Origin of the sequence: Streptomyces sp. PT12 (assembly GCF_003311645.1) — a bacterium.
Lineage (GTDB): Bacteria > Actinomycetota > Actinomycetes > Streptomycetales > Streptomycetaceae > Streptomyces.
The window spans coordinates 55,291-145,312 of record NZ_QEST01000048.1; the positions used below are offsets into that span (position 1 = coordinate 55,291).

At 73.3% G+C, this 90,022-nt stretch carries 81 protein-coding genes, 2 pseudogenes and 1 riboswitch (1 of these 84 cut by a window edge); of the genes and pseudogenes, 41 read left to right on the forward strand and 42 right to left on the reverse strand.

Annotated features, from left to right (window positions below; genetic code table 11):
- The 3 genes from DEH69_RS04685 to DEH69_RS04695 all read left to right on the forward strand — a co-directional run.
- On the forward strand, nt 1–314 hold the end of the coding sequence (locus DEH69_RS04685; protein WP_113685598.1) for an ABC transporter permease. Its footprint begins 424 nt before the window's first position; only the last 314 of its 738 coding nucleotides appear in the window; its start codon lies beyond the left edge, outside the window; it ends in the stop codon at nt 312–314.
- A 33-nt stretch (nt 315–347) separates the two neighbouring features.
- Nucleotides 348–1,331 (forward strand): ABC transporter substrate-binding protein, encoded by a 984-nt coding sequence (locus DEH69_RS04690; protein ID WP_113685599.1) that lies wholly within the window; start codon nt 348–350, stop codon nt 1,329–1,331.
- Nucleotides 1,332–1,445: 114 nt separating this feature from the next.
- Entirely contained in the window at nt 1,446–2,291 is an 846-nt protein-coding gene (locus DEH69_RS04695; RefSeq protein ID WP_147255420.1) for a hypothetical protein, read from the forward strand.
- On the opposite strand, the gene folE is transcribed toward DEH69_RS04695, so the two are convergent.
- The 6 genes from folE to dacB all read right to left on the reverse strand — a co-directional run bounded on the left by folE (nt 2,275) and on the right by dacB (nt 9,748).
- Nucleotides 2,275–2,892 (reverse strand): GTP cyclohydrolase I FolE, encoded by a 618-nt coding sequence (gene folE / locus DEH69_RS04700; RefSeq protein WP_113685601.1) that lies wholly within the window; start codon nt 2,890–2,892, stop codon nt 2,275–2,277. The genes DEH69_RS04695 and folE overlap by 17 nt on opposite strands.
- Nucleotides 2,893–3,017: 125 nt before the next feature.
- Nucleotides 3,018–5,021, reverse strand: coding sequence for an ATP-dependent zinc metalloprotease FtsH (gene ftsH / locus DEH69_RS04705; RefSeq protein WP_113685670.1), 2,004 nt, complete (start codon nt 5,019–5,021; stop codon nt 3,018–3,020).
- 214 nt (nt 5,022–5,235) lie between these two features.
- Entirely contained in the window at nt 5,236–5,790 is a 555-nt protein-coding gene (gene hpt, locus DEH69_RS04710; RefSeq protein WP_181727254.1) for a hypoxanthine phosphoribosyltransferase, read from the reverse strand.
- A gap of 34 nt (nt 5,791–5,824) precedes the next feature.
- A complete protein-coding gene (gene tilS / locus DEH69_RS04715; RefSeq protein WP_113685602.1) occupies nt 5,825–6,874 on the reverse strand; it encodes a tRNA lysidine(34) synthetase TilS in 1,050 nt (349 codons plus the stop codon).
- 187 nt (nt 6,875–7,061) lie between these two features.
- Nucleotides 7,062–8,270, reverse strand: coding sequence for a zinc-dependent metalloprotease (locus DEH69_RS04720; protein ID WP_113685603.1), 1,209 nt, complete (start codon nt 8,268–8,270; stop codon nt 7,062–7,064).
- A 68-nt stretch (nt 8,271–8,338) separates the two neighbouring features.
- Complete coding sequence (dacB, locus tag DEH69_RS04725; RefSeq protein ID WP_113685604.1) at nt 8,339–9,748, reverse strand: D-alanyl-D-alanine carboxypeptidase/D-alanyl-D-alanine-endopeptidase; 1,410 nt, start codon at nt 9,746–9,748, stop codon at nt 8,339–8,341.
- A gap of 108 nt (nt 9,749–9,856) precedes the next feature.
- On the opposite strand from dacB, the gene DEH69_RS04730 reads away from it, so the two are divergent.
- Both DEH69_RS04730 and DEH69_RS04735 read left to right on the forward strand, forming a co-directional pair.
- On the forward strand, nt 9,857–10,351 hold the full coding sequence (locus DEH69_RS04730) for an inorganic diphosphatase (RefSeq protein WP_113685605.1): 495 nt from the start codon (nt 9,857–9,859) through the stop codon (nt 10,349–10,351).
- 24 nt (nt 10,352–10,375) lie between these two features.
- A riboswitch (guanidine-III (ykkC-III) riboswitch) is annotated at nt 10,376–10,437 on the forward strand.
- A gap of 11 nt (nt 10,438–10,448) precedes the next feature.
- Nucleotides 10,449–10,763: a multidrug efflux SMR transporter gene (locus tag DEH69_RS04735; RefSeq protein ID WP_113685606.1), complete on the forward strand. Its 315-nt coding sequence runs from the start codon at nt 10,449–10,451 to the stop codon at nt 10,761–10,763.
- 91 nt (nt 10,764–10,854) lie between these two features.
- Here DEH69_RS04735 and DEH69_RS04740 read toward each other — a convergent pair whose 3' ends face one another.
- The 3 genes from DEH69_RS04740 to DEH69_RS04750 form a co-directional block, all read right to left on the reverse strand.
- Nucleotides 10,855–12,465, reverse strand: coding sequence for a threonine/serine exporter ThrE family protein (locus DEH69_RS04740; protein WP_113685607.1), 1,611 nt, complete (start codon nt 12,463–12,465; stop codon nt 10,855–10,857).
- Between the two features lie 269 nt (nt 12,466–12,734).
- On the reverse strand, nt 12,735–13,436 hold the full coding sequence (locus DEH69_RS04745) for an ABC transporter (RefSeq protein WP_258534436.1): 702 nt from the start codon (nt 13,434–13,436) through the stop codon (nt 12,735–12,737).
- A 38-nt stretch (nt 13,437–13,474) separates the two neighbouring features.
- A complete protein-coding gene (locus DEH69_RS04750) occupies nt 13,475–14,386 on the reverse strand; it encodes an ABC transporter ATP-binding protein (protein WP_113685672.1) in 912 nt (303 codons plus the stop codon).
- A gap of 109 nt (nt 14,387–14,495) precedes the next feature.
- Between DEH69_RS04750 and DEH69_RS04755 the strand changes: the two genes are divergently transcribed.
- Nucleotides 14,496–15,971: a sensor histidine kinase gene (locus DEH69_RS04755; RefSeq protein ID WP_113685609.1), complete on the forward strand. Its 1,476-nt coding sequence runs from the start codon at nt 14,496–14,498 to the stop codon at nt 15,969–15,971.
- A gap of 29 nt (nt 15,972–16,000) precedes the next feature.
- Nucleotides 16,001–16,675, forward strand: a complete 675-nt coding sequence (locus DEH69_RS04760) for a response regulator transcription factor (protein WP_113685610.1) — start codon at nt 16,001–16,003, stop codon at nt 16,673–16,675.
- A gap of 5 nt (nt 16,676–16,680) precedes the next feature.
- On the opposite strand, the gene DEH69_RS04765 is transcribed toward DEH69_RS04760, so the two are convergent.
- Nucleotides 16,681–17,493 (reverse strand): ABC transporter permease, encoded by an 813-nt coding sequence (locus tag DEH69_RS04765; RefSeq protein WP_113685611.1) that lies wholly within the window; start codon nt 17,491–17,493, stop codon nt 16,681–16,683.
- Nucleotides 17,490–18,479, reverse strand: coding sequence for an ATP-binding cassette domain-containing protein (locus DEH69_RS04770; RefSeq protein WP_113685612.1), 990 nt, complete (start codon nt 18,477–18,479; stop codon nt 17,490–17,492). Before DEH69_RS04770 ends, DEH69_RS04765 begins: the two co-directional genes overlap by 4 nt.
- A gap of 123 nt (nt 18,480–18,602) precedes the next feature.
- Between DEH69_RS04770 and DEH69_RS04775 the strand changes: the two genes are divergently transcribed.
- A complete protein-coding gene (locus DEH69_RS04775; RefSeq protein ID WP_113685613.1) occupies nt 18,603–19,223 on the forward strand; it encodes a PadR family transcriptional regulator in 621 nt (206 codons plus the stop codon).
- 93 nt (nt 19,224–19,316) lie between these two features.
- On the opposite strand, the gene DEH69_RS04780 is transcribed toward DEH69_RS04775, so the two are convergent.
- Complete coding sequence (locus DEH69_RS04780; protein WP_113685673.1) at nt 19,317–20,156, reverse strand: helix-turn-helix transcriptional regulator; 840 nt, start codon at nt 20,154–20,156, stop codon at nt 19,317–19,319.
- Nucleotides 20,157–20,501: 345 nt separating this feature from the next.
- Here DEH69_RS04780 and DEH69_RS04785 point away from each other — a divergent pair, with 345 nt between their 5' ends.
- A complete protein-coding gene (locus DEH69_RS04785; protein ID WP_113685614.1) occupies nt 20,502–21,017 on the forward strand; it encodes an ATP-binding protein in 516 nt (171 codons plus the stop codon).
- Between the two features lie 55 nt (nt 21,018–21,072).
- On the opposite strand, the gene DEH69_RS04790 is transcribed toward DEH69_RS04785, so the two are convergent.
- The 4 genes from DEH69_RS04790 to DEH69_RS04805 form a co-directional block, all read right to left on the reverse strand.
- Nucleotides 21,073–21,309 carry a DUF397 domain-containing protein gene (locus tag DEH69_RS04790; protein WP_113685674.1) on the reverse strand — a complete coding sequence of 79 codons (237 nt, stop codon included), beginning with the start codon at nt 21,307–21,309 and terminating at the stop codon, nt 21,073–21,075.
- A gap of 391 nt (nt 21,310–21,700) precedes the next feature.
- Entirely contained in the window at nt 21,701–22,894 is a 1,194-nt protein-coding gene (locus tag DEH69_RS04795; RefSeq protein WP_113685615.1) for a GTP-binding protein, read from the reverse strand.
- The gene (locus DEH69_RS04800) at nt 22,894–23,148 is read right to left on the reverse strand and encodes a type B 50S ribosomal protein L31 (protein ID WP_113685616.1); all 255 of its coding nucleotides are present in this window, start codon (nt 23,146–23,148) and stop codon (nt 22,894–22,896) included. Before DEH69_RS04800 ends, DEH69_RS04795 begins: the two co-directional genes overlap by 1 nt.
- Nucleotides 23,149–23,306: 158 nt before the next feature.
- The gene (locus DEH69_RS04805; protein ID WP_113685617.1) at nt 23,307–23,768 is read right to left on the reverse strand and encodes a MarR family winged helix-turn-helix transcriptional regulator; all 462 of its coding nucleotides are present in this window, start codon (nt 23,766–23,768) and stop codon (nt 23,307–23,309) included.
- 243 nt (nt 23,769–24,011) lie between these two features.
- Between DEH69_RS04805 and DEH69_RS04810 the strand changes: the two genes are divergently transcribed.
- From DEH69_RS04810 to DEH69_RS04840, 7 genes and pseudogenes are all read left to right on the forward strand, one after another.
- The gene (locus DEH69_RS04810) at nt 24,012–24,569 is read left to right on the forward strand and encodes a hypothetical protein (protein WP_113685618.1); all 558 of its coding nucleotides are present in this window, start codon (nt 24,012–24,014) and stop codon (nt 24,567–24,569) included.
- Nucleotides 24,563–25,441 carry a hypothetical protein gene (locus tag DEH69_RS04815; RefSeq protein WP_147255422.1) on the forward strand — a complete coding sequence of 293 codons (879 nt, stop codon included), beginning with the start codon at nt 24,563–24,565 and terminating at the stop codon, nt 25,439–25,441. The genes DEH69_RS04810 and DEH69_RS04815 overlap by 7 nt, the downstream gene beginning before the upstream one ends.
- Before the next feature lie 32 nt (nt 25,442–25,473).
- A complete protein-coding gene (locus DEH69_RS04820; protein WP_113685675.1) occupies nt 25,474–26,388 on the forward strand; it encodes a DUF3048 domain-containing protein in 915 nt (304 codons plus the stop codon).
- A 188-nt stretch (nt 26,389–26,576) separates the two neighbouring features.
- Entirely contained in the window at nt 26,577–28,562 is a 1,986-nt protein-coding gene (locus tag DEH69_RS04825) for an ABC transporter ATP-binding protein (RefSeq protein ID WP_113685620.1), read from the forward strand.
- Nucleotides 28,563–28,628: 66 nt separating this feature from the next.
- Nucleotides 28,629–29,612 (forward strand): annotated as a pseudogene (locus DEH69_RS04830) (rod shape-determining protein); the annotation flags it as partial.
- 351 nt (nt 29,613–29,963) lie between these two features.
- Complete coding sequence (locus DEH69_RS04835; protein WP_181727255.1) at nt 29,964–30,410, forward strand: CrcB family protein; 447 nt, start codon at nt 29,964–29,966, stop codon at nt 30,408–30,410.
- Complete coding sequence (locus DEH69_RS04840; RefSeq protein WP_113685621.1) at nt 30,407–30,766, forward strand: CrcB family protein; 360 nt, start codon at nt 30,407–30,409, stop codon at nt 30,764–30,766. The genes DEH69_RS04835 and DEH69_RS04840 overlap by 4 nt, the downstream gene beginning before the upstream one ends.
- Before the next feature lie 28 nt (nt 30,767–30,794).
- On the opposite strand, the gene DEH69_RS04845 is transcribed toward DEH69_RS04840, so the two are convergent.
- The gene (locus DEH69_RS04845; protein ID WP_113685622.1) at nt 30,795–33,260 is read right to left on the reverse strand and encodes an ATP-binding protein; all 2,466 of its coding nucleotides are present in this window, start codon (nt 33,258–33,260) and stop codon (nt 30,795–30,797) included.
- Between the two features lie 220 nt (nt 33,261–33,480).
- Between DEH69_RS04845 and lpdA the strand changes: the two genes are divergently transcribed.
- From lpdA to DEH69_RS04895, 9 genes are all read left to right on the forward strand, one after another.
- Complete coding sequence (gene lpdA / locus DEH69_RS04850; RefSeq protein ID WP_113685623.1) at nt 33,481–34,890, forward strand: dihydrolipoyl dehydrogenase; 1,410 nt, start codon at nt 33,481–33,483, stop codon at nt 34,888–34,890.
- 79 nt (nt 34,891–34,969) lie between these two features.
- The gene (locus DEH69_RS04855; RefSeq protein WP_113685624.1) at nt 34,970–35,212 is read left to right on the forward strand and encodes a type II toxin-antitoxin system Phd/YefM family antitoxin; all 243 of its coding nucleotides are present in this window, start codon (nt 34,970–34,972) and stop codon (nt 35,210–35,212) included.
- The gene (locus DEH69_RS04860; protein WP_113685625.1) at nt 35,209–35,655 is read left to right on the forward strand and encodes a PIN domain-containing protein; all 447 of its coding nucleotides are present in this window, start codon (nt 35,209–35,211) and stop codon (nt 35,653–35,655) included. The genes DEH69_RS04855 and DEH69_RS04860 overlap by 4 nt, the downstream gene beginning before the upstream one ends.
- A gap of 513 nt (nt 35,656–36,168) precedes the next feature.
- On the forward strand, nt 36,169–36,402 hold the full coding sequence (locus DEH69_RS04870; RefSeq protein ID WP_113685626.1) for a hypothetical protein: 234 nt from the start codon (nt 36,169–36,171) through the stop codon (nt 36,400–36,402).
- Nucleotides 36,402–36,794, forward strand: a complete 393-nt coding sequence (locus DEH69_RS04875) for a type II toxin-antitoxin system VapC family toxin (RefSeq protein ID WP_113685627.1) — start codon at nt 36,402–36,404, stop codon at nt 36,792–36,794. The genes DEH69_RS04870 and DEH69_RS04875 overlap by 1 nt, the downstream gene beginning before the upstream one ends.
- 298 nt (nt 36,795–37,092) lie before the next feature.
- Nucleotides 37,093–38,292: a sensor histidine kinase gene (locus DEH69_RS04880; RefSeq protein ID WP_113685628.1), complete on the forward strand. Its 1,200-nt coding sequence runs from the start codon at nt 37,093–37,095 to the stop codon at nt 38,290–38,292.
- Entirely contained in the window at nt 38,289–38,978 is a 690-nt protein-coding gene (locus DEH69_RS04885) for a response regulator transcription factor (RefSeq protein ID WP_113685629.1), read from the forward strand. The genes DEH69_RS04880 and DEH69_RS04885 overlap by 4 nt, the downstream gene beginning before the upstream one ends.
- Before the next feature lie 115 nt (nt 38,979–39,093).
- Nucleotides 39,094–40,026, forward strand: coding sequence for an ATP-binding cassette domain-containing protein (locus DEH69_RS04890; protein ID WP_113685630.1), 933 nt, complete (start codon nt 39,094–39,096; stop codon nt 40,024–40,026).
- The gene (locus DEH69_RS04895) at nt 40,023–40,766 is read left to right on the forward strand and encodes an ABC transporter permease (protein ID WP_113685631.1); all 744 of its coding nucleotides are present in this window, start codon (nt 40,023–40,025) and stop codon (nt 40,764–40,766) included. Before DEH69_RS04890 ends, DEH69_RS04895 begins: the two co-directional genes overlap by 4 nt.
- Before the next feature lie 915 nt (nt 40,767–41,681).
- On the opposite strand, the gene DEH69_RS04905 is transcribed toward DEH69_RS04895, so the two are convergent.
- Nucleotides 41,682–41,951: a hypothetical protein gene (locus DEH69_RS04905; protein WP_147255424.1), complete on the reverse strand. Its 270-nt coding sequence runs from the start codon at nt 41,949–41,951 to the stop codon at nt 41,682–41,684.
- A gap of 229 nt (nt 41,952–42,180) precedes the next feature.
- Between DEH69_RS04905 and DEH69_RS04910 the strand changes: the two genes are divergently transcribed.
- Nucleotides 42,181–42,600 (forward strand): DoxX family protein, encoded by a 420-nt coding sequence (locus DEH69_RS04910; protein WP_113685633.1) that lies wholly within the window; start codon nt 42,181–42,183, stop codon nt 42,598–42,600.
- A 108-nt stretch (nt 42,601–42,708) separates the two neighbouring features.
- Complete coding sequence (locus DEH69_RS04915) at nt 42,709–43,854, forward strand: MarP family serine protease (RefSeq protein ID WP_113685634.1); 1,146 nt, start codon at nt 42,709–42,711, stop codon at nt 43,852–43,854.
- A gap of 67 nt (nt 43,855–43,921) precedes the next feature.
- Here the strand turns inward: DEH69_RS04915 and DEH69_RS04920 are convergent, their stop codons facing one another.
- Nucleotides 43,922–44,503: a histone deacetylase gene (locus DEH69_RS04920; RefSeq protein ID WP_113685635.1), complete on the reverse strand. Its 582-nt coding sequence runs from the start codon at nt 44,501–44,503 to the stop codon at nt 43,922–43,924.
- Between the two features lie 155 nt (nt 44,504–44,658).
- Between DEH69_RS04920 and DEH69_RS04925 the strand changes: the two genes are divergently transcribed.
- Entirely contained in the window at nt 44,659–45,528 is an 870-nt protein-coding gene (locus DEH69_RS04925) for a phosphatidylinositol-specific phospholipase C/glycerophosphodiester phosphodiesterase family protein (protein ID WP_113685636.1), read from the forward strand.
- On the opposite strand, the gene DEH69_RS04930 is transcribed toward DEH69_RS04925, so the two are convergent.
- Nucleotides 45,525–45,728 (reverse strand): hypothetical protein, encoded by a 204-nt coding sequence (locus DEH69_RS04930; protein ID WP_113685637.1) that lies wholly within the window; start codon nt 45,726–45,728, stop codon nt 45,525–45,527. The two genes, DEH69_RS04925 and DEH69_RS04930, sit on opposite strands and share 4 nt — an antisense overlap.
- A gap of 76 nt (nt 45,729–45,804) precedes the next feature.
- Entirely contained in the window at nt 45,805–46,659 is an 855-nt protein-coding gene (locus DEH69_RS04935; RefSeq protein ID WP_113685638.1) for a fumarylacetoacetate hydrolase family protein, read from the reverse strand.
- 345 nt (nt 46,660–47,004) lie between these two features.
- Between DEH69_RS04935 and DEH69_RS04940 the strand changes: the two are divergent.
- Nucleotides 47,005–47,265, forward strand: a pseudogene (locus DEH69_RS04940) (antibiotic acetyltransferase); the annotation flags it as partial.
- A 348-nt stretch (nt 47,266–47,613) separates the two neighbouring features.
- Here DEH69_RS04940 and DEH69_RS04945 read toward each other — a convergent pair.
- Together DEH69_RS04945 and DEH69_RS04950 are read right to left on the reverse strand one after the other, a co-directional pair.
- Nucleotides 47,614–48,408, reverse strand: coding sequence for a VOC family protein (locus DEH69_RS04945; protein WP_113685639.1), 795 nt, complete (start codon nt 48,406–48,408; stop codon nt 47,614–47,616).
- Nucleotides 48,409–48,569: 161 nt separating this feature from the next.
- Nucleotides 48,570–49,640, reverse strand: coding sequence for a LacI family DNA-binding transcriptional regulator (locus DEH69_RS04950; protein ID WP_220131186.1), 1,071 nt, complete (start codon nt 49,638–49,640; stop codon nt 48,570–48,572).
- Between the two features lie 239 nt (nt 49,641–49,879).
- Here DEH69_RS04950 and fdh point away from each other — a divergent pair, with 239 nt between their 5' ends.
- Genes fdh through nrfD form a run of 3 tightly spaced genes read left to right on the forward strand, consistent with a single transcriptional unit; the run spans nt 49,880 to nt 55,134 of the window.
- Nucleotides 49,880–53,137, forward strand: coding sequence for a formate dehydrogenase (gene fdh / locus DEH69_RS04955; protein ID WP_113685641.1), 3,258 nt, complete (start codon nt 49,880–49,882; stop codon nt 53,135–53,137).
- A gap of 3 nt (nt 53,138–53,140) precedes the next feature.
- Nucleotides 53,141–54,103 carry a 4Fe-4S dicluster domain-containing protein gene (locus DEH69_RS04960; protein WP_113685642.1) on the forward strand — a complete coding sequence of 321 codons (963 nt, stop codon included), beginning with the start codon at nt 53,141–53,143 and terminating at the stop codon, nt 54,101–54,103.
- Nucleotides 54,100–55,134 (forward strand): NrfD/PsrC family molybdoenzyme membrane anchor subunit, encoded by a 1,035-nt coding sequence (gene nrfD / locus DEH69_RS04965; protein WP_113685643.1) that lies wholly within the window; start codon nt 54,100–54,102, stop codon nt 55,132–55,134. Before DEH69_RS04960 ends, nrfD begins: the two co-directional genes overlap by 4 nt.
- 6 nt (nt 55,135–55,140) lie before the next feature.
- Here the strand turns inward: nrfD and DEH69_RS04970 are convergent, their stop codons facing one another.
- The 5 genes from DEH69_RS04970 to DEH69_RS04990 form a co-directional block, all read right to left on the reverse strand.
- Nucleotides 55,141–55,950 carry a zinc finger protein gene (locus tag DEH69_RS04970; protein ID WP_113685644.1) on the reverse strand — a complete coding sequence of 270 codons (810 nt, stop codon included), beginning with the start codon at nt 55,948–55,950 and terminating at the stop codon, nt 55,141–55,143.
- A 7-nt stretch (nt 55,951–55,957) separates the two neighbouring features.
- On the reverse strand, nt 55,958–56,359 hold the full coding sequence (locus tag DEH69_RS04975) for a hypothetical protein (RefSeq protein ID WP_113685645.1): 402 nt from the start codon (nt 56,357–56,359) through the stop codon (nt 55,958–55,960).
- A complete protein-coding gene (locus tag DEH69_RS04980; protein ID WP_113685646.1) occupies nt 56,359–57,069 on the reverse strand; it encodes a vWA domain-containing protein in 711 nt (236 codons plus the stop codon). Before DEH69_RS04980 ends, DEH69_RS04975 begins: the two co-directional genes overlap by 1 nt.
- A 67-nt stretch (nt 57,070–57,136) precedes the next feature.
- Nucleotides 57,137–58,210: a protein kinase gene (locus tag DEH69_RS04985; RefSeq protein ID WP_113685647.1), complete on the reverse strand. Its 1,074-nt coding sequence runs from the start codon at nt 58,208–58,210 to the stop codon at nt 57,137–57,139.
- On the reverse strand, nt 58,207–59,250 hold the full coding sequence (locus DEH69_RS04990) for a protein phosphatase 2C domain-containing protein (RefSeq protein WP_258534437.1): 1,044 nt from the start codon (nt 59,248–59,250) through the stop codon (nt 58,207–58,209). Before DEH69_RS04990 ends, DEH69_RS04985 begins: the two co-directional genes overlap by 4 nt.
- A 263-nt stretch (nt 59,251–59,513) precedes the next feature.
- Between DEH69_RS04990 and DEH69_RS04995 the strand changes: the two genes are divergently transcribed.
- The 6 genes from DEH69_RS04995 (at nt 59,514) to DEH69_RS05020 (ending at nt 66,495) form a co-directional block, all read left to right on the forward strand.
- On the forward strand, nt 59,514–61,142 hold the full coding sequence (locus DEH69_RS04995) for an exo-alpha-sialidase (RefSeq protein WP_113685648.1): 1,629 nt from the start codon (nt 59,514–59,516) through the stop codon (nt 61,140–61,142).
- Between the two features lie 26 nt (nt 61,143–61,168).
- Nucleotides 61,169–61,792, forward strand: coding sequence for a TVP38/TMEM64 family protein (locus DEH69_RS05000; protein ID WP_258534438.1), 624 nt, complete (start codon nt 61,169–61,171; stop codon nt 61,790–61,792).
- Nucleotides 61,793–62,023: 231 nt separating this feature from the next.
- Nucleotides 62,024–62,683, forward strand: a complete 660-nt coding sequence (locus tag DEH69_RS05005; protein WP_258534439.1) for a Crp/Fnr family transcriptional regulator — start codon at nt 62,024–62,026, stop codon at nt 62,681–62,683.
- A 178-nt stretch (nt 62,684–62,861) separates the two neighbouring features.
- Nucleotides 62,862–63,689, forward strand: a complete 828-nt coding sequence (locus tag DEH69_RS05010) for a hypothetical protein (RefSeq protein WP_113685651.1) — start codon at nt 62,862–62,864, stop codon at nt 63,687–63,689.
- Nucleotides 63,686–65,656: a hypothetical protein gene (locus DEH69_RS05015; protein ID WP_113685652.1), complete on the forward strand. Its 1,971-nt coding sequence runs from the start codon at nt 63,686–63,688 to the stop codon at nt 65,654–65,656. Before DEH69_RS05010 ends, DEH69_RS05015 begins: the two co-directional genes overlap by 4 nt.
- Nucleotides 65,653–66,495 (forward strand): hypothetical protein, encoded by an 843-nt coding sequence (locus tag DEH69_RS05020; protein WP_147255426.1) that lies wholly within the window; start codon nt 65,653–65,655, stop codon nt 66,493–66,495. Before DEH69_RS05015 ends, DEH69_RS05020 begins: the two co-directional genes overlap by 4 nt.
- A gap of 126 nt (nt 66,496–66,621) precedes the next feature.
- Here the strand turns inward: DEH69_RS05020 and DEH69_RS05025 are convergent, their stop codons facing one another.
- A complete protein-coding gene (locus tag DEH69_RS05025) occupies nt 66,622–67,443 on the reverse strand; it encodes a DDE-type integrase/transposase/recombinase (RefSeq protein WP_181727256.1) in 822 nt (273 codons plus the stop codon).
- Between the two features lie 202 nt (nt 67,444–67,645).
- Entirely contained in the window at nt 67,646–67,810 is a 165-nt protein-coding gene (locus DEH69_RS31270) for a hypothetical protein (protein ID WP_181727257.1), read from the reverse strand.
- A gap of 342 nt (nt 67,811–68,152) precedes the next feature.
- On the opposite strand from DEH69_RS31270, the gene DEH69_RS05030 reads away from it, so the two are divergent.
- Entirely contained in the window at nt 68,153–70,186 is a 2,034-nt protein-coding gene (locus DEH69_RS05030) for a TerD family protein (protein ID WP_113685655.1), read from the forward strand.
- 14 nt (nt 70,187–70,200) lie between these two features.
- On the opposite strand, the gene DEH69_RS05035 is transcribed toward DEH69_RS05030, so the two are convergent.
- Nucleotides 70,201–70,551 carry a hypothetical protein gene (locus tag DEH69_RS05035; protein ID WP_113685656.1) on the reverse strand — a complete coding sequence of 117 codons (351 nt, stop codon included), beginning with the start codon at nt 70,549–70,551 and terminating at the stop codon, nt 70,201–70,203.
- Between the two features lie 136 nt (nt 70,552–70,687).
- On the opposite strand from DEH69_RS05035, the gene DEH69_RS05040 reads away from it, so the two are divergent.
- A complete protein-coding gene (locus DEH69_RS05040) occupies nt 70,688–73,063 on the forward strand; it encodes a helicase-associated domain-containing protein (RefSeq protein ID WP_258534440.1) in 2,376 nt (791 codons plus the stop codon).
- Between the two features lie 28 nt (nt 73,064–73,091).
- Here DEH69_RS05040 and DEH69_RS05045 read toward each other — a convergent pair whose 3' ends face one another.
- The 10 genes from DEH69_RS05045 to DEH69_RS05090 all read right to left on the reverse strand — a co-directional run bounded on the left by DEH69_RS05045 (nt 73,092) and on the right by DEH69_RS05090 (nt 89,027).
- Nucleotides 73,092–76,259, reverse strand: a complete 3,168-nt coding sequence (locus tag DEH69_RS05045; protein WP_258534441.1) for an amidohydrolase family protein — start codon at nt 76,257–76,259, stop codon at nt 73,092–73,094.
- Between the two features lie 285 nt (nt 76,260–76,544).
- A complete protein-coding gene (locus DEH69_RS05050; RefSeq protein ID WP_258534442.1) occupies nt 76,545–77,516 on the reverse strand; it encodes an AraC family transcriptional regulator in 972 nt (323 codons plus the stop codon).
- Nucleotides 77,517–77,883: 367 nt separating this feature from the next.
- On the reverse strand, nt 77,884–78,711 hold the full coding sequence (locus DEH69_RS05055) for an endonuclease I family protein (protein ID WP_113685659.1): 828 nt from the start codon (nt 78,709–78,711) through the stop codon (nt 77,884–77,886).
- 114 nt (nt 78,712–78,825) lie between these two features.
- Nucleotides 78,826–80,469: an alkaline phosphatase gene (locus DEH69_RS05060; RefSeq protein ID WP_113685660.1), complete on the reverse strand. Its 1,644-nt coding sequence runs from the start codon at nt 80,467–80,469 to the stop codon at nt 78,826–78,828.
- Nucleotides 80,470–80,702: 233 nt separating this feature from the next.
- Nucleotides 80,703–81,533 carry a class I SAM-dependent methyltransferase gene (locus tag DEH69_RS05065; RefSeq protein ID WP_113685679.1) on the reverse strand — a complete coding sequence of 277 codons (831 nt, stop codon included), beginning with the start codon at nt 81,531–81,533 and terminating at the stop codon, nt 80,703–80,705.
- 8 nt (nt 81,534–81,541) lie between these two features.
- Complete coding sequence (locus DEH69_RS05070) at nt 81,542–82,288, reverse strand: cysteine hydrolase family protein (RefSeq protein WP_113685661.1); 747 nt, start codon at nt 82,286–82,288, stop codon at nt 81,542–81,544.
- Nucleotides 82,285–83,376, reverse strand: coding sequence for an isocitrate/isopropylmalate family dehydrogenase (locus DEH69_RS05075; RefSeq protein WP_113685662.1), 1,092 nt, complete (start codon nt 83,374–83,376; stop codon nt 82,285–82,287). Before DEH69_RS05075 ends, DEH69_RS05070 begins: the two co-directional genes overlap by 4 nt.
- Nucleotides 83,377–83,581: 205 nt before the next feature.
- The gene (locus DEH69_RS05080; protein ID WP_113685663.1) at nt 83,582–87,991 is read right to left on the reverse strand and encodes a WD40 repeat domain-containing protein; all 4,410 of its coding nucleotides are present in this window, start codon (nt 87,989–87,991) and stop codon (nt 83,582–83,584) included.
- Nucleotides 87,981–88,370 (reverse strand): hypothetical protein, encoded by a 390-nt coding sequence (locus DEH69_RS05085; RefSeq protein WP_113685664.1) that lies wholly within the window; start codon nt 88,368–88,370, stop codon nt 87,981–87,983. Before DEH69_RS05085 ends, DEH69_RS05080 begins: the two co-directional genes overlap by 11 nt.
- A 123-nt stretch (nt 88,371–88,493) precedes the next feature.
- On the reverse strand, nt 88,494–89,027 hold the full coding sequence (locus DEH69_RS05090) for an EF-hand domain-containing protein (protein ID WP_113685665.1): 534 nt from the start codon (nt 89,025–89,027) through the stop codon (nt 88,494–88,496).
- Between the two features lie 313 nt (nt 89,028–89,340).
- On the opposite strand from DEH69_RS05090, the gene DEH69_RS31950 reads away from it, so the two are divergent.
- Nucleotides 89,341–89,466 (forward strand): DUF6408 family protein, encoded by a 126-nt coding sequence (locus DEH69_RS31950; RefSeq protein ID WP_220131187.1) that lies wholly within the window; start codon nt 89,341–89,343, stop codon nt 89,464–89,466.
- 47 nt (nt 89,467–89,513) lie between these two features.
- On the opposite strand, the gene DEH69_RS05095 is transcribed toward DEH69_RS31950, so the two are convergent.
- On the reverse strand, nt 89,514–90,022 hold a 509-nt coding region (locus tag DEH69_RS05095; protein ID WP_113685680.1), incomplete at its 5' end, for a DNA/RNA helicase domain-containing protein.

A 90,022-nucleotide genomic window follows, 5' to 3' on the forward strand; every position in this document is an offset into this window, starting at 1 on the left:
TCGAGGTGCCGCTGGCGTTCCCGCTGATCATGACGGGCGTCCGCACCGCGGCCGTCCAGGTCGTCGCCACGGCCACGCTCGCCGCGCTGGCCGCCGGTGGCGGCCTCGGCCGCATCATCACCGCGGGGTTCGCCACGTACGACACCGCGCAGGTGGTCGCGGGGGCCGTGGTCGTGGCCGCGCTCGCGCTGCTCGTCGAGGGCGTTCTCGCGCTGGCCCAGCGGCTGTTCGACCCGGGCCACCGCCGGCGCCCGGCCCCCGCGGCCGCGCCCGCCACCGCCGTTCCGGCCCCGACGGCCCCGACGGCCCCCTGAACGCAGTCCATCCCCTCATCAACGGAGACTCCCGTGACCGCGAGAACCCCCCGCAGCAGGACCGCGCTGCTCGCCATCGGCGCCGCCACCGCCCTGGCGCTCTCCCTGACCGCCTGCGGCGGCGACACCCTCGAGGAGGAGGGCAACGGCGGCGGCAGCGGCGAAGGCGAGGAGCGGGGCGGCGGCTCGCTCACCATCGGTGGCGCCAACTTCACCGAGGCCACGATCATGACCGAGCTCTACGCGCAGATCCTCGCCGACGCCGGGTACGACACCACCATCACCAGCACCGACGGGCGCGAGCTGTACGCGCCCGAGCTGGAGAGCGGCGCGATCGACGTCGTCCCCGAGTACGCCGCCACCCTGACCGAGTATCTGAACGCCCAGGTCAACGGCCCCGAGGCCGAGCCCGTCGCCACCTCGGACATCGACGAGACCCTCGCCGCGCTGCGCGAGCTGGCCGAGCCAAGGGGCCTGACCGTCCTTGACGCGGGCGAGGCCGTCGACCAGAACGCCTTCGCCGTCCGCGCCGACTTCGCCGCCGAGCACGGCCTGGAAACGCTGTCCGACCTCGGCGAGAGCGGGCTGCCCGTCCGCCTGGCCGCGGGCGAGGACTGCCCCGAACGGCCGTTCTGCCAGCCGGGCCTCGAAGAGACCTATGGCATCGACATCGAGGCCCTCGACCCGCTGGGCGTCGGCACCGTCCAGTCCAAGCAGGCCGTCGCCGACGGCGACGACGACCTGGCCCTGGTCACCACGACGGACGCCACCCTCGAGGACTTCGGCCTGGTGCTCCTCGAAGACGACCAACGGCTCCAGCTCGCCGACAACCTCCTGCCCGTCCTCAACACCGAGTCGGCGGGCGACCCCGAGATCGCCGAGACGCTCGGCCGCCTGACCGAGACCCTCACCACCGAGGACCTCACCGAGCTGAACAGGCAGGTCGACTCCGAACGCCGCAAGGCCGACGAGGTCGCGCGTGACTACCTCGTGGAGCAGGGGCTCATCGACGGCTGAGCCCTACATAACTCCCAGGGAACAACCCTCAGGGCACCCTCCCACCCGCACACGGCGTCACGGTAAGTTTCGCCCATGGCACGTGGACGTCACCGATCCTCAGCACTGCATCGGGTGCTGATTCCGGGTGTGCTGGGCGGGTTGGCGCTGGGCTGCGCCGTCGGCTCCTGGCTGCTGGGCGACGGGGACGAAGCCATAGCGCTGCGCTTCCTCGTCGCCGCGGCGGCCGGGTGCGCGGTCGCGCTCGCGCTGCTGCTGCGCCGCTGGGACCTGGAGGCCGGGCGGCAGGTCGCCCGCGAACGGGCCGCCAAGGCCGGGATGAGCTGGCAGATCGAGGAGCGGCAGGCCGAGCTCGAAGAGGCGCAGGAGCTGGTCGCGTCCCTGGAGGACAAGATCCGCGACAAGCGCGTCGACCTCGGTCGGCTCCGCTCCGAGCACGCCGACCTCCTGCGGCGTTACGCCACCGCGGAGAGCGAGCGCGCCAAGGCCCTCGAGGGCAGCCGCCGCCTCGCGCTCGAGGCGGGCAAGGCCGCCAAGGCGCTGCCCGCCCAGGCCACCGACCACCGCACGGCGGGGGGCGCGCCCACCCCGCTGACCTACCGGCAGGCGCACGAGGCGTTCACCCGGCTCGCGCGCAGCGCCGCGCGCCAGCGCGAGGCCCGGGAGCCGGAGCCCCACGAGGCGGCCGGGGCGAAGGAAGCACCCGAGGCGCGGGGCGGCGCGCCGGGGCGGGCCAAGGAGCCCACACCGCCCGCGCCCGGCAAGCCGCCGCTCGACAGGCCGTCGAGGGAGAGCTCCCCGAGGCAGCGGCCACCGCTCACGCCACCGCCCCAACGCCCCGGAGGATTCGACTTCTTCGGCACGGGCACGGGCACGGGCACGGGCGCGGGCACCGGCGCGGGCACCGGCGCGCGCCCGCCCACGTCCCGGGAGACGCGGGAGGCTAGCGGGCGAGGATGAGGCTCATCGCCTCGGCGCGCGTGGCGGCGTCCCTCAGCTGCCCGCGCACCGCCGAGGTGGTGGTCTTGGCGCCCGGCTTCCGCACACCGCGCATGGTCATGCACATGTGCTCGCACTCCACGACGACGATCACGCCGCGCGGCTCCAGGATCCGCATCATCGAGTCGGCGATCTGCGTCGTCAGCCGCTCCTGCACCTGAGGCCGCCGCGCGAAGACGTCCACGAGGCGCGCCAGCTTGGACAGCCCCGTGATCTTCCCGCTGCTCGACGGGATGTAGCCGATGTGCGCGTGCCCCACGAACGGCACGAGGTGGTGCTCGCACGTCGACAGCACCTCGATGTCCTTGACCAGCACCATCTCGTCGTGGCCCAGGTCGAACGTCGTGGTCAGCACGTCCTCGGGGCGCTGCCACAGCCCGGCGAAGATCTCGCGGTAGGCGCGGGCGACCCGCGCGGGGGTGTCCCGCAGGCCCTCGCGGTCCGGATCCTCGCCGACCGCGATGAGCAGCTCCCGTATGGCGTCCTCGGCGCGCTTCTCGTCGAACGCGCCGATCGGCCCCTGCCGGGACTGCTCACCCCTCGGCGTCACCGCGTCGGTCATGTGCTTCCTCGTTCCTCGTGGCGGCGTCCGCCCCGCTCCGGCCGCCCGTCTCGGTACGCACGGCAGCGCCCCTCACGATAGAACGCGAGGGGCGCGGGGGGCATTCCGGTCAGCCGTGGCCGGGATCAGCTCTCGGAGGGGCGGTCCTCCGCCGACTCCAGCGGGGGCGTGCCCTTCTCCAGGGAGCCGTTCGCCAGGTTGATCTCCTTGGTGGGGAAGGTGACCGGCGGCCGGGTCGAGGGCGTGCGCCGGGCGGAGCCGGTCCACGCGGGCCGCGGGGGGCGCTTGATGACCGGGGTGAACACCTCGGCCAGCTCCTCCTTGTTGAGCGTCTCCTTCTCCAGCAGCGCGAGCACGAGGTTGTCGAGCACGTCGCGGTTCTCGACGAGGATCTCCCACGCCTCGTTGTGCGCCGTCTCGATCAGCTTCTTGACCTCCTCGTCCACCAGCCCCGCGACCTCCTCGGAGTAGTCGCGCTGGTGGCCCATCTCCTTGCCGAGGAAGGGCTCGGAGCTGTCCTGGCCGAACTTGATGGCACCGAGCCGCTCGGTCATGCCGTACTGCGTGACCATGGCCCGCGCGGTGGTCGTCGCCTTCTCGATGTCGTCGCCCGCGCCGGTCGTCGGGTCGTGGAAGACCAGCTCCTCCGCCGCGCGGCCGCCCATCATGTAGGCGAGCCGGTCGAGCATCTCGTTCCGCGTCGTGGAGTACTTGTCCTCCTCCGGCAGCACCATCGTGTAGCCGAGCGCCCGGCCGCGGGAGAGGATCGTCACCTTGTGCACGGGGTCGCTGTTGGGCGAAGCCGCCGCGACGAGGGCGTGCCCGCCCTCGTGGTACGCGGTGATCATCTTCTCCTTCTGGCTCATGATCCGCGTGCGCTTCTGCGGACCGGCCACCACGCGGTCGATCGCCTCGTCGAGGAACTTGTTGTCGATGAGCTTGGCGTTCCCGCGCGCGGCGAGGAGGGCGGCCTCGTTCAGCACGTTGTTCAGGTCGGCGCCGGTGAAGCCCGGAGTGCGGCGGGCGACCGCGGACAGGTCCACATCGGGCGCGACGGGCTTGCCCCGCTGGTGCACCTTGAGGATCTCCAGACGCCCCTGCATGTCGGGCCGGTCCACGGCGATCTGCCGGTCGAAGCGGCCAGGGCGCAGCAGCGCCGGGTCGAGGATGTCGGGGCGGTTCGTCGCGGCGATCAGGATCACGCCGCCCTTGACGTCGAAGCCGTCCATCTCGACCAGCAGTTGGTTCAGCGTCTGCTCGCGCTCGTCGTGCCCGCCGCCCATGCCGGCGCCGCGGTGGCGGCCGACCGCGTCGATCTCGTCCACGAAGACGATCGCGGGCGCGTTCGCCTTCGCCTGCTCGAACAGGTCACGGACCCGGGAGGCGCCCACACCCACGAACATCTCGACGAAGTCGGAGCCCGAGATCGAGTAGAACGGGACGCCCGCCTCGCCAGCGACCGCGCGGGCCAGCAGCGTCTTGCCGGTACCGGGCGGGCCGTAGAGCAGCACGCCCTTGGGGATCTTGGCGCCTACGGCCTGGAACTTCGCGGGCTCCTGAAGGAACTCCTTGATCTCCTGAAGCTCCTCGACGGCCTCATCGGACCCGGCCACGTCGGCGAACGTGGTCTTGGGGGTGTCCTTGCTGATGAGCTTCGCCTTGGACTTCCCGAAGTTCATCACGCGGGAGCCGCCGCCCTGCATCTGGTTCATCAGGAAGAGGAACACGATGATGATCAGCAGGAACGGCAGGATGGACAGCAGCATCCCGACAAACGGGTTCTGCGACTTGGGCGAGACGGTGTACCCGTCGGGGATCTGGCCGTCCTGGAACTTCGACTGGAGGTCACGGGCCAGCAGCTCGCCCTGGCCGTCGATGTAGTTGGCCTGGACCTTGTCGCTGCCCTCGATCTCCTGACCGTTCTTGAGCTCGATCCTGACCGTCTGCTCGTCGCCGGTGGTGAGCTCGGCCGACCTGACATGGTTCTGGCTGATCGCCTGGACGACCTTGCCGGTGTCCACATTCTTGAAGCCCTCGGACGAGCTGAACACCTGCATCAGCAGAATCACGGCGAGGACGACCAGCACGATCCACATCACTGGCCCACGGAAATAACGCTTCACGTCTATCCATACGGGGCGGCGCGGCCCCGTCCCTCCTGCCACATAGAGGCACAGCCCCCGGATGGGATCCGCTGTGCGCGCGGTGTCGGCCGAAGTGCGCCCGGCCTGTCTCAGCTGACCTACCGCGACGGTACCCCAGCACTGCCACCCAGCGCCGCTGGGCATGGGGAGCCTTCGCGTCTCCCCGACTCAACGGTAGGGCATCGCCCGGGGTTCCCGGCTATCCGCTGTATACGTGGGGGGCGAGCGTGCCGACGAACGGCAGATTGCGGTATTTCTCCGCGTAGTCGAGCCCGTAACCCACCACGAACTCGTTGGGGATGTCGAAACCGACCCATTCCACGTCGATGTCGACCTTGGCCGCGTCCGGTTTGCGCAGCAACGTGCAGATCTTCAGCGAGGCGGGCTCCCGCGAGCCGAGGTTGGACAGCAGCCACGAGAGGGTGAGCCCCGAGTCGATGATGTCCTCGACGATCAGCACATGGCGGCCCTGGATGTCGGTGTCCAGGTCCTTGAGGATGCGGACCACGCCCGACGACTGGGTGCCCGCCCCGTAGGAGGACACCGCCATCCAGTCCATCGTGACCGGGGACGACAGGGTGCGGGCGAGATCGGCCATCACCATCACCGCCCCCTTGAGGACCCCCACCAGCAGGAGGTCCTTCCCGGCGTACTCCGCGTCGATCTTCGCGGCCAGCTCCCGGAGCTTGGCGTCGATCTCTTCCTTGGTGATGAGCACCGACTCCAGGTCGGCCCCCAGGTCCGTCTCTCGCACCCGTGCCACTGCTTCCTACTGGCCTATGCGCGGCCTACTGATTGGCCTGCTGGAGCACAAGTCTGCCACCCTGCCTCCTCGCCTCGACCCGGCCCGGCAGATTGAGCGGGCGCTGGCCGCGCCAGGCGGTGATCAGGCGGTCGGTCTCCTCGATGTGACGGGCGAAGAGGGAGCCGGCGGGGGAGCCAGCGGCGATCGCGGCCCGGCGCAGCACGCGCCGCCTGACGGCGGGGGGCAGGGTGCACAGGGCGGCGATCTCCAGCGTGCCGTCGGGGCGGGTGGCGGCGCGCTGCGCCTCGAGGGCCCAGGCGTCGAGGGCGTCCGCGTCGTCCCTGGAGAGCTGCGCGGTGCGGGCCAGCGCCTCCACCACGCCGCGGCCCAGCGCCTTCTCGAGAACGGGAAGCGCCTCGTGCCGCACGCGGGACCGGGTGAAGGAGGGATCGGCGTTGTGCGGGTCGTCCCACACGGGCAGGGACTGGGCCAGGCACGCCTTGCGGGTGGTCTGGCGGTCGATGGCGAGGAACGGGCGGCGGTAGTGGTGCGCGGGATCGCCGGAGCCGTTCGCCCCCGGCCCCCTGGCGTCCGAGGGGCCGAGGGAGACGGCGGCCATCCCGGCGAGGGAGCGGGTGCCCGAGCCGCGTGCGAGGCCGAGCAGCACCGTCTCGGCCTGGTCGTCGCGGGTGTGGCCGAGGAGGACCGCGGTGGCTCGATACCGCTCGGCGACGGCGTCGAGCGCGGCATACCGCGCGGTGCGGGCCGCGGCCTCGGGGCCACCGCCCCTGCCGACATCGACCGCCACGGTGTCCACGGGGTCGAGGCCGAGCGAGGCCAGCCGCTCGGCGACCTCGAGCGCCCTGGCCCCCGAGCCCGACTGGAGGCCGTGGTCGACGGTGACGGCACCGGCCCTGACGCCCACGCGCGGGGCCTCGAAGGCGAGGGCGGAGGCGAGCGCCATGGAGTCGGCGCCGCCCGAGCAGGCAGCGATGACCAGGGGGGCCACCTCGGGGCGTGCGTCGAGGAGGACTTCGTGCAGAACGCGGCGGACCGCCAGGCGTATCGCAGCGACCGCGGGGTGGGGACCCATGTCCGAATCACTTCTTTCTGGGGAGCTCAGGCTCGGAAGCGCTGTCACGCTGGGTGCGTAAATGGTGACAGAGGAGGTCTGTTACCCGAGCATCGCACGCCAGGCATGCCGCCACGGTCCCTCGTACGAGTGATTCCGGGGCAATTTCGCAACCGCCGCCGCCCGCGGGGTGGGCCGGGCCGGGCGGCTAGGCGGCGCCGGGCCGCATACGGGCCACCCACTGCTCCGGGTGGGCGATCTCCTCCTTGGTCGGCAGGGTGTTGGGCGAGGTCCACACGCGATTGAAGCCGCTCATGCCCACGCTCTCCACGGCCGTGCGCACGAACCGCTCGCCGTCCCGGTACTGGCGGAGCTTGGCGTCCATCCCGAGCAGGCGGCGCAGCGCCCGGTCGAGCCGCCCGGCCCCCGTCTGCCTCCTGCGGGTGAACTTCTCGCGGATCTCCGCGACCGTCGGCACCACCGCGGGTCCCACCCCGTCCATCACATAGTCCGCGTGGCCCTCGAGCAGGGACATCACGGCGGTGAGCCGGTCGAGGATCTCGCGCTGGCGCGGCGTCTGCACGAGGTCGACGATGCCGGGCCCGCCGCCCCCGCCCGGCTCCCTGGCGCTCTCCTTCGCCGCCTCGGCCTCCCCCTCGTCCCCGGCGGCCTCCTTGGTGGCCTCCTTGGCGGCCTTCTCTCCCTCGTCCCCGCCCCGCTGCCCCGTGACCGACTGGAACGCCTGCCGAACGCGTTCGACCAAAGTCGCCGGGTCCACGTCGGCCTCGCCGAGGAACGCCTGGATCTCGCTCTCCAGGTGATCCCGCAGCCAGGGCACGGCCGTGAACTGCGTGCGGTGCGTCTCCTCGTGGAGGCAGACCCAGAGGCGGAAGTCGTGCGGGTGGACGTCGAGCTCGCGCTCGACATGCACGATGTTCGGGGCGACGAGCAGCAGGCGGCCCGCGCCCGGGCCCTCGCCACCTGGCAGCTGGGGCGTCGGGGGCGCGAACGTCTCGTACTGGCCGAGCACCCGCGACGACAGGAACGACAGCAGCATCCCCACCTCGACGCCGGTGACCTTGCTGCCCACCATCGTGAGCGCCGAGCCGCCCGGCATGGCCGAGCGGCGCTCGCGCATGCGGGCCATCAGCGGCTGGAGCACCTCGCGGAACCCCGCGACATTCGCCCGCACCCAGCCGGGCCGGTCCACCACGAGCACGGGGGTGTCCACGTCGCCCGCGTCGAGCCCGGTGTAGCCGCGGACGTGCTCCTCCGCGGCGGCGGCGTGCCGGCGCAGCTCGGCGACGATCGCGCGCGCCTCGTCCCGGCTCACCTCGGGCCCGGGGCGCGTGATCCGGGTCGCGGTGGCGACCGCGAGATTCCAGTCGACCAGGTCCGTACCGCCGAAGCTCGTCATGTTGTCAACGGTACGTGTCCCGCGAGGAAAGCGGATAGGGCACAGGACGGGGCCCGCGCCACGCCGTGTCAGTGGCAGCCGCAGGTGGCGAGCGCGGAGGCCGCCGCGTCGAGGGCGGCCTCGGCCTCCTCGCCGTTGTCCGTGCCGGAGGCGAGGAACGCGAACGCCAGCACCCGCCCGTCGCCGGTGACCGCGGTCCCCGCGAGGGTGTTGACCCCGGTGAGGGTGCCGGTCTTGGCGCGGACGAGACCCGCGCCGTCGCCCACGCCGCCGCCCGAGGCGTCGTAGCGCGCCTGGAGCGTTCCCGTGAAGCCCGCGACCGGCAGGCCCGTCAGGGCGGCGCGCAGCTCGGGGCGTTCGGGGTCGGCGGCCACGGCGAGGGCCTGGGTGAGGACGGCGGCGGTGACGCGGTCGTCCCGGTCGAGGCCGCTGGCGTCCGCGATGCGGACGTTGTGCAGCGGCAGGTCCAGCTTCTCCAGCTCGCCGGTGAGGGCGCGGTCGACGCCGCGGAAGTCGGCCGGGTGGCCCGTGGCGACGGCGGTGGCGCGGGCGAGTGCCTCGGCCAGGTCGTTGTCGCTGTGGGTCAGCATCCGTTCGACCAGGCTGGAGAGCGGCGCGGAGCGGTGGACGGCCAGCTCGCCGGCGCCCTCGGGGGCGGCGCGGTCGGTGTCGGTCGCACCGGTGACCTCGACGCCCGCGGCGCGCAGATGCCCGGCGAAGGCGCGGGCCGCGTCGGCGGCGGGCTCGTCGGAGCGGGGGGCGGGGCCCGACGAGCTGTCGTCCAGGCGGCCCGCGTTGAGCTGGAGGGGGGTGATGGTCGCGATGTTGGTGTTGCCTGACCCGATCGGGTGATGCTGTTCGCGGGGGTAGAGGGAGACGTCGTACGCGATGCGGACCCGATCGACGTCGTGTTCGGCCAGGGCCTCGGCGGTGCGGCGGGCCAGCCGCGCGAGGTCGTCGTCGGTGAGGGTGGTGTCGCCGCCGCCGACGAGGTGGACGCGCCGCTCCTCGGGGTCCCACACCACGCGGGTGGCCAACCGGTGGTCCGCGCCAAGGGCGTTGAGCGCGGCGACGGAGGTGAGCACCTTGACCGTGGAGGCGGGGGTGCGGGGGGAGCGCGCGTTCTCGCGGTACAGGGTGTCGCCGGTGGAGATGTCGACCACCGCGCCGGCGGCGCCGTCGCCGAGGGCGGCGCTGTCCAGGAGGCGGCCGATCGCGCGTTCGACGGCGGCGGGGGTGGCCTCGGGGGCCCTGCCGTCCAGTGGTGCGAGGACGGGTGCGGCTGCCGCTACAGTGCTGGCGACGCGTTCGGTGTCGGACTCGTCGCGGAGGGCGTCGGTGGCCGCGTGGTCCCGTTCCGCCGTGCGCTGCCCGGCGTCCCACGGGCCCGCGAGGGCCACGGCGCCCGCCGCGACAACCAGTCCGACGGCGGCCGAGCCCACGGCCAGCCGCCAGGTGGCCCGGTGCCGTCGAAGCATCTCCGCTGCCCTGCGCACTGCCGGACCAGCCCCTTTCGCATGAGGACACCTGCGTGAGGGACACTTAACCACCTGTCGCGTGCACAGAACGGCTAAGGAGTGTCCCCCGTGGAGTTCGACGTCACCATCGAGATCCCGAAGGGTTCGCGGAACAAGTACGAGGTGGATCACAAGACGGGGCGGATCCGGCTGGACCGCCACCTCTTCACCTCGACTGTGTACCCCGCGGACTACGGGTTCGTGGACGGCACGCTGGGCGAGGACGGAGATCCGCTGGACGCGCTGGTGCTTCTGGACGAGCCGACGTTCCCCGGATGCCTCATCCAGTGCCGGGCGATCGGCATGTTCCGGATGCGCGACGAGGCGGGCGGCGACGACAAGCTGCTGTGCGTCCCGGCGTCGGACCCGCGGATGGAGCACCTGCGGGACATCCACCATGTGAGCGAGTTCGACCGGCTGGAGATCCAGCACTTCTTCGAGGTCTACAAGGACCTGGAGCCGGGGAAGTCGGTCGAGGGCGCCAACTGGGTGGGGCGTGCCGAGGCGGAGTTGGAGATCGAGGCGTCGTTCAAGCGGGCGGCGGACGCGGGCGAGCACCACTGATTCCCCCGCTGTGACAGGCTGAGGGGAGAGCTCGACAGGCTCCTGGACGAGGTGCGCCGTACCCAGTCATGACAAGACGGCGCAGGGGAGCTGTGTGATGGCCTGGCTCGTTCTCGTGATCTCCGGCGTGCTGGAGGCGGTGTGGGCGACGGCGCTCGGGAAGTCCGACGGGCTGAGCCGACCGGCGCCGACCGCCGTCTTCGTCGTCGGCCTCGTGCTGAGCATGTCGGGGCTCGGGTATGCGTTGCGCACCCTGCCCGTGGGCACCGGCTATGCCATCTGGGTCGGCATCGGCGCGGTGCTCACGGCGGCGTACGGCATGGCGTTCGGCGATGATCCGGTCACGCCGCTGAAGGTGCTGCTGCTCGCGGGCATCGTGGGGTGCGTGGTCGGGCTGAAGCTCGCCCACTGAGCGGACGGCCGCCGGCGGCCGTCGGCGGCGAACGGCTGTCGGCGGCTGCGGCGCCGGGCGCACCCTTCTTCCTGGCTCGCTTCTTGGCCCGTCAGAAGCCTCGGGTGCGCTTGGCGCCGCGGCGACCTATCGGGGTGGTGAGCCCCGGGGTCTTGATGAACAGCCGCGCGGTCTCGCTGCCGAGATTGACCCCTACGGCGATGGCCAGGGCGAGGGTGATGGCGCTCAGGAGGTTCTCGAGGCCGGTGTTGACATCGCCCTGGGCGAAGCCGAGCAGGCCGAGGTAGACCGCGCTGCCGGGGAGCAATGGGCCGATGGCGGCGGTGACATACGGCAGCGACGACGTGAACCGATAACGCGACTGGAGCTGCCCGAACAACCCCACCATCCCCGCGCCCACCGCCGTCGCCGCGAACGGCGACAACCCCGCCGTGTCGTGCATCGCCCCGTAGATGAGCCAGGCGATCCCGCCGTTGATCGTGGCGGGGAGGACGGTGTTCCTCGCCTGCTGGAGCAGGACGCAGAACGTCAGGGAGAGCAGCAGGGCCGCGGCCAGCTGGATCCCCGGGCGGACGGCGCGGTCGACCACGTCGGGGTCGAGCCGCACGCCGGAGGTCTCGCCGACATAGAGGACGCCGAGAACCCCGCAGACGATGCCGACGCTGAGGTAGACCACCTCGAGGAGGCGGGCCGAGGCGGTCAGGTAGTAGCCGGTGAGGCCGTCCTGCACCCCGGCGACCAGGGCCCGCCCCGGGATCAGCGAAAACAGCCCACCGGTGATCATCGCGGCGGCCTGCACCTCCTCCCCACCGGAGGAGTGGAGCGCGACCCAGGCCACCCCGACCGCGGCCGGGGGCATCGCCGCGACCACGAACTGGTAGAACTCCGGCAGCGCCCTGCTCGCCGCCAGCCAGGCCAGGCGGTCACCGGCCATGGCGCCGAGGGCGGCGAGCAGGAACACCTGCCAGCCGCCGCCGACCAGCGTGCTGGCCGCACCGGCGAGCAGCCCGGCGGCGACGGTCAGCTGCCACTTGGTGAACGGGTGCCGGTTCCGCCTGATGGTCGCCAGCCGCCCGTACGCCTCCTCCAGCGTGACCTCGCCGGAGGAGATGTCGTCCACCAGCTGGAACACCGAGGCGAGCCGCGTGTAGTCGGTGCCGCGGCGGCGGACCGTGCGGCTGAGGGAGACCGGCGGATCCACCAGCGACGGCTGGTGGGTGATCGAGATCAGCGTGAAGGTGACCGTCGCCTCGCACCGGTCCAGGCCGTAGGCGTGGGTGACGCCGAACATGGCGGCCTCCACATCCTCGGCCCCCTCGCCCCCGGCGAGCAGCAGCTCGCCGATGCGGAGCGTGAGGTCGAGCACCCTGGGCACGGCGGGGGCGTTCTCGTCGTCCCCGCCGCGCGCGACCCGCTCGGGCGCGGGCCGCTCGGCCAGCGGCAGCCGGACCATGCTGCGCATGCGGTCCTGCCAGGGGGCCGTCTTTGCCCAGGTGACCGCCGGGATGCCCTGCGCCGGGGTGAACTCGTTGTGCGGCCCGGTGCGGGGGGCAACGGTCAGGCCCTCGGGTATCGCGAACTCGGAGGTCGGGTGGTCGGGGTCGGACGAGGGAAGCTCCAGCCCTCGGGGAACGGCGAACCCCGAGGTGGTCTCCTGATCCGTCGGCTCCTGACCGCCCGACCGTGTGATCTCGCCGGCCACGTGTGATGCGCTCCTCGCTCAGGACGTCCAGGGCCATCAGCCCTATGGCCCCTTTGCGAGGATAGGATGATCCCCCTTATCTCCCCCAAAACGTGGATGTCCCCGGGGCCGTGAGACTGGTCACCGCCCGGTCTGCCGCGCGGCATTGGCCAGGATGGCCTCGCGGAGATGGGCGGCCAGCCCCGGCCGCTCCCCTTCGACGCCCGCCCGATAGCGCTCGTCGGAGACGAACGGCTCGGCGATGCCGACACGTCAGGGAGCCGGATGGATCAGGCGTCGCGGCTCCTCAGCGCCACATATCCAGCGACGAGGGCCGTCAGGGACCAGACCAGCAGGATGGCCGAGGCCGCCTGAAGCCCATAGGGGTCCGCGTCGTTGGTCATCAGCACCGAGCCCGCCACCGACGGCAGCAGATCCGCGGCTCGGTCCAGCCACTCCATGTCGCTGAGCTTCATCAACTGCGGCATCGGGATGAGCAGGAGCACCAGGGAGGTGATGGTCCCCGCCGCTCCGCGCAGCACGGTGCCCAGGCCCAGGGCGATCATGGCCAGGGCCGTCACATACCCCGCGGTGCCCAGGGCCGCGGCCACGGCCTCGCCCGCGGTGAAGGCGCCGAGCTCCCCCATCAACGGCGCGGCGGTGGCTGTGCCGACCGCGCTCAGGAGCAGCCCGGCGCCGCCTATGACGGCACCCACCACCAGCGCCTTGCCCGCCAGCATCCTCCCGCGGATGGGCACGCTGTGCAGCGTGGAGGTGATGGATCCGCTGGAGTATTCGCCGGTGATGGCGAGGGCGGCGAGAGCCACCAGGGTGAGCTGGGCCAGCAGAATGGCCTCCGCGACGACGTCGGGGGCGGCGTCGAAGGTGGATATGCCGTTCTCCGCGCTTGCCGTGGCGGATCCCCCGACGACGGCCGAGCCCAGCACGGTCAATGCCATGGTGGCCACCAGGCTCCAGGGTGTGGTCCGCACGCTCCACAACTTGGTCCACTCGAATGCGAGTACGCCTTTCATGTACCCTCCCTTTCGCCATATTCGACGCTGGCCGCGGTCAACTCCATGTACGCCTGCTCGAGGGTGGCCCTCCTGGCGCTCAGCTCATGCAGGGGGACGCCATGGCGAAATGCCAACTCACCTATGTCGTCGAGCGATCCACCCATCACCAGGAGGTGTCCCTCCTCCGGGGATTCCGCGGCCATTCCCGCGTGGATCAATCGCTCCCTCAGCTCACTCGCCTTGGGGGAGCGGACCAGAACGGCATTGCGTGAACTGCCGCCCAGGACCTCGCCGATGGGCGCGTCGGCTATCAGTCGGCCACGGCCGATGACCACCAGGTGATCGGCGGTGTCCTGCATCTCGCTCATCAGATGGCTGGAGAGCAGGATCGTGCGGCCTTCGGCGGCCAACGAGCGGATCAGCTCCCGGATCCAGCGGACGCCGTCGGGGTCGAGCCCGTTCACCGGCTCGTCGAGGAGCAGCACGCCCGGGTCCCCGAGCAGGGCGGCGGCGATGCCGAGCCGCTGATGCATGCCGAGCGAGAAGCAGCCGACGCGCCCGCGCGCCACCGATGTCAGGCCCACCAGCTCCAGCACCGCGTCGACCCGGTGGGCGGGGATGCCGTCGCTGCGCGCGATGCCGAGCAGGTGGCTCCTTGCCGTCCGGCCCGTGTGGGCGGAGCGGGCCTCGAGCAGCGCGCCCACCTCCCTGAGGGGGTGGCGCAGCGCGGCATAGGGGCGCCCGCCGATCAGCGCGCTGCCCGACGTGGGAGCGTCGAGGCCGGTGATCAGGCGCATCGTCGTGGATTTCCCGGCGCCATTGGGCCCGAGGAATCCCGTCACCCTGCCCGGCTCGATTTCCAGGGTGAGATCGGCCACCGCCGCTTTCTCGCCATACCTCTTGGTGAGGCCATCCAGAACAATCACGGGTCCCACGCTAGGGATCGCGCGGCCCGTCCACATCTGGTCGATCGGCAGGGAAAGACCTTACTTTCGTCAGTTCCGGGGGCGTTGGCGCGTTGCTAGCGTTGCGGGAATGAAACGCTGGATGTCCCGGCCCCCTTTTCGGGCCTTCTTCGCCCCGAGTGGCAGCAGCCTGTTGACGGTCGCCGCCGCGATGAGCCTGCTGCGGCAGGTGGAGGGCCCCGACTACCAGGCGCTGGCCCTCACGACGGTCGTGATCAGCGTGCTGGCCGGGCGCCGCACGAGCGAGTTGCGGCACGCCCAGTACATCTTCGTGGCCCTGGTGGCCGCGGGGGTGCTGGTGTCCCTCTTCTCCGGGGGCCTCACCAGCTGGGTCAACGTACTGATCATCCAGTTCGGGACGGTGCTCGGGCCCTGGTGGGTGGGGAGTTGGTGGCGCCAGCGGGCGGAGCTGGTGCAGGCGGGCTGGGAGCGCGCGGCCCGGCTCCAGCGCGAGAAGGACATGGCGGCCGAGCAGGCGCGCCTGAGGGAGCGGGCCCGCATCGCCCAGGACATGCACGACTCGCTGGGGCATGAGCTGAGCCTGATGGCCCTGGTGGCCGGAGGTCTTGAGCTGTCACCCGATCTGGGTGAGTCGCATCGGGCCACCGCGGCGCGGCTGCGGGCCGGGGCCGTGGCGGCCACCGAGCGGCTGCACGAGATCATCGGCCTGCTCGGGGAACGGCCCGAGGAGTCCTCTGCCGGGACGGCGGACGACGACATCGCGGGCCTGGTCGAGCGGGCGCGGAAGTCGGGCGTGCGGGTGGAGTTGGAGCGGCGCGGTGCGCTGGAGGACGCGGGCGCGGGCGCCACATGGTCGGCGACGACCCGGCACGCAGCCCGGCGAGTGGTGCAGGAGTCCCTGACGAACGCCGTCAAGCACGCGCCGGGCGGGGACATAGCGGTCCTGGTGGAGCGCACCGCGGACGAGGCGGTGATCACGGTGACCAATGGGCCACCGCGGCCGCCCGAGGAGGGCGCGGCACCGGTCGCTCCGGTCAGCGGGAGCGGGACGGGGCTGATCAGCCTGGACGAGCGGATACGCCTGGCGGGCGGCAGCCTGCGCGCGGGCCCGCGCGAGGAGGGCTTCGAGGTGGTCGCCCGGCTGCCTCGGGTGCCGCCTCCGGCGCGGCCGGAGCGGGAGAGGGCGCCGTCCGCCGAGCCGGGGCCACCGGAGGAGTTGCGCTCGGCCAGGAAGCGGGCACGCCGTCATCTGCTGCGGGCCTCGACGCTGCCGGTGGGGATGATCGTGGCCCTGGTGGGGGTCCTGCTCGTCCTCTATGTGCTGACGGTGGAGGCCACATCACTGGAGCCCGCCGACTACGAGCGGATGCGACTGGGGCAGCCAAGGGGCGAGTTGGCCGCGATGCTCACCGACGGGGTGGACCGGCCGTCACCGCTGCTGCTGGAGCCACCGATCCCGGAGGGCGCCGACTGCGAGTACTACCGCGCCAATGACAACATCTTCGATCTGTCGGACACGATGTACCGGCTCTGCTTCGACGAGAGGGGGCAGTTGGCCTCCAAGGACACGCTCCACCGGAAGTAGGGCGAGGGATCCACGGGAGGAGGTTCTCGATGGCGGAGCGGCTGCGGGTGCTGATCGCGGATGACGAGCCCATGATCGTCGTCGGGGTGCGAGGCATCCTGGCGTCGGACGACGGAATCGAGGTCGTGGCCGAGGCGGCAGACGGCCGGGAGGCCGTCGAGCTGGCCAGGGCCCACCGGCCGGATGTGGCGCTGCTCGACATCCGGATGCCCGGTGCGGACGGGTTAACGGCGCTGGACGAGATGCGGGCGGTGATCCCGGACACGGCGGTGATCATGCTCACCACATTTGGGCAGGACGAGTACATCGCCCGGGCCCTGGACGGGGGCGCGGCCGGGTTCCTGCTGAAGGCGTCGGATCCACGGGAGTTGCTCGCGGGGGTCCATGCCGTGGCGGGCGGGGCGGCCTGTCTCTCGCCACGCGTGGCGCGCCGGGTCATCAGCGAGCTGCGGGCGGGCGCGGGGGTGCGAGGGCGGCGCGCCACGGAGCTGACGGCGACGCTCAGCGATCGGGAGCGCGCGGTGCTGGCCATGATGGGCGAGGGGCTGTCCAACGCGGAGATCGCTCGCCGCCTGTACCTGGTGGAGGGCACGGTGAAGAGCTATGTGAGCACGGTCCTGAGCAGGCTTCACGTACGGAACCGAGTACAGGCGGCGATCATCGCCTACGAGGCGGGACTGGTCGGCGGCGGAGAGAGGAGGTAAGCGGGTCAGGCGCCCAGCCGCGCATAGCGGTGGAGGGCCAGCGGGACGAAGATCGCCAGCAGCAGGGGGGAGGCCGCCGCCAGGGCGATCGCATGGTCGGCCGCCCATGTCCCGCTCTCCCAGCTGGGGTTACCGAAGAGCTCGCGGACCGCTCCCGCGGTGGCGGACATGGGGTTCCAGTCGGCTATCGCCCCCATCCAGTCCGGCATGGTGTCCGGGGAGGTGAAGGCGTTGGACATGAAGGCGACCGGCCAGACCAGGATCTGAACGGCCTGGATGATCTCCGGCTTGCGGGCGACCAGTCCGAGGTAGATGCCGACCCACAGCATGGCGAAGCGCAGCAGGAGCAGGAGCCCGAGGGCGGCCAGGGCCTCGGCCGCGGTGCCGTTCCACCGCCAGCCGATGGCCCAGCCCGCGCCCAGCATGACCAGCAGGCCGACCGTGGAGTTGATCATGTCGAGCAGGCTGCGGCCGACCAGCACCGAGGAGGGGGCGATGGGCATGGAGCGGAAGCGGTCGAGGACGCCGCGCTCGATGTCCTGGGCGATCGCGACCATGGTCGCCTCCAGGCCGAAGGCCATGGTCAGGGCCGGCATGCCGGGGACGAGGAAGTCGGTGTAGTAGTCGCCGCCGCCCTCGACGGCCATGCCGCCGCCGATGAAGTAGGCGAACATGACCAGCATCATCACGGGGAAGAGCAGCCCGACGGTCACGGCCGCGGGCTGGCGGCCCCAGTGGGCCACTCCCCTGCGGGTCATGGTGGCGGCGGCGGTGACGGCCCGCTGGCCGCGGTCAAGAGGAATGGTTCGGGTGCTCATACGCTCGCCTTCCGCTGGTCGCCGGTCAGGTGGAGGAAGACCTCGTCGAGGGTGGGGCGGCGGACGGCGATGTCCTCCGCGTCGATCCGGGCGGCGGCAAGCCCCTGGACCGCAGCGGTCAGGGCGGTCATCCGGTCGGTGACCGTGGCGCTGACCAGGCGGCGGTTGGGGTCGGTCGTCACCGCGTCGATGCCCGGGGCGCGGGTCAGGGCGGTCACGGCGTCGTCCAGCCGGTGGGCGTCGCGGACCACGACATCGACGCGGTCGGCGCCGACGGTGGCCTTCAGCTCGTCGGGGGTGCCCTCGGCGATGCGGCGGCCGCCGTCGATGAGGGAGATCCGCTCGGCGAGTTGGTCGGCCTCCTCCAGGTACTGGGTGGTAAGCAGCACGGTGGTGCCCTCGCCCGCGAGCGAGCGCACGGCGTTCCACACCTCGGTGCGGCCGCGGGGGTCGAGGCCGGTGGTCGGCTCGTCAAGGAAGAGGATCTCGGGCGCCATGATCAGGCTGGCCGCCAGGTCGAGTCGGCGGCGCATGCCGCCGCTGTAGTGGCGGACGGCCTTGGCGCCGGTGTCGGCCAGGTCGAACTGTTCGAGGAGCTCGGCCGCGCGGCGGGCCGCGCGGGAGCCGCCGAGGTGGTAGAGGCGGCCGAAGAGGTCGAGGTTCTGGCGGCCGCTCAGCTCCTCGTCGAGCGCGGCGTGCTGGCCGAGCAGCCCGATGCGGTAGCGGATCTGGTCGGGCTCGGCCGTCACGTCGTACCCCGCCACCTCGGCCCGCCCCGCGGTGGGCCGCAGCAGCGTGGTGAGGATCCGGATGGCGGTGGTCTTGCCCGCGCCGTTGGGTCCGAGGACTCCATGGACCGTGCCGCGCGGGACGAGCAGATCGAGGCCGTCCAGTGCGTGCTTGGCCGCCTTGCCCGCGCCATAGGTCTTGCGGAGATCGTCGGCGATGATCGCCGCCGATTGTTTGCGTTCTTCGCGGGTGTGCACCCGGCCTCCTTCGGTCCGGGGCGGGAGGGTTGCCACCCAGCCTCACTAGTCAAACTTGATTACCATCGCCGGTGAGAGACTGCTTTCCGGACAGCGGAGACAAGGAAGAAGAGGCGACGGCGGATGTCGGTCATGCGGCTGCTGGTTCTCGGCGCGGTGCGTCAGCACGGCCGGGCGCACGGCTACCAGGTGCGGAACGACCTGGAGTTCTGGGGCGCCCATCAGTGGTCGACGGCGAAGCCGGGCTCGATCTACCACGCCCTCAAACAGATGGCCAAGCAGGGCCTACTGCTGGCCCACGAGATCGCGCCCAGCACGGTGGGCGGCCCGCCGCGCACGGAGTACGAGCTGACCGAGGCGGGCGAGGAGACGTATCTGGAGCTGTTGCGGGAGTCGTTGCGCGCCCATGACCAGCGGATCGATGTGCTGACGACGGGGGTGGGGTTCATCGTGGACCTCCCCCGCGAGGAGGCCGTCGCGCTGCTCAAGGAGCGGGTCGCCGCGCTCGACGGCTGGCGCGAGGAGGTGCGGCGCCACTGGACCCCGCAGTCCACCCCCGCCGAGTGGGGCCACATCGGCGAGATCATGCGGCTCTGGATCCACAACTCGGAGAGCAGCGCCGAGTGGACCCGGGGCCTGATCGAGCGCCTCGAGGGCGGCGCCTATGTGATGGCGGGCGAGGGCGAACGGAGCGTGGAGGTGCTGCCCGAGGGGATGGACAACCCCTTCGGACAAAACGCGTGAACGGCCAGGGCGCGTGAACGGCCAGGGCGCGAACGGACAGGCGCGTCAGGGCGGGCCCGCCCGCGCGCCTCCGTGGCGCGCTCATTACCGCGCTCAGTGCCGCTGTCGGATCTCCCGGATCAGCCCCCGGCTCTCGTCCCTCCCCAGCGCGGTCGACCCGAGCCGGTCGAGCACGACCTGGTACGCCGCGACCTCCTCGCGCTTGTCCAGGTAGAGCGCCCCGGTCAGCTGCTCCACATAGACGAGGTCGGGCAGCTCCCGCTCGGCGAAGCGCAGCAGCGTGAACGCCCCGGACTCGGCTACGTGCCCGCCCTTGCTGAAGGGAACGACCTGGAGCGTGATGTTGGGGTGCTCGGAGAACTCGAGGAGCACGCGCAACTGTTCGTCCATCACGCGCGGCCCGCCGAAGGGCCTGCGCAGCGCGGCCTCGTCGAGGACGCAGTGCAGGTGGGGAGCGTTCTCCGCGACGAGCAGCTTCTGCCGCCCCAGCCGCAGCGCGATCCGCCGGTCCACCTCGGCCCTCGACAGATGGCCCTTGTGCCCGGAGACCACCACGGCGTGCGCGTAGTCCTCGGTCTGGAGCAGCCCGTGCACGAACTGCAACTCGTAGGTCCCGATCCGCTCCGCCGCCGCCTCGAGCCCGACATAGGTCTGGAACCAGCTCGGCAGGACGTCGCTGTAGCTGTGCCACCAGCCCGCGCGCCCCGAGGAACGCGCGAGGCCGAGCAGTGGTTCGCGCTCGGCCTCGTCGGTCACTCCGTAGAGAGTCAGCAGATCAGCCACGTCCCGCGGCTTGAAGCTGACCCTCCCGAGCTCCATTCTGCTGATCTTCGATTCGGAGGCCCGGATCGAGTATCCGGCCTCCTCCCGTGTCACTCCGCACGCCTCGCGCAGCCTCCGCAGCTGCGTGCCGAGCAGGATTCGGCGCACCATGGATCCGCTGGCCTGCTCACCGCCGGTGACGTTGGTGTCCGCTCCCCCCGCCATCCGCTGAGTACTCATGCGCTCCTCTGCTTCCCACGACTGCCGGTGCGAAGTCTGCCACGTCAGTGCTTCATTGGGTGCCCGCATGATTACAGTCGATCAAATTTTTTCGTGCACGTGCATCTTCCCTTGCATTTGCCGTAAGCCTTGGGAAGCATGAGTTCTACGCGCCGCGAACCGGCGCGGCAGTACGGCCCTGTCCGCACCAGCCGGACGGGGACGGGGTACGGGGGTTGGCACAGGGTCAGCCCGCCGTTGACAGGAGTGCCGCCGCAACGCCAGGAGTGCCGCGCCATGGGGACCAAAGGAACGCCCATGCTCGACTCATTAGGGCATCAGTCCCCTCCCGTGGACCTTCGGACCCTGTCAGGCACCGCGACGCTCGGCCTCGCGCCGCGCCCCGAATCGGTGCGCCGCGCCCGCGACTTCACCCGGAGCACGCTGCACGGGTGGCGGCTCCCCGAGCAGTTCGACGCGGTCGCGCTCGTGGTCTCGGAGCTGGTGACCAACGCGGTGCGGCACGGCGTCGGCGTTCGGCCCACGACGTTCGACGAGGAAGGGAACGCGTACGACGGCGGCGGCGGACGCAGCGCCGTCGAGCTGGAGTTGATGCGTTGCTCGGGGCGGCTCATCTGCGCCGTCCAGGACCCGAGCACGGCCGCGCCGCGCGTCGGCGAGATGGACGGGGTAGCCGAGTCGGGCCGCGGGCTGCACCTCGTGGAGTGTTTCAGCGACGGCTGGGGCTGGCGCGCCCTGGCGGGCGAGCGGCGCGGCAAGGTCGTCTGGGCGGTGTTCAGAACGGGCGCCTGAGAACGGGAGCGCACCGGCGGCCGGGAGCGCGGGCAGCGGGCGCCGCGCGGCCGCGTCAGCCGATCAAGTGGTCGAACTCCCCGTCCTTCACGCCCCGAAGCAACGCCTCGAGCTCGGCCGAGGTGTATACGAGCGCGGGCCCTTCGGGGAAGCGTGAGTTCCGCATGGCCACGTCGCCGCTGGGGAGCTTGGCGAACTCGGCGCAGGTCCCTTGTGAGTTGCTGTGGCTACTCTTCAACCACACCACATCCCGGAGCTTGTGTGCGGCGATGCCGTTGTACGCGTCGGGCACTGGTCTCTCCCGGTCGTGCGAAGTGGTGCAAACAGGCCCCATGATCACCATCGGGCCCAACTATCCCTGAGCATAACCTCGTTCACTTGCATATGCACGGGACAATGCACGTGCACGACACGCCGTCGCCGACCTGTCACACGTCGTCCAGGCCACCCTTGAGACGGTCGGGGCTGAGTTCGGGTTCCCTCGCGACCGCGAATGGCGCGATTCGTTCGCAACCGGCCATCTCGCCGTTCGCAACCGGCCATCCCTGCGCCCGTTTCCGACCGCCGCCACCGCCGCGACCGCCCCGACCGCCCCGACCATCCCGACCACCCCGACCACCCCGGCCCCACCGGCCCCACCGGCCGCGCCGACCGCGCCGACCGGCCCCCGCCCCACCGACCGCTCAGGGCACGGGGTCGAGCAGCTCGTCGAACGCGGAGGCCAGCCGCCGCCAGGCCGTCCGGCCCGCCGCGTACTCGCTCTCGGTGAGCAGGCAAGACGCCAGCACCCCGCGCAGCGCGCCCCGGTCGAGCGCGGGCCCGATGAAGACCAGGTGCTGCGCGCGGTCGCCGTGCACGGGATCCCAGTCGAGCGCGGCCGCCGCCCTGCGCTCCGGGGGCACCATCTCCCAGGCCGCGTCGGGCAGCGCGGCCAGCCAGGGCCCGGCGTTGTCGACGCAGAGCGCGCCGCCCGCCGCGTCCCACGACAGGAGCGTGTCGGGCCGGTTGGCGAGCCAGAAGCGGCCGCGGCTGCGCGGCGCCGCGCACGTCAGCTCCTCGAGCGCCGCGTACAGCCGCGCCGGGTGGAAGGGCCTGCGGCGCCGCCACACGAGCGTGCCGACGCCGTGCTCCTGTGCCTCCTGCGGCAGCAGCGCGCTCGCCGGGTGCTGCCTGGCCGCCGCGTCGACCACGTCGAACCCCCCGAGCGCGAGCCTCGGGAACGCGCCCGAGCCGATCGGCACGCGGTGCGCCGTCGGGTGCAGCTGCGCCAGCAGCGCCCTGTCCTGCTCGTCGCCGGGGAGCCCGCCGTCCTCCACGTCCGCGAGCGCGAGCACCGTGGCGTACTCGAGCTGCCGCGCCCAGGTGTCCGCGACCGTGCGCCGGTCGGTCGCCGCGATGGCGAGGCCGCCGTCGGCCAGGTCGTCGCCGCACCCCAGATAGGCGCCGACCAGCCCGGGATCCACCGCGGTCACCACGCCGGAGAGCCGCAGCCGCCCGTCGCCGTGCGCGCTGATCACCTCGGCCATCGACCGCGGCTCCACCGAGTCCCACAGCTCGACGACGGCCAGCGTGCACACCCCGCCGTCCGCCAGCCGCAGCAGCTCGGGCACCAGGTCGGCGCGCAGGGCGCAGCACGCGCAGTCGTTGACCAGGGGGGTGGTGCGGCTGCCGAGCACCGCGTCCTGGTCACGCACGGTGCTCGTGACGGTGTGCCGCGCGGCGCCCGACAGGTCGTGGTGCAGCGCGACGCTGCCGGGCAGCGCGCGCAGCAGCCGGTCGACCGCGGCGTCGCGGGCGTCCGCGTGGAGTCCGCCGACGAGCACGACGGGCAGGGCGGGCGGGGCGGGCCGGGCGGCGGACGGCTCGGCGGGACCCATCAGCGGTCCTCGCGCTTGCCGTAGCGGCGCTCGAAACGTTCCACGCGCCCCGCGGTGTCGAGCACGCGCGTGGTGCCGGTGTAGAAGGCGTGACTCGCCGAGGAGATCTCGACGTCGACGACGGGGTAGGTGTTGCCGTCCTCCCACTCGATCGTCCGGTCGCTCGTCGCGGTCGACCGGGTGAGGAAGGCGAAGCCTGCGGCCCGGTCCCGGAAGACGACCGGCCGGTAGTCGGGGTGGATTCCCTTCTTCATCGTCCACGCTCTCCTCTCACGCCGTCTCGTTCGGCGGTCCGCGAAGCTCCCAACGGTCGCCTCCGAGTACCCGCTGCCCGCGGGCCCTCCCTTCACGACCGGGAGCGCTGTCGGGACCCACTGTACAGAAACGGAAACCATTTTCATTAAGAGGAGGATCACATCGACCGGCGCGACTCGTCGCTCGCCGCGAGGAGCCGCCGCAGCAACGCGTTGAACGTCCCGCGCTCCTTGGCGTTCAACGGCGCGAGGAACCGCTCCTGCGACGCGGCGGCGGCCAGGCGCAACTCGGCGAGCAGGGCCGCCCCCTTGGGCGTGAGGGTGACGCGGTGGCGGCGCCGGTCGTCCGGGTCGCGGGTGCGCGCGGCCAGCCCGGCGCGCTCCAAGCGGTCGATGCGGCCCACGAGATGGCTCTTGTCGAGGTCGAGCGCGGCCGCGAGCCGCTGCTGGGACATCGGCCCGAAGTCCTCGAGCGCGGTGAGGATCGCATGGTGCGCCAGCGGCACCCCCCGTGATCCCAGGGCCTCTTCGAGCAGCCGGTGGCCGAAGCGCGCCACCTGGGACGTCAGATGGGAGGGGAGGGCGAGCAGCGAGGGCGGCCGTGGGCCGATGTCGGGCATGGCCGGAACGGTAGCGCAGCAACACCGTTGCATCAGGCCACAGTTGAGCGGGGCACCGTTAGCCATGGCGAAGCGACGCGCCGAAGGCTCCCTGGCGCGGCGGCGCCAGGGCCGCCCGGGGCCCGTGTCACGACCCTGACACGGTGGGGTCGCGGAGCCTGCTGTCGCCCGTTCGGCCGCGCTACCCTGGCGCCGTCATGGGGCCCCCAGGGGGACCGTTCGGAACGTACGGGCTGAGGGACGATGCGACGGATTCGGGCCACACTGGCCACCTGCCTGACCCTGGCGGCGCTCACCGCGGGGGCGGTGGGCTGTTCCTCGGACGACGAGGGGGAGCCCGCGGAGATCGAGGGAACGGCCGACGCGGCCGACCCCGCGGGCGAGGGCGGCGGCGACGCGGAGGCCGAGCTGACCGAGCTGTACGGCCGTTACTGGGACGCCCTGATCGAGCTCGAGAACAGCACCGAGCTGGACAACACCGTCTTCGACGGCATCGCCACCACCGGCGTGGTGGAGACCGAGGTGGGCCGGGTAAGTGCCTTCAAGGACAACGACATCCACCGTCAGGGGGAGCCGGTGATCGACCATGTCACGGTCACGGTCGACGGCGACGCGGCCCGCATCGAGTCCTGCAAGAACGAGGCCGGTTGGGTCTTCATCGCCGATGGTGAGGAGGACCCCTCGCTGCTGCCCGAGGAGTTGACCCGGCCCAGCCCGTTCGGCGTCGCAGCCGAGCGGACGGATGACGGCTGGCTGATCAGCCAGGTGCTGCACACGGACGAGACGACGATCTCATGCTGAGACGCATGGGCGTCGCCCCGTTGATCCTGGCCCTGCTGTCGGCAGGGCTTGTCGCGTTGGGGGTCTCGCCCGCCGCGGCGGAGACGCCGCAGTGTGTCAGCACCGGTCCGACCGGCCAGGTCATCATCATCGACTGCGAGGACGGCGGCGGCGGCGGGGACGGCGGTGACGGGGACGAGGGAGCCGGGGGCGGGTCGGGGCCGCAGTGCGACCTCGGCAGCGTCGCGGGCCTGGGCAAGCCGGACGCCAGCCGCTGGTGCGAGGGCGTCAACGCCTGCTGGGCCAACATCCCCTCCTCCGTCTACCCCGACCCCGAGGACTGGCCCGAGGGCCAGCCCGACCCCGAGGCGGTCTACATCTACAAGGAGTGCCAGGACCCTTCGGGCAACATCGTGGTCTCCGAGTGGACGTGGCACATCCCGGACGGCCCGTCGCTCGAGGAGCTGGCGCGGCAGGCGTACGGGATGCTGGCGCCGTCGGACTTCAGCCTGGCGTTCAGCCCGCCCGGGCAGGCCGTCATCTTCATCGACACCTGGTGGTGGGCCGCGGGCGCGGACGGCGAGATCGTCGGCACCGCGGCGCTCGGCGTGCGGGCGGTGGGCGAGCCCAGCCATCTCGAGGTGGACCCGGGCGACGGCAGCGGCGCGATGACGTGCCCGTTTGTGACCTCGGAGAGCGACGCGTGCGCGCACACCTACGAGCGCGCGTCGGACGAGTCCGGCTATCCGTCACGCGCGCGGATCGTCTACGACGTGCACTATGAGCAGAACGGGAACGTGCTGGAGTTCCCCGGCCTGCCGGATTCCCTGGAGAGCCCGTGGACCGAGACCGCCGTACCCGTCGTGGAGTCGCAGGCCGTCGTGGTGCGCTGAGCGGCGGGCCGCGGTCGGTGGCGGTGGCGCTGATGGCTGCCGCGCTCGCGGCGGGCTGCACCGTCGAGCCCGAGCCGAACGGCGGGGACCCCGAGAAGGCCGGGATCTCGCCGTTCACCGGTCAACGCGCCGGGCCGGGGCCCGTGCTGGCCGTCAAGGTGGACAACGCGCCCCAGGCCAGGCCGCACACGGGCCTCGACGCGGCCGACCTCGTGTATGTGGAGCCGGTCGAGGCCGGGTTGAGCCGCCTGGTGGCGATCTACTCGGGCAGCCTGCCTGAGCGCGTGGGCCCGGTGCGCAGCGCGCGCGAGACGGATCTGGAGCTGCTGCGGCAGTTTGGCGAGCCCGCGCTGGCGTTCTCGGGGGCGCAACGGACGCTGCTGCCTGAGATCGACGACGCTCGGCTGTTCCCGAGGACGCCGGACGACGCGCCCGAGGCGTTCACGCGCGACGGCCGACGCGACGCCCCGCACAACCTGTTCGTGGACCCCGGCGCCCTGCTCGCGACCGCGCCCGAGGCGAGCGAGGCCGGGGACATCGGCTTCCGCTTCGGCCCGGCGCCCGAGGGCGGCACGCCGCGGGAGGCGCACTCCGTGTCGTACCCGAGCGCGTCGTTCACCTTCACTTGGGAGGCCGACGCGGGCCGTTGGCGGGTCTCGATGGACGGCGGGAAGACCGATCTGGCGCCCGCGACCGTCGTGGTGCAGGAGGTCGAGGTCACCGCGTCGGACCTGCACGACAGCAACGGCAACGCGTCGCCGTTCACCGAGACCGTCGGGCACGGGGAGGCGACCGTGCTGCGCGACGGGCGGGCGTTCGAGGCCGAGTGGGACCGCGATCACCGGGACGAGGGAACGGAGTTCACGACGCCGGACGGGGATCCGCTGCCGTTCGCCGAGGGTCAGGTGTGGGTGGTGTACGCCGCGCCCTTCTCCGCCCTGGGGTGATCACCGCGAGCACCGCGAGCACCGCGAGCGAGGCCGCCGCCATGACGCCCATCGCGCGGGCGGGGTGGGCAGCCCCGCGACCGTCGCCGACCTCGGGGACCTCGCCGCCCTCGGGGAGCGTGCCCTGAGGCCCGTGCCCGCCGCGCGAAATTGACTTCAAGGAAGCTTGAAGTTCTAGGCTCTCCGGCATGAGCATGGAAATGACCGCCTGGAACGAGCTCTACAACGCCCGGCACGCCAAGGACGACGAGCGGCCCTTCTCGCGGGAGACCTTCCGCCGCATCGGCGCCTTCGCGGCGCCGCACCGGGCCGCGCTCGCGGCGTTCCTGCTGCTCAGCGTTGTGACCGCGCTGCTCGCCGTGGCCACCCCCGTGCTCGCGGGGCGCGTGGTCGACGCCATCGGCGAGGGCGCGGCCGAGGCCACGGTCGTCCGTCTCGCGCTGCTGATCGCGGCGATCGCGGTCCTGGAGGCGGGCGTCGGGCTGCTGGCCCGCTGGCTGTCCGCGCGCATCGGCGAGGGCCTGATCCTCGACCTGCGCACGGCCGTGTACGACCATGTGCAGCGCATGCCGGTGGCGTTCTTCACCAGGACCAGGACGGGCGCCCTGGTCAGCCGCCTGAACTCGGATGTGATCGGCGCCCAGCGCGCGTTCAGCGACACGCTCTCCGGGGTGCTCGGCAACGTCGTGATGCTGCTGCTCTCGCTCGGCGTGATGCTCTCGATCAGCTGGCGGATCACGCTGCTCGCCCTTGTGCTCCTGCCGGTGTTCGTGCTCCCCGCGCGCCGCATGGGCGCCCGGCTGGCGCGCCTTTCGCGCGAGGCGGCCAACCACAACGCCGTCATGTCAGCGCAGATGACCGAGCGCTTCTCCGCGCCCGGCGCCACCCTGGTCAAGCTGTACGGGCGGCCCGCGGAGGAGTCGGCCGAGTTCGCGGCGCGGGCCGGGCGCGTGCGGGACATCGGGATCCGCACCGCGATGCTCCAGATGGTGTTTGTCACCGCGCTCACCCTCGTCTCCGCGCTCGCGCTCGCGCTGGTCTACGGGCTCGGCGGCCTCTACGCGCTGCGCGGCGGCCTCGAACCCGGCGCGGTCGTCTCCCTCGCGATGCTGCTGACGCGCCTCTACGCCCCGCTGACGTCGCTGGCCAGCGCGCGGGTCGAGGTGATGAGCGCGCTGGTCAGCTTCCAGCGGGTGTTCGAGGTGCTCGACCTGAAGCCGCTCATCGAGGAGCGCGCGGGCGCCCGCGCAGTGCCGGAGGGGCCGGTCTCCGTGGAGTTCGACGGCGTCGACTTCGCCTACCCGGCCGCCGACCGCGTCTCGCTCGCCTCGCTCGAAGAGGTCGCCACGCTGGACTCGCGCGGCGGCGACCAGGTGCTGCACGGCGTCAGCTTCCGTGCCGAGCCCGGGCAGCTGGTCGCGCTCGTCGGCTCGTCCGGCGCGGGCAAGTCCACGATCGCGCAGCTGGCGCCGCGCCTGTACGACGCCGACGCGGGCGCGGTGCGGATCGGCGGCGTCGACGTGCGCGACCTGACGGCCGACTCGTTGCGCGCGACGCTCGGCATGGTCACCCAGGACGGCCACCTCTTCCACGACACCGTCCGCGCCAACCTGCTGCTGGCCCGCCCGGGCGCCGACGACGCCGAGCTGTGGGACGCGCTGCGCCGCGCCCGCCTCGACGCGCTGGTCGCGGCGCTGCCCGACGGGCTCGACACGGTCGTCGGCGAGCGCGGCTACCGGCTCTCGGGCGGCGAACGCCAGCGGCTCACGATCGCCCGCCTGCTGCTGGCCCGCCCCCGGGTGGTGATCCTCGACGAGGCGACGGCGCACCTGGACGCCACGTCGGAGGCGACCGTTCAGGAGGCGCTTGCCGAGGCCCTGGCCGGGCGCACGTCCGTGGTCATCGCGCACCGGCTCTCCACGGTGCGGGCGGCCGACCAGATCCTGGTCGTCGAGGGCGGCCGGATCGTCGAACGCGGCCCGCACGACGCGCTGTTGGCGGCGGGCGGGCGGTACGAGGAGCTGTACAGGACGCAGTTCGACACGGGGCCTGAAGGAGACCGGGACGGCCAGGACGAGGGCCGGGACGGCCAGGACGAGGGCCAGGACGAGGGCCAGGACAGGGGCGGGGGCCGGGTGCACGGCGGCGAACCGGCCGTCGTGCCCGTGGGCTGACGGGCCATCGCCCGGTCGGCGCACTTCAGCGGGCGGCCCGCTGGCCGGGCACACAACATGATCAGTATGACCCTCACCCTTGATCATCTGCGCCGCTGCACCGTGGCCGCCGACCTCGGCGCGGCGCGTACACGCGTCTATCTCAAACAGACCGGGCTGATCGTGGACGAGCCGTCCGTCGTGGCCGTGAACATCAAGACCGGCGCGCTCATCGCCGTCGGCACCCCGGCGGAGCGCATGGCGGGCCGCACCCCCGCCACCATCAAGGTGGTCCGCCCGGTCAACGGCGGCACCGTCGTGGACATCGAGATGGCCCAGCGCATGCTGCGCGCCATGGTCGGCGCCAAGCTCCGCAGGGCCTGGCGCTTCCGGCCGATGCTGCGCGCCGCGGTGTGCGTCCCGCACGACGCCGACCCGCTGGCGCGGCGGGCGGCGCTCGAGACCATGATCGGCCTGGGCGCGCGCCGCGTCGAGCTGGTGGACAGCCTCATCACCGCGGGGGTGGGCTGCGGCCTTCCGGTCGATGAGCCAGAGGCCACCATGATCGTGCAGGTGGGCGCGGCGACCACGGAGATCGCGGTGCTCTCGCTCGGCTCGATCGTGGCCGCCGACAAGGTGGCCATGGGTGGCGAGACGATCGACCGCGCGCTGGTCCAGCACCTGCGCAACCGCCACGAGATGCTGCTGCCCAGCCAGGCCGTGCGCCCGCTGCACCGGGCGCTCACCGGCGCCGTTCCGCACATGACCGAGGTGGCGGGGCGCGACGTGGCCACGGGCCTGGCCCGCACGGTCAAGGTCGACCCCGAGGAGCTGCGGGCCGCCGCCCAGCCGCCGGTCACCGGGCTGCTCGACGCGATCCGCGCCGTGCTGCACCGCTGCCCGCCCGACCTGGTGGCCGACCTCGCCGACCGCGGCGTGATGCTCACCGGGGGCGCGGCCGAGCTCCCCGGGCTCGACGCGATGATCCGCGACAACACCGGCATGCCCGTCAACATCGCCGAGGAGCCGGGACTCTGCGCGGTCCAGGGCCTCGGCGCGCTGCTCGAGGGCAACGGCCGCCTCTCCCGGCACGGCAGGCGCGCCGCGCGCCGGGGGCGGCGCCGGGCCGCGGCGGCGGGCTCGGCCTTCGAGCCGCGCGCCTCGGACGCGGCCGAGCCAACGGCCGAGCCGCTGCCCGACCCCCTGGGCGACAAGCCGCTCGGGGCGTCCCTCGGCGGCCGGGGCGGTGACCGGCTGGACGACCGGCTGGACGACCCGATCGACGACCGGCTCGACGACCAGCTCGGCAACGGGGAGAAGGCCCCGCTGTGACGCGGCGCCACCCCTGATCCCGCCCTCTGGTCCGGGCCCTGATCCCATCGGCCAGGGCCCCCGCGCCGCCCGCGCGTACGATGCGGGACTGTGATCGCGCCCGAGCCCCGACGGCACCCGCCGCCGGAGCGCGCGCCCGAGTGGCCCGTGGTGGCCGCGGTCGCGGTGGGGGGCGCGCTCGGCAGCGCGGGGCGCTACGGCGCGTACCTGCTGTGGCCCACCCGGGAGGGCGGCGCGGGCTTCCCCTGGACCACCCTGGGCATCAATGTCGTCGGCTGCGCCCTCATCGGCGTGCTGCTCGTGCTGGCCACCGAGGCGCGCCCGGGGACGCACCGGCTGGTGCGGCCGTTCCTCGGGACGGGCGTGCTCGGGGGGTTCACCACGTTCTCGACCTACACGCAGGACGCCGAGCACCTGCTGCGCGCCGACCGGGTCGCGGTCGCCGCCGGGTACCTGGCCGCGACGCTGCTCGCCGCGCTGCTCGCGACCTGGCTCGCCGCGGCCGCCACGCGCGCGGCGTCGGGGGTGGCGCGGTGACGGGCTGGCTCCTCGTGGTCGCGGGCGGCGCGGTCGGCGCGGTGCTGCGGTATCTGACCGACCGCGCGGTGCGCGCCCGCCTGGGCGAGCGCTTCCCGTGGGGCACATGGCTCGTCAACGTCGTGGGCTGCGCGTTCATCGGGCTGCTGACCGGCGTCGCTGCCGAGGCGCGGCTGCTGCTCGCGACGGGGCTGTGCGGGGCGTTGACCACCTACTCGACGTTCGCGTGGGAGACCGTCGCGCTGGCCGGGCGCGACGCGCGGTGGCCCGCCGCGGGATACGCGGTCGGCAGCGTGCTGACGGGCCTGGCCGCGACCGTCGCGGGGGCGGCCGTGGCGCGCGTGTGGTGGGCCTGAACGGGCCGCGCGCGGCCGCTCGTTCGGGCTACTCGGCCCTGGTCAGGTACACCGTGCCGCACCCGTCGCACTCGCCCGCGCCCGACTCGGCCCACGCCAGCTCGCTCGTGTAGGTGGCGCTCGCCCCGTCCGCGTCGACGACGATCGTGGACGCGACCTCGCCGAGCGGCGGGCCGCACGGGTCGTCGCGGTTCTGGAGCGGCTCGGTGCCGGTGTAGTGGCCGTCCCCGCCCGTGAACTCGAGCACAAAGGTGCCGCCGCACTCGGGGTCGGGCGTCTCGAACCGGTAGGTGCCGGGCGATGTCTCGACGAACTCGATCCCCCAGCCGTCGTCGGCGATCCACACCCCGGCGAGGTCCGTGGTCCACGCCTCGGTCTCCACGATCTCCTCGGGCACGGGGTCGCCGAACCCGTCGGACGAACCGTCGTCCCAACCGCCGTCGTCCCAGGTCGGCGTGTCGCTCGGGAACCCGCTGTCCGACGCGGCGTCCGACGACGCGCCCCCGTCATCGCCCGAGACGTCGGCGATGGCGAAGCCGAGGCCGACGACCAGCGCGCAGCCCACGAGCAGGGAGGCGAGCGACGCCCCCACGGCGCCCGCGGTGGCCCCCGCGCCGGCGGTCGCCCCCGCGCCGCCCGAGGCCGCGCCACCCGAGGCCGCCGCGCCGCCCGAGGAGGCCGAGGAGGCCGAGGCCCCGCCGCCCCATGTGCCGCCCGCGGCACCCGAGGACTGCATCGCGGCGACGCTCTCGCCGCTCCCTGGCGGCGGCAGCGCGCCACCGGTCAGCCCGCCGTCGCCCGGCGGGGCGCCCCAGCCGCCGTCGCCGCGCGAGGCGCCGACGGCATCGGGCGCATCGGGCGCATCCGGCGTCTCGGGCAGATCGGGCGGCTCCGGCGCCTCCGGCGTCAACGAGGTGTCGGGACCGGCCGGTTCGAAGCCGTTGTCCCGCATGTAGCCGTCGACGTCGAAGTCCCGCGGCGGCTCGGGGGCGGGCCCGCCCGGCGCGCCGCCGCCCGCGCCCCCGCCCGCCGTGACGCTGGCGTCACCGCCGCCGGTGCCCACCTCGTATCCGAGCCACGCCGACTGCGCGAGCAGCGCCGCGTACACCACGCGCCTGCCGATCAGCAGCGCCCTGATCGCCTCCTCATGGAGGAAGAACGCCTCGGCCCGGCGGTCGCCCGCCGCGCGGGACGCGACCCAGCCGCGGCCGAGCAGCCGCCCCCACACACCGAACCGCAGCGAACGCGCCAGCCCGGGCGACGTCGCCCGGGCCAGCCGCACCGCGAGGTCGGGGTGTCCCGCCGCCTCGGCGAGCGCCGCGGCCCTCTCGAGCGCCGGGCCGTGCGCGGCCAGCTCGCCCGGCGAGGTCGTCCGCAGCGACGCCCACGCGGTGAAGTGGGCGCACAGCCGCTCGGCGGGGAACGGGCCCGCGAACCGCCGCCGCAGCACCGGCACCGTGTCGGCGACCGCGGCGTAGCCGTGCTCCCCGGCCAGCGCGAGGCCCAGCGCCTCCAGGCGCGCGCACGCCTCGTCGGGCGCGGCCACGCCCGCCAGCTCCCCGATGTGCCGGGGCGCCACCTCGGCGTCGCCGAGCGTGGCCAGCACGTGCAGCACCCCCATCGCCGCCGCGTCGGACGCCAGGTGGTCGAGCAGCAGCGGAAGCAGCTCGGCGACCTCGGCGGGGCGCGGCAGCCGCCCCCCGCGCGCCGGGTCGGAGCGCGTGAGCGCCGCCGCCCGCACCAGCGGCAGCGGCATGCCGTCGGCGGCCCGCCACAGGGCGACGGCCGCGGCGCGCCCGCCCTCGGGCAGCGCGCCGCCGAGCTCCCTGGTCAGCAGGTCGAGCCCGGCGTCCCGCCCGAGGCCGCCGAGCCGCAGCGCCGTGCCCTCGCTCCACAGGGAGCGCTCGGCGCACGCCAGGACGAACGTCGCGGCGGGGGCCGCGTCCATCAGCTCAAGCAGGTGGTCGGGCGCCAGGTCGGCGTCGTCGACGTAGACGGTCACCCGCACATCGGCCATCAGCCGCCGCAGCTCGGTCCGGGTGGGCGCGTAGCCGGGGGCCTCGTAGCACGCCTCGAAGACCTCCTGGGCGAGGTCGCCCGCGTTGCGCCTGGCCCCGGCGAGGAACACCACCCCGTCGGGCCCGGGCGGCAGCGTCCGCGCCAGGTGCCGCAGCAGCGTGGTCCTGCCTGACCCCCGCGGCCCCCACAGCTGAACGGGCCCCCCGCCGCGCACCGCCTGGGCGAGCACGCGCGCCACATCGTCGCGCCCCAGCGGCTCGGTCACCCGGCGCGGCAGCAGCGCGACCCGTTCCCTGCGCCGGGGGCGTGGGCGTTCGGGGCCCATCACCACGGTCACCCGCGAGCCGTTGTCCGCGTCGACGATCACGTTGTGATCGCCCGCGACCACGGGCCCGTTGGCGTTGCCCCCGATGCCGATCCCGCGCACCGAGCGCGGCCCTTCCGGCGGTGAGGCGGTCCCGTCCGCGTCCGGCATGGCTCCCCCTGGCGTCCCCGATACGGCTGCGACGCGGCCACGCTAGTGACCCGCCCGCGCAGGAAAACCGTCCTACGACGGTTTTCCCCCGATCCTTCACGTGACGGCCCCCACCCACCCGGCCACAGGGCCCCGAGGCCAGGCGCGGCGGGGAGTGGTGTGATGGGGCGGGAGAATGGTCACCACCACCGTGCGAGCGCGAAAGAAGGCGTGAGGGTTCATGAGCACGCACTACGACGTCGTTGTCCTCGGCGCAGGTCCTGGCGGCTACACGGCCGCCGTCCGCGCCAGCCAGCTCGGGCTGCGGACCGCGGTCATCGAGGAGAAGTACTGGGGCGGTGTCTGCCTGAACGTCGGGTGCATCCCGTCCAAGGCGCTGCTGCGCAACGCCGAGCTTGCGCACATCGTCACCCGGGAGGCGGACACCTTCGGCATCAGGTCGACGGGCGAGGTGACGTTCGACTACGGGGCGGCGTTCCAGCGCAGCCGCAAGGTGGCCGAGGGCCGCGTCAACGGCGTGCACTACCTGATGAAGAAGAACACCATCACGGAGTACGACGGGCTCGGCACGTTCACCGACCCGCACACCCTCAGGGTCGCGCTGACCGCGGGCGGCACCGAGACGGTGACGTTCGACCACTGCGTCATCGCCGCGGGCGCCACCACGCGGCTGCTTCCCGGCACGTCGCTCAGCGACCGCGTCGTCACCTACGAGGAGCAGATCCTCACCGAGACGCTGCCAGGCAGCATCGTGATCGCGGGCGCGGGCGCCATCGGCGTCGAGTTCGCCTACGTCCTGCACAACTACGGCGTCAAGGTCACCATCGTCGAGTTCCTCGACCGGATGGTGCCGCTCGAGGACGCCGAGGTCTCCAAGGAGCTGGCCCGCCAGTACCGCAAGCTGGGCATCCAGGTCCTCACCTCGACCCGCGTGGACGCGATCGACGACTCCGACCCCGCCGCCCCGGTCAGGGTCACGGTGACCAACGGTAAGGGCGAGCAGCAGGTCCTGGAGGCCGACAAGGTGCTCCAGGCGATCGGCTTCTCGCCCCGTGTCGACGGCTACGGCCTTGAGACCACGGGCGTCGCGCTGACCGAGCGCAAGGCCATCGCCGTGGACGGCCGCGGCAGGACCAACGTCCCGCACATCTTCGCCATCGGCGACGTGACCGCCAAGCTGATGCTGGCGCACGCGGCCGAGACCATGGGCGTCATCGCGGCCGAGACGATCGGCGGCGCGGAGACCATGGAGGTGGACTTCACGATGATCCCGCGCGCCACCTACTGCCAGCCGCAGATCGCCAGCTTCGGCTTCACGGAGGAGCAGGCCAGGGAACGCGGGTTCGACGTCAAGACGGTCAAGTTCCCGTTCACCGCGAACGGCAAGGCGCACGGCCTCGGCCAGCCCTCGGGGTTCGTCAAGATCATCAGCGACAACCGCTACGGCGAGCTGCTCGGCGCCCACCTCATTGGCCCCGAGGTCACCGAGCTGCTGCCCGAGCTGACCCTGGCGCAGCAGTGGGACCTCACGGTCCACGAGGTCGCCCGCAACGTCCACGCGCACCCGACGCTCGGCGAGGCGGTGAAGGAGGCGATCCACGGCCTCGCGGGACACATGATCAACATGTGACCGCGTGGGACCCACAGGGCACTCGGCCCGACTGTCAGGCATGACGGCCGGGCCGGGTGCCAGTAGTAACATGTAGGACATGGAGGCAACAGCTCGCGAGTTCAACCAGAAGTCCTCACAGATCCTCGCTGCCGCGGCACGCGGTGAGACCGTCACCGTTACCAAGAACGGCACACCCGTCGCCCGCGTGGTGCCGATCACCGAGAGTGATATCCCCCCGTACCCGGTCGACCCCATGGGAGACATAGAGCTGCCCGACCTCGGCCTGCCCGACCTCACCGATGACGAGATCGAGGATGTGCTCAAGGGGATGGGCACGTGAGCTTGGTCGCGGTCGCCGACACCAACGCCCTGTACCGCCTGCTTGACCCACATCTCACCGGCCATCAGGAACACAAGAAGGCCCTGGCGACCGTCAGCCATCTCGTGGTCTCGCCGATGGTCCTGGCCGAGCTGGACTACCTGATCACGACCCGGGCGGGAGCCCGGAAGGCCCTGGCGGCAGCTCGGTTCATCGAACGTGCCACTGCCACTCGTCGCTTCGAGATCCCTGCCGTCATCGCGCACCTGAGCGCCGCGCTCGCCGTCGCCGAGGGGTACGCGGACGCCGACGGCGGCAAGGGCATCGGCCTGACCGACGCGATGAACGTGGCCCTGGCCGCCGCGTACCGGACCGACTCCATGTTCACCACCGACCGCCACTTCCGCATGATCCGCCCCCTGACCGGCCACCCGGCGTTCCGCCTGCTGCCCGACGACCTGTAGCCCGCGCTCCGTCATCCGCCGCTTGAGCGTGCGCCGCTGGAGCGTGCGCCGCTCGTCCCGGTCGCGGATGAGGGCCTTCGCGTAGCCGTCGCCGAGGCCGGGCCGGATGCGGTTGATGTGGCGGATGCCGTAGCGGCGGGAGAGGTCAAGGCGCTCGGGCGGCGTGGCGATGGGCCGGGTGCTGAGGGAGAGCACGTGACTGCACCCGTCGTCCAGCGCCAACTGGTAGGGGTGCGGGGTGAGCACACCGCCGTCCAGGGCGCGCTGGCCGCGGAAGGTCGTGGTGCCGCGCAACGCGACGGGCAGCGAGGAACTGGCCACCAGCGCGGAGCGCAGGTCGGCCCGGGAGGTGAAGCCGCTGACCGCCCAGGTGCGCATCTCGTCGACGAGGGAGCACCGCAGCGCCCCGCCGGGGGAGGCACAGCCGCGCGTTGCCCCGCGCCCTGTCTGCTGTCCGAGCGGGTGCCCGCGAACCCGTTTGTCGCGTAAGACTTCTTGTCTTACGCTTGCCTCATGGCTGACACCATCACGATCCGCAGCGATGCGGAGACCGAGCACGCGGTCGACGTCCTCACTCGCGATGGCGGCTCCCGCTCGGCTGTCATCCGTCAAGCTGTGCTGGAAGCGGCCCAGCGCAGGGAGCGCGCGGCCGCCATGCGGCGTGCCGCGCTGCGCTTGCCGCTGGGCGAGTTGGACGGCATCGATGTCGCCGCTGAGATCTCCAGGGAGCGCGGGGAAGAGCTTTAGTGATCTATCTCGACTCCGCCGCAGTCGTCAAACTCGTTCACGCCGAAGCCGGGTCTCAGGCCCTGCGTGACTGGCTGGATGAGCGGGCGGAGACAGGCTGGACCAGTTCGTCTCTGGTGGAGGTCGAGTCGTTCCGGGCCCTGGTCCGGCACGCCCCGCAGTCCGTCACACGGCTCGCCGCGATCCTGGACCTGATCGACATGGTCGACATGGCGCCGCGGATCCGCATCCTGGCTCAGACCGTGCGACCAGCAACGGTGCGGAGCCTGGACGCCATCCATCTCGGCACTGCCCTGTCCATCCATCCCCGACTCACCTCGTTCGTCACCTACGACAAGCGGCTGGCCGACGCCGCACGAACCGCGGGGCTGCCCGTGGACATCCCGTCGTGACGACCGGGTGGGCGCCATCGTGGACGCGAGGGCGCGCCCCATCACCGCACCCCCGCTCACGCGCCCATCCGGTCGTGCCCTCAGGGCACGGTCAGGGCACACGGCGCCTGAAGGTGACCCGGAACAATGAGAAGCACTGAAAGTGGTTTTCCCAGGTCAGACACCGTCGTCCGGTGTTCTCGCAGGTCAGCGGATGGCGCCGCTCCCAGGATCAACATATAGGCCGCCGCTCCCAGGAGTCCCCTCCTACTCCGGCGGGTGTACGCGCGCGCCCCGGGGCCACGCCTACCGTGGGCGCATGGGGAAGGAACTGCTGCTCACGCTGGCCGTCGGGGCGCTGACCGCCGCCGATCTTGCGTCCAACGTGCAAGGCTCGCGCGAGGACGACTGGCTGAGCTGGACCGTGTACGCCGTCTCGGTGCTCGCGCTGCTCGGCCACCGCCGCCGCCCCCTTCCCGCGGCGGTGGTGGCCGGGGCCGGGTCGCTGACCTGGACGCTCGTCGGCCACCTCGGGGAGCTGCTCAACCTCCCCGCGATGGTGTGCCTCTACTTCGTCGCCGAGCACGGCGACCGCCGCCGCACCCTGCGGGTCGCGGTGATCGCCGCGTTCCTCTCGGGCGCGGCGGCCGTGGTGGCGGGGCAGGAGGAGGCGCGGCCCGTTCCCTCGCCCGTGCTGGAGATGGCCATCCCGCTGGTGCCGCTGCTGCTCGGCGAGGTGGTGCGCGGGCGACACGAGCTGGCGCGCCGCGCGGAGGAGGAGCGCAAACGCGAGACCGCGCGCCTGGTGCGGGAGGAGCGCGTGCGGATCGCGCGCGAGCTGCACGACATCGTGGCCCATACCGTCACGGCGATGACGGTGCAGGCGGGGCTCGCGCTCGACGCGTTCGACACCAGGCCGGAGCTGGCGAGAGGGGCCATGGCGCAGGTGCGCGCGTCGGGGCGCGAGGCGGTGCGCGAGCTGCGCACCACGGTGACGCTGCTGCGCGACGAGGGCGGCGAACCGGCCGCGCCCGCACCGCGGTTGGCGCAGCTGCCCGAGCTGATCGGGCGCGTTCCGCTGCGGGTGACGCTGCACGGGTGCGAGGGGGACGGGCCGGAGGGCGACGGGCCGGAGGGCGACGGGCCGGAGGGCGACGGGCCAGACGGAGGCAGGTCCGAGGGGGACGGGCCGGACGGGGGCGGCGGGCCTGGCGCGTCGCCGGTCGTGGAGCTGGCCGCGTATCGCATCGTGCAGGAGGCGCTGACCAACGTGGTCAAGCACTCCGCCGCCCGGCACGCCGCCGTGTCCGTGCGGGCGATGGACGGCGGCCTGCTGGTCGAGGTCACCGACGAGGGCCCGGCCGCGCCGAGCCCGGGCACCGGCTTCGGGCTGCTGGGGATGCGCGAACGCGCGGCGGCGGTGGGCGGCACCCTGGAGTACGGGGCACTGCCGGGGGGCGGCTTCCGGGTGCGGGCCCTGCTGCCCGTGGCGGCAGAACGCGAGGGGGTGCCGGGGTGACCGGGCGGATCCGGGTGGTGCTCGCGGACGACCAGACGGTCGTGCGGGCGGGGTTCAGGGCGCTGCTCGACCTGACCGACGACCTGGTGGTGGTCGGCGAGGCGCCCGACGGCGAACGGGCGGTGGAGGCGGTGCGGACCACGCGGCCCGATGTCGTGCTGATGGACATCCGCATGCCGCGGATGGACGGCCTCGACGCCACGCGCCGGATCGCCGCCGAGCCCGCGCTCGACGGGGTGCGGGTGCTCGTGCTGACGACGTTCGAGGCCGACGAGTACGTCTTCGAGGCGCTGCGGGCCGGGGCGGCGGGCTTTCTGCTCAAGGACATCGAGCCCGAAGGGCTGCGCGAGGCGATCCGCACGGTCGCCGCGGGGCGCAGCCTGCTCGCGCCCGCGGTGACACGGCGCGTGATCGAGGAGTTCGCGCGGCTGCGCACGCCGGTGGCCGAGGGCGCGGCGCGGCTCGCGCCGCTGACCGGGCGCGAGCGCGAGGTGATGGCCCTGGCGGCCGCGGGCCTGTCCAACGAGGAGATCGGCGCCCGGCTGCTGATGTCACCGCTGACCGCGAAGACCCACATCAGCCGCGCGATGACAAAGCTGGGCGCCCGCGACCGGGCCCAGCTGGTCGTGATCGCCTATGAGACGGGCCTGGTCCGCGCGGGCGAACGCCCCGGCGGCGCCCCCTGACCCCGCGCCCGCGCGAACGGGGGCGCGTGCGCCGGGGCGCGCTACTCCCGGCGCGGTAGCGGCCGACTCCGCGCGGCGGATGGCGGGAGCGCGCGCCCGGCCTAGCGTCGGCGACGTGATCGACGTACACGAACTGACCAAGCGATACGGCGCCAAACGCGCCGTCGACGGGCTCTCGTTCACCGTGCGGCCCGGGCGGGTGACGGGGTTCCTCGGGCCCAACGGCGCCGGGAAGTCCACCACGATGAGGATGATCCTCGGGCTCGACTCCCCCACCTCGGGGAGCGCGCTGATCGGCGGGCGCCCCTATGGCGAGCTGCGCGCCCCGTTGCGCACCGTCGGCTCGCTGCTCGACGCCAAGGGCGTGCATGGCGGGCGTTCCGCCCATGCGCACCTGGCCGGGCTCGCCGCCGCGACGGGCATCGCGCGGGGGCGCGTGGACGCGGTGCTCGAAACGGTCGGCCTCGACCCGGCCACGGCGCGGAAGCGGGCCGGTGGCTTCTCGCTCGGCATGGGCCAGCGCCTCGGCATCGCCGCCGCGCTGCTCGGCGACCCCGAGGTGCTGGTCCTGGACGAGCCGGTCAACGGCCTCGACACCGAGGGCATCCGCTGGATCAGGGACCTGATGAGGTCGCTTGCCGCGCAGGGCAGGACCGTGTTCCTCTCCAGCCACCTGATGAGCGAGATGGAGCTGACGGCCGACCACCTGGTGGTGATCGGCAGGGGCAGGCTGCTCGCGGACATGCCGATGCGGGAGTTCATCGAGCGGCACTCGACGAGCCGCACGCTCGTCCGCGCGGCGGAGGAGCGCGACGCGCCGCGCACGCGGGCCGTATTGGAGTCCGCGGGGGCGCGCGTCAAGCCGGACGCGCGGGGCGGCTGGCTGGTGGAGGGCCTCGACGCGGCGGCGATCGGCGGCCTCGCCCTCGCGCACGGCGTGGCCCTGCGCGAACTGGCGCCGCGCCTCGCGTCGTTGGAGGACGTCTACACGGCGATGGCGGCGTCGTCCGCCGAATACGTCAGCGAGCGGGCGGAGGTGGCCTCATGAGGGAGTTCGGCCGGGCGGTCGCGTTCGAGTGGATCAAGTTCCGCAGCCTGCGGTCCACGGTGTGGACGACGCTGGTGATGGCGGTGCTCCCGGTGCCAGGGGCGGTGTTCGTCGCGGCGACCGAGAGCCTTCAGCCGGACGACACGGTGCTGGGCGGCAGCCTCACCATCGCCGTCCCCGCGCTCATGCTGGCGGCCGTGGTCGGGGTGCTCGTGGTGTCGGGCGAGTACGGCAGCGGCACGACGGTGACGACGTTCGCCGCCGTGCCGCGCCGCGGAACGGTCCTCGCGGCCAAGGCCGTTCTGGTCGCCGGGCTGCTGTACGCGCTGGCGCTGCCGTCCACTGCGGCGGCGTACCTCGTCGGGGACGCGCTGCTCGACGACGGCTACGCGCAGGGCGATCCGATGCCCGCGCTGCTCGGGGTCGCGGCGGCGTTCTCCGTCGCGGGCCTGCTCGGCCTCGCCGTCGGCACGCTGGTCCGGCACGCGGCGGGCGCGGTGACGTCCGTGGTCGCGGGGCTGCTGCTGCCGTCGATGCTGGGGCCGCTCTTCGGCGACGCCGAACGGTGGGTGGCCGGGATCTCGCCGACCGCCGCGCTGGAGAAGCTGACGCAGACGTCGGACGCGACGGCGGAGGCCGTGGGCTCGCTCGGCGCCTGGCCGTCCCTGCTGCTGGTCACCGGCTACACGTCCCTGACCCTGCTCGCGGCGGGCGCGGCCCTGCGAACCCGCGACGCGTGATCACCTCCGGTGAGGTACGCATTGAGCCCGGGCCGACGACGGTACCGGGGCGACGGAACCGGGGCAGCGGAACCGGGGCAGCGGAACCGGGGCGCGGCCATACGCCCCGGGCTCGGGGTAACGCGCCGCGCCCGGAGGGCAGGCCCATGAACGGGCCGCCGTCATACGCCACAGGGCGGAGAGCCCGCGCGGCAGCGAGCCGCTTCTGCCACGGCAACCACCGCGCGGCGGACGGCGCTCATAGGCGGTGGGCCCCCTCACGGCCGCCGGTGAGGCACCCAGCGAGCCCCGCCCCGCGACGGCACCTGGCCCCACACGCCACAGCCCCGGCAGCGACCCGCCCCGGGGGAAGCCCATACGGCGGGGACCGCCTCCGCCCGGAGATCCCCGCACTCCTCGCGCGCGGCACGCGCCGCGGAGCGAGCCGTGGTCACACCCCACGCGGGCGGCAACGGGCCCACCCCCGGAGGGGAAGCCCATGACCGAGCAACGGTCATACGCCATGGGACGGAGAAACGGGCTGCCCCCCGCAGGGAACCTCGCGCAGCGCGATGCCACGGCGTTCGGCCTCCGGGGGTCGCCCGCCGCACTGCCGCCGCCCGGCGCTCCGTGTCCGGAGAACCGGCCGCCGTCCGCGGTGAACGCGAACGCCATGGCGCCCAGCTCGCGCAGCAGCGCCAGCTTGCGCTCGCCTCGCGCGGCGGCGATCACGGGGGATCCCGCGGCGCGGGCGAGTTGTACCAGCAGCACGCCCATGCCGCCCGCCGCGGCGGTGATCAGCGTCCACTCGCCGGGGCGCGGGCGCATCGGGCCGTACCAGCGCCATGGCCGTCGTGCCGTCGTGCCGTCGTAGGCCAACGCGCCCGCCTCCCGCACGGTCAGCCCGAGGACACGGGGACCCGGCGCCACGGGGCCTCACGGTCGAACGCCTGCCACGCGGTCACGCCGAGCTCGCCCGTGGTGCCGATGTCCAGGGGGTACTCGGGTGAGCACGCGGGCCTGATCGCCCTCCATGGGCGCGATCTCCAGGTGGACGCCCTCGACCGGGGTGCCGAAGCCCTCGACGGTATTGCGCCAGATGAGGGACAGGGTGGCGTGCTCGCCCGGGTTCAGCGTCACGGGCTCGGGCGTGGCGTCGAGGTGTTCGAGGGTGGTGATGCCCTCGGCGTCCGGAACGAGCTTCACGTCCCGCGGGGGCACATCGCCGCACGGGTGTTCACCCGCGATGGCGCGCCCATGAGCCCCACGCGCCGGGGGCGTTCCTCCGGTTGCCGGGCCCCTGGCGCGGCAGCACAGTGGAGTGAGCCGCGCGAGGGCGGCGCCGCCTGGGGGTGCCGCCCCGGGAGGCCCTGACGCGGCGACCTGACGCGGCGGTCTGTCAGCCAACGATCTGTCGGCTCTGGAGGCGCCTTCCATGGACATCGTGGTACTCATCGGGCGGATCGTCTTCGTCGCCCTCTTCCTCAACTCCGCCCTCGGCCACCTCACCCAGACCCACGCCATGGCCGGGTACGCCAGGAGCAAGGGCGTTCCCTTCCCGGAGGCGTCGGTCCCCCTGTCGGGGATCCTGATGGCGCTCGGCGCGGCGAGCGTGGTGCTCGGGGTCTGGCCCGACCTCGGCGCGCTCCTGCTGGTCGCCTTCCTGGTCCCGACGGCGCTGCTGATGCACCCGTTCTGGAAGGAGACCGACCCCGCCACGCGCCAGAACGAGATGGTCCACTTCATGAAGGACCTCTCGCTCGCGGGCGCGTCGTTCATGCTGTTCGGGCTGTTCGCGATCGCGGGCGGCGAGGTGGGGCTGACCATCACCGCGCCACTTTTCGACCAGCACTGATCGACCAGCACTGATCGACCAGCACCGACGGGCGCGTCGGGGAACACGGTGGCGGCCCGCCTCGTTCCATAACCGAACGAACAGGATCAAGGGGGGGCGGGCCCACCGGTGAACGTGCTGGATCTGCTGTTGCTGGTCGCGGTGTTCGCCGCGGCCGTCTCGGGGTTCCAGCGCGGGCTGATAGCGGGCGTGGTCTCCCTGGTGGGCTTTGTCGGCGGGGCGGCGCTCGGGGTGTGGCTGCTGCCGTTCTTTGTCGACCATGTCGAGCCCGGGTCGGTCACGGCCACGGTGGTGGCGCTGCTCGTGGTGCTGATCCCCGCGGCGGTGGGGCAGGCGTGCGCGTGGCCGCTCGCGCTGCGGCTGAGGGACAGCGTGAGCCGGGCGCCCGCGCGCTGGCTCGACGGCGTCGGCGGCTCGGTGTTCAACGGTCTTGCGGTCCTGCTGGTCGCCTGGATCGCGGCCAGCGCGCTGACGCCCACCCCCTCCCCCGAGCTGAATCGCGTCGTGCAGGACTCGCGCGTGCTCGGCGCGGTGCAGGACGGGATGCCCGCGCAGGCGCCCACGTGGTTCAACCGCGCGGCCGGGGCGCTCAACGACGCCGGATTCCCCCAGGTCTTCAACCCCTTCGAGAACGCCCCGACCGCCGAGGTGCCCGAGCCCTCGGGGGACAACGTCACGGACGCCGCCGTCGCCGCGGCCCAGCGCAGCACGGTCAAGATCGCGGCGAGCGCCGGGTTCTCTGGGCAGGAGGGCAGCGGCTTCGTCTTCGCCGACGAGCGCGTGATGACCAACGCCCATGTGGTCGAGGGCGCCGATGTCACCACGGTGCAGCTCGGCGGCGTGGGGCGGCGGATGGAGGCCGAAATCATCCTGTTCGACGCGGACATGGACATAGCCGTGCTCGCGGTGCCCGGGCTCGACGCGCCCGCCCTCGCGCTCGCGCACGACGCCACGCGGGGCGACCCCGCCGTGGTCGCGGGCTATCCCGAGGACGGCCCGCTCGACCTGCGCGCCGCCACCGTCGCGGGGCGCACGCAGGCGCGCGGGCAGGACATCGACGGGGACTCGGTGGTCACCCGCGACATCTACACCGTCCGCTCCCTGGTCCGCCCGGGGAACTCGGGGGGACCGCTCCTCACCACCGAGGGCCAGGTGTTCGGCATGGTCTTCGCCCGCTCGACGACCGACGACCACACCGGCTATGTCCTGACCGCGGACCAGATACGCCCGCACGCGGAGGCGACAACAAGCTGACGGAAGGGCTGACGGGGCGGGGGCGGGGGGGCGTCGGGGGGCGTTCAGGCCGCCCGCGGGGGCGCGTTCAGGCCGCGTTCAGGAGCGCCGCGACCTCGTGCGCCGCCCAGTGCCCGCGCGCCCCGGGGCGCGAGGCGAGATAGTCACCGGCCCGCGCCGCGCCCCAGCCATGGGCGGCCCGCAGCCCTCCGCCCAGATGCCGCAGATACGCCGCGGCGGGCGCGTTCCACGGCACGGAGACGCTGCGCCACGGCGCGGTGAACGTCAGCACCGGATGCCCGTCGAGCGTTCCCGCGCACACCAGCGTCTCGTAGCGCCCCGGCCCGAGCCTGGCGCGGCCCGTGCGCAGCACCGCCGTCAGATCGAGATCGGCGCCGGGCGCCCGGCCCATCTCCTGCGCGGCGATGTCCGAGAGCTGCCCGAGCGTGACCAGGTGCGCATGCGCCGCGGTCTCCCCAGGGGCGTGCGGGTCATAGAACGCACGCCCTCCGGTCCACACCGCCGACTCGGTCGCGAAGTACAGCAGCCCCGGCAGGGTCAGCGCCGTCGACCGCCGCGGCGGCCGTGCATCGCGGCACCCGGGGTGGGCCCGCGCGCCGCCCGGCGGAACCCCGCCCTCGAGGTACGACGCCAGCCGCGCCGGATGCATATTCGACCCATATGCCGCGTACCAGACGGAGGTTGAGGACCCGGGGGAAAGCGCCGATGACCGGTCGGGGAAATCTCCGTTCGTGCCTGCCAATCCGCCCGCGCCTCCCCGGATACTCACTCGCGTCCGCCACCTCACCGTCCCCGGGAGTCATCGTGACGTTTCTGAGCCGCCGCCGTGCCATGGGGGCCGCCGCCTTCTCCGCCGCGCTCGCCACCGGGGTGGCCGTGCCAGGCACGGCCGCCGCGGCAGGCCGCGGCCGGGGCACCATACCCCTGCCGCGCGCCCACGCGCACAACGACTACGAGCACGAGCGCCCGCTGTTCGACGCGCTCGACCACGGCTTCACCAGCGTCGAGGCCGACATCTGGCTGGTCGAAGGGCAACTGCTCGTGGCCCACGACGAGATCGACCTCGACCCCGCCCGCACCCTTCAGGCGCTCTACCTCGACCCGCTGCTCGACATCGTCAGGCGGGGGCACGGGCGGGTCTACCCGGGTCACCGGGTGACGCTCCAGCTGCTGATCGACATCAAGAACACAGGCGACGCCACCTACCGCGCGCTCTCCCGCGTGCTCGAGCGCTATGACTCCCTCTTTATGAAGGCCATCGACGGCCGGACGCGGAAGGGCCCCGTGCAGGCCGTGATCTCGGGCGACCGGGCGGCGCGCGTGCCGATGGAGGAGGAGCGGGTGCGGCGCGCGTTCTACGACGGGCGCCTCGACGACCTGGGCTCGCCAGCGCCCGCGTCGTTCATCCCGCTGATCAGCTCCAACTGGACGCAGAGCTTCACCTGGCTCGGCGCGGGCCCCATGCCCGAGGCCGAACGCCGCCTGCTGCGCGACCTGACCAGGACGGCGCGGGCGCGGGGGCAGCGGACCAGGTTCTGGGCGACCCCCGACCTGCCGGGCCCCGAGCGTGAGGCGGTCTGGCGCGAGCTGGTGGCCGCGGGCGTCGACCACCTCAACACCGACGACCTCCCCGGCCTGGCGGCGTTCCTCAGGGAGGTCGACGGGGGACGCTAAGTGCTGCGCGCGGGGAGGTCGTCGATCCAGGCGTAGCGTGTGCCGCGGCCCTCGGTGGACCGCAGCTCGTACATCCCGCCGGACTGCCGCGCCGCCAGCATCAGCGGCAGCGGCACCCGGCCGGTGATCAGAACGTCAACGGTCCGGCCGTCGCGTGGCCCGCCCTCGTATCTGACGCGGATCACATGGTGCTCTGCCATGGCGCCAACTTATCCGGGTGGCGCCAATCCGCGCGCCACCCGGAAGAGTGCGATCCTGCACGCCAGTTCGGCGGGGTCAGGGGGCGGGGCTGAGGGTGGAACGCTGGCGGCCGAGCCCGTCGACCTCCACCTCGACGATGTCGCCCGCCGTCAGATAGGGGAAGCGGCCGGAGAGCGCGACGCCCTCGGGGGTGCCGGTGTTGATGACATCGCCCGGCTCGAGCACCAGGTACTGCGAGAGGTGGTGCACGATCTCGGCGACGCCGAAGATCATGTCGGAGGTCGAGGAGTCCTGCCGCTTCTCGCCGTTGACGAACGAGCGCAGCCCCAGCGCCTGCGGATCGGCCACCTCCTCCGCGGTGACGAGCACCGGGCCCAGGGGGTTGAACGTCTCACAGCTCTTGCCCTTGGACCACTGGCCGCCTGACTCGTCGAGCTGGTAGGCGCGCTCGGAGACGTCGTTGCTCACCGCGTAACCGGCGATGTGCGCGAGGGCGTCGGCGGGCGAGGCCAGGTAGCGCGCCCTGCGGCCTATGACCACGGCCAGCTCGACCTCCCAGTCGGTCTTCGCCGAGCCGCGCGGGATGAGCACGTCGTCGTGCGGGCCGACGACCGTGTTGGGCGACTTGTAGAACAGGATCGGCACCGTGGGCGGCTCGGCACCCGACTCGGCGGCGTGGGCGGCGTAGTTCTGGCCGATGCACAGCACGGCGGACGGGCGGGCGACGGGCGCGCCGATCCGCTCGCCCTCGATGCTCGTCGCGGGCAGCGACGACGGGTCGGGCACGAGGCCGGGGTCATCGGCGAGCGCGGCGAGGAACGCGCCGTCGATGTCGGCCGTCACGGGCCGCAGGTCGTGGTGGCGCTGGCCGTCCGCGGACACGAGCACGGGCCGCTCATGGCCCGCCTCGCCGATGCGCATCAGACGCATGATCGTGTGGCTCCTTGCCGTGTTCTTCGGAGTTCTCGGAGTTCTCGGAGTTCTCGGGGCTTTCGGGGCTTTCGGGGCTTTCGGAAAGTGACTTCCGCAGTGGGCGTCGGGGCCACTCTCCCTCAGACGACCCCACGGCTCAACCGTCACGCGACGTCGCCCCGGTCGCACCGGGCACAGGGCGGCGGGCCGGGCCCCGCGAAACATCCGACCTTCCCGGTATCAGGGCGGGCGCCGACGGGCCGTCACATGGGGGGATTGCGCCAGCACTTGCCATATGGCGCCCGCGAACGGGGGGAAGCATGACCGACTCGTGGGCTGAGGCGAAGGATCACTTACCGCGCCACCGTGATGCCCGGGGTGCGGATCGGCCATGGGGCGATCGTGGCCTCGGGCTCGGTCGTGGTGGACGACGTGCCCGACTACGGCATCGTCGGCGGCAACCCCGCCCGGCTGATCCAGCTGCGCTTCGCCGACGAGGACATCGCCCGGCTGCTCACGCTGGCCTGGTGGGACTGGCCGGTCGAGCACCTGACCGCGCATGTGCGGACGGTGATGGCGGGCGACGTGGACGCCCTGGAGGCCGTGGCGCCGCCCCGCGGCTGAGCGGCCCGACAGGACCGCTGGAGCCGACGCCGTGCACCGGCCCATCAGCCGACCAGACCCGCCTCGTGGGCCACCACGGCCGCGGGCTGTCCCGGCGTGGGACAGGCCCACCACGGCCGCGACGGCCACGAGCAGCGCATACGGCTTCAGCGCCCGCCCCTCGGCGGGCCACCCCCGCCGACCACCGAAAGTGATCATCTCCCTCATGCCCACGACGATACGTAATCGACCGGCTCCCCAACACTGACGAAAGTCATGTTCTTGAAAGCGGCCCGCGCACCCCGCGCACCCCGCGCGCCCCGCGCGCCCCCTCGCACGCCCCGCCCCCGCCCCGCGCCCCCGCCCCGCTCATGTCGTCGTCGCCGGAGGCTCGCCCTTCCTCGTCGTGAGGTCGATCACCGAGAATTCCACACCCTGTGGATCGGCGACCGAGGCCAGGCGCCCATAAGGGCTGTCCTTCGGCCCGTCCACCACGCGCCCGCCCAGGCGGCGCACCTCGGCCGCCGCCGTGTCGCAGTCCTCGACCACGAAGTACACCTCGGTGTGCGGCGGCATCCCCGGCTCCGCCTGCCCGTCCATCGCCAGCCGACCCATCACCGGCTCGCCGCCGACCTTCCACACGGAGAAGTCGAACTCGGGGCTTCCCACGTGCCGTTCGACGTCGAACGGGAAGACGGCGGGGAAGAACGCGTCGGCCGCCGCCGGGTCGCGCGTGGCGACCTCGGCCCAGCAGAACGTCCCCGGTCGGCCGCGCGCCCCGAATCCCTTGTGCTGCCCGGCCTCCCACACCCCGAACAGCACCCCGCCCGGGTCCGCGGCCAGCACCATCCTGCCCAGGTCGCCGATCTCCATCGGCTCCATCAGGACCGTTCCACCGTGCTCCCGCACCCGGCCCGCCGTCGTCACGACCGAGGGCGAGGAGAAGTACAGCGTCCAAGCGGGCGGCGCCTCCTGCCCGGCCATCTGGGGGGCCAGCGCGGCGACGGTCTTCCCTTCGAGCGTCGCCTCCGCGTACCCCCCGTACTCGGGCGAGCCCTCCCCGAAGTCCCAGCCGAACAGCTGCCCGTAGAAGCGCTTCCCGTCGGCCACGTCGAGCACGGTGGCGTCGACCCAACAGGGCTCACCCTCTGAGAAGTCGGACACGAGAGGCCCCTTTCCTATGTTTCTCCTGTTTCGCCCGAAAGGCACAGGTATGCCCTTCCACGCTAGCCAGAACGCCCCGGTTCGGCGCGGCGAGCGCGGGCGACGCCTCCCGCGCGGCCGCCCCCGCCGAGCCCCGCGCCCCCGGACCCCCGCGCCCCCGATCAGCCGCGCGCGCCCCGCCGCGTGGAGCCGCGTTCCACCAACGCCGGGGCGAAGCTGACCCGTTCATGACGGTGGCCGCCCCCGGGCGAGCGCAGCAGCAGGTCGGCCGCGGCGCGGCCGACGTCGTACGCGGGCTGGCGCACCGTCGTCAGCGCGGGCGACAGCTCGGCGGCGAAGTCGACGTCGTCGTAGCCGACCACGCCGATGTCGTCGGGGACGGCGACGCCGTGCTCGCGCAGCCCCCGGTACACCCCGAGCGCCGCCGCGTCGTTGCCGCAGATCACCGCGTCGGGGCGGGGGGTCAGGGCCAGGATCCTGGGGATGGCCTCCGCCGCGACGCCCGCGGCGGTCGTCGCCCGCACCGCGATCTCGGTGACCCGCGCGCCGGGGTCGAGCCCGGCCTCGGCGAACGCCGCCCGCACGCCCGCGAGGCGCTCGGCGAGGGAGCGCAGCGGCGGGCCGCAGCGCACGAACGCCACCTCGCGCTGCCCCGCGGCCAGCAGATGGCGGGCGGCCAGCGCGCCCCCCGCCGCGTCGTCCACCGTGACCGCGCACAACTCCGCGCCGTCGCCCGGGTGATCGAGCAGGACGACGGGGGTGCCACGCTGCCCCAGGCGGACCAGCTCGGGCAGCGACGCCGCCACCGGGCTGATGATCACCCCGCGCACGCCCTGTTCCTCCAGGAGCCGCAGATAGCGGGCCTCGCGCTCCCCGCGCATGTCGGTGCTGCACTGCACGAGGAGGCAGCCGTCCTCGGCGAGCCGGTCCTCGATGCCTCGGGCGACGGCCGCGAAGTGGGCGTTGGAGGTGTCGAGCAGGACGCAGCCGACCACCGGGCTGGGCGCGCCGCGCAGGCGGCGGGCGGCGCCGTTGCGCACATAGCCGACGCGTTCCATGGCGTCCCTGACCCGGCCCCGGGTGGCGGAGGCGACGAGCTGGGGGTTGTTGAGCACGTTGCTGACGGTGGACATGGACACCCCGGCCAGCTCGGCGACCTGGCGGATCCCGGCGCGCCGCCCGGCGGCGCGGGGCGGGGCGTCTCCCGCTGGCAGCGCATCTCCCGACGTCACGGCCGCAGCCTAACGCCAGGGCGCCCGCGCCCCGCCCGGCCGGGAAGCCACACGACCGACCGCGGCCGAACGGGCCCGACGGCCGAACGGGCCCGACGGCCGAACGGCCCGGCCCGGCGCACGCGGCCAAACGGCCCCGCCCCGCATGCGCCCCCGCGCGCCCCGCCCCATCATCGGGAGAACCGAACGACCCGGGAGCGCCCCGGGTGCAACTCGGGAGCGACCTGGAGGAAACGGGCATGGGCGTGCGCACCTGGATCCAGGACTGGCCCGTCTACCGGCAGCTGACGGGCAACGACCCGCTGGGCCGGGGCGCGGCGGCCGAGTCGCGGCGCACCGCGGCGCTGCGCCCCCGCACCGACACCGCCGACCGGGTGGTGGGCTCGATCTGCCCCTACTGCGCGGTGGGCTGCGGCCAGCGGGTCTATGTCAAGGACGAGCGGGTCGTGCAGATCGAGGGCGACCCCGACTCCCCGGTCAGCCGCGGCAGGCTCTGCCCCAAGGGCTCGGCGACGCTCCAGATGACCACGGGCGACGCCCGCGCCCACCAGGTCCTCTACCGCCGCCCGCACGGCACCGAGTGGGAGCCGCTCGACCTGGACACCGCCATGGACATGGTCGCCGACCGGGTCGTCGCCACGCGCCGCGCGACATGGCAGTGGGAGGTGAACGGCGCGCGCGTCGCCCGCACGCTGGGCATCGCGAGCCTGGGCGGCGCGGTCCTCGACAACGAGGAGAACTACCTGATCAAGAAGCTGTTCACGGGCCTCGGCATCATCCAGATCGAGAACCAGGCCCGCGTGTGCCACAGCTCCACGGTCGCCGGGCTCGGCACGTCGTTCGGGCGCGGCGGCGCGACGACGTTCATGCAGGACCTCCAGAACGCCGACTGCGTCGTCATCCAGGGCTCCAACTTCGCCGAGGCGCACCCCGTCGGCTTCCAGTGGGTCATGGAGGCCAAGGCCCGCGGCGCCACGATCGTGCACGTCGACCCGCGCTTCACCCGCACCAGCGCGCTCGCCGACCTGCACGTCCCGATCCGCGCGGGCAGCGACATCGCGTTCCTCGGCGGGCTGATCAACCATGTGCTGACGCACGGCAAGGAGTTCCGCGAGTACGTCGTCGCGTACACCAACGCGGCCACGATCGTGAACGACGACTTCCGCGACACCGAGGACCTCGCTGGCGTCTTCTCCGGGCTCGACCCCGAGAAGGGTCACTACGACCCGGCGAGCTGGCAGTACCGGGGCGCCGCGATCCGCTCGCTCGCGGGCAGCCCCGACCCCGCGCGCAACGAGGCGCTGGACCGCATCGCCCTCGAACACAGCGCCGCAGGCTCGGAGTCCCATGGCTCGGGCGGCCAGGACGTTCCCCCGCGCACCAAGCGCGACGAGACGCTCGAGCACCCGCGCTGCGTCTTCCAGCTCCTCAAGCGCCACTACGCCAGGTACACCCCCGAGCTGGTCGAGGAGGTGTGCGGCGTGCCGCGCGAGACGTTCGCCCGGGTCTGCGACGCGCTGACGGCCAACTCGGGCCCCGACCGCACCAGCGCGTTCGCCTACGCCGTCGGCTGGACGCAGCACACCGTCGGCGCCCAGTACATCCGCGCCGCGTGCGTCCTCCAGCTGCTGCTCGGCAACATCGGCCGCCCCGGCGGCGGCATCCAGGCGCTGCGCGGCCACGCGAGCATCCAGGGGTCGAGCGACATCCCCACGCTGTTCAACCTGCTGCCCGGCTACCTCCCCATGCCGCACGCGGGCGCGCACGGGAACCTCGACGCGTTCGTCGACGCCGTGCGCACCCGCAAGGGCTACTGGGCCGACATGCGCGCCTACATGGTGAGCCTCCTCAAGGCGTACTACGGCGCCGCGGCCACCGCGGAGAACGACTACTGCTTCGGCCACCTCCCCCGCCTCACCGGCTCGCACAGCACCTACGACACCGTGATGGCCCAGCTCGACGGCGCGTGCAAGGGCTACTTCCTGCTGGGCGAGAACCCCGCCGTCGGGTCGGCCAACGCCCGCCTCCAGCGCCTCGGGATGGCCCACCTCGACTGGCTCGTGGTGCGCGACTTCTCGCTCATCGAGTCCGCGACGTGGTGGCGCGACGGGCCCGAGATCGAGACCGGCGAGATGGTCACCGAGGACATCGCGACCGAGGTGTTCTTCTTCCCCGCCGCCGCGCACACCGAGAAGTCGGGGTCGTTCACCAACACCAACCGCTGGCTCCAGTGGCACCACGCCGCCGTCGAGCCCGAGGGCGACGCGCGCAGCGAGCTGTGGTTCACCTACCACCTCGGCCGCCGCATCAGGCAGAAGCTCGCGGGCTCCGACGACCCGGCCGACCGCATCTTCCTCGACCTCGCCTGGGACTACCCGGTGGAGGGGCCGCTCGACGAGCCGATCGCCGCCGCCGTGCTCGCCGAGATCAACGGGCGGGGCCCCGATGGCGCCCCGCTGTCGGCGTACACGCAGCTGCGGGACGACGGCTCGACGAGCTGCGGCTGCTGGATCTACTGCGGCGTCTTCGCCGACGGCGTCAACCAGGCCGCCCGCCGCAGGCCCCACACCGAGCAGGACTGGGTCGCCGCCGAGTGGGCCTGGGCCTGGCCAGCCAACCGCCGCGTCCTCTACAACCGCGCCTCGGCCGCCCCCGACGGCACCCCGTGGAGCGAGCGCAAGGCGTATGTGTGGTGGGACAAGGCGCGGCGGCGCTGGACCGGCCACGACGTTCCCGACTTCCCGCCTGGCCTCGCCCCCGACCATGTGCCGGGCCGCAGGGCCAAGGGCGTGGCGGCGCTGCGCGGCGACGACGCATTCATCATGCAGGGCGACGGCAAGGGCTGGCTCTACGCCCCCGCGGGCCTGGTCGACGGGCCCATGCCGACGCACTACGAGCCGCAGGACTCGCCGTTCCCCAACGCCCTCCACCCCGAGCACCCGAGGTCACCCGTGCGGCTGACGTTTCCGAGGGCGGGCAACGAGTACCACCCGGCCGGTGGCGCGCGCGGCAGCTCCGTCTACCCCTATGTCGTCACCACCTACCGCCTCACCGAGCACTTCACGGCCGGGGCGATGAGCCGCTGGCAGCCGTATCTCGCCGAGCTGCAACCGGAGTTCTTCTGCGAGGTCTCCCCCGAGCTCGCTGCCGAGCGCGGCCTCGAGCACACCGGCTGGGCCACCGTCATCACCGCGCGCAGCGCCATCGAGGCGCGCGTGCTCGTCACCCCGCGCGTTCCGCCGCTGCGCGCCGGGGGGCGCACGGTGCACCAGATCGGGCTGCCGTTTCACTGGGGCCCCAACGGCTACACCACGGGGGACGCGGCCAACGAGCTCGCCGCGATCGTCCTCGACCCCAACGTCCACATCCAGGAGGTCAAGGCGCTCTCCGCGGACATCCGCCCGGGGCGCCGCCCGCGCGGCCCGGCGCTGCGCGCGCTGGTCGCGGACTACCGGCGGCGCGCCGGGTCCACCGCACACACGGGCCAGGAGGTCTGAGCCATGGCCACACACGAGCCGACGAGCGAGCCCCTGCCCCTGTCGCCGTCCTCCCGGCCCCACCTGCTGCACGGGCCCGAGCCCGCCGTGGCCGCCGACGCCGGGCACGACAACCCGCCGCCACGCATGGGCTTCTTCACCGACACCTCCGTGTGCATCGGCTGCAAGGCGTGCGAGGTGGCCTGCAAGGAGTGGAACGCCATCCCCGAGGACGGCCTCGACCTCACCGGCATGAGCTACGACAACACCGCGGCGCTCGGCGCCTCGACGTGGCGGCACGTGGCGTTCATCGAGCAGGCCAAGCCGCTCGGCGGCCAGGAGGCGCACCTGGGCGAGGCGCCCGGCGCGCCGTCCGACCTGCGCTGGCTCATGGCCTCCGACGTGTGCAAGCACTGCACGCACGCGGCGTGCCTCGACGTCTGCCCGACCGGCTCGCTCTTCCGCACCGAGTTCGGCACGGTGGTGGTGCAGGAGGACATCTGCAACGGCTGCGGATACTGCGTGCCCGCCTGCCCGTTCGGGGTGATCGAGCAGCGCCAGGGCGACGGCCGCGCCTGGAAGTGCACCCTGTGCTACGACCGGCTCGGCGCGGGCCAGGAGCCCGCGTGCGCGAAGGCGTGCCCGACCGACTCGATCCAGTTCGGCCCGCTCGACGAGCTGAGGGAACGGGCCGCCGCGCGCGTCGAGCGGCTGCACGAGACGGGCGTGCCCGACGCGCGCCTCTACGGCGAAGAGCCGGGGGACGGGATCGGCGGCGCGGGCGCGTTCTTCCTGCTGCTCGACGAGCCCGAGGTGTACGGGCTGCCCCCCGACCCCCAGGTCACCACGCGCGACCTGCCCGCGATGTGGCGCAGGGCGTCGGTCGCGGCGCTCGCGCTGCTCGGGGGTCTGGCGGCGGTGTTCGCGGGCTCGGGCACGGGACGGAGCGGGCGAGCGCCCCGAGGATCGAACGGGAGGACGCGGTGAGCGAGAACAGGGTGACCCGCGACGGGCTGCGGGGCGAACGCCAGGGGCGCGACGCGACGTTCGGCAACGGCGTGTTCGGGGCGGGGCAACCCGGCGGCGGACACCGGAAACGGCGGCGGCGCGGCGAGGAACTGGCCGTGCCCCCCGCCGACTTCACCTCCTACTACGGGCGCCCGGTGATCAAGGCCCCCGCGTGGGCGCCCGCCGACATCGCGGGCTATCTCTTCCTCGGCGGCCTCGCGGGCGCGGGCTCGGTGCTCGCCGCGGGCGCCGCGGCCACCGGACGGCCCGCCACCGCACGGGCGATGAAGGTGAGTTCGCTCGGCGCGATCACCCTGTCCACCGCGGCGCTCGTCCATGACCTGGGCAGGCCGGGCCGCTTCCACCACATGCTGCGCGTCGTCAAGCCCACCTCGCCCATGAGCGTGGGCTCCTGGCTGCTCGCCGCCTATGGCCCGATGGCCGGGGCCGCCGCCGCGTCCGACGTGACCGGGCTGCTGCCCCGCGCCGGGCGCGCCGCCACCCGGGGCGCCGCGCTGCTCGGCCCCGGGATCGCCGCGTACACCGGCGTGCTGCTCGCCGACACCGCCGTGCCCGCGTGGCACGACGCCCACCGCACCCTGCCGTTCCTCTTCGCCGCCTCGGCCGCGGCCGCCGCCTCGGGCATGGCGCTGGCCACGGGGCCCGTCGCCGAGAACGGCCCGGCCCGGCGCGCCGCCGTGCTGGGCGCCGCGGCCGAACTCGCCCTCACCCGCGCCGTGCACCGCCGCGCCGGGCTGGCCGGGGAGACCTATGGGCACGGCGCGGCGGGCCGACTCCTGCGCGCGGCCAAGGCGTTGGGCTGGGCGGGCGCCGCGGGCGCGGCGCTGCTAGGCCGCCACAGGGCGCCCGCGGCGCTGAGCGGGGCCGCGCTGCTCGCCGCGTCGGCGTGCACGCGCTTCGGGGTGTTCAGGGCGGGCATCGCCTCGGCGCACGACCCGAAGTACACCATCGCGCCCCAGCGCGAACGGCTCTCGGAGGGCGCGGGGTAACGCCCCTCACTCCGCGGGTGTCTCGGTCGTCAGCGGCACCTCGCCGATGGTCTCGCCCGCCTCGATGATCACGAGCGTGTCGTCCCTGATCTCGTAGCGCGTCGTCGGCGGGTCCTCGGCGACAAAGCCGAACCCCGTCTCCGTCGCGGCCAGGGGCTCACCCGGCTCCCCGCCGTCGGGCGTCTCGACATACCACAGCGCGCCGTCGGCGTCCCGGCAGAGCACGACCGACCCCGACACCACGCGGTAGGACGCGACGAGTTGAGCGCTCTCGGGCCACGGCGCCCACAGCCGCCGAGCCACCGCGTCGGGGCAGGGGCCTGAGGGCGTCGCGGAGGCGCCGAGGGTCGGCTCGCCGCCCTCGCCCGAGCCGTCCCCGCCGTCGAACAGGCCGAGCGACACCGCGCCGCCGGTGACAAGCCCCGCGATCAGGAACAGTGCCACCAGGCGGCCACGCCACGGCGCACGCTCACGGCGCGGGGCGTACGTCGGGCGCGGGGCGGGGGGCGTGGGCTCCGGCGCGAAGAGGTCATCGGGCGCGAAGCGCAGATCCTCGGGCGCCCCGCAGCGCACGCAGTCGCCGCCGTCGCGTGCGTTGTGCGTGCCGCACAGCTCACAGATCCAGGCGGGCGAGGGTCCCGGCTCGAACTCCCTGGCCTCGGGCCGCGCGGCGACGGGCGCGATCCACACCGGCTCGGGCTCGAACGGCTCGGGCGAGGGCTCTTGGGGGCGCCGCGCCGCGCAGATGTCGCAGCTGTCCGCCTCGGCGCCGTTGTACGTGTCGCACTCCCCGCACCGCCACGTCGCCCCCGGCACCGCGCGCTCAGCCCACCCGCCGCGCCGAACGCGCCAGCACCGACGCGTACAGCGCCTCGGTCAGCGGCGCCACGGGCGAGAGGTCCCACTCCGGGTCGTCCCCCGGTATCCGTGCCCCCGGCAGCAGCACATCGACCGCGCCCACGCCGTGCCGCCGCGCGCACAGCTCCACGAACTCCTTCACGCGCGGGGCGCGTTCGGCCCCGATCACCACCCTGATCAGCACATGCCCCTCGGCGGGCGCGCCCCGTGGCACGCACCGGAACACCATGTGCAGCCGCCCGTCCTCCGGGTGCGGCCTGACCAGGATCGCGGCGCAGCGCCCCGCGAAGCCCTCCCCCGACCCGGGCCACGCGAACCGCAGCCCCTCCTCGTCGACGGTCAGCGAGACGCCGTCGCCCTCCAGCATCACAGGCTATTCGCGATCGTCTCGATGATCTCGTCCATCTCGAACTCCTCAAGCCCCTCGCCCGCCCGCGAGGGGAAGTGCAGCGTGAGGTCCCACTCCTCGCCGATGGTCTCCGCCCAGGGCTCCTCCTCGGGTGCGAACAGCACGAGGCGCTTGGCCGACTGCTCCATCACCGCCGTCTGGCTGCGCGCGTACCCCCACTGCTCGAACAGATCGTCCATCGTGCGCGGAATGCCCCGCGGATAGCTCTGCGCGGCCACGCCCACCGTGCCGAGCGGGTGCGCGGGCGCGTCCGTGAACAGCACGATCACATGGCGCCGCCGGTCGAGCCCCTTCTCCCAGGGCGAGTTCACGGCGAGAGCCAGCGCCTCCAGGCCCGACTCGGGGACGTCACCGCCGCCGCCCGCCTCGATCCCGCTCACAAAGGCCGCGAACTCCTCGGCCTGCTCCGGCAGGTGGAGGAACGGCGTCTGCTCGATCGCGCTGTCGGGGTCGTCGCCGAAGTCCCTGAACGCGATCACCCGCAGCCGCAGCTGGCTAATCTCCTTGCCCTTCCGGCCCATCACCCCGGCGAGACGCAGGTGGAACTGGAGGGCGCTGCGCTTCACCGCGTCGATCACCGGGTACATGCTGCCGGTCGCGTCGACGCACAGGACGATGTCCACGGCGTACCGCAGATTGCCCCGGTACCTCTCGAGCTCGGCGCTCACCGCGCCCTCCCTTCGGTCATGGCGTCGTTCGTTGGCGTCGTTCGTTGGCGTCGTTCGTTGGCGTCGGTCATGGAACGGCCCCGCCGCCCCTCGGCGTGAAGCGCACCCGGGACCGCCTCGGCGCCTGGGCGGCATCCTCGCGCGCGGACCCGGGAGGGGTCCCGGGCGGGGTCCCGGCCCCGGCGCCCGAGAAGCGCACGCGGCTCGCCCGGGGCGCGCTCGCCCTGGGCGCGCTCGCGCGGAGCGCGCCCAGGGCGCACACCTCAGGGTCGCGCAGCACCGCGAGAAACCGCTCGACCGAGGGGCGCGCGCCCGGATCCCACGCCGTCAGATCCCGTACGAGCGCCGCCAGCTCGTCCGAGAGCCGCGCGTCGAGCGCCAGCGCCTCCCCGGCGTTGACCGCGTCCGCGGGCGACCCGTACCGCTCGTCATGGCCGGGCAGCGCGCCCGTCACCATCAGATGGGCCATCAGCCCCAGCGCGAACAGGTCGACGGCGGTGGTCAGATCGGGCTCGTCGACCAGCTCGTCGCCCTGGACGTAACGCCGCCACTCCGGCGCCCCGTACAGCGAGTCCCCGGCGATCGCGTCCCTGCCGGGCGGCCTGCCGGACACATAGGAGTCGTCGAAGTCGATCAGCTTGGCCGTGTGGTACGTCGCGCCGGGGCGCCGCTGCACCAGCACGTTGGCGGGCTTGAGGTCGCCGTGCACGACGTCGATGTCGTGCAGCAGCTTGAGGCTGCTGCCCAGCGTGCGCAGCAGCACGGCCCGGTGCGCGGGCTCGAGCGCGTGCGGCTCGGCGAGGCTGTCGGTGTCGATCCGCTCGGTCACCTTGTAGTAGCTGCTGCGCTCATGGAAGAAGTCGGTCGCCAGCACGAGGTTCCCGGCCCCGCGCGCGTCGGGGCGCAACCGGCGCATGATGCCGCGGTGGCGCTCCTCGAACTCTCGGCACGCCGCCATGCGGATCCGCACGCTCGGCGTATCGGGGGACGCGCCGGCGCGCGGCCGCTTCGGCTCGAGGAAGCGCTTGAGGAAGAACTCCCTGCCGCCCTTCTCGGCGAACGCCCACACGCACTTGCCGCCCCCCGCGTTGGTCGGCTCGCTGACCAGGAGGTACCCGTTGATGACATCCCCCCGCTTCACCGCGCCCCCGCCTCCCGCACGGGCGGCATGTGCCGCTCGTACCCCGCCCGATAGGACCGCCACGCCGCGTCCTGCCAGCCGCGCGAGGCCACCTCGGGCCCCTCGCCGCCGTAGCGCGCCCGCACCGCGTCATGGCGCGGCCCGAACGCGCGGCGCAGCGCGGCGAAGTCCCCGAACCCCGGCGCCGCCAGCGCGAGCGTCGCGTCGTCCGCCGTGTACGCGCCGACCTCGTCGCGCAACAGCCGCGCCCACCCGGCGAGATCGCCCGCGGCGGCCAGGGTCCGCAGCAGCACCCACTCGAACCGCGCGGGCGTTTCCAGATAGCCGAAGAAGCCGTCCGTGGCGCACAGCAGGACGCACGGCAGCGGGAACGTCCACGCGTGCGCGTCCACGGTGAACGGGCGGTCCGCGCACACGACGTTGGTCATCGCGGGGTCGGCGCGCAGCTGCTCCAACGCGTCGTCCAGGTGCGTGTGGTCGCGCGTCAGCGCGTGCAGCCCGCTGGCGGGGAGCAGGGCGTACGCGCGCGAGTCGCCCGCCCACAGCGCCTGCCCCGCGACCGCGTCCCCGGTCAGCCGGTAGGCCAGGCCCGCCACGGTGGTGGGCAGCACGCGGCGCATCGAGCCGGTGATCCTGCCGCGCATGCGCGGGCGCGCGGCATCGAGCTGGCGCCGTAGCTCCTCCGCGAGCGCCGCCGCCGCGCCCCCATGCAACGGCCCGTCGGGGCCCGCGCGTTCGACCGCCTCGCGGAACCAGCACTCGGTCGCCAGACGCGCCACCCGCGCGCCCACCCATGCGCCGGTGTACGACTCGCCGCCGGGGGCGCGCCACGCGGGCGCGGCGCCCGCGCCCCCCGCGCCGTCGAACACCGCGATCACGCCCCCGCGGCTGCCCCTGTGGTGCGCGGCCAGCGCCTCCGCGTCCTCGCCGCGCCCCGCGACCCGCTCGGTCCACACGGTGAGCCCCGCGACCTGCGCGCCGCCCCCTGACACCCACACGCCGGGCGGCGGCGCCCCGGCCCGCTCGGCGGCGAAAAGCATCCCCACTCCCCCTCAGGTCGCGGCCCCTCGAAGAAGTATTCCCCCCGCCATCGACGGCTGTCGAGAACGGGCCCTTCCCCTCAAGGCCCCTCAGGACCCGCGGCGTAGCGCGCCCGTTGACGGCCCCGACGGGGAGTCGATAGCGTTTTGTCATAACTCAGGCGCTTTGACTGAGTTGACCTTGAACGGGGTTGACGTTGAACGGGGTTGACCTTGAACGGGGTTGACCTTGAACGGGGTTGACATTGAACGGAGCTGACGCCGTGTCCCTCCCCCTCGGCCGAAGAGCCCTGGTCCTCGGCGCCGCGAGCGCGGCGGGCGCCACCGTCCTGACGGGCGGGCCCGCCTCGGCCGCGCCCGCCGCCGCGCGCCCCGCCAGGGGCCGCGTCCACGAGTCGACCGTGTTCACGGCGGGCGAGGACGGCCTCGCGGTGTTCCATGTCTTCGGCCTGGCCGTCACGGCGCGCGGCACCGTGCTCGCGTTCGCCGAGGGCCGCGTCACGCAGCACGACGCCGACCCCCACCACCTGGTCTGCCGCCGCAGCCGGGACGGGGGCAGAAGCTGGGGCGCGCTCGAGTACGTCGTCCGCTCCGACGGCACCCGCTCGTTCGTCAACCCCACCCCGCTCCCGGACGGCGGCACCGGGCGGCTCTTCCTCTTCTACGCCGAGGGCTTCAGGAACGACGGCAGCACCGGCGGCTCGCCCGACCGCTCCCGCCTCCACGTCATCGCGAGCGACGACGACGGGCGCGCCTGGTCCGAACCGACCGAGCTAACCGGCCTGTTCGACGGCAACCCCCACGGCTGGACCCTGCACATGCCGGGCCCGGGCCATGGCATCAGGCTGGCCGACGGGCGCCTGATGCTCCAGACGTGGCACCGCAGGGCCATGACGTTCCCCGTCGCCCAGCGGCGGTACGGCGTCTGCGTCGTGCACAGCGACGACCACGGCCGCACATGGCGGCAGGGCGGCGCGGTCCCGCTCGACGCCGCCTACCCGGTCAACGAGTCGCGGCTGCTCCAGCGCCCCGACGGCTCGCTCGCGCTGCTCGGCCGCTATGCCTCGGGCGGCACCCACCCGCGGATCGTCTCGGTGAGCGGCGACCGCGGCGCCACGTGGTCGGCTCCCGTGCTCGACGCCGCCGTTCGCCCGGTCAACGCCGTGGACACCGGCCTCGCGCGCATCACCGGAGGCCCCGGCAGCGACCGTGCCAGCCGCGTCGTCTTCACGCGCCCCGACTCGACCGAGCGGCGCAACCTCACGATCTCCCTCTCCTACGACGACGGCATGACCTTCCCGCACAGCCGCGTCATCACCGAGGGCCCGGCCTCCTACTCCGACGCGGTCGCGCTGCCCGACGGGCGCGTCGGCGTCCTCTTCGGCCGTGACCACGCCGACGGCGTCTCGACCAGCTTCTCCGGCAGGGTCGCGTTCGCCGCCATCGACCTCGACTGGCTCGACGCCGCCGAGCCGTCAGGGTTCGACCTGGACGCGATGCCGCTGCGCGCGGGCGGCGGCGGCGCGCTGCGGATCGTCGCCGACGCCAACGCCGCGGGCGGCAGCCGCCCCGAGCTGGCCGCGACCGACTACGGCGCGTTCGCCGAAGCGCTCGTCGAGGTGGAACGCAGCGGCCCGCACGACGTGTACGCGCGGTTTCGGCACCTGCCCGACGGCGGCACCGTCACGGTCACGGTCGACGGCGAGAGGGTCGGCGGCCCGGTCAACACCGCGGCGCGCGGCGTCCGTTCGTTCACCACCCGGCTCCTGGGCCGCGCCGACCTCTCCAGGGGCCGCCGTCGGGTGCGGTTCACGGTGACCGACAAGCACACCGACGCGACGGGCCTGACGATCAGCCCCGACCTCCTGACGCTCGTCCCCGCCCGCGAGTGACGCGTTCGGGATGGTGGGATGGCGGGGTGAACACCTCCCCGTGGGCCCGCCTCGCCCTGCTGGCCCTGCTGCTCGCGGCCACCGCGGGCGCCGTTCTCGCCCTGGGGCGGCCGACGGGCGCGGCGCCGTACTTCATCGCCCTCTACGCCCTGTGCACCCTGGTGTTCGTCCCCAAGCCCGCCCTGACCGCCGCCGCGGGGGCCCTGTTCGGCGCGGGCCACGGCCTGGCCGTCGCGGTGACCGGCACCCTGCTCGGCGCGCTGCTCGCGTTCGCCGCGGGGCGCCTGCTCGGGCGCGACGCGCTCCGGCCGCTGCTGCGCCGGTTCCGGCCGCTCGCCTCGCTGGACCGGCGCCTGACGGGGCGCCCGTTCACCAGCGTCCTGACCCTGCGGGTGCTGCCGGTCATGCCGTTCACCGCGGTCAACCTGACCGCGGCGTTCTCCGGCACCCCCTGGCTCCCCTACGCGACGGCCACCCTCGTCGGCACCCTCCCGGCCAACGTCGCCTACACCCTCGCGGGCGCGACGGCGACCAACCCCGCGTCCCCCGCCCTGTGGGCCCCCGCCGCGGCACTGCTGCTGCTCCTCGGCACGGCCGCCGCGATCCGCCGCCGCCGAGCACAGGCCGCCATGGCGGCACCGCGGCCCTGAGGGCGCCCGGCAACGGGGGCAACCCCATGGGAGAAACGGTTTCGACCGGGGGAGAGCGGTCCATGCTCTCGGATGCGGGATCCGGCGGTCGACCGTCACGGCGCACGCGCGGTGCACGGAGTGGGCCGTGCACCGCAGGCTCGCGCCGGACGGGATGACGATCTCCGCCTCATGACTGCCGCCTGCCCGCAGTGCCGAAGCTCGGAAACTCGCGGCTGGGGAGGGCGTGGATTGCTGTCACCACGGGCATGGGAAGTGATCGCCCGTCAGGGCGAGAAGAGATCGTTCGCGGCGGGGGCACCGATGCTGCGACAGGGAACACCGGGCTCGTACCTGCTGGCGTTGACCTTCGGGCTGGCGAAGGTGGTACAGCACCGATCGGACGGAATCCCCCTGTGGCTGGCCTTCCGCGGGCCCGGGGAACTGCTCGGCGAGGTCTCGGTGCTCAGCAAGCGACAGGAGCCGCGCAGCGCTGACGTCATCGCCGTGACCAGGTGCGAGACCCGGGTACTCGACGCGGCGCGGTTCAGGCGATTCGTCGCCGAGCACGGTCTCGGCGACGACCTGTTACAGCAGGCGATGGACCGGACCCGCGAATCGGACGAGTACCGAGCCGAATTGATCACGCTGTCCATGACCGTACGGCTCGCACGAACCCTCCTGCGCCTGTCCGCCCTGGCCAGGTCCCGGCAGTTGACCGGACTGACACAGGAGGAGCTCGCCCAAGCCGTCGGCGGCTCCCGCAACGGCGTCGCCGAAGGACTGCAACGACTGCGCAACGCGCGGGCCGTCGAGACCGCGCGCAAGGTGATCACGATCGTCGACATCGACACGCTCCGTGAGCTGGCCGGTTATGGCAATGATCCCGCGCCTCCCCGGAGCAGCCGCTGAAGAGCCGCATGCACCGCCGCCCGGCCGCGCCCCCTCTGCGCCGACGGCCATGGCACCGGGCGTGGGTGTGAGGGCCCTCACCGCCCCAGCGCCCACTGATGGGCACAACTCTCCGTGATCTGCGGCAAGGATCGGCGACACCCGAAACCACCCGATCCTCGCGAGAGGCACGACCGTCATGTTCACCTCCGTTCCCGATCCCAACGCCGAGAGCCGTCCACTGCCGGGCTACCGAGCCCTGCTCGCCGTCGACGCAAAGGACTTCACCGGCTTGGTCGCCGTCCAGCACTCGGCGGTCAGCGCCCTGATCCCCGAGCTCGTCGACCGAGCACTCGTCGCGGCGGGGCTGACCGACCTCAAGGACGCCAAGAGCTTCCCCGCCAACACCGGCGACGGCATCGTCTTCGGCTTCGCCCCCGCATACCTGCCGTTCGTCGTCCACCCGTTCCTGAGGACACTCGACGGTGTCCTCGGCGAGCACAACGCCCAGCGCATCGCCCCGCGCCTGCGGCTCCGCGCCAGCGTGCACGTCGGGCCGCTGCCCGAGGCCGACGGCAACGGCACCGTGCGCAACGACACCCACCGGCTCCTCGACTCCCGCCCGGTCAAGGCGATCCTCGCCACCCCAGGCAGTGAGCGGACGACGCACCTGGCGGCGATCCTGTCCCACCGGGTCTACGAGGACGCGATCCTCGGCGGCTACACAGGGCTGGGGCCCGACCACTTCATCGAGGTCCCGGCCACGGTCGAGGGGAAGCACTACGCCCAACGGGCCTGGCTCCACATCCCCTCCCCGTCCGGCCAGCTCCTGCGCAACGGAGTCATCACCGCCATCGAGGACAGCGGCGCCAGCCGGAGCGAGCCTGGCCCGACCACGCCGGAGGGGCACGAGCCGCAACGAAACGCCATGCCCCCGACCCAGCACGTCGAACAGGGAAACGCCATCGTGGGCAATGTCTCCGGCAACATCTCGGGCACCTTCGGCACGCCGGAGTCCCACCGGTGAGCGACGAGCCCAGGACCGAACAAGGCGACGTTCAACAGCGTGTGGAGCAAGGTGCCGCCGTCGCGGGCGCGGTGAACGGCGACATCAACTTCTTCGCCGCCCCCGATGCGTTCGCCGCCTCCGAGAAAGTGGTCAAGCCCCGCTTCCGCGAAGGCCCGTATCCGGCCGAGGACGTGGACGAGCGGCTGCGAACCTTCGTCGAGCCCCCCTCCTCCGCGTTCGGTCGCGAGGTACTGCGGCGGCGGCACGTGCTGCTGCTCCTCGGCGCCCCCCGCACCGGCGCCAGCACCGCCGCCTTCGCACTGCTGCGCGAACGGTGCGGCGACGGCGGGCGCATCATCGGGCTGGACCCGAGCCGTGCCCTGGCCGACCTCAAGCCCAGGGACACGAGCGGCTATCTGATCCGCGCGCTGCCCGAAGAGGCCGCCGACGCGCTGACAGACGTCGCACTCACGGCGCTGCGGGAGCGACTGGAGAACGTCGACGCCCACCTGATCATTGTTGTCGATCCCACGCAGAGGCTGTCCCCCACGACGGCCCGCTGGCAGGTCCGACACGAACCGCCGCCCCCGGCGGAAGTGGCCCACGCCCACCTGCGCGCCATGGGCCTGTCCGAAGAACAGCTCTCCGTTGCCGACGCCCACTTGGGCGATCCACAGGTCAAGTCCTACCTTGAGACCAGCCAAGAGCCGGCCGTGGGCACCGAGGTGGCCGAGGAGTTGCGCCATATCGCCCTCGGCGTCCGGGAGTTGCACGAGGCTCTCGGCAACCTCACACGTACCGCCGCGGACCACGCCACGGCGACGCTGCGGGCGGTGCGTGGCGACGTGGCCGCGCTGGCCCTCACCACCTCGATCGCCCTGCTTGAGCACCAGGACCGAACCGTGATCGCCCGCTGCGCCGCCGAGCTGCGCCCCCTGCTCGCGCCCACTCCCGCCGAAACTCCGCCGGGCGACCGGGAGCAGGAGAGGACACGGACGACGGAGGCGGACGTGCTGGGCGACGACTTCGCCACCCGCCTGCGCAAGGTCAACGCCCACCCGCTCCCCCGCGTCGTCGACAACGGCAGCCGATACTGGTACCGCTACTGGGTCGAGCCCGTCGCGTTCCAGCGCCGGCACCAGGCCGATGCCATCCTCACGCGGCTGTGGTTGGACCACGAGGGCATCGCCGACGCCGTACTGACCTGGTTGCGGGACGACTCCACGCGTTACTCCCCCGGCCTCGACTACACGGTCGGCCTCTCCATCGGCCGAGTGCTGCGCCACGGCACGGGGCCCGACGTGCTGCGGCAGCTCCGCCCGCTGGCCGAGTCACCCGAGCGGTGGCGGCGCCGACTGGTGGCCTACGCGCTGAACGAAGCCGCTCAGGACGGGGTGCTGGCGGGCGCCGTCCGCGACGAGTTGTGGGAGTGGAGTCGTCTCCGCGATGAGCACCTGCGCGCAACCGTGGCCGAGACGTGTGCCGGCGGCTTCGGCCTGGTCAGGCCGGATCGGACCCTGCGCATGCTGGACCGCGTGCTCAACAGCGCTGACCGGCCACACGTACGCAAGGCCGTCTCTTCCGCCCTGGCCGTCCTGCTCCTTGAGGTGGCGAACGCCGGACGTGTACTCGACGCCTTCACCGGGTGGATCGCCCAACCGGAAGGCAGCGGGCAACGGGCCTACGCGCTGCGCGCCGTTCCCGAACTGATCGACAGCTTCCTGCAACTGGACACCGACGACCCGGGGCCGCTGCTGCCCTTGGTGCGCAGGTCCCTGGACGATGCCCAGGCCCGCGATGCGGTCATGGGCGTGCTCCTGAGCGCCGAGCACTCACCCAACGCGGGCACTCGGCTCCGCGCCACGGCTCTCATCACCCTGCTCGCCGCCACCGCGGGCGGGCAGCGCGGCGTCCGCGCCCTCCTCATCGCCCGCGTCCGCCGCGACGCCCAGTCCGACAAGCTCACAGAAGGGACCGTCGCATGAGCACGCCCCTGGTGGAACCGCTGCACAGGTCACCGTTCCGCTCCGTACTACAGCTGCGCATGGCCCCCCACACCCGGCCTCAGCAAGCACTGGTGCTCGTCGCCCAGGACGGGGCGGCCCTGGTCGGCGTTCCGAGCGGGACATGGCACGACCACCCGCGCCCCGGGCTGCTGCGGGTGTTGGGCAGCACGTTCCCGCAGTCCGGCTGGGTTTCGCTCGCAGAGCGGCACGACTGGGTGGATGTCGCGGCGCCACGCGGCGGAGCGGTACCGCAGCCCGCGGTGCGGTACTCGGTGAGTTGGCAGGTGAGCGACCCGGTCACGGTGGTCCGCGGCAACGTCACCACGGAGGGGGTCCCCGCGTGGATCGCCCAGCACATCGCGCAGAACGGTATGGGTTCCGGCGGTCTGCACGTGGTGCCCGACGCGGGCATCGTCTACCGCGTCCTTCAGCAGCCGGCGACCGACCCGACCGGGGCGAGCGCGGCGCCACCGCTGCCGTTCTCCTGGGACAGCGGCACGCTCAACGCCTACCAGTTCTTCCGCGAACTCATCAGTGAGGATCCACGCGGCCTGGCAGCACTGTGGCTGCTGCACCACCCGCAGGACGCCAAGGACGTGTTGGAGTGGACCGTGGCCAACCGACAGCTCCTGCTGCCCCAAGGGGCCGCGGAGGACCGCGAGCCAGAACCCGACGGATGGGAACGGTCATTGGCCGTCGCGCTGCGAGACCTGTCCCCGCACGACCGCGCCTTCGTCGGGGTCAACATGGCCAGGCTGCTGAACGATCTCGGCATCCCGGAAGCACAGGACGCCCTTGACCGGCTCGAAAGCCACTAGGAACAACGACGGACCACTGCGCCCACCCCAGGTCTCGCACGACAACGTCGTGCGAGACCTGGGCCGATATCGGAGCCACCTGAGAGGTCAGCCGGAAGCTGTCAGGTCAAATGAGACGGTATGAAGCTATGAGTTCTGTTTCTGGGGTTCTGTCTCAGGTCGGGGCTCGTTGATCCAGACGGCCGTGGGCAGCGTCGGTGGCTGGGGTTGGCGGCCGAAGCGTTCGGGATGCGCCGCATACGCCTGGGCGAGGGTGACGGCCCGTTGCTGGCGCACCAGGTCGGCGGTGCCGAAGTGGACGCTGGCCGGGGTATGCGGGCCGATCGCCGAGTGCCGGTGCTCGTGGTTGTAGCAGGTGAGTAAACCGTCGCACCAGTCGCGGGCGTGCTGCGGGGAGCCGAACCGGTCGGGGAAGTCGCCGCTGTACTTGATGGTCTTGAAGTGGGCCTCGCTGTAGGGATTGTCGTTGGAGGTTTTCGGCCGTGAGTGGGAGCGGGTGACGCCGAGATCGGTCAGCAGCTGGGCGACCGGCTTGGAGGTCATGGAGGTGCCCCGGCCGGCGTGCACGGTGTGCGGCACGACGCCGTTGGTCTCGATCGCGGTGCGGATCAACTCCTCGGCGATCAGGCTGTCTTCGCGTGCGGCGACCGTCCAGCCGACGACGTAGCGGCTGTAGATGTCGATCAGGACATAGAGGTGGTACCAGTCGCCCTTGCCCGGCCCGCGCAGCTTCGTGATGTCCCACGACCACACCTGCGAGGGGCCGTCGGCGACCAGCTCCGGCTTGACCTTCGCGGGGTGAGTGGCCTGGCGGCGGCGGTCGCCGCTCTGTCCGGCGGCCCGCAGGATCCGGTACATCGTCGAAGGCGAGCACCAGTAGGTGCCGGCGTCCAGCTCCCGGGCCCACACCTGGGCGGGCGGCAGCTCGGCGTACTCCGGCCGGTTCAACAGCTCGATTACTGCGGCCCGTTCGGCGTCCGACAGGGCCGACGGGGAGCCGGACGCGGTTTCGGCTCCCTGGCCGGGCGGGGCTTCAGGCGCCGGTAGTGCGTCGCCCGGGAGCGGCCGGTCAGCCGGCAGGCCGTCACGGTGCCCAGATGCGCCTGGAGGCCGATGAACGGCTCGTCCACGACCGGGTCGGCGGCGTCGCTCAGTCCGCGCTCTCGGCAAGCAGTTCCAAGAGCGCGGAAGCTCTTCCCATGACCTGAAGTGCGGCATCGCGCTTGGCCAGGTCCTTCTCCAGCCGGGCGATTCTCTTGCGCAGCCGTTCCAGCTCGGCGGTTTCCGCGGCTTTCTTCGGTCGGTGCCACGTCACCCCCAGAGGTATCCGTCCAGATCGACACCTGGGAATGCTCTGCGGAGCTTTCGCCCGGCTGCGGCGCGGGTTGGCGCGACGACTGGTCCCTCGCGCCTGAGTCACCTCCCGATGTCGCGCATTCCGATGCCCCAACTCTGGTGTGTCCCGGCGTCGCTGGTAGCAAGCTGGTCGGCAGAAGTACCCCGGACCATCCGGAGCCCGCCCGGGGAGCCTCCCGCCCCGGCCGAGCACCATGTGTCCGTTTCTGTGCCAGGCGCGGTCATTCGGCGTTATGGTGCATCGACACAACGTGAGGGCGTGGGTAACGCCGCAGCAGCCTGGAGGGGCCGCATGCGCGAAATGATCAAGGGCGCGAACATCGCTCTGAGAGACCTGAGCGAGACCGTCGGGGGTGTACTCGTCCGCCTGACCTGGAGCAGCGACTCCGGTGACGGTGACGCGGACGCCTCCGTTCTCCTGCTGAACGCATCCGGCAAGGTGCGCAGTGACGCCGACTTCTTCTTCTACAACAACCCCGACGCGCCGGACGGCAGCGTCCAGCTCCTCGGCAAGACCCCAGCCGCCGACGGGAACGAAGACCGGATCAGCCTCGACCTCTCGGCCATACCGCCGGACGTCGAACGTGTGGCGATCGCGGCCAGCAGGTACGGCGGCGCCAGGTTCGGTGACTTACACGATCTGCGCCTGACCCTCTCCGACGCCGCCGGAGAGGAATTGCTCGGGTTCAGCATCGACGACGCGGGGCCCGAGAGCGCGTTCGTCTTCGGCGAGATATACCGGCGCGCCGGGGAATGGCGGTTCCGGGCCATCGGCCAAGGCTATGAAAGCGGACTCGCCGGTCTGGTGACGGACTTCGGTATCGACGTCGATGACGAGGGCGAGGACGACACCGCGGAGGACGACACCGCGGAGTCCGCTGCCGAAGTCCGGGAGCCCGAGCAGCCGCTCGTCGACGCGGTGCCAGCCCCGCCGCCGGTCTCCGAGCCGGTCGTGGTGGCAACGGTCCCGGTCCCGGCCCGGCGCCCCCGTACCGCGAGGAAGAAGGTGACCCTGCCCAAGGTCGCCAAGAAGTCGCTCGCGGAGCACGACTCCTGGAAACAGGCCAGGCTCTTCCCGGTCCCCTCGCTCAAGAACGACCGCGAGCGTGAGGCCCGCGCCACCTCCGTCCTGCTGTCCGTGATGGCCCAGGTGCCGGAATTCGGCCGTCGCCTCACCGCCGCCTTCGGCGCTCCGGCTGGCCGCATGGAGACCTTCACCGAGGTGTCACTGCCACACGGCGACGCTCCCAAACGCCCGGATGGCGTGATCCGCATCGAGCGGGCGGGCAAACTGTGGACCGCCCTCGTCGAAACGAAGACGAACGGCAATCCCCTCAAGCCCGAGCAGGTCCAGGACTACGTGGACATCGCCGCCCGCCGCGGCTACGAGGCGGTGATCACACTCTCCAATGATGTCGCGCTTGAGGGCAGTCCACTCGTCGAGATCAAGATTGACCGGCGCCGTAAGCACAAGGTGTCGCTCTGGCATCTGTCCTGGGCCGAAGTGACGCATCAGGCGCGGATGTTGATTCGCCACGAGGGCGTGGGCAATGCCGCACACGCCTGGGTTCTCCATGAGCTCCTGCACTACCTCGAGCACGGTAGCTCGGGGTGTCATGGCTTCCAGAACATGGGCCCCTCCTGGGTGCCGGTGCGCAACGCGATCGACGAGGAAACCCTCGGCCAGGGTGACCGGCGCGCGGTCGACGTCGTGGAGAGCTGGGAACGCCTGGTCCGGCAGGTGTGTCTCCGACTGGGGGGCGAGCTGGGCCAGAAGGTCCTGCCGGTGCAGCGCGGCAGGCGCACCGCCGATCCCGGCGCCCGCCGCGTCGCCCTCGCCGATCAGCTCTGCCGCGACGGCCGCCTCAACGCCGAACTCCGCATCGAGGGAACGCGCCGCGTGCTCGCCATCACCGCGGATCTGCGCACCGGCAAACTGCGCACATCCGTGGACGTCCCCGCGCCCGAGCAGGGCTACCCTCTCTCCTGGGCCAAGCGATTGCTCCGGCAGCTGAGCGACGCCCCGGCCGATGTGCACGTCGAGACGCTGGTCGAAGAGGGGACCGGACCACGCGGCACCCTCGAACGCCTGCGCCCGGAGCCGGCCGATCTGCTCCCGGGCGACGGAGCCCGGATCACCGGTTTCCGTCTGTCCCTCTTCAAGAGCATGGGCAATACCCGCGGCAACGCCGAGACCAGCTTCATCCGCAGTATCGACGAGGCCGTCGACCACTTCGTCAACGGCGTCGTCACTCCCCTGGAACGACGCCCGTCCCGCCGCTCGCAGCGCGCGGAGCAGGACCAGGCCAAGGACGCACTGGCGGGGGCGATATGAGCGAGTCGCGCGGCTTAACGGTCTCCCCGTGGAAGCGCTTCGGCCATGACCGCCTGTATGTGAACTCCCCGGCCGGTGAAAAGATCGCCTGGCTCGACCGGACCACCGGGCGGATCACGGTGCTCGTGGAGGAACAGCGCGAGGCCGCGTTGGACGCTCGCGCCCCCCGCGCCGTAGAGCTCCATGGCCGCGTCCGGGTCGGCGCCGAACGCGGCTCGTTGCGCGTCGTCGCCGCGCAGGCACGTCCCGAGGTGCACCGGCCAGCACAACGGATCGTCCAGGTAGGCGCTGCCGTCGGCCAGGGGGCCGCCCTCGTATCCGCGGATCGCCAGCACGTGGGGATTCAGCACGTGAGGATTCAGCATGTGAGGATGATGACACGGGGGACGGACATGGCTCCCGCCTCGATGCGCCATGCTGGGTTTCGCTGAACCTGGGTTTCGCTGAACCTGGGTTTCGCTGAACCTGGGTTTCGTTGAACACCGTCGCTCTCCCTGGGAGGTGTCCCCCATCGGCAAGCCGAGTGGATCAACGCTCGCCTCGTGGCTAAGCGGTCTGGACGGCGACCGGCTCGAGCGGGTCCTGGCGGCCCGCCCGGACGCGGTGCGCCCGCCCGAGCCGCGGTCGTTCGGCGAGCTGGCGGACCGTCTTCAGCGGCCGGGTTCTGTGGCTCCCGCGCTGGCCGGGCTCGCGCTGCCGCAGCTGCGGGTGGCCGAGGCGTTGGCGGCGCTCGGGCCCCTGTCCCGCGCCGCCCTGGCCGATCTGCTGGACGCGACCGGAGCCGAGCGCGCGCGTGGGCTGGACGCGGCGCTGGCTTCGTTGGCCGATCGCGCGTTGGTGTGGCCGGATCGCGAGGGGCTGTTGCGCATGGCGACGCCGTTGCGGCAGGCGTGGGAGCGGCCGTTGGGCCTCGACGCGCCGCTCGCGCGGCTGCTGGGGAACACGACGTCGGATGAGCTGCGCCGCATGCTGGCGGCCCTCGGCGTCCGGTCGCCCGGCACCACGAGGAAGCAGCGGCTGACCGCCCTGCTGGCGCACCACGGCGATCCCGAACGGGTCGCCGCGGCGGTCGCGGCGGCGCCCGAGGCCGCGCGGGAGCTGCTGCTGCGGCGGGCGCGTGAACAGCGTGAACAGGGTGAACGTCGCGTGGACCCGGCGTCGGGCGCCGGCGCGCGCTGGGCCCTTGAGCGGGGGCTGCTGGTCCAGGTCCCGCACGGGTACGGGCCCCCGCGCATGCCCGCGGAGGTGGCGCTGGCGCTGCGCGGGGCCGAGTGGCGCGCCGCGTTCGAGCCGACGCCGCCCGCCGTGCGCACGGTGGCCGTCACCGAGGCGGAGGTGGACCGGGAGGCCGCGGCCTCGGCGATGGCGTTCGCCGCCCACGCCGCGTCCGTCCTTGCGGTGTGCTCGGCCTCCCCGCCGACCCTGTTGAAGTCGGGTGGCGTCGGCGCGCGCGAGCTGGCCCGGGTCGGCAAGGCGGCGCTGTGCGACGTCGTCGTCGTACGCCTCGTCCTGGAAACGGCGTTCGCCGCCGGTTTTCTGGCCTGGAAGGACGGCCAGGTCGTGCCGACGGACGACTACGACGCCTGGGCGGAACGCGAGCCCGCGGAACGGCTCGCCCCGCTGCTCCGGGCATGGCGCACGCTGCCGTTGACCCCGTCCGAGGCGCGCGGCGAGGACGGCAAGGCGCTGCCCGCGCTCGCCGGGGCCCCACCCTGCGGCGGCTGTGCGAGCGCGCGGGACGGGCTCCTCACCGCGGTGGGGCACCTCCCTGCGGGTCAAGGGGCGGCGCGCTCCGAGGAGTTGGGCTCCTCGGTCGGCTGGTTCCGCCCGCTCGCCCATCAACTCCCCCAGGACACCACGCCGTTCGCCACCGTGATCCGCGAGGCCGAGCTGCTGGGCGTCATCGCCCGCGGCGCCCTGTCCCGCATCGGCGCGGCCGAGGGCGAAACGCTGGCCGCGGCCTGTCGGCTGCTGCTGCCCACCGCCACGGGAACGGCCCGCTTCGGCGCCGACCTCACCGCAGTCGTCACCGGTACACCGACCGCCCACCTGGCCGCGCTGCTCGACAGCGTCGCGGACCGGGAGGCGAGCGGCACGGCAACGGTGTGGCGGTTCGGCCCCGGCACCGTCCGGCGTGCCCTGGACGCGGGCCGCGCGGCGGACGCGATCGCGGCCGACCTGGCCGCCGTGGCCGTCGGCGCGCTCCCGCAGCCGTTGACGTACCTGATCGAGGACACCGCGCGCCGCCACGGCCGGGTGCGCGTCGCCTCCGCGGCCTGCGTGATCCATGGCGATGACCTCGCCCTCATCGCCGAGCTCGCCGCGCACCGCGCGTTCGCCGGGCTGGGCCTGCGGCCGCTGGCGCCGACCGTGCTGGTCGGGCGGACCCCGCCAGCCAAGGCCCTCGCCGCGCTGCGGGCCGCGGGCTACGCCCCCGTCGCCGAGGGCGCCGACGGAACGGTGCGCGTGGAACGCGTCCGCCCCCGCCGCGCCACCGTCCCGGGGGCGCGTTCCCGGGACGGCGGCGCCCGCGCCGCGCGGGCCTCGGCGACCGTCGACGTGGGCGCGGTGGCGGCCAGGCTGCGGTCCTCCCCGCCGGGCGCTCCCGACCCCGGCCCCGCGGCCAGGACCGACACCGAGGAGATCGTCGCCGCGCACGCCCGCTCGCTCTCCGTGGCCGACATCCGCCAACTGGCCCACGCGGTCGACGAGCAGGGGTCGGTCACCATCGACTACACGGCCGCCTCCGGCAGCCGCACCGTGCGCACGCTCAGCGAGCTCTCCCTGGACCCGCCGTTCCTGGAAGCCTGGTGCCACCTGCGCGACGCGGAACGCGTCTTCACCCTCTCCCGGATCCAGGGGGTGCTGCCGGGGTAGCGCGGACCCCGCCCGCCTCACCCCCGCCTCACCCCCCGTCGCAGCACCCGTCGCGGCGCATGATGCGGCCGATTTCCTGCCAGTCCTCGCCCGTCGCGTCCGTGTGCGCGAACGCCGCCACCAGGTCCGATGGGGCGTAGGGGACGCCGCCGCGCAGGGTGGTGACCGTGTGGACCAGGGTCGTGAAGTCCGTGAACGGGTCGCCCGCCACGATCGTCAGGTCGGCGAGCTTGCCCTCCGTCACCGTGCCCAGGTCGTCCTCGGCGCCGAAGGCGCGTGCCGGGAGGATCGTCGCCGTGCGCAGCGTCTCGGCCGGTGAGAGGCCCGCGCGGTGCAGGGCGCGCAGGGCCAGGTGGAGGTGCAGGCCCACGGGGGCCAGGGGCTGGTCGGTGCCCAGGGCGACCAGGCCGCCATTGGCCAGCAGGCGGCGGTAGACGGCCGTTTCGGTGTCGAGCGTCGCCAACTGGGCCTCGGTGGGCGGCACTTCGGCCTGTTCGCGGACCAGGGTGCTGTCCCATGGCGGCATCAGCGCCGTGACGCGCGGGTCTTCCGCGAGGCGCGGGTCGGCGCCGAGCAGGGGCAGGGCCGTGAACGGGGTGGCGATCAGCCGGAAGTCCGTGGCCGTGTAGATCTCGTCGACGTCCTGGTACGCGCGCCCCGTGGCGGAGGTGGCGTGGCCGTACTCGAGGCGCTGCGTGGCCTGGAGGTGCGTCGTCAGGTCGTGCCCCAACTGCACGCCGGGCGAGCACAGATGGCTGCCCACCGGCACGCCGAGCCGGTCGTGCGCGAACGCCGCGGCCTCGCGCATCACCCAGCCGGGGGCGCGCACATAGGTCTTGACGACGTCCCACTCGAGGCCCGCGGCCCGCGCCAGCGAGCGGCGCAGTCCCTCCCTGGTCGCGTGCGCCCTGCCCATGCTGTAGGCGACGCGGGCGCCGTCGAGCAGCTCGCCGGTGGCCAGCAGGCGAGGGCCCGCCATGTCCCCGGCGTCGACGGCCTCGCGGATACGGGCCTGTTCGTAGGCGAAGCCGCCGAGCGAGACGGCCGTGGTAATGCCGTAGGCGAGTTGCAGCGCGGCCTGCCGCCCGCCGTAGGTGCTCTGCCACGGGTGGGTGTGGGAGTCCCAGAGCCCGGGGACGACGGTGTGCTCGGAGGCGTCGATGTAACGGTCGGCGCGCCGCCCCGCGCGGTGCGGCCGCACGGCGTCGACGCGCCCGTCGCGGACGATCACGTCCATGTCGTCGTGCGCGGCCTCGCCCGTGCCGTCCCAGAGCCGCCCCGCGCGCACGACGACGTCCGCCCCCGGGGGCCGTCGGCGCGTGAGCGGCGCGTCAACGGTCCTGGCCCCGCCGCCGTCCACGCCGATCAGCCGCAGCGCGCCCGCCGAGAGGTACAGCAGCGTACGGGAGTCGCCCGACCAGGAGGGGTGGTCGGCGGCCTGTGAGGTCAGGAGGCGCGGCTCGCCGTCGGGGGCGCCGTCCGGCCGCACCGGGAGCAGCCACAGGGCGGATTCGGCGATCACCGCCATCCACCGGCCGTCGGGGGACCAGACGGGCCCCGAGTCGTAGCGGTCGGAGATCGAGGTGTGCGGGGCGACGGCGCGCAGCGTCGATGCGCCGGTGTCGGCGTCGACGACCCTGATGAGGTTGTAGCCCTCGCGGAAGCGGTGGTTGATGCGGTTGCGGTCGCACAGCGCGACGCGCCGCCCGTCGGGCGACCAGCTCGGCCTGCCCGGCAGGCCCCCGCCGCCCAGGGGCTCGACGAGGGCGCGCTCGGCGCCGGTGCCGAGGTCGCGCACCATGAGGCGGCCCGCCATGTCGAGGCAGGCCAGGCGCCGCCCGTCGGGCGAGAGCGCGGGAAAGACCCGGCCTCCGGTGGCGAGCACGGTCTCGCGGCCCGAGCCCATGTCGCGGCGGCGCACCGCGAACAGCCCGTCGCGGTCGTCCGCGTAGACCAGAGCGCGCCCGTCCGGCGTCCAGGTGGGGGCGAGGGGGTAGCGCGTCGGCTCGGCCTGGAGGACCTTGCGCGGGCGGCCGCCCTCGACCGGCGCGATCCACAGGGCGTTCAGGGCCGCGAACGCCACCTCGCGGCCATCGGGCGAGAGCGCGGGCAGGTGAACGCCCCTGACCCGCCGCGCCTCTGACCCGCGCGCGGCGAACGAACCGCGGCGGTGGCGCGGCCTGTCCACGGGGAGCGTGGCGCGGAAACGGATCTCCTCCGCCTCGCCGGGCGCCGCGGGGCGTACCACCCTGAACTGCCCGTCCACGGTCATCAGCAGCGCGTCGCGCGCGACCCACCGCACCGGGACGGGCAGCACATCGCCGTCCACGTCCACGGCCACGCCGTCCACGACCAGCACGCAGGACGCAGCGGGCGCGGGCGTCGTGCGCAGGTGGGCGAGGCGGCCTTCGGGGGAGAGCGCGGGCGTCATCAGCTGGAACGCCTCGCCGGTCTCGGTGAGTTCCGCGCGGACCGGCCCCGAGCCATCGGCGGGAGCGGAGGCGATGGTGCGCGCCTCGAGTGCGCCCTGGGCGCCCACGGAGGCGCGCACGAAGAACACGCGCCGCCCGTCGGGCGACCACGCCGGGTCGAAGTCCTCGAACGCCCCGTCCCGCGCCGGGCCTTCCTGCTCCGGCAGCCCCGTGACGCGCGCCAGCTCGCCCGTCGCGACATCGAGGGTCCAGATGCGGTAGGGGCCGCCGCCGACCGGGTCGCCGCCGCGTTCCGAGGCGAACGCGATCCGCCTGCCGTCCGGCGACCAGGCGGGACCGCGGTCGTCCCAGGGCCCGTCCGTGAGCTGCCGCGGCTGTGAGCCGTCGGGGCGCAGCGTCCACAGGTGGAACCCGCCGCCGCGGTAGGCGCACACGACCAGGAGGCTTCCGTCGGGCGAGAACTGCGGCCGGTTGGGCTCCAGGTCGGGCGGCGTGAGCGCGGTCGCATCGCCGCCCTCGCGGGGGATGGCCCACAGGACGTTCTGGATCTCGGCGACCAGCATGTCGCCCGAGGGGGCGAGGGTCGCCGAGCCGTTGGTCGCGGCGGTCAGGGAGAGGGACGTGCGGCCCGGGGAGCGCGGGGCCGCGGCTGCGGGCAGCTCGGCGGCGGCGATGGCGGCGGCGCCGACCGCGGTCGTGGTTCCGATGAACCGGCGCCGGGAGATCGCGGAGCCGGACGGGCGCGGGGTGTGTGCGGAGTCCAACCGACCCTCCATGCGGTGGGGTGAACGGTCCTGGGGCCCGTCTGACAATTCCCGGTGGATCAGCGAGCGGCGGAGGCGCCTCCCTGGCAAGGCGGGGTCACCGCGACGCGGGCGACGTTCCCGGCGGGAGCGCCTGTCTCTCGACCCCCTGGGGAGACACCGGCGTCGTCTGCACGCCTTCGGCCATGGCTCCCCCGTCCGTCCGCAGACCCCCTCACCCTCTCCATGCCCCGCGGCGCGGCGGAGTATGGCGTTCGGGCCCTCGGCTCCCGGCCGAGCCCGGGGTCAACTCCCGGCCGAGTCCAGGGTCGTGGAGGGCGGCTCGCCATAGCGCGCGCGGTAGGCGGCGGCGAAGCGGCCGAGGTTGCCGAAGCCCCAGCGGTAGGCGATCTCGGAGACGGTGGCCGAGCCGTCGCGGCCCGCGGTGAGCAGGTCGTGGCGGGCGCGTGCGAGGCGGATCTCGCGGAGATAGCCGAGCGGCGTGGTGTCCAGGTGCCTGCGGAACGCCTCCTGGAGGGCGCGCGGGCTGACCCGGGCCGCCGAGGCCAGGTCGGCGAGGGTGTGCGGCCGCTCGGGCCGCTCCTCGACCAGGGCCATCGCGCGGCGCACCGCCGCGTGTGAGACGGCGCCCGTGCGCCGCGCGTCCACGCCCGTGGTGATCAGCCGCTGCGTCCCGACGAGCAACGCCGCCGCGGTCTGCGTCAGCTGGGCGGCGACGAGGGGGTTGGTGCGGGCGATGCCGTCGCCGACGACCTCGCGGCGCACGGCCCGCGAGATGCCCGCCCAGCTCCTCGCGGCCTCGGGCGAGACCGCCCCGCCCAGCGCGAAACGGGCGCGCACCGGGCTGTCCACGCCGAGCGCGTCCGCCGCGGCGCGTTCGACATCCTCGCGCGCCAGGCGCACGGTCATCATCCGCGCGCCTGGCGACCAGTGCACCTGGAAGCCGCGGTAGGGGTCGAGGACATAGGTGCCGCCGGGGCCGACGCTGTACTCCTCACGCCCCGGCGAACTCACCGTCACCCGGCCGTGGGTGAGCTCGCACACCAGCAGATAGGTGCCGAGCGGCGCTGGCTTGATCAGGGTCTCGGCCGCGTGGTGCGAGGAGCCGTACCGCAGCCCGGAGAGCGTGATCCCGGGGAAGCTGTCCTCGCCGTACCACGCGGAGAACTCCCGGGGATCGCCCAGGCAGTCGAGCCGATACGGGCTGTAGGCGTTGCTGATGATCTCGCGGGTCTCCTCGAGATCGTCGCTGTCCACGAGCGTCGGCAACTTGCTCAGCAGGGCGTTCTCCCCTCTCCGCGCCGTGTGGCCTCCCGCGCTTTCCGGCCGGGAGCCGCGTTCGGCGAGTAGCCGACCGGTGGCTTTCGTTAGTAGCGTTGTATGTGTCCACAGTCAAGGCGCGGACGAATCCCGGGTGATTCCGGGACATGTGCGTCAGGCGGACGCCATCCTGGATCCACGGGGGATGTTCAGGACGGCGAGCCCGCCTTTCGGCCGCGGCGCCGACGACCACGCCACGAGGCCCCGACCCCTGACCACGGCCGGGGCCTCGGCTGTGGAGGCCAACCCCAGGGCCGACCCGGGGCCGACCCGCGGGCCGCCCCTGAGGCCGACTCCGGGCGGCTCAGCCCCAGATGGACTCGGCCCACTCGGGGTGGTCGATGAACGGGTTCCTGTTGCCCTGGTAGTCGGTGAAGATGATCTCGTTGCGGCGCTCCTCCGCCGCGCTCGGCGGGTCCTGCGCGTGCCACTCGAGCAACGTCGAGAGCCTGCCGTGGAACGGAGTGCCGCCGTTGCTGGTGTCGTCGTCGAGCTCCAGGTCGGCGAAGCCGTCGTCGCCCTCGTAGCGGACGGCCATGTAGAAGAGCATCCGGGCTATGTCGCCCTTGTCCTCGTCGCGCGCCTCCCAGGAGTCGGCGTCCGTGAAGTTGCCGGGGGCGCTGGAGACGGGGGAGCCGCCGTCGTCGAAGTCCTTGTTGCCGCGCGTGCTGTTGACCTGCACGTCGGTGGGCCTGAGGTGGTGGATGTCGGTGCCGGGGCCCGCCGAGGTGCCGAAGTCGCCGTGCGACTGGGCCCAGACGTGCTCGCGGTTCCAGTCGCCGACGTTGCCGCCGTTCTCGTCGGCGCCGCGCGACTCGCCGGTGTAGAGCAGGATGACGCTGCCGGGGTCCGACGGGTCCTGGTCGGTCTCCTTCAGCGCGTCCCAGACCTGGGAGTAGCTGAGCCGGGTGACATCGGCGCTGATGATGTCGTGCAACGCCGCCTTCAGCGCCTCGCCCGTCCTGCCCTCGGCGTCGGCGTAGTAGGGGTGGTCGGCGGCTTCCAGGTCGGCGGCGCCGATGCCGGTGTCGGCGCTGGTGCCGGTGTCGGCGCCGGTGTCGGCGGCCATGGCGAGCGGCAGCGGTGCGGAGAGCGCCGCCGCCAGGGCGCCGGTGAGCAGGGTCCGGTACATGTGGGGGCCTTTCGGTGTGTGCCGGGGTCTTCTGTTATGTACCTGCCATGTGTGCGCCGGAAACTACGCGCGTAACCGGCGGTCCCGGCCCGTTGCCCCCGTTGCCCGCGCCCGTCAGGCGATCGGCTCGTCGGCGCGCGTCACCCGCTGCGTTCCCGAGCGGGTCAGATACGAACGCGCCAGCGCGCTTGTGGCGGCCGGGTCGGCGCGGTCGGAGAGCGCGAAGTAGTCCATCTGCGCCCGCTCGGCGGTGACGTCGAGGACCGCGTAGCCGTGCGAGTCCATGTCCACCCAGCGCACATGCCGGTTGGCCGCGCGCACGGCCGCCTCGGCGACGCCGGAGAGGGTGTGGGGCGGCACGCCCAGGATGTCGTCGAGGTTGTCGGAGGTGACGGATGTGACCACGAACTCCGTGGCCACGGACGGCGACAGCGGGTACAGCGCGGCGTTGAGCGGCACGTCGTTCGCCCAGTGCATATGGATGTCGCCGGTCAGGAACACGGTGTTGGCGATGCCCTCGCCGTGCAGGTGGCCGAGCAGCCGCTCGCGGTCGTGCGTGTAGCCGTCCCACTGGTCGGTGCCGATGGCAAGGCCGCCCGCGGGGATGCCGAGGCACTCGGCGATCGGCCCGAGGAGGTGGGCGGGGACCGAGCCGAACGCCACGGGCGAGATCATCACGGAGTTGCCGATCAGGTGCCAGCGGGCGTCGGAGGCGGACAACCCCGAGGTGAGCCAGTCCAGTTGGGCGCGCCCCGCGATCGTGCGACCGGGGGAGTCGACCGCGCCATCGCCGACGCCGACCTGCTGGTCGCGGAACGAGCGCAGGTCGAGGAGGTGCAGATCGGCCAGGCCGCCGAACCGCAGCCGCCGATACGTCGTTCCCTCGATCGCGGGGCGCACCGGCATCCACTCGAAGTACGCCTGGACGGCGGCCTCCCGGCGCGCGGACCACGCGCCCTCCGCGCCCTCGGTGTGGTTCTCGGCGCCGTCACGCCAGCTGTCGTTCGCGCTCTCGTGGTCGTCCCAGATCGCGATCACGGGGTGGGCGGCGTGCAGCGCGGCGAGGTCGGGGTCGGTGCGCTGGTGGCCGTGCCTGACGCGGTAGTCGGCCAGGGTCAGCACCTCGTGCGCGGGCTCGTGCCGCCGCACGGGCTCGGCCGGGTACTCGCCCGTGCCGTACTCGTAGATGTAGTCGCCCAGGTGCAGTACCGCGTGCAGGTCGGCGCGGGCGGCGAGGTGGCGGTAGGCGGCGAAGTGGCCCGCCTCGTAGTTGGAGCAGGAGACGACGCCGAACCTGAGGTTCCCCGGCTCCGCGCCCTCGGCGGGCGCGGTGCGGGTGCGGCCCGCGGGCGAACGGACGCCGCCCGCCGCGAACCTGAAGTGGTACGCGGTGTCGGGCAGCAGGCCGCGCACATCCGCCTTGACGGTGTGGTCGGCCGCGGCGCTCGCGACGACCCGGCCGCGGGTCACGACCGCGGCGAAGTCCGCGTCGGTGGCGACCTCCCACTCCACCTCGACCTCGGGTCCGACGCCCGATCCCGGCACCGCGCCAGGCACGGGGGTGACCCGCGTCCACAGCAGCACGCCGTCGGGCAGCGGGTCGCCCGAGGCGACGCCATGGAGGAACGCGGGCGCTTCTTCCGCCTGCCCGGCGCCCGCTTGCCCCGCACCGGCCTCGCCCGCGACGGCGAGCGGCAGGGCGGCGGCGACGGCGGCGGTCGTGACGACGGCGCGGCGGGAGGGTCCAAGGGTGGTCACGAGGGCAGATGCTAGAACAGGTGCCCGACGAAGTCGGCCCGGATCCCGAAGAGTTCGCCGCCCGGCCGCCCTCCGTCCGCCCGGCCGTCGCCCGGTGGCTCGCCGCCGCCCGTGTGCCGTGGCGCGATGGGCGCGTGGGGTCGCGTTCACCCAGGGCCCGGTCGAGCAGCCCTATGGCATCGCCAGCCGAAGTCCCGAGCCGGGCGCCAGGTCATGGGCGCCCTGGCACCAGGTCACGGGAGGTGGGCGAAGATCCAGCGGTTGGGGGCCAGGGGGTCGTTGGGCTCGGGGAGGGGGCCCCGGCCGTGCCTGCGAGTGAAGTCGAACGGCGTGTGAACCGATGTGGACCAGCCCCTGGCGCGCAGGTCGGCGGCCGAGTCGGGGCGCGGCTCGCCGTCGAAGAGCGCGAGCAGGTCCACGCCGATCTGGCGCTTGGTCGCGCTGTAGAGCGGGCTGTTCCTGGCCGTCGGCGCGCCGATGTCCAGCTTGGCCTCGTAGCCGAGCGCGCTGCCCGGCGCGCTCAGCCGGTCCACGGTGGCGACGAGGTGGCGCTCGGCGGCGTGGGGGAGGTAGAGCAGCAGGCCCTCGGCCAGCCATGTGGTGGGGGCGGACGGATCGAATCCCGCGGCGGTCAGCGCGCCCGCCCAGTCGTCGCGCAGGTCGGCGGCGACGGTGACGCGCGCCGCGCGGGGCGTCGCGCGCCGCCCTTCGAGCACCCCGCGCTTGAACGCCAGCACCTGAGCGTGGTCGATCTCGAACACCGCGCAGCCGGGCGGCCAGTCGACGCGGAACGCCCGCGCGTCCAACCCCGCGCCCAGCAGCACGACTTGACGGGCTCCGGCGCGGGCCGAGCGGAGCGCGAAGTCGTCGAGGACCCTGGTGCGCAGGGCGAAGTAGCGGCCAAGGCGCCCCCACAGGGGGTTCGCGTCGCCGCCGGGGACCTGCCGCGGGCGCGTCGGCCAGTGGGCCGAGGCCCGCGCGGCGCGCACGAAGTGCTCGGCGTGCACATCCCTGGCCAGGGCGTCGACGCGGTGCGTCTCGATCGCCCGCGCCGCGGCGACCATGAGCGCGGTCAGCCCGACGCCGCCTTCGACGCCGGGAACGGTGCCGGTGCCGGGCTCGATGCCGGGCTCGATGCCGGTGCCGGGACCTGTATCGGTGTGGATGTCGCCCACGCGGCCGCTTCCTCCGGGGTGAGTGTGGTGGTGCGGGCGCCGTAGACCAGGCGCATAAAGCGCAGGATCTCCGCGTCCGGCAGGTGCAGGCTCGCGGTGCAGTCCGTCAGGACCGTCACATGGAACCCCTTCTGGAACGCCGTCCGCGCCGTCGAGTCCACGCAGACATCCGTGAACAGGCCGACAAACACCAGGTGTTCGACGCCGCGCCCGACCAGATACCGCCCGAACCCGTCGCCCCCGAACCCGTCGCCCCCGAACCCGTCGCCCCCGGACCCGTCGCCCCCGAACCCGTCGCCCCCGGACCCGTCGCTGAGGAACGCGTCAAAGCACGCCCGTTTGGTGAAGACCCGCTCGCCTGGGGCCGGGGCCACCTTGTGGAACGCGGCTCCGTCCGAGCCCTCGCGGCACTTGGGCAGCTTGCCAAGCAGCTCGTCCCTGCGCCGCCAGCTGGGCCGTTGATACGCGACATCGCCGACGAACCGGACGAAGACGACCTCCGTGCCGCCGCGCCGCGCGGCGTCGACGGCGCGCGCGGCGTTGGTCGTCACCCGGTCCAACGCCGCGGGATCGCCGGGGAATCCGGTGCTGAAGTCGTTCTGGAGGTCGACGGCGATCAGCGCCGTGCCGCCCCCGGCGGTCATGCCCCGGCCACCGGCGTCGGCGCCGCGGCGCGGGGCGCGTCGGCGAACGCGTCCCCGAACGCGCCGAGGAACGCGTCCACCACCGCCGTCGTCGAGTGCCGCCCCCCGGCGTCCCGCGTCCCCACGCCCCGCTCGCGCAGCGTCAGCAGGGCGCGCTCCGCCGCGTCCACCGCGCCGGGGCAGCCGACGTGCCGCTCGGCGATGGCCACCGCGGCGCGCACGGTGGCCAGGGGGTTGACGGTGTCGCGGCCCGCCAGGTCGTCGGCCGAGCCGTGCACGGTCTGGTACTCGACGAGACCGGCCACGTCGGGGTCGAGGTGGACGTTCTCCGTGCAGCGGCTCTCCTGGCGCTCGGAGCCGAAGCGGTCGAGCAGGACCACATGCATGATGTCGCCCCATTCATTCCCGGCGACGATCACGGTGCGCGGCGCGGGCCCGTGCTCGACCAGGTCGCGGTTCACCGTGTCGGGCTGGCACAACTCGATGCGCACGCCCCGCCGTTGGGCGATCTCGGTCACCCAGGCTTCAAAGGCGCCGTCGAGCAGGTGGAACTTGTACGCCATGACCACGCGCCCCACCTCGCGGCCCGGCCACTGCCGCAGCGCCCGCCGCAGCGCGAGCGCGACGATCTCGTCGGTCACCGCGTGGCTGAACGTCTGGGTGCGGGTGACGGTGCCGGGCGCGTGGTCGTTCTCGCCGGTGTAGAAGCCCTGGGCCTGGTCGCGGACGAGCAGCATCGACGCGTCGCCCGCGCCGATGGGGTCCACCTTCACCGCGCGCAGGCGCTGCCGCACGAGATACAGCGACTGGGCGTTGATCGCCGTGCGGAAGAGGGCCGTGACCCCCGCGGCGGCCAGGGAGCGGCAGAAGTGCTCGTAGTGCTCGGCGTCCGCGCGCGTCAGCTCCCTGACGCGCTCGATCCCGCCCTCGCCCCTGAGCGACACATAGGAGTGGTACGCCATCGGCGAGCGCACGACGTCCACCGCGCGTCCATACGCCCCGGCGACCTCCCCCACGACCCGCTCGAAGACCGCGGCCAACTCCGGCCCCGTCCCCCGCCCGACGGCGAGCCCGACGGCCGACTTCACTGTGCTCCACCCATGCTGACCCTCATCTCTCCCGGCGACGTGCGCGATGGCGCTCCGCGACGACGCTCCCCATGACGACGCCGCTCCCCCATGACTCGGCACGCCCTCCACTATCCGTTCGAGGGGGCGGGCGGGGACGGGGAGGCGGGAATTGTTCACCGAAAAGGGTGAGATGCGCTGGCCAAGGGTTTGGCCGCGGGGCGGCTCATCGGGCGGGGCAGCTCTCCCTGAACGGAATGTCGGGGGCCAGCTCGGCCCACTCCCACGCGTCGAGGCCGCCGCCCGCGACGCGGCAGGCCATGCCGACCGTGTCCGCCGCGATGGCCGGGTGATCGCCCAGGTCGAATACGAACGAGCCACCGCCGCTCGCCGTCACCAGATACCGCCCGTCGGGGGAGAACACCGCGTCGAGCACGACGTCCTCGTGCGTCGGCAGCCGGAACGCCACGTGCGGCTCGGCGCGTTCGCCCACGGCCCACACGCGGACCGTTCCGTCGTTGGCGGCCCCCGCCACCAGGTCGCCGTCCGGGTGGAACGCCAGGTGCGACATCAGCTCGCTCTCCGGCTCGGTCATACCCACCACCTCGGGGGCGCCCGGCCCCTCGATGTCCCACAGCAGCAGGTTGTTGCTCTCGCCCTGTCCGAACCACTCCTCGGTCACCACGGTCGCGCCGTCGGGGGCGGGGACGGCGGGATCGCTTGCCCGCTGCGCGGAGTCGAGCTCGACGGCGTCCCCGGTCGAGACGTCCCACAGGCTGACGCGGGGGCTGGCGGGTATGAGGAGGCGACGGTTGTCGGGAAGGAACGCCAGGTCGCCCACCGCGGCGGTCGACTCGAACGACGCGACCTCGGACGGGTGCGCGGGATCGGCGACATCCCAGACCGAGACGTCATCGCCCCTGTGTGCCAGCAGCGAGCCGTCGGGGGAGAGCGCGAGGGAATCCACCGCCCCTTCCTCGACGTCGAGTTGGCCCACCTGGCGCGGCTCGGCCGGGTCGGTGACATCCCATAGCGCCAGCTCGCCCTCGCGGTGCAGGGCGGCAAGCAGGGAGCCGTCCGCGCTGAACGCCACGTCGACGACGCCGCCCTGGGGCCGTCCCCGGAGGGTGGCGACAACGCCGGGCGCGGCGGGGTCGGTCATGTCGACCAGCCGGACCTCGGCGCCCCGGCCGACGGCCAGCGTGGTGCCACCGCCGCCAGGCGGCCAGGCCCGCGCCGTGCCAAGGATGGGCTCGGGAAGGATGTCGATCTGCCGGAGGTCCCCCAGGTCCCAGCGGATGGTATCGAACGCGATGCCGTCAACCGAGAGCAGCGAGCGCCCCTCGGGGCCGAAGGCCAACCCCTCGACGATGTAGCCGTGCCCCGTGAGGCGGGCCTCCTCGACCGGCTCCCTCAGGTCGCGCACATCCCACAGCGCGACGTTCGAGTCGAATCCGGCGCTGGCGAGTCGGCGCCCATCGGGTGAGAAGGCGAGCGTCTCGATCCTGTCGGTGTGTGCCGTCCACTCGGCCAACTCCTCTGTTTCGCCTCGTGAGTTGACATCGAAGAGCCGAATCGCGCGATCATCGCCCACGGCCAGCGGGCCGCCACCGGGGCTGAACGCGATCGCCGCGCGGGAGGCTTCGTCCACCCAGCCTCCCGCGCGCGGTCGCGCCGGGTCGCTCACATCCCACACGCGCACGCCGTCGAACCCCTGGACGGCGAGGGTCCGACCGTCGGGCCCGAACGTCAGGGCCTCCGCGTAGTCCTCCTCGTCGGTGACCGAGAGCCGCCGAGGACTCCGGGGGTCGGACACGTCCCACAGAACGAGCGTCTCGCCGTCCTCGCGCTCCCAGCCGACGGCGGCCAGCGTCGTGCCGTCCGGGCTGAGGCCGACCGCCGTCGGCGCCCCCGGCGTGCCCTCGATCTCCAGCGACGCGAGGCGTTCGGGCTCGGCGCCCTCGGCGAACCCCGCGATGTCCCACAGCGAGACCGCGCCGTCGCCGCACAGCGTGGCCAGCGTCGCGCCGTCGGGGCCGCCGAGCGCGAGCTGTTCCTCGGCCTCGCCCCGGCAGGGCAGCCGCGCCAGCGGGCCGCGCCGGTCGGAGCCGGGGCCCACGTCCCACAGCGCCAGGCCCTCCTCGTCCGAAAGACCGGCCAGCGTCCGCCCGTCCGCGCCGAGCACGGTGCTGCCGGGGAAGGTGGATGTGTCGGCGTCCGCCGTCTGCAACTGGTCGGCGCCCCGGAACGGCTGGGTGGCCAGCGTGGTGTACAGCGCCTCGCGCGCCTCGGCCGTGGGGCGCAGCGCGTGGGCCGCGAGGGCGAGGCGCAGCGACTCGCGCGGGTCGGTCGCGCGGGCGCTCTCGGCCTGGGCCAACAGGGCGCGGTGGGTGGCGAGTTCGCCCTGCTCCTCGGCGTTGCGCCGCTGCTCGTTCGCGTTTCCCAGCTGCACCCAGGCGACCGCGGTGGCGATCAGGGCCAGGCACAGGGCCACGGCCACCGCGAGAAGGGAGCGGCGCAGGACGGTGACCCCGCGGGCCTCGCGGAGGCGTTCCCGCTCCTCGGCCTCCTCGCTCGCGGCCACGAACTCCCGCTCTCGCGCGGGGAGTTCGCCGAGGGCCTGGGCATCCTGGAGTCTACTGCCCCGGTAGAGGTACGCCGGGTCGCGCTGGGCGTGCCACGCGTCTGCGACCGCGCGCAGCTCCTGGCGCAGCAGCAGGGCGGCGGTGTCCTGCTCGATCCAGCGGCGCAGATGCGGCCACTCCCGCAGCAGCGCCTCGTGCGCGATCTGCGCCGAGTCCCGGTCCACGGTGATCAGCCGCCGCGCGGCCAGCAGGTCGCACAGGTCCCCGGCGTCCGGCGGGAGGCCGTCGAGCAGGGTGGCGAGCGGCACGCGGTCGCGGACCGCCGAGCGGACGCCGGTGCCGTCGGGGGCCAGGTGCACCATGCGCGGCAGCAGCATCCGCAGGGTGGCGCGCTGTTGGTCGTCGAGCCGCTTGTACAGGTCCTCGGTCGTGGTGGCGACCGAGCGCCATATGCCGCCGACCGCCTCATATCCGGCGAGGGTGAGCCTGGCGCCGCTGCGCCGCTGCCAGGTCTCGCGCAGCACATGGGCGAGGAACGGCAGCGCGCCCGCCGTGTCGTCGCCTGGGCGGCCCTCGCGCAGGTCGTGCAGCAGCCGTTCGGTCAGCCCGGGCTCCAGGCGCAGCCCCACCACGGCGGCCGGGCCGTCGACGGCGGCGCGCAGCTCGCGTTCGCGCATCGGAGCGACGGTCAACTGGCCGTGCTCCAGGGAGCGTTCAAGCTCGGGGTGGGCCAGGCAGCTGCCGTAGTGGTCGGCGCGCAGGCCGAGGACCACACGGGGGCGCGCCTCGGTGCGAGCGCCGCCCGCGAGCGCGGCGATGAACGAGTCCCGTTCATGCGGGTCCTCGCAGCGGATGAACACCTCCTCGAACTGGTCGACGACCAGCAGCCCGCACGCCGGACGCCCCGGGAGCGGCGGGGGGAAGCGGCCCTCGTCGAGCGCGTCGCGCACCTGCTCGCGCTCCCGGCCCGTGGCCCCGGCCCACACCTCGGCGAGCGCGTCCAGCGGGTGCGCGCCGGGTGCGGTCAACAGTAGGGCGGGCCAGGGCACTTGGGGGTCGCCCTTGGCGTGGCGGCGTTCGAGCCCGGCGAGCAGACCTGCGCGCAGCAGCGAGGACTTGCCCGCGCCCGACGCGCCGACCAGGACCACGGGCCCATCGCCCGGGCCCGTGACCGCGTCGAGCAGCCGCTCCTTCAGCTCGTCGCGGCCGAAGAATTGGTGGCTCTCCTCGGCCCTGAACGGCTCCAACCCCGGGTAGGGGCACGGCACATCGGCGGGCCGCTCGTCGGGCGCCCCGGCGTCGTCGGGGCCCAGCTCGGGGGCGGCGCGGTTGCGGGCGATGACCAGCTCGCCGAGCGTTCCCTCGCTCTGGCGGGACGGCCGCACCCGCCCGTCGGCGAACTCCCGGTCCAGGACGGCGTACATGCGGTCCGCCGTCAGCCAGGGCGGGCCCGTCGGGTCGCCTTCGGTGAGGAGCCGCAGCAGGCGCCCGCTGAAGAGGGTGTGCGGCTCGTCCGGGGGCGCGAACGACAGCTGGTAGTGGGAGGCCGAGGCCAGCAGGAGGCTGCCCCTGGGGCGGGCCGAGGCGAACGGCTGCCGCGCGCCGCCGCCCGTTCCCGGCGTTCTGGCGCGCCCTGAGAAGCAGCAGTCGAGGACGACGAGGCTGCCGTGCGGCGCCTCGCCGAGCAGGTCGCGCACGGTGCGGTAGGGGACGGCGCCCGCGATGTGGCCCGCGGACCGCCCGGCGTGGGTGGCGAGGTACAACTCGTCGCGCGGGCCCAGGAGTCCATGGCCGACGTAGTACAGCAGCACGGGTCCCGTGGCGTCCGCGACCGCCTCCTCGACGGCGGCCACCACCTCGTCGGGGCCCGCCGCGCCCGGCACCCGCGTGACGCGCCCGAGGTCCATGCCGCAGACGTCGTGGAGCGCGCGCTCCAGGTCGTCGAGCGTGGTGTCGACGGCGGGCAGCGCGGGCAGCTGGGAGCCCGGGGCGTGGCGGCCCGTGCCGATCAGTACCGCGCGGGCGCCCTGGGCGGCCAGATCACCGCGCACGGCCCGGGCCCTCGCCCCCGTCCTGGCCGGGCGGCGTGGCCAGGCGTTCGGCCAGCGCGGCGATCTCGTCGGGGCTCAGGGCGCGGACACGGTGGCTCGAGACGGTGATCTCGGTGCCGTCGGCCCTGGTCACGGTGACGGTGTAGCTGCCGCGGCGCGTCTGGACCCAGGCGATGAGCGCCCCGGCGAAGACCGCCGCGACGCCGCCTGGTTCGAGCAGGGCGACCAGGGCGTCGGCCGCGGGGCCCATCGTCCCCGCCTCGGGCTCCGCGGGCTCCTCCTGGTGGACGCGCCCCCTCAACTCCGGCTCGGCGGAGAGCCATTGGCGCAGCTCCCGCGCGGCGCCCCCGTCCCCGCCCACGCTGATGACGACTCGCATGCTCCCCCCGGATGTCCGATGTCCTCGGCGCTCCGAGGCTACCCACCGGGGGCGCGGCCCGAAAGGTCAGCGCGGAGCCCCGGCCGCCGGGGGGGTGGGCGGCCGGGGCTCCGGAAGGGGGGATCAGGCCACGGCGGCGGGGACCAGGTGGTCGCCGGGGATGCCGGAGGCGTGGGGGGAGTAGTAGTCGCGGATGCCCGCGGCCCAGGTGTCGACCGTGATCCGGTCGTCGCCGTCGGGGCCGAAGGCGTCGAACAGCTTGTGGATGTTGGGGAGTTCGAAGCCGATGGCGGTCATCAGCGCGACGAACACGGGCCGTTCGACGGTGCCGCTGCCGTCCACGTCGCCCAGGTCGGCGAGCGCGTCGGCGAACGCGCCCAGCGCGCCGTCGAACCGCTCGGGGGCGAGCACGATGGCCTTGAACTCCTCGAAGCTCACCTTGTTGTCGAGGTCGGTGTCCAACTCCCCGACCAGCGCGGCCCAGTACCCGCGGAACGCGTCCACCAGCGCACCCTTGGCCGCCTCGTCGGCACCCGGCACCGCCTGGACGACACGGTGTGCCATCAGGTCGAAGTCATCGGCCTCCAACTCCCCGTTCCCATTGGCGTCAAACAGCGCGAACACCACACTGACCCGGCTGACAGCTTCCGCCTTCATCAAGCCTCCCCTTCGCCCAACTTCACCTGACCGTCCGCACGATGGAACCAAGCGGGCGGGGAGGCGGGGGCCGAAGCGGCGGGGGGTTCACCGGAACGAGTGAAGGCGGGAGCTGGGGCGTCGAACACCGCGGGCCCGATAGACTGTGCACACCGCGCACCTTCCCGGAGGGTACGAGGCGGAGTTCGGGGTCAGGCCCCGATCATGGGTGACGGAGCGGCAGTTCCACTGCGTGGACCTCATGTCGAGTGAGGGCGAGTGCCCGGCAGGGCCCCCTGCCATTCCCAGCCCACGTTCGAGGAGTGGTCCGTCCATGAACCCTGTCGAGTACAAGCCCGCGCGTCGTATCTGGATCGACATCCTGATCGGCGCCACCGCCGGAGTGCTGTCCAACGTCGTGTTGGCGGTCCTGGCGGAGGCGGCGCGCCTGCTCGTCTGACGAGCGTGTGGCGGGCCCGGTGAGCCCGCCACCCCTCCACGTTTCCCTCAGAACAGCCTGTCCTGCCTGCCCACGCCCTTCTTTCCGCCGCCTCCCCTCCGGCGCCGGGGGCGGCCCAGATGCGGTCGGCGGGCCTCCTCGGGAAGGTTGAGCCACGTCGGACGCAGGCCGTGGATCTGCACCTCACCGACGAGTTCCCTGAGGTAGGCGCGCGTCTCCTCGTCGGTGGACCAGAGCACCGTCGCGCGGCTCGCCCGGGTCATCAGCACGTGGTAGGCGTTGCGGACGCAGCGTGCCAAGTCCTCGGCGTCGAGGCGGCGCGCAGCCACCTTCGGATCGAACGACCCGGGCTGCCCCACCCGCCACACCTTGGTCCCGGGATCCTTGACGCGCTTGCCCCGCCGGAACACCCACTGCCCGTCGCGGCGCACCATGTCCTCGCCCATGATCACGCCGCACCAGTCCCACTCCAGGCCCTGCGCCGTGAAGACGCAGCCGATCGGGAGTGTCCGATAGACGGCGGATCTGATGATCAAGGAGACGCCTGATGAGCGAG

What these genes read in the sequence shown, in the direction of transcription:
- DEH69_RS04975 (WP_113685645.1), bottom strand. Translation starts at nt 56,359, where the DNA reads ATGCTGGAGGGCGACGGCGTCTCGCTGACCGTCGACGAGGAGGGGCTG.
- DEH69_RS04735 (WP_113685606.1), top strand. Translation starts at nt 10,449, where the DNA reads ATGGCCTGGCTCGTTCTCGTGATCTCCGGCGTGCTGGAGGCGGTGTGG.
- DEH69_RS04855 (WP_113685624.1), top strand. Translation starts at nt 34,970, where the DNA reads ATGGAGGCAACAGCTCGCGAGTTCAACCAGAAGTCCTCACAGATCCTC.
- DEH69_RS04880 (WP_113685628.1), top strand. Translation starts at nt 37,093, where the DNA reads ATGGGGAAGGAACTGCTGCTCACGCTGGCCGTCGGGGCGCTGACCGCC.
- DEH69_RS04760 (WP_113685610.1), top strand. Translation starts at nt 16,001, where the DNA reads ATGGCGGAGCGGCTGCGGGTGCTGATCGCGGATGACGAGCCCATGATC.
- DEH69_RS04775 (WP_113685613.1), top strand. Translation starts at nt 18,603, where the DNA reads ATGTCGGTCATGCGGCTGCTGGTTCTCGGCGCGGTGCGTCAGCACGGC.
- DEH69_RS31950 (WP_220131187.1), top strand. Translation starts at nt 89,341, where the DNA reads ATGAACCCTGTCGAGTACAAGCCCGCGCGTCGTATCTGGATCGACATC.
- DEH69_RS05055 (WP_113685659.1), bottom strand. Translation starts at nt 78,711, where the DNA reads ATGTACCGGACCCTGCTCACCGGCGCCCTGGCGGCGGCGCTCTCCGCA.
- DEH69_RS04870 (WP_113685626.1), top strand. Translation starts at nt 36,169, where the DNA reads ATGGCTGACACCATCACGATCCGCAGCGATGCGGAGACCGAGCACGCG.
- DEH69_RS04755 (WP_113685609.1), top strand. Translation starts at nt 14,496, where the DNA reads ATGAAACGCTGGATGTCCCGGCCCCCTTTTCGGGCCTTCTTCGCCCCG.
- DEH69_RS04910 (WP_113685633.1), top strand. Translation starts at nt 42,181, where the DNA reads ATGGACATCGTGGTACTCATCGGGCGGATCGTCTTCGTCGCCCTCTTC.
- DEH69_RS04765 (WP_113685611.1), bottom strand. Translation starts at nt 17,493, where the DNA reads ATGAGCACCCGAACCATTCCTCTTGACCGCGGCCAGCGGGCCGTCACC.
- DEH69_RS05035 (WP_113685656.1), bottom strand. Translation starts at nt 70,551, where the DNA reads ATGCTGAATCCTCACGTGCTGAATCCCCACGTGCTGGCGATCCGCGGA.
- fdh (WP_113685641.1), top strand. Translation starts at nt 49,880, where the DNA reads ATGGGCGTGCGCACCTGGATCCAGGACTGGCCCGTCTACCGGCAGCTG.
- tilS (WP_113685602.1), bottom strand. Translation starts at nt 6,874, where the DNA reads ATGGGTCCCCACCCCGCGGTCGCTGCGATACGCCTGGCGGTCCGCCGC.
- DEH69_RS04810 (WP_113685618.1), top strand. Translation starts at nt 24,012, where the DNA reads ATGCGACGGATTCGGGCCACACTGGCCACCTGCCTGACCCTGGCGGCG.
- DEH69_RS04845 (WP_113685622.1), bottom strand. Translation starts at nt 33,260, where the DNA reads ATGCCGGACGCGGACGGGACCGCCTCACCGCCGGAAGGGCCGCGCTCG.
- dacB (WP_113685604.1), bottom strand. Translation starts at nt 9,748, where the DNA reads ATGCTTCGACGGCACCGGGCCACCTGGCGGCTGGCCGTGGGCTCGGCC.
- DEH69_RS04895 (WP_113685631.1), top strand. Translation starts at nt 40,023, where the DNA reads ATGAGGGAGTTCGGCCGGGCGGTCGCGTTCGAGTGGATCAAGTTCCGC.
- DEH69_RS05065 (WP_113685679.1), bottom strand. Translation starts at nt 81,533, where the DNA reads ATGGTCGCCGCGGCGCGGGCGATCGAGACGCACCGCGTCGACGCCCTG.
- DEH69_RS04820 (WP_113685675.1), top strand. Translation starts at nt 25,474, where the DNA reads ATGGCTGCCGCGCTCGCGGCGGGCTGCACCGTCGAGCCCGAGCCGAAC.
- DEH69_RS04795 (WP_113685615.1), bottom strand. Translation starts at nt 22,894, where the DNA reads ATGGGTCCCGCCGAGCCGTCCGCCGCCCGGCCCGCCCCGCCCGCCCTG.
- DEH69_RS05020 (WP_147255426.1), top strand. Translation starts at nt 65,653, where the DNA reads ATGAGCACGCCCCTGGTGGAACCGCTGCACAGGTCACCGTTCCGCTCC.
- DEH69_RS04930 (WP_113685637.1), bottom strand. Translation starts at nt 45,728, where the DNA reads ATGGCAGAGCACCATGTGATCCGCGTCAGATACGAGGGCGGGCCACGC.
- lpdA (WP_113685623.1), top strand. Translation starts at nt 33,481, where the DNA reads ATGAGCACGCACTACGACGTCGTTGTCCTCGGCGCAGGTCCTGGCGGC.
- DEH69_RS04825 (WP_113685620.1), top strand. Translation starts at nt 26,577, where the DNA reads ATGAGCATGGAAATGACCGCCTGGAACGAGCTCTACAACGCCCGGCAC.
- DEH69_RS04800 (WP_113685616.1), bottom strand. Translation starts at nt 23,148, where the DNA reads ATGAAGAAGGGAATCCACCCCGACTACCGGCCGGTCGTCTTCCGGGAC.
- DEH69_RS05030 (WP_113685655.1), top strand. Translation starts at nt 68,153, where the DNA reads ATGATCAAGGGCGCGAACATCGCTCTGAGAGACCTGAGCGAGACCGTC.
- DEH69_RS04720 (WP_113685603.1), bottom strand. Translation starts at nt 8,270, where the DNA reads ATGACGAGCTTCGGCGGTACGGACCTGGTCGACTGGAATCTCGCGGTC.
- DEH69_RS04960 (WP_113685642.1), top strand. Translation starts at nt 53,141, where the DNA reads ATGGCCACACACGAGCCGACGAGCGAGCCCCTGCCCCTGTCGCCGTCC.
- DEH69_RS04785 (WP_113685614.1), top strand. Translation starts at nt 20,502, where the DNA reads ATGGGGACCAAAGGAACGCCCATGCTCGACTCATTAGGGCATCAGTCC.
- DEH69_RS04805 (WP_113685617.1), bottom strand. Translation starts at nt 23,768, where the DNA reads ATGCCCGACATCGGCCCACGGCCGCCCTCGCTGCTCGCCCTCCCCTCC.
- DEH69_RS04990 (WP_258534437.1), bottom strand. Translation starts at nt 59,250, where the DNA reads ATGCTTTTCGCCGCCGAGCGGGCCGGGGCGCCGCCGCCCGGCGTGTGG.
- folE (WP_113685601.1), bottom strand. Translation starts at nt 2,892, where the DNA reads ATGACCGACGCGGTGACGCCGAGGGGTGAGCAGTCCCGGCAGGGGCCG.
- DEH69_RS04920 (WP_113685635.1), bottom strand. Translation starts at nt 44,503, where the DNA reads ATGCATCCGGCGCGGCTGGCGTCGTACCTCGAGGGCGGGGTTCCGCCG.
- DEH69_RS05070 (WP_113685661.1), bottom strand. Translation starts at nt 82,288, where the DNA reads ATGACCGCCGGGGGCGGCACGGCGCTGATCGCCGTCGACCTCCAGAAC.
- DEH69_RS05090 (WP_113685665.1), bottom strand. Translation starts at nt 89,027, where the DNA reads ATGAAGGCGGAAGCTGTCAGCCGGGTCAGTGTGGTGTTCGCGCTGTTT.
- DEH69_RS04815 (WP_147255422.1), top strand. Translation starts at nt 24,563, where the DNA reads ATGCTGAGACGCATGGGCGTCGCCCCGTTGATCCTGGCCCTGCTGTCG.
- DEH69_RS05010 (WP_113685651.1), top strand. Translation starts at nt 62,862, where the DNA reads ATGTTCACCTCCGTTCCCGATCCCAACGCCGAGAGCCGTCCACTGCCG.
- DEH69_RS04935 (WP_113685638.1), bottom strand. Translation starts at nt 46,659, where the DNA reads ATGCGTCTGATGCGCATCGGCGAGGCGGGCCATGAGCGGCCCGTGCTC.
- DEH69_RS04780 (WP_113685673.1), bottom strand. Translation starts at nt 20,156, where the DNA reads ATGGTGCGCCGAATCCTGCTCGGCACGCAGCTGCGGAGGCTGCGCGAG.
- DEH69_RS05085 (WP_113685664.1), bottom strand. Translation starts at nt 88,370, where the DNA reads ATGCGAGTCGTCATCAGCGTGGGCGGGGACGGGGGCGCCGCGCGGGAG.